This is a genomic window from Streptomyces sp. NPDC001668 (assembly GCF_042893155.1).
GTDB lineage: Bacteria > Actinomycetota > Actinomycetes > Streptomycetales > Streptomycetaceae > Streptomyces.
The window spans coordinates 57,672-169,243 of sequence record NZ_JBIAUQ010000016.1 but is presented as its reverse complement, the minus strand read 5'-3'; the positions used below and the strand labels follow the sequence as shown (position 1 = coordinate 169,243).

Here is a 111,572-nt window from a genome sequence, read left to right as displayed (position 1 = left end):
GTACAGCGCCCTCAGCTCCTCGGGCAGCGCGAGGCCCAGGCGTTCCTCCGTCGCCGCGATCTCCTCCTCGGTGGCGCCGATCGCCTCGGGCAGCCGCTCGCGCAGCGTCCGCTCCAGCACCGCGGGGTCGGCGGCGGGGTCGGGGAGGACTCCGTCCACCGGGTCGGGCAGACGGCGCCACGGCTCCGCCACGGCGTCCTCGACCAGGAGGACCGATCCGGGATGCGGTCCGCCGATGCCGGGCTCCACGGCGGGGCCGGGCTCGAGCAGGTGGAGGACGGCTCGTCCGGCCGGGGAGACCTCCGTCACGAAGGAGATGCCGGTCAGTCCGGAGTCGGCGAGAGCGGTGCGCACCCGCTCCACGGCGTCGTACTCGTCCTGCATGTCCTCGATCAGGGAGGCCCGGCCGGGCGTCCGCGGCTTCCGCCGCAGGGGCACGCTCCACCCGCCGCGGCTGATCTGGCCGGACACGTGACCGCCCGGCCCGGCGAGGCGCTCCGTGTGCTGGGCGTGCAGGAGCCTCAGCAGCGGTTCCCAGGTGGTGAACTCATGGATCGAGGACAACGGGGGCCTCCGGCCGTACCGGTGATCGGGACGGAGGTGATTATCACGGAGGCCACTGACATCGGCCCCCATGCCCTGCGCCGGGCTGCTCAGAGGAAGCGGCCCCTGTGGAACAGCAGCGGAGCGTCGCCCCCGCCCGCCCCCAGCGCGTCCACCCGCCCCACCACGATGAGATGGTCCCCGCCGGTGTGCACCGCGTGGATCGTGCAGTCGATCCACGCGAGGGTGCCCGCCAGCCGGGGGGAGCCGGAGGCCGGGGCCGGATCATGGGTGACACCCGCGAACTTGTCCGCGCCGCTCACCGCGAACGCCCTGCACAGCTCGCCCTGGTCCGCGCTCAGGACGTTCACGCAGAAGACGCCCGCCTGGGCGATGCGCGGCCAGGTCGCCGACGTACGGCCCACCATGAAGGCGACGAGCGGCGGGTCGAGGGAGAGGGAGGAGAAGGACTGGCAGGCGAAGCCGGCGGGCGGTGTGCCGGGGGCCGTGATCACCGTGACCCCGGTCGCGAAGTTCCCCAGCACGCGACGGAACTCGGCCGGGTCGACCGGCGCCCGCTCGTCCTCGCGCACGCAGCGCAGCTCCGGCCGGGGCAGCGCCTCCACGGAGAGGGCCTTGCCGGACCTGAGGTAGCGGACGGCCGCTTCCGCCATCCCTGCTTGTCCCATCACACCCTCCATTGAAGCTGACGGTGCGTCAGATGGGAAGGGGGGCGACCCCTCAACGGCCCCCGTACTCCGGAGTCCTGCGCTCCACGAAGCTCGCCACGCCCTCCTTCGCGTCCGCCGTTGTCATGTTGATCTCCTGTGCGGCGGCCTCCGCGGCGAAGGCGGTGGCGCGGTCGGCGTCCAGGGAGGCGTTGACGAGCTGTTTGGTCAGGGCGAGGGCGCGGGTCGGGCCGGTGGCGAGGCGGGTCGCCCATGCGCGGGCCGTCTTGTCCAACTCCCCGTCCGGAACGACCTGGTTGACGAGGCCGAGGCGCTCGGCGTCCTCGGCGGAGAGCGCGTCGCCGAAGAACATCAGCTCCTTGGCGCGCTGGGGGCCGAGAAGGCGGGGCAGGAGATACGCGCCGCCGCCGTCGGGGACCAGGCCCCGCCGGACGAACACCTCGATGAACCTTGCCGATTCGGCGGCCAGGACCAGGTCGCACGCGAAGGCGAGATGCGCGCCGAGACCGGCCGCGGTGCCGTTCACCGCCGCGATCACCGGCTTCTCGCAGTCGAGAACGGCGGCGACCAGACGCTGGGCGCCGAGGCGGATCGTACGAGCGACGTCGCCGGGGGCCGCCGACCCGGGCGCGCCGCGCAGGTCCGCGCCCGCGCAGAAGCCGCGTCCGGTCCCGGTGAGGACCACCGCCCGGACGTCCGGGTCGGCCGAGGCGCTTGCCAACAGCTCGACGATCCGGTCCCGTTGGCGGGGTGTGAGGGCGTTGAGGACCTCGGGTCTGTTGAGGGTGATGTACGAGACCTGGCCGTCGACGCTGTGCAGCACCTCGCTCACCGGCACACCACCAACGCGTCCAGGGCCACCGCGCCCTGCCCCCGTGGGAGCACCATCAGCGGGTTGATGTCGAGCTCCGCGACCTCGTCCCCGAGCTCCACCACCATGCGCTGCACACGGAGCACGACCTCCACGAGCGCGTCGAGATCCGCGGGGGGCCGCCCCCGGACCCCGTCCAGGAGAGCCCGCCCGCGCAGGTCCTCCAGCATGTCCCTGGCCTGCTCCTCGCCGAAGGGCGGCACGCGTACGGCCGTGTCCCGCAGCACCTCGACCAGGACCCCGCCGAGCCCGACCGTCACCGTCGGCCCGAACAGCTCGTCGTGCGCGGCACCGACGACCATCTCCACGCCCCGCTCGACCATCTGGCAGACCAGGACGCCGTCCAGGGACACGTCCTCGTAGCGGGCGGTGTCGGTCAACTCGCGGTAGGCGTCGCGGACTTGGCTCGCGGAAGTCAGTCCGACCTTCACCAGGCCGAGCTCCGTCTTGTGGGCGATCCTCGCGCCGGACGCCTTCATCACGACCGGGTAGCCGACCAGCCCGGCCGCGCGGACCGCCGCCGCCGCGCTGGTCACCAGCTGCTCGCGCGGCACCCGGATCCCGTACGCCCGCAGCAGCTGCTTCGCCGCGTGCTCGCTGAGCTGCTGGCCCGGACGCATCAGTGCCCGCGCCTTGCGGAAGGAGGGCGAGGGGGTGCGCGGGGCCTCGTCGAAGGGGGAGCGGTAGCCGGTGACGAAGCGGTGGTGGTCGAGGTAGGCGCGCACGGCGGTGATGCAGTTGCCGACCGTGCGGAAGGTGGCCACCCGGGAGGAGCCGAGCAGCACCTCGCGGTAGGCGGGCTCGGTGCCGACGGGCGAGCCCCACACCACGCACACCAGCTTGTCGGTCTCCTCGGCCGCGTCCACCAGGTCCTGGACCAGCCGGTCGCTCAGCGGCGGGAACGGCCCGGTGACCGGGCAGATCAGCACCCCGACCGACGGGTCGGCGAGGATCGCGTCGATGATCTTCCGGCCGCGCCAGTCGCCGACCGGATGGCCGCCGTTGTCGACGGGGTTGGCCACGCTCAGGAACTCCGGTATCCACTGGTGCAGTTCGGCCTGCTTGGCCTCGGAGAGCGCGGGCAGCCTCAGCCCCGCCTCGGTCGCCAGGTCGGCGAAGTGGGCGCCGGTGCCGCCCGAGATCGAGTAGACGACGACCCCTTCGGCACGTGGCGGCCGCGCGCGGGCCAACAGGGCGGCGGTGTCCTGGAGTTCGTCGAGGCCGTCGACGCGGATCACGCCGTACTGCCGCATCGCCGCGTCCACCACCGTGTCGGCGCCGGTGAGTTTGCCGGTGTGGGAGGCGGCCGTGCGGGCGCCGGTCTCGGTGCGGCCGACCTTGACCGCGACGACCGGCACCTTGCGGCGGGCGGCCCGGTCGGCGGCGAGCAGAAAGGAGCGGCCGTCCTTGAGGCCCTCCAGGTAGCAGGCGATGGCGCCGACCTCGGGGCGCTCGGCGAACCAGGAGAGGAAGTCGGCGGCCTCCAGATCGGCCTCGTTGCCGGTCGGGGCCCAGTGGGTGAGGCGGATGCCGAGCTCCTGGAGGGCGAAGACCGGGCGCCCCTGGTGACCGGACTGGGTGATGAGGGCGATGCCCGGCCCGTCCAGATCCTCGCGGACGGACGAGAAGGCGTTCAGGTTGGTGTTGGGCCCCAGCAGCCGCATCCCGGACTCCGCCACGGCGGCGGCGAGACGCTCCTGGGCCGCGGCCCCCTCCTCGCCGGTCTCCGCGAAACCGGAGGCGAAGACCACCGCGAACTTCACCTTGGCCTCGGCCAGTTGCCCGACCAGCGGGAGCGGGTCGGCGACCAGCAGGACGGCGAGGTCGACCTGCTCGGGCAGGTCGGCCACGGATGCCACACAGGGGACGCCGAACACGGAGGGGCGGGTCGGGTGCACCGGGTGCAGCCGGGCACCCACCCGGCCAGCCCAGTCGATCAGCTGCCGGGTGACACCAGTGTTCGGGCGGCCCTCGGCGTCCGAGGCACCGATCACCGCGACCGACTCCGGCCGGAAGAAACGTTCCAGATCGGGGACGTCGGCGTACAGCGGCCGGCCGCCGACGTCGAGATCGTCGACCTCGGCGGGCCTGCCGTGGACAGCGGGCCCGGGTTGCTCGCCGCACGCGATGACCCGGGCCCGGCGGGAGTCGGTGGTGAGGGTGCCGTGGGTTGATCCAAGCATCGGTCCGCCCGCTCCTGTGTGACAACTCTATTAACTGACGCAGTGTCAGATTACAGAACTGACGCAGTGTCAGGAACGGGCGTGCACGCAAAGTTGGCGCGACCAGACCCCGGGCCGCCGCGGCGCCTACAGCACCGCCAGCACCTCCTTCGCCACCCGCTCGCCCGACCGCACCGCCCCGTCCATGAAGCCCATCCAGTGGATGGACGTCTCCGTCCCCGCCCAGTGGATGCCGCCGACCGGCGTGCGCAGGGCGGGGCCGTACTGGGTGAGCACTCCGGGCGCGCCGATGGAGACGGGGCCGCCGCGGGTGTAGGCCTCGTTGTTCCAGCGTTGCAGGACGAAGGAGGTGGGGGAGGCCGCTTTCGAGCCGAAGTAGGTCACGTAGTCCTTGAGGACGGCCGCCTTGACCTCCGCCTCGCTCGCCGCGTCGAACTTGCGGGCCTCGTCGGCCTCGATGAAGCCCATCAGGGCCCCGTAGGAGCCGTCGGGCGGGGAGTTGTCGAAGGTCGAGCTGACCACGCCGGTGTCGCTGACGACCTGGCCGTTGAGGCCGTCGGCCCGCCAGAAGGGGGTGTCGTAGATAGCGATCGCCTTGCCGACCGAGGCCATCGGGAGACGCTGGGTGAGCTGGTCGCGGGCGGCGGGCAGCAGCGGGTCGTAGGTGATGCGGGCCGCGAGCGGCGGGGGTACGGCGACCACGACCCGCTGGGCGGTGACGGTGACCCCGTCGGCCGTGACGACGTACTTGGAGCCGGACTTGGCGATCGTACGCACCGGAGCGTTCAGGACCACGCGGTCGCCCAGCGTGGCGGCGAGCTTGATCGGCACCAGCTGGGAGCCGCCGACGAAGCGCAGTTCCTGGGCGCCGCCCGCGGTCTCGGTGAGGCGTTCCAGGGTGCCGACGTTGGTCTCGTTGCCGGCGGCGGCGATGTAGAAGAGGACGAACAGCAGCGAGAGTTCGCGCGGTTCGGCCGAGAAGATCGAGGTGCAGGCCACGTCGAGGAGGAACTTGGCCGACGGGACCACGGCGTTGGCGCGCAGCCAGGTCTCGAAGGTCTGCCGGTCCCACTCGTCGGCCTTCGCGGCGGTCCAGGGCGCGTCGAGGGGGATCGTCTTGGCCATGTCGTCGAGGGAGGCCTGGACGATGGCCGCGTTGGCGAGCCCCGCCGCGTCGATCGGCGGGACCGAGCCGAGGAGGCCGTCGGTGGCGTAGGGGGTCTTCTTGCCGTCCTTGTAGAGGAGGTTGTTGCCGGTGTTGTAGGTGGCGAAGGTCTGCACGCCGAGCGAGTCCGCCAGGGCCTTGATGCGGTCCTGGGTGGGGCCGATGAACTCGCCGCCGCCCTCGGTGACACCGCCGTTGGCCAGGGAGAGATTGAGGACCCGGCCGCCGACGCGGTCGCGTGCCTCCAGAACGGCCACCGTCTTTCCGCCCGCGACCAGGTCACGGGCCGCGGTGAGCCCGGCGAGACCGGCACCGACGATCGCGACGTCCACGTCACGGGTGCTGGCGGCGGAGGCCGGAGCGGCGGCCGTCCCGGCGAGGGTGACGGCCCCGGCCGCGGCGGCGGCACCGCCGAGGAGGGAGCGTCGGGAGAGGCGGGAGCGCGGGGGGAGCGGGGGGAGCTGTCTTTCGCGTGCCACGTGCGTCCTCCGTGGTGGAGAGAGTGTGGAGCTAGAACATGAGAAGTGTTCACATTCTGGCCCCGCGCGAGGGCACACGACAACGCTCCCGTCACATCTCTCACAGATGTAACAGGAGCGCTGGGGAGGCGAGTTGGGGCACTTGCCTCTCCGGATGCCGTCTCAGCTCCGGTCATAGCGCGCGCGGATCCGTTGGGCAGGCAGGGGCGTTGCAAAGTCCTGTGCTCTTGTGGTCGCGCTGGTCAGGCGATGCCCAACAGGTCGAGCGGGCGAGTGAAGGGCTCGGCGAAGGCGGTGTCACGGACGAAGTGGAGCCGGTTCTCGATGGTCCACTGCGACCTGACCAGTCGGCCCAGGCGCTGGGGCGATGCCTGATGCGAGGTCAGATCCGTGATCGCGTAGACGGTCTGGCGGCTGACGGTACCGGTCGTGAGGTCGGTGCGGTAGCGCAGGATGCGTACAGCCTGGTCAGCGTAGGGGAAGTCCAGGCCGAGATCAGTCACGGTGAGGGCCCTGGTCACCCTTTGGCACGCATCTGGCAGTGCAGGAACGAGCTCGACCGCGGCCTGGACGCCGAGCTCACCGCCATGGACCCGTTGTGGTGCCTGGACCCCGACTGGAACTGCTCCTACCGCCGGATGCTCGGCTACCTCGCCGCCGCCGGCGGCACGGTCACCGGCCCGGTCAACCGCACCGGCCTGGGCGACGACCCGTCCTTCCGGCCCGGCGCGTGGCTGCGCAAGCAGGCGAAGGCCCGCGCCGAAGGGAAGCCGACCGAGCAGCAGGCCGCGCTCCTGGACGCACTCCACGCTGCCGAGACCGCCGCCGGCTGAGAGCGCCGGTCCGGGGCGGGATCTGCCGTCCCGGCGAGGTGGGGCGCACTGTGGCGTCAGGACGTGATGTCCACCAGGACCTTGCCGACTGTGCCGCTCTCCACTGCGCGGTGCGCGTCTGCGGTGCGGTGGAGCGGAAAGCGGGTCAGTGGCAGGCCGTGTTCCTCGCCGACCGGCAGGGCGCCGTCGCGGACCGCGCCGGCGATGTCCTCGGCGGCCGCGGCGCGCGCCTGCGGACCGGCCGTGTAGAGCACCAGGAACTGGAGGCGCGTGTTGAGCACCATGTTGTGCCGCACGTCCAGTTCGACCGGCTTGCCGCCGTCGTTGGCGTAGGTCGCGATCGTGCCGCGCGCCCGCAGCACGGCGAGGTCCAGTGCGATGTTCGCGCCGAGCGCCACTTCGGCGACGATGTCGACGCCGTCCGGGGCAATCCTGCGGATCTCGGCGGCCGGATCGCCCTCTCGATAGTTGACCACGTGGTGGGCGCCGGCGGCGGTGGACAGTCGGGCCTTCTCCGGTCCGCTGACCGTGCTGATCACGGTCGCTCCGGCCCAGCGGGCGAGCTGGATCACGGCGTGCCCGACCGCCCCGGCTCCGCCTGCGGCGAGCACGACCGCGCCGTCCAGCGCCCCCGGCCGCAGGCGGCGCGGGCCGTCCTCGGCGACGGTGAGCGCGCGGTGCGCGGTCAGCGCGGGGACGCCGAGTGCGGCGCCGACGTCGAAGCCGGCCTCGTCGGGCAGCGGCACGGCCCGCTCGGCCGGCACGACAGTGAACTCGGCGGCGGTGCCGGTGGGCCGCCCGGCGGCAGCCATGAACAGCCAGACCCGCTGGCCGACCCGGCTCCGCTCGACCCCCGCACCGACGGCGTCGATCACGCCGGCGCCGTCCAGGTGCGGGGTGACCTCGGAGAACTGCTTGGTATGGGCGGGGCCGGAGCGGGCCTGCCAGTCGGTCGGGTTGATCCCGGACACGGCTACCCGGACGCGGACCTCGCCGGGGCCGGGCACGGGCAGGTCGCGGTCGACGAGCCGAAGAACGTCGGGGCCGCCGTTGTCGCGGTAGACGATGGCTTTCATGATTCCGTCCTGGTCGGGGCTGGTCAGCCGATGGGGACTTCGGCGGAGCGGGACTCAATGGCGTCAAGGGTGGCCAGGGTGGCGGCGTCGAGAGTGATCCCGCCGACGGCCGTGTTGGCCTCGAGGTGAGCGGGGTTGGCGGTGCCGGGGATGAGCAGCACGTTGGGGGCGCGGTGCAGTAGCCAGGCGAGGCCGATCTGGGAGGGTGTGACGCCCAGGGATTCGGCCACGGCGTGCACCGTCGGCTCGTCGGTCGCCTTGGGCATGCCCGGGAAGGACCCGCCGAGTGGGAAGAACGGCACCCAGGCGATGCCCTCGGCCGCGCACAGCCGCAGCAGGTCCTCGTCGTCGCGCGAGACGAGGCTGTACGCGTTCTGCACGCAGGCGATGCCCGCCGGCAGGGCGCGGCGAAGGCCGTCGAGGGTGACGCAGCTCAGACCGATCGCGCCGATCTTGCCCTCGTTGCGCAGGGCGGTCATCACTTCGAGCTGGTCGTCGAGGTCGACCACCTGGTCGCCGTCGGGGCGCAGGCCGGGGCCGGAGTCGAGCCGGCGGAGGTTGACCACCGGGAGCCGGTCGACGCCCAGGCTGCGCAGGTTGTCCTCGACGCTGGCGCGCAGCTGTTCGGGGCGCTGCGCGAGACGCAGTGGCAGAGGCCCGCCCGGGTCGGGGTCGGCCCCTACCTTTGTGACGACAAGGACGCCGTCCTCGGGGCGCAGCGCCTCGCGGATGACCTGGTTCGCGAACCCGAAGCCGTAGAACTGGGCGGTGTCCACGTGGTCGACGCCCAGCTCGACCGCGCGGCGCAGCAGGGCGACGGCCTCACCGCGGCTGTGGTGCAGGCGTTCGAGTTGCAGGGCGCCGTAGCCGACCCGGAAAACGGTGTGGCCTGCGAACGGAGCGGTCAGGGTGGTCATGGCGCGGTCTCCTCGGCCGGTGACTGCAGGGCGGTATACAGCAGTTGGGCCAGGTAGAGGCTCTGCACGCGGTGGGCGATCGGGGTGGCGCGCTCCTGGGCCTCGGCCGACTCGAGGTGTTCGACCTTGACCAGCCAGGCGGTGACGCTGTCGTGCACCATCACGCGCATCCGGTCGATCGTGTCGACGACGATGCCGTGGATGGCCGGGTTGTTGGTCGCCTCGCCCCAGGTCTGCACGCCTACCCGGGCTTCGACCGGGTCGATGCCGGCGATCAGACGGGCGAGCAGTTCGTCGGGGTCGGGCGGGGTGTCGCTCCCGGCGTACTCGCCGAGGGCCTCCGCGCGCTTGGCGAGCACCGCCTGGGCGGAGGCCTGAACCAGCTCGGCCTTGTTGCGGTAGTGGGCGTAGATCGAGCCCGTCGACAGGCCGGACTCGGCCGTGATGTCGGCGATCGAGGTCCGCTCCAGGCCGTTGCGGCTGAAGCAGCGTACGGCGGCCTCGGTGATCTGGGCGCGCCGGAGTTCCTTGCGTGCGTCGGTGAGTCGAGGCACCACCACTCCTACAAAAAGAATCCGGGTTCTGCTTGTGTGGCCCTCACTATACAGAACCATGGTTCTGTTTGCCGCGCAGGCGGGTGTTGGCGGGGATCACGTTCCGGAGAAGACCTGCGGCCCGGCCCGGGCGGGTAGGAGGCGTGAGATCAGTCGGAACAGCGCTGCATGAACGTCACCCTGTTCAACCGGAGCCTCGATGCGTTCGCGACGGCCCGTACCACTCGCACCGCCGTGACCTGCGGACTCACGCGATCACCGGGACTTTGAAATGCCTCTGGTTGGGCAGGGCCGCCATGATCTGGTCCCGGGGGTCAGGTCGAAGAACTCGCGCGAGAGCCTACGCGCGCGCTCTGCTCGCTTGGTCTATTTGCGCGTGAAGAAAGTGCCGTGACGTGCTCGGCGGTCCTCAACACCAGTCATGAGAAGTATTGAGTGCAGTCGCGGGAGGCAAGGCCGGAAAGTACCCGGAGTCCCCACATGACGCCTGGTCAAATCACGTCAGCAGGGGTATACTTGAACTTGGAAACGTTCACTGAGCTGTCGCTGCGGCCGGTTCAATTCCGGCAATCACACTTACGGTTGGTTTGGCATTCTGGCACTCCTACGAGTTCTCCAAGGTCATTCGCACACTCCGTAAGGGAAATATCCAGGGCACGCGCCTTGGTCGCATAATTTCAAATCGTAAGGTGGAGGTTGGCATGAAGGTTATCGAGTTCGTTATGTCAACCGTAAGCGTCATTGTTGGGTGGGCCCACGTGGCCGCAGCTGAGTGAACGACTTTCCACCGAAGGGGCACCCCGCAACGGGTGCCCCTTTGTTCATCAACGCGGGTTCAGCGCACGGCGGGCCGAGTTGATGATGTTGTCGGCGTCGTCCAGCCACAGTTCGGTGTGCCAGTCTTCGGCGACCACCAGGCGGTCATCAAGGACCCAGAAGCCGTTGGCGGGCACGATCTTGACGGACGCGGTGAATGGGATGACGCCGAGCTCCACGGTGTCCATGCCGAGCACGCCGGTGAGGCGGTCGAGCTGGGCGGCCAGCACCGAGGGCGGACAGATCAGCGACCGCAACGCGGCCTCCCACATCAGCACGTGCAGTTTGCGGCCGGGCCGGTACAGCCACTCCTGCCGCTGCACTCGGGAGCGTACGGCGGCCCCAATATCGTTGGCCCCGCCCAGCAGTTCGGCGTACCGCTGGATGACGTGACGGGCGTAGTCGGGCGTCTGCACCAGCCCGGCGATCACCGACTCTTCCCAGACCCACATTTCCGAAGTGCGGTCGATCTCGGCGCTCAGGCCCTTGTGCAGGGGCTTGAAGCCGTTCGCCAGCGCCCTGCGCCATGACCGGATGTGCGACTCGAACCCGGCCAGCCGGGCGGCCAGCTCGGCGTACGCGCCCGGCTGCTCGGTCGCGTCGGCCCACGCCCTCAGGTCCTCGGGGGTGGCCGTCTGCCTGCCGTTCTCCAACTAAACAGCATACCGCCGGGCAACTGCCCGCTTGCAGCGTCCGGTTCATGGCTACGAAAGAATGCCGAGGGGCCCTGGTTGTCGACACCGAGCGCAACAAGTTCGGGTATGTCATGGGGTATGAGGGCCCGTACGTTCAACTGCGGCCGGTGACGGGCGGACGCGAGTGGGACGCCGACCCTGCCTGCGTCCGCCGCGGCACCGAACACGGCTCTGGACTCGGCGTGCACCGCTGGGTGGTCGAGCAGAGCTTCGCGCTGCTGCACTGATTCCGCCGACTGCGCATCCGGTGGGAGATCCGCGACGACATCCATGAAGCCTTCCTCACCCTCGGCTGCGCACTCATCTGCTGGAGACGTCTGCGCTCACTCTGAAGGGCACTGGGCGGCGGTGGATTCGGCCTCCTGGGCTGCCATGACCTCATCACCATGCTCGAAGGCCCACGCTCCCATAGCGTCGATGGGTGCCAGCAAAGTCCGTCCCAGGACGGTGAGTTGGTACTCAACGCGCGGTGGCGCTCCGGGGTGTGCCCGCCGGTCCACCAGTCCGTTGGACTGCAAGCGCCGCAGCGTCTCGGTGAGGACCTTGGAGCTGATCCCCCCGATCTGCTCGCGTAGTTCGACCGGGCGCCTGGGACCGCCGCGCAGGGCCCAGAGCACCACGGCGTTCCAGGTGTTGGACAAGAGATCGAAGGCCAGGCGGGCGCGGCAGTCGGCGAGGAAGGCGTCGGTCGTCACGTACCAAATGGTGCCTGACAGCCCCTCTAGCGTCTTTGTGGACGATCCAAACAGGCCCTGGGAGGGAATGCGTGATGAGAATCGGCGTACTGGGCACGGGCAACATGGCGGACGCGCTCGCCACGCACTGGGTCCGGTCCGGCCACGACGTGGCTATCGGAGGACGGGACATGCACAAGGCGGAGCGGCTCGCGACGCGCCTCGGGGGCAGCGCGAAGCCCGCCAGTCTGGGTGCGGCGGCTGAGTTCGGCCAAGTAGTGCTGTCCGCGCTGCCCTTCGGCACAGGGACGAGCGTGGTGCGAGAACTGCGAGCGGCCCTGGACGGCAAAGCGTTGATCGACTGTTCCAATCCGGTCGGTCCGGGCTTCCGGCTGCTGACCCAGAGTGGCCCCTCAGCCGCACAGCAACTGGCCGCGGCGGCACCGGGATCTCATGTGGTCAAGGCGTTCAATCTCTGCCATGAGGACGTGTGGCGCATGTCGCCGCCCATCTTTGACGGGCGGCGACTGGCTGTTCCGGTCTGCGGCGACGACGAAACGGCTCTCGCACTTGTGCACCAGTTGGTGCGGCATGTCGGCTGCGAACCCGTGGCCGGCGGCTCTCTCGAACGAGCGGGACTCCTGGAAGCGACCGCGGCACTCTTCATCGGGCTATGGGTCGGCGAGGGAGCCGATGCCCAAGCCATCGCACCCCCGCTGGCCTATGCCGCCGGACCGGGAGACGAGGAACCACAAACCGCCGAAGAGGCTTTTCGTTAGGAGCTGTAAGCCCACCTGCCTGGCGAACGAGCCCCACCCCAACTCGACCGGGGTGGGGCTAAGTTGTGTCTTCCTCCTGACTACGGGACTGCGCTGAAGTGGAAGTGTTCAGGGGCCGCGATGGCCTCTGAAATGTCTGGGCCTCGGGACCCTCACGGGACCCGGGACGCGCTCGTTGGCTTGCTAGCCCTCTGCTGGGGTTGGACGCACCAGGCCGCAAAGACGGGGGCCGACGTCCTAATTGCTGTTGCTCTTATTTCTGCACGACCTGGGCCAACTTGGCGGCCCAGCCGAGAACATTTGCGCGTAGTGCGTGAGCGCGGGTGTCTCGGTCCGAACCGTAGGGTTCGGACCGAGGCTGCCTGCGCACCCGATCCGACCCATGACAGGGAAGGTCAGGATCGGTGGACGGCACCGCCATCATCATCATTCTCGCCATCGCTGGCGTGGCTTCCGTGCTGCTCTTCGCTCTGAAGGGCCTGCTGGACCAGGTCCCGGACGTGATCGACTCCGCCGGGAAGGCGCGCGACGCGTGGCACCGCTTGAAGAAGCCCGAGGTCCCGGAACCGGATCGGAGCCAGAGCGGTGCGCCCAGAAATAGGTGTGGGGCCGTCTACGTCACCGGAAGGCGGGAAAGTGGCGCCGTGGCGCCGCGCTCGACGGACTTCTCGACCGCCTTCGCGATCTTCTGTGCGTCGATCGCCACTTCGCGGAAGGTGCCGCTGATGGGAGTGACGTAACCGCTGAAGAAGAGGCCTGGGGCGTCGGCGGGGCAGTGGGCGCCGTTGACGAGCGGTCTGCCGTCGGGGGCGAGGACGTCGAGGTGGCCCACGAGGTTCTCCAGTGACCGTGTGTACCCCGTCGCCGCGATCACCGCGTCCGGCGCGACGCGGGTGCCGTCGGCGAGGAGCACCTCGCCGTCCTCGAAGCCCTCCACGGCGGCCACGACCTCCACCCTGCCCTTGCGGATCGCGTCGATGAGGCCGACGTCCTGGACCGGGATGGCGCCCTGCTTGACCCGGCTGTAGAGCCCGGTGTCGGGGCGGGGCAGTCCGTGCGCGGACAGGTCGGGCACGCTGAGCCTGGCCATGGGGCGGGCGAGCCGGTCCACCAGGCCGACCGGCAGCCGTCGTACGAGAACGCCCGTGTACTGGGCGGCCCAGCCGGCCGTGGAGCGGCGGACGATGTGCGGGGCGGTGCGCACGGACAGCCGTACCCGCGAGGCGCCGCCCTCGACCAGGTCCACGGCGATCTCGGCGCCGGTGTTGCCGACGCCGACGACGAGGACGTCACGGCCGGCGTAGGGCGCCGGGTTGCGGTACTCGCCGGCGTGCAGGAGCTCGCCCTTGTACTCCTCGCGGCCCGGCCAGTCCGGCAGCCGCGGGGTGTGGTTCCAGCCGGTGGCGACGACCACCGCGGCGCCGGTCAGTTCGCGGCCGCCGGTGGCGCGCAGCAGCCAGCCGGTGCCGTCGGGGGTGCGCTCGACGCGCGAGACCTCGACGCCGGTGACGGTCTCCAGCTCGTGGAACTCGGCGTACTTCTCCAGATAGCGCACCACGTCGTCGCGGGCGACCCAGCGGCCGAAGCGGCGGGGCATCGGCAGGCCGGGGAGTGCGGAGAGGCGGCGGGTGGTGTGCAGATGGAGGCGGTCGTAGTGGCGCCGCCAGGACGCGCCGACGTGCTCGGACTTCTCCAGGACGACCGCGCGGATGCCCCTGGCGCGCAGCGCGTACGCGACCGAGAGCCCGGCCGGGCCGCCGCCGATGACGTACACGGGGCGATCGGGCTGACCGGGCTGGTCGGGGCGGTCTGCGGGTGTGGAGTCGGCCATGAGCGCGAGCGTAATCAGGCAGCGCGTTGATGGGTCTCGGTCAAGACGGGAATTGGTTGCGGATCGATCACGCCTGTAGGAGTGGTGGGTGGGGCCTGTGGCGTAGGTCACCTGGTTGTGTGTGAAGGGAAAAGGCCGCGGGGCTACTTCTTCTCGGCGGCCCTGGACGTCTTGGCTGGCTAGGCCGTCCTGGCCGGCTAGGCGTTCCTGGCCGTCCTGGTCTTCTTGGTCTTCTTGTAGCCCGTGACCTTGGCCATCCAGGTGATGAAGTCGCCGGGGTCGGTGTTGGCGCCGTGGCCCTGGTCCCAGTAGTAGAGGTGGTTGACGTCGTCGCCCAGGTTCTCGGCGCGGGCCGCGAGGTTGGCGGAGATGACGTGCGAGGTGTCGGTGTCGTTGGTGCCGAGGCGGATCCACCAGTGCCTGGAACGCTTCCCGTTGACCTTCTCCACGAGGTGGTACATCGGGTTCATCAGCCTCAGCAGCTCGGGGATGTCGCTCTCGACGCGCTTGGTGGACAGTCCCGTGGTGTCGTTCCTGGCGCCGTACGCGGTGAAGTGGCGGTTGGCGGTCGTGGCCGAGCCGAACTCGTTGTTCTCGCCGGCCGACAGGTCGAAGGCGTCGAAGGCCGGCACGGACTTCTTGCGGGCGCCCACGTGGGCGAGGTAGCCGGCCCAGGTGAAGGTGGCCTTCCGGCCGTCCCAGGTGATGAAGGTGTTCTTGGCGAGGTAGGTCTCGCGCTCGGAGTCCGACAGGGCCGCGAGATACGTGGTGGCCGAGGGCTCCAGGTACTGCTTGAGCAGGTACTCGTCGTAGTTCCGGGCGGTGAGGGTGCCGAAGCCCGAGCCCCTGAGGCCGCGCAGCCGCAACTTCGCCTGGTACTCGGCGAACTGCGACCGGAGGTCCTTGGAGACCGACTGGTCGACCTGCTTGCCGGTGCTGAGGGCGTTGGTGCCCCAGTTCCACTCGTAGGCGCCGTCGGCGTGCTCCAGGTCGGTGATCGGGCACCAGGCCCCCACCGCGAAGATCGCGTCGGAGGCGTCGGCCGCGCCGATCTCCTTGAGGTACTTGTCGTAGAGGGGGCTGTCGCCGGACGCGCCGAGCAGGGTGGAGACGGCACCGCCCGCGCTGGTGCCCGCGGACACGATCCGGTCCACGTTGCCGGGGATGCGGCCCTTGTTGGACCGCAGGTAGCGGACGGCCGCCTTGAGGTCGACGATCACGGCGGGGGCGCTGCCGTAGTACTCGCCCGCGGAGTTCTTCAGGCCGCGGCCGCGCGCGCCGGGTTCGACGACGACGTAGCCGGCTGCCAGGGCCAGGAGCTGGTTGGTGTTCATGGCGCCGCCGGTGGCGTTGGTGTTGCCGTTGGCGCCGGGTGCCGAGGCGGAGGGGCTTGCGGTGGGGCTTGCGGTGGGGCTTGAGCTGCCGCTCGGAGCGCCGCCGCCGGTCCCGCCGCCCATGCTCGCGCCGCCGACGCCGGTGGCGTTCGCCACGGAGGAGGGCATGTATCCGCCGACGGAGTTCGCGAACAGGATCGGGGCGTCGCTCGCGTCGACCGCGGTGCCGTCGATCTCGACCGGCACGCTGACGTTCAGCGACTGGTAGGTCGCGTCGACCGGCTTGGAGACGTAGGTGACCGCCTTCCAGAAGTGGTAGGTGACCGCGTGCTCGGTTCCCTCGGTGTCCGTGACCGTCGTCGTCAGCTCGGTGTAGGCGGCGGGGTCGAAGACGAGGGCGGCGTCCGTGGACTTCGAGGTGCTGCCGGTCGACGCGTGGGCGGTGAGGGCGATGCCTCCGACCGCCGCGGCACCCGCCGTCGCTCCGATCCCCATGACGACGCTCCTGCGCTTGACTGCCCTGTGCTTCACGGTTCGCTCCCTCGGCGGTTTCTGCTGACGTCTGCGAACCTAGCCAGGGTGCGGACAAAATTGCCAACAATCAGTGGTCATTCATGGAGGATGCACAGCTTCACGGCTGACGCACAGGCTTCCCGGGAGCCGTTGTCTGACGTACCGTCAGATTCCATGGACACGATCTGGCTGACCGGCGCGCAATGGCTGGCCGTGCTGCGCATAGGGCTCGGGTTGTGGTGGCTGGAGAGCTGGCGGCACAAGGACAAGAGCACGTGGTTCGAGGGCGGCGGGATCACCTGGGCCGCGGACATCGCCGCCAAGCACCGCTGGACGCCGGTCCGCAGCGGCTTCGAGGTGATGGTCGCGCCCCGCCCGAAGACGATGGCGTACGTCGTCGCGTACGCCGAACTCGCCCTGGGCGCGGGCCTGATACTCGGCTTCCTGACCCCGCTCGCCCTGGTCGGCGGCCTGCTCCTGAACGTCCTCTACTTCACCCTGATGATCCACGACTGGGCCGAGCAGGGGCAGAACTCGATGATGGCCCTCATCTCGCTCGTGGCCCTGTTCGCGATGTCCTGGCAGACCTGGTCGCTCGACGCCGCGCTGGGCTGGTTCTGATGGGCGCGCGGTACGACCTGCCGGAGGCGGACGCGTTCACGCGGACGTACTGGGACGCGGCCGCGCAGGGCGTGCTGCTTCTGCGGCACTGCGGGACCTGTGCCCAAGTGCACCACTACCCACGGGAGTTCTGCCCGCGCTGCTGGAGCGAGGACGTCTCCTGGGCCCCGGCGACCGGCCGGGCCACGCTGTACACGTGGTCCGTGGTCCACCGCAACGATCTGCCGCCGTTCAAGGAGCGGACACCGTACGTCGCCGCGGTGGTCGACCTGGCCGAGGGGCCGCGGATGATGACGGAGATCGTGGACTGTGCGCGGGGGGAGCTGCGGGCCGGGCTGGAGCTGGAGGCGGTGTTCCCGGAGGGGGTACCGAAGTTCAGGCCGGCATCCCGAGAGGAGCCGTAGGCAATCAGACCGCCGGGATCCGCAGGCCAGGTGCGGTGGCTGGCGCCGGGCGGGGTCTGGCTCGTTTCGGCGGGCACTGTGAGGGCGGCCGGCCGGGCCCAGCCACCGGAACGGCGATCACGGCGCTCGGATCCGCAGACCAGGCCCAGCGAACCACCCCGGGGCGAGTGTCGGACCCGGCCGACCGCCGTCGTGACGGCCCTCACGGTGGTGGCCCCACACGCCCCGAATCCCGTCGCGCGAGGCGCCCGCGGCGGGTTTGAATGGGCGGATGACCGACGTCGATGACCAGCACCTCATACGCGACTTCCCCCCGCTGCACGGCCACGGCCTGCGCCTGTGCGCCTGGGACGCGGACTCCGACACCCAGGCCCAGGACTGGCTGCGCGCCACGCTGGACCCCGAGTTCGCGCGCTGGAACACCCCGCTCACCCTGATCCACGACCTCGACGGGGCCCGTGCCGCCATCCGCAACAGGGCCGACCAGGCGGCACAGGGGACGAGCGCGTCGTACCGGATCACGGACGAGTCGAGCGGTACGACGCTCGGGCACATCGGGCTCAACATGATCGACCACGTCTTCCGCACCGCCCGCGTCGGTTACTGGGTGCTCCCCGAGGCCCGCGGCCACGGCGTCGCCACCCGCGCCCTCGGCCTCGCCGCCCGCTGGGCGCTCACCGACCTCGGCCTGCACCGCCTGGAACTGGGCCACGCCCTGGGCCACGACGCCTCCTGCGCCATCGCCGAACGCTGCGGTTTCCGCTACGAGGGCACCCTGCGCGGCGCGATGTTCGAGGAGGGCCGCCACGACACCTTCCGAGACGTGCACCTGCACGCCCGCCTGGCGACGGACCCGACGGACCTGACAGACCCGACGGACCTGACAGACCCGACGGACCCGACGGACCCGACGGACCCGACGGACCCGGAGTAATTCGGAGGCGCCGACCGCACCCGCGCGGGATCATGGAGCATGCGCCGCGACGACTGGCACACCACCCACGACCTCGACGAGTTCCTCTCCCGCGCCGGAGACTTCCTGCGCTCCCGCCCGGACCTGCACACCGTCCTGCTCACCGTGACCGAAGGACTGCGCACCCGGGGGCTGCACACCTACGGCGACGAAGCGCCCTGCTTCGGGCTGCTGGAGGAGGGCGGGAGCGTGACCGGGGCCTACTTCCGGACCCCGCCGCACCGGCTGTATCTCACGCCCCTGACCCCCGCCCGCGCCGACTCCCTCGCCGCCCATCTGGCGACCCTCGGCCGGCCCGCCCCCGGGGTGGGTGCCGAGGCCGCGACCGCGGCCGCGTTCGCCGAGGCGTGGCAGCGGCACACCGGGGCCACGCCCGTGCCGTACCAGCGGCAGCGGCTGTACCGGCTCGGCGAGCTCACCGTCCCGCGGCCCGTGCCGGAGGGGCGGGCGAGGATCGCGGGGGAGGGCGACCGGGAGCTTCTGGCGCGCTGGTTCGGCGAGTTCAGCAGGGATGTCGGCGACAGCGCGAGCATGCCCGCCGAGTCCTGGGTCGACGCCCGCCTCGCCTACGGCGGTGTCACCCTCTGGGAGGCCCCCGACGGCACCCCCCTCGCGATGGCCGGCCTCACCCCGGAGGTCGCCGGGCAGATCAGGGTGGCGCCCGTCTACACCCCGGCCCCGCTGCGCGGCCGCGGGTACGCCGGTGCCGCCACCGCCGAGGTCAGCCGGCTCGCCCGGGAGCGGGGCGCCGGCGAGGTGCTGCTCTTCACCGACCTGGCCAACCCGACCAGCAACGGCCTCTACCAGCGCATCGGTTACCGCCCGGTCGCGGACTTCGCGGTGTACGACTTTCAGGGCCAGAGCAGTTCCTGAGCCCAACCGCCGCCCGTACGACGGTAGATGAGCCGTACGTGCCGTCTGCGCTCGTCCCCCTGGAAGAACTCCACCTCCTCGGGCACGAGCCGGTACAGCGTCCAGGACGGGACGGGCGCCGCGGGCTCCCGCCGCGCCCGCTCCCAGGCCTCCTCGGACGCCCGCGCCAACTCGGCGAGCGAGCCGAGCACTTCGCTCTGCCGTCCGGTGAGCGCGGCGGCCAGCGCGCCGGTGGAACGGGCGTGCAGATCCGCCGCCGCCTCCACGGAGGGCGCGGCCGTCACCGGCCCCCGCACCCGCACCTGCCGGCCGAGGACCGGCCAGTAGAAGCCGAGGGCGGCGTACGGCCGTGCCGTCAGGTGCGCGCCCTTGCGGCTGTGGGCGTGGCTCGCGAAGGCCCAGCCGTCCTCGTCGGCGCCGTGCAGCATCACGGTGCGCACGTCCGGCAGGCCCTCCGCGTCCGCCGTCGCGAGGGACATGGTGTGCGGCTCGGTCTGCCCGGCGGCCACCGCCTCCGCGAACCACGTGCTGAAGAGCTCCAGCGGGGTCCCGGGGGCGCCGGACGGGTCGAAGGAGGGCAGCGAGGTGACCTCCGGGTCCCACACCCGCAGCGATCTGAGCAGTTCGTGAAGATCCGTTGCCATGCCTCAGACGGTACCGAGGTCGGACGTCACCCACCGCTCGGGCCGCATCCGGATGATCACCTGCTCGCCGTGGTTCTTGGCGGCGAACTCGACGTACCCCTCGACCTTCTCGGCGGGCAGGTAGCGGGCGGAGATCTCCCGGAGGAGTTCGAGGGTGCCCGGGGCGGTGTCGATGACCGGCCCCTCGACGGACACGTACCGGATGGTGGGCTCCACCCGCTCGACCAGCAGGGAGAAGCGCCCGGCCGTCTCGATCAGCCGGTGCTTGCGGGAGCCTGCGCCGGTCATGATCCAGAGGTCGCCGCCCGGTGCGTACTGGTACCAGATCGGCACGGTGAGCGGCGCGCGTCCCGCTCCCGCGTCCACCGCCAGCGCGGCGACATGCGGCTCGGCCAGGAACTGTTCACGTTCTTCGCGAGTCAGGGCCATACAGTGCAGGGTACTTGGGCGGCCGAAGGAAGGGGACGCGGTGAATCGCTTGTGCGGTACGGCAGTTGGGGCGGCCGGCGTTCTCCTTCTGGCATCCCTCGCCGCCTGCGACTCCACCGCCTCCTCCTCCTCGCACTCCTCCCTCACCGTCCCCGGGCTCTACTACCTGCGCCCCCATGGCGACAGGACCGGTCCCAAGGACAAGACGCCCTTCCACGTGGTGGCCGAGGACGGGGACGGACCCGGGACCCGCACGCTCACCGTGAACGTGGCGCCCGACGGGCGGGACGTGGTCCGGCTGCGCAAGTACGGCCCCTGCGAGGGCGACTCCACGCACCTGACCTGCGAGGTCGACGGCGACTACAGCAACTGGGCGGACAGCGCCCGCGCCCAGCCGTACGCCGTCGAGCGCGCGAAGCCCGGTGCCACCGCCGTCGTCCGGTACACGTACATCACGAAGGACGGCAGAACGCTCACCGCGCGGACCCGGTTCGTCGTCGGAGAGCCGGTCGTCGAGGCGGTCGCGCCCGAGTACGGCAAGGAACTCCTGCGGCCCGGCTCCGTGCTGGCCTCCCCGCTCGTCGTGCGCAACACCGGCGAGGTGCCGGTCAAGGGGCTCGGGATCGCGATGACCACCGAGGGGCTGGAGTTCACGCGGCGCTACGGCAACTGCCGTTACCCCGAACTGAGAAAGGGCCGCCTCGCGGTCTGCGAGCTGCCGGAGGTGACGATCGACCCGGGAGAGACGGTCGTCGTCCGCCCCGCCGTGAGACTGCGCGTCCCCACCACGCGGATGTATCCCTCCTACGGCCGGGACGTCTGGGCCCTCGACATGGGCCCGGGGCAGTACAACAGCTACACGAAGGGCGGCGGCCCCGGTGACGGACCCGTCCTGGAGGCCGAGCCCACCCACTCCAAGCACACCTTCACCCCGGGCGGCGGATCCACCCAGCTCGTCGTCGACACCCACGCCGACTACCAGGTCTCCGACGTCGAACTGCGCGGCGCCCCCGGCACCCGGCGCACCTTCCGCGTCGAGGTCCGCAACAACGGGCCAGCCGACGCCGGCACCAAGGCCGATCTGGTCTTCGAGCCGCCCTTCGAGCTCATGGTGGTGAAGCAGCCCGTCGAGGAGTACGACGACGGCGTCTACGAGCCGTACTGCGACAACAACGGCTTCACCTACACCTGCGAGGTCCCCGCCCTGAGGCCGGGCGAGACCCACACCTTCGAGTTCACGGCCGAACTCGGCGCCCCCGGGGAGGGCACCCTGAGCCTCCAGGAGAAGGACCCGGCCGGCCCCTGGGACATGGGCCGCCGGGACCCGGACCCCTCCAATGACCGGGCGACCGTCCGGGTGGTGCCCTAACGCCCCAGCACCACCGTCCCCGACGAGCAGAACCAGCCCCCCGTCCCGGACGCCACCGCCAGCCCCGGCGCCGACCCGTCCCGGCGCCGCACCTGCCGTGCGCCCGCCTCCCCGCGCAGCTGCCGTACGGCCTCCACCAGCAGGAACAGCCCCCGCATGCCGGGGTGTTGGGCGGACAGTCCGCCGCCGTCCGTGTTCACCGGCAGGTCCCCGCCCTCGACCTTCAGCCGCCCCTTCTCCACGAAGGAACCGCCCTCGCCCTTGGCGCAGAAGCCGAGGTCCTCCAATGTCACCAGCGTCATGTAGGTGAACGCGTCGTAGATCTCGGCGAGTTCGATCTCCTCGGGGCGCACCCCCGCCCGCTCGAAGGCGAGCCGTCCGCTCACGGCCGCCGGGGACACCGTGAAATCGGGCCACTCGGACATGCTGACGTGCGAGACGTGCTCCCCGGTGCCGAGCACCCAGACGGGGGCGGTACGGCAGTCCCGTACGTACTCCTCGGCCACGAGCAGCACCGCCGCGCCGCCGTCGGAGCGGATGCAGCAGTGCAGCTTGGTGAAGGGGTCGGCGATCATCGGCCCGGCGAGCACGTCGTCGACGGTGATCGGGTCGCGGAACATCGCCTCGGGGTTGAGGGCGGCGTTCGCGCGGGCCTGTACCGCCACCTCCGTCAACTGCTCGATGGTCGTGCCGTGTTCGATCATGTGGCGGCGGGCCGCCATCGCGTACTTGGCGATCAGGGTGTGGCCGTAGGGCACTTCGAACTGGAGCGGGCCACGGGCCCCGAAGGAGAGCGTGCCGGTGCGGCGGCCCGCCTTGATGTCGGCGCGGGCCGTGGAGCCGTAGACCAGCAGGACGGCGTTCGCGTGTCCGGCGGCGATCGCGTCGGCCGCGTGGGCCGCCATGACCTCCCAGGTGGAGCCGCCCACCGAGGTCGAGTCGACCCAGGTGGGGCGCAGGCCCAGGTACTCGGCGATCTCGGCGGGGGCGAGGGTGCCGGTGCCGGCGGAGGCCAGGCCGTCGACGAGTTCGCGGTCCAGGCCCGCGTCGGCGAGTGCGCGGCGGGCGGCCTGGGCGTGCAGGGCGTAGGGGGTGGTGCCGTCCACACGGCCGCAGTCGGCCAGGGCCACGCCGGTGATCGCGACTTTCCGGCTCCCGGGGGGCTGACAACTGCTGAGCAATCCTTCAGTGCGTCTCAGCTCCTCTCGACTTGTGTCGTGATGGCCTGAAGTTCCCCGACTGGGACTGCGCGTCATGGCGTGTCCTGCCTGGTAGGGGCCCGGGTCTTTGCCTACCCGGACGGAAACGGGTGTTCCCTCATCGAAAACGTGACCTTTGCGAGCGGAGCTCGTTGGGTGCTGTGAGGGGATCTTCGAAGCGGAGGGTGAGGCTGCCGAGTGAGCGGAAAGTTCCGGCCGCAGCCAGGCCGTGTCGTGCAGGCCTACAAGTTCGCTCTCGACGCCAACGCCAGGCAGGAGCGGGGCGCTGCGCTCGCATTGCGGTGCCGCCCGCGCCGCCTACAACTGGGCCGTGTCCTGGGTGACCGCCTCGTGGTGGCAACGCAAGGCGGAAGCCTCGTACGGCATCAGTGAGGAGGAGTTGACGCCGTGGCGGTCGTGGTCGCTGCCCGCGCTGCGCAGGGAGTTCAACAGGGCCAAGACCACCGACCCGAGATTCGCCGACTGGTGGGCGGAGAATTCCAAGGAGGCCTACAACACCGGGCTCGTGAACGCGGCTGCCGCGTTCGACAACTACGCCAAGTCCAAGCAGGGCAAACGCAAGGGCGCCAGGGTGGGTGTCCCGCGCCGGAAGTCGAAGCGGAAAGCTCGCCTGGCATGCCGGTTCACCACCGGTACGATCCGCATCGAGCCGGACGGCCGGCATGTCACCCTGCCCCGGCTGGGCACGATCCGAACCCACGAACCCACGGCCAAACTCCTGGCCCGCCTCCGGGCCGGAACGGCGCGCATCCTGTCCGCAACCGTCCGGCACGAGCGCGGGCGCTGGTTCGTCTCCTTCCAGGTCGAGACCACCCGGGAGATCACCCGCATCGACCGGCCGGACAGTGCGGTCGGGATCGACTTGGGTGTGAAACACCTGGCGGTCCTGGCCGACAGCTCCGGCGAGATCCGCTACGAGCCGAACCCAAAGCACCTGGACGGCGCCCTCAAACTGCTGCGGTTCCATTCCCGCCGAGCCTCCCGACGCCAGGGACCGGACCGACCTTCCAGACAGAAATGTCTGGATTGCTGAGAGTCGCTGAGACGCTGAGTAACGGCATGAGGGCCTCCTGCCTCTGGGCATCTGGTGCGGGCGCTCCTAATATGACGGACCGTCAGATCGGGAGGGAAGAGGAAGAGCCATGGACGCTCGCTTCACCGCCGAACAGGACGAGATCCGGGGTGCGTTGCGGGAACTGCTGCGGAGGCGGTGTGGGCCCGCGGAGTCGAGGAGCGCGGTCGACACCCCGGCGGGGTACGACCCGGAGCTGTGGAAGGCCCTCGCCGAACAGCTGGGACTGCCGGGGCTGGCGCTCCCCGAGGAGTATGGCGGTGTGGGGTGCTCGGCGACGGAACTCGCGCTGGCCTGTGAGGAGATGGGGCGGGTGCTGGCGGCCACCCCGTTGCTGGGCACGGCGGTCCTGGTGGCCCCCCTGGTGCTGGCCCTGGGCACGGCTGCCCAGCGTGCGGACCTGCTGCCACGGATCGCGTCGGGCGCTTTGACGGCGGCCCTCGCCGTACCGCCGGGCACGGCCCTCGCCCTGACCGGTGACAACCGGGGCGACTGGGCCGGAGGCGGAAGGGCGGGCGGGGTGCAGGCCCGACCTGTCGCGGGGCCGGGCGCGGGGGCCGTCCCCGGGCCGCGCCCGACGGGCGCCCCCTCCGGAGCACCGGGAGCGGTCCCTGGGTCACGAGCACCCGCGTCCGCGACGGAGCGAGGGGTGCCCGCGCGCCTGGAGGGTGCCGCCTCTGGAGGGTCGGCTGCTGGCTTCGGGGAGTCGGGTGCCGTTCGTGGGGGGCCGGGAGCGGTCCCTGGGTCACTAGCACCCGCGTCCGCGACGGAGCGAGGGGCGCCCGAGCGCCTGGCGGGCGCCGCCCCTGGAGGGCGGGCTGGCACCGTCGGGGAGTCGGGTGCCGTTCCCGGGGAGCCGGGGGGCGCCCCGGTGGCACGGGTGGCCGCGGCCGAGGAGTCGAGGGTCGCGGCGGGGCAGCCGACCACCGCCGGGGAGTGGCCGGTCGCCCCGCCCGCCCGCCGCTGGCGGCTCTACGGCCAGGTCGACCAGGTCCTCGACGGGCACAGCGCCGGCCTCCTCCTCGTCGCCGCGCACGCCGGAGGGTTTGCCCGCTCCCGAACCCTCCTCTTCCTCGTCCGCGGTGACGCCCCCGGGCTCGTCCGCACCCGGCAGACCGCCCTCGACGCCACGCGCCCCCAGGCCCGCGTCCAACTCCGGGACGTGGAGGCCGAACTGCTCGGTGACGAGGACGGGCCCGACGTCCTCGGGGCGCTCGCCCGCACGGGAGACGGCGCCGCCGCCGTCCTCGCCTGCGAAGCCGTCGGGGCCGCCGACCGGGTACTGGAGATGACCGTCGAGCACGTCAAGCAGCGGGAGCAGTTCGGGCGGGTGATCGGGTCCTTCCAGGCCGTCAAGCACCGGCTCGCCGATGTGTATGTGCAGCTCCAAGCGGCCCGTTCCGCCGCCTGCTTCGCCGCCTGGGCCGCCGCCGACGACGGGCAACGGGTCGGCGGCCTCGCCCTCGCCCAGGCCCTTGAGGCCCTGCGGACCGCCGCCGCCGAGGCGATCCAGCTGCACGGGGGCATCGGCTTCACCTGGGAACACCAGGCGCAGCTGTACTTCAAGCGGGCCACCGGTGACGACCTGCTCTTCGGGCCCGCGCACCGGCTGCGGGCGCACGCAGCCGACACCGCGCGGCTCTTCGAGCGGGCGGAGGTGACGGTGTGATCGGGGAGCGGATCGTCCAGAAGGTGTCGTCCACGCGCGGCTTCGCCAAGGTCGCGCCCCATGTCGTCCCGGCCCTGGACCGGGCGGTGCACCGGCTCACCCGGGGAAGGTTCCTGCTCAGCGCCCAGATGCTGCCCGGGGTGGTGCTCACCTCGACGGGGGCGAGAAGCGGGCTGCCGCGCCGGACGCCGCTGGCCTGCATGCCCGAGGAGGAGGGCAGGACCTGGATCCTCATCGGCTCCAACTTCGGCCGCGACGGCCACCCCGCCTGGACCGCCAACCTCCTCGCCCACCCCGACGCCGAGGTCAGCTGGAAGGGCCAGGACATCCCGGTCACGGCGAGGCTGCTGACGGGGGAGGAGCGGGCGGCCGTATGGAAGACCGCGCTGGCGTTCTGGCCGCCGTACGCCACCTACCAGGCACGGGTGGAGCGGGAGATACGGCTCTTCAGGATCACCCGCAGGTGATCCGCACGCACGACGGGCGGCCGTCCACCCGTGTGGACAGCCGCCCGTCTGACAGGACTCGAAACAGGGACGCTACTTCGTCGGCTTCTTGCCCGTCACGCCCAGGTGCACCAACAGCGCCAGGTTCGGCTTGAGTTCGGCCTGCTTGACGCCCCAGGTCTGGAAGCCCTTCTGGTGCGAGGCCACCGCCGCGAGCATCGCGACGAGGGAGCCCGCGACCGCGGCCGGGTTGACGTCCTTGTCGACCCGGCCCTTGGCCTGGAGCTCGGCGACCGCGTCCGCGAGGGAGTTGTTCACCGAATTGAGGATCTTCATGCGGATCTTGTAGAAGCGCTTGTCGCCCTCGGCGGCCCCGAGGTCGACCACGCGCAGGATCGCGTCGTTGCGGCGCCAGAACTCCAGGAAACCGTCCACGAGTTCCTGCGCGGTCTGCCATCCGGCCTTGCCGACCCACGAACGGCCCTCCAGCAGCGCCGTCAACTGGCCGCCCTCGGTGGCCATTTGCTCGGCGATCTCCAGGACGGCGCCCTCGACGTCCGGGAAGTACTGGTAGAAGGTCGCGGGTGAAGTCCCCGCCTTCCGGGCGACATCGATGACTTTGACGTCCCGGTAAGGGGAGGAGCTGAGCATCTCGCTGAGGCAGTCGAGCAGCTTCTGCCGGGTCGCCTGCCCACGCCGGCCGGCCACACGGCCGTCGACGGTACGCACTTGTCCTGTCATGCCGTCAGCTTACCGAGGGGTGATCGGAGCGCGATTCGGCCGACTGCAAATGGGGTGCGCGGGGTCCGGGAGGCGGGTGTGCCTGGTCCTGCGGGGTGCGTGCGGCGCCGTTACTTTGACGGTATGGCCGAAAACAGGGCATCCGCAGACGGAACGGGATACGGCGAGGGCGTCCCCTGCTGGGTGGACGCGCAGCTTCCCGACGTGGCCGCCGGGAAGCGGTTCTACGGCGAGCTCTTCGGGTGGACCTTCCAGGACCGGCCGGACGCCCACGGCGGCTCGGTGTGGGCCCACCACCAGGGCCGCCCGGTCGCCGCCCTCGCCCACAAGACGGACGGCCGCATGCCCACCGTGTGGACGGTCTACTTCGCCACCCCGGACATCGAGAGCCTCGCCGACCGCATCTGGGCGGCCGGCGGACAGGTCGTCACCGCCCCCCTGCCGGTCGGCGAGCTGGGCACCTCCGCGCTGGTCACCGACCCGGAAGGGGCCGTCTTCGCCCTCTGGGAGCCGGGCAGCCACCCCGGCTTCGGCGCCCGGCACGAGCCCGGCACCTTCGCCTGGGCCGAGCTCTACGCGCGCGACACCGAGGCCGCCAACACCTTCTACGGCGGGCTCTTCCACGACGCCCTCTTCGGTCCCGAGGCCCACCCCGACTTCGGCCGCGCCCCCGTCTCCGACGTCTTCCCCGCCGAGATGCCGCCCCACTTCCTCGTGCACTTCGCCGTCGAGGACTGCGAGGCGGTGCTCGGGACGGTCGCCCGGCTCGGCGGACGGGTCCAGGCGCCGCCATTCGAGACGTCGTACGGAAAAGTGGCCGTCGTCACCGACAATCAGGGGGCGTCGTTCGCCATCATGGAGCGGCCCGGTCGGTAGAAGGTGCTGCTTTGATGTGAGACACCCCATTTGACCCCGGGTTCGCCACCAGGCCTCCGGCCAGGAAGAATCGGGGTTGCGTGCCGCCATGGCGGTGCGGTGGTGAGACGCTGCACGGGGTCGCGTACATATGTGGGTGGCGCGGCTTGTACGGGGAGGTGGCAGGCAGAGTGGTGGATCAGCTGACGCAGCACGATCCGCGCAGGATCGGGCCGTTCGAGGTGCTGGGCCGGCTGGGTGCCGGCGGCATGGGGCTGGTCTATCTCGCGCGCTCGGCTTCGGGCCGGCGGGTGGCGATCAAGACGGTGCGTACGGAGCTCGCGGAGGACCAGCTCTTCCGGGTCCGCTTCACCCGTGAGGTGGAGGCGGCCCGGGCGGTCTCCGGCTTCTACACGGCGGCCGTGGTCGACGCCGACCCCCGCGCGGCGGTGCCGTGGCTGGCCACCGCGTACGTTCCCGCGCCCTCCCTAGAGGAGATAGTGAACGAGTGCGGGCCGCTCCCGGCCCAGGCGGTGCGCTGGCTCGCGGCGGGCGTCGCCGAGGCCCTGCAGTCCATCCATGGCGCCGGCCTTGTCCACCGCGACCTCAAGCCCTCCAACGTGCTGGTGGTCGAGGACGGCCCCCGGGTGATCGACTTCGGTATCGCGTCCGGCGTCTCGAACACCCGTTTGACGATGACGAACGTCGCCGTCGGCACCCCCGCCTACATGTCCCCCGAGCAGGCCAAGGACTCCCGCAGCGTCACCGGCGCCAGCGACGTCTTCTCGCTCGGCTCCATGCTGGTCTTCGCCGCCACCGGCCACCCGCCCTTCCACGGCGCCAACCCGGTCGAGACGGTCTTCATGCTGCTGCGCGAGGGCCCCGACCTCGAAGGCCTCCCGGACGAGCTGCGCCCGCTCATCGAGTCCTGCATGCAGATGGAGGCCACCCAGCGGCCCAACCCGGCCGACCTCCAGGCCCAGCTGGCCCCCCACCTCTTCGGCTCCGGCTCCGACGACAGCGGTACGGCGTCCGCGTGGCTGCCCGAGAAGGCCGTCACCATGATCGAGACGCGCCGTGGCGGCCGCCCGGCGCCCACGCAGGCCGGCGGCGCCCGCAGCGGAGGCGGCCGCCCCGCCGTACCGCCGCCGCCCCCCTACGACCCGCCGCAGCCCGCGCCCGTCCCCGTCGGCGCCCCCGACACCGGCCCCGTGCGCCTCGCCGGCGCGCAGGTGCCCATCGGGCCCGGGCCGCGCGTCGCCGACGCCCGTGCCGCCGCCGTGAAGGCGCCCCCGCCGGAGGCCGGCCTGGTCGCCTCCTGGTCCCGGCCGCGCCCCGGCGTCAACGGCACCGACGCCGCCGTCGGCCCGGCCGTACCGGCACCCCCGCCCGCGCCGCCGGAGACCGCGACCGGCTGGCGGCCCTGGCGGTTCCGCATGTCCAACGACGTGTGGGGCACCCCGGCCGTCGCCGGGGACCTCGTCTACGTCACCTCCTTCGAGGTGCACGCCCTCGACGTCGGCACCGGCCGCCGCCGCTTCAAGACGCGGGACGTGGCCTGGTCGATGGCGGTCGCGGACGGCCGTATCCACGCCTCCGACGGCCCCACCCTCTTCGCCCTGGACGCCCGCGAGGGCGCCGACCAGTGGCGGATCAGCACCGACGCCTGGGTGTACTCCCTCAAGGCCGAGCGCGGCACGGTCGTCACCGGCACGCGCGGCGGCGGCGTCCAGGCCTGGGAGGCCTCCACCGGGCAGAAGCTCTGGGAGATCTCCGGCTGCCAGACCGATTTCGAGTCCCCCGAGGCCGGGCCCGCCCTCCACGAGGGCACGGTCTACGTGTGGCAGGAGGGCCGCCTCAGGGCCCTGGACGCCCGCACCGGCGAGGAGCGCTGGGCGTTCCCCATCGGCGACGCGGCCTCCTGCGCCGGAGTACCGGTCCGGGTGGCGCAGGCCCACGACGGGTTCGTGTACATCTCGGCCGGGACGCGCGTCATGGCCCTCGACGTGGCGAGCGGACGGGTGCGCTGGCACTTCGAGGCCCCGGCGGTCTTCCTGTGCCCGCCGACCTTCGTGCCGGGGCCCGCGGTGACCGGCGGCGGGGTGTACCTCGCCGACTACCTCGGCACGGTGTACGCCCTCGACGCGACCGACGGCCGTGACCGCTGGCGCATCGCCACCGAGGCCCGCGCCTCGGTCGAGCCGGTGCTGGTGGCCGCCGGCCATGTCCACGTGGGGAGCGGCAAGGGCCTGTACACGCTGGACGCCGTCACCGGGACGCCCAAGTGGCGCTTCCAGGCGGGCGGCGACATCGTGGGGGCGCCCGCGGTCGCCGAGGGCCGTATCCACTTCGGCTCCACCGACCATCTGCTCTACACCCTGAAGGCCGACGACGGCCGCCTGCGCTGGAAGCTCGCGACCGGCGGGGAGATCACCGGCTCACCGGTGGTCAGGGACGGGGTCGTGTACGCGTGCAGCAAGGACCGCTGTGTGTACGCCCTGGACGCGGAGAAGGGGACGGGTACGGCCAGGGCCACCTGAGCCGGATGTCGGTGGCGCCCATTAGAGTGATCGCATGCATTCACGGGGGCGTGTTCTCAGGTTCACGGCAGTTACGGCGACGGTGGTGCTCGCGCTGACGGGGTTCTCCAGCGGGCACAAGAGCGGCGGCCGGCACAAGAGCAGTCACAGCGACAGCGACAGTGGCGGGGGGTGCAGCAGCTCCAGCCAGGACCACGACAGCTACAGCACCGGTGCGGGAAGCGGCGGCAGCACCTCGTCCAGCCGTACCAAGGTGCTCAGGGACGCATCCGTGCGCCTGGTGAGCTGTGCGACGAAGGCCGACCCGTACTCGACGGCCGAGGTCACCAACCCGAACAGCCGCGAGGGCACCTTCGAGGTCTCCTTCTCCTTCGACGACAAGGGCGGGCATCTGTTGTCGGTCGAGTACCCGAAGGTCACGGTGCCCGCGAAGGGCACGGAGACCGTCCGGGTGAAGGCGAGTGCCGCCCTCCTCGAGCACCTCGACCACTGCCGGGTCGAGCCGGAAGCCGACCGGGTGAACTGACCGTCAGTCCCGCAGCCCGGTCAGGAAGTCCACCAGCGCCGCGTTCACCTCGTCCGGCCGTTCCTGCTGGGTCCAGTGGCCGCAGCCCGGCAGGAGGACCGGGTCGCGGACCAGGTTGGGCATCAGCCGCGGGAGCCGCTCGATGAGTTCCGGGGTGCCGGGGAAGGCGGGGACCAGGTCGCGGTCGCCGTACAGGTAGAGCGCGGGCGGGGTGACCCGGGCGCCGTGCCAGGGGGCCGTCAGTTCCCAGTTGCGGTCCAGGTTGCGGTACCAGTTGAGGGCGCCGGTGAAGCCCTTGGCGTAGCTCTCGGTGAGCTCGTCGAGGTCCTGCTCGGTGAGCCAGCCGGGGAGCACCTCGGGGTCGGGCATGTCGGCGAGCCAGCCGCGGTCCAGGTCGGTCACCAGGGCCTGTTCGTAGCCTCCGGCGCCGGGGCGGTCGCCCGAGGCGCCGACCAGCAGCCTGCGCAGGGTGGAGCGGGGGTCCTTGGCGAACTCGGCGTCGGCGACCCCGGGCAGGTTGAACCAGTTCCAGTAGAAGTGCCCGTCGAAGCGTTCCTGCATGGCCGCGAGCGGCGGTCGCTCGCCCCGGAACGGCGGCGGCACGCTCAGCCCCGCCACCCCGCGCACCACGTCGGGCCGCAGCAGCGCGGTGTGCCAGGCGACCGGCGCCCCCCAGTCGTGCCCGACGACGAACGCCCGCTCCTCGCCCAGCGCGTGGACCAGCCCGACGACGTCCCCGACCAGGTGGAGGATGCTGTACGCCGACACGTCCTCGGGATGGTCACTGGCGCCGTATCCGCGCTGGTCGGGCGCGACCACCCGGAACCCGGCGGCGGCCAGCGGGCCGAACTGGTGGCGCCAGGAGTGCCAGGACTCCGGGAAGCCGTGCAGCAGCACGACGAGCGGCCCCTCGCCCTCCTCCGCGATGTGCAGCCGGATGCCGTTCACGTCGAGCATGCGATGTTCAACCATGAGGCGAGCATACGCCTGTATAGGACACCTACATTGCTAACGCAACCGGAACCCGGGCTGTCGCGAACGGAACAGTCCCGCCTGCCGCTCCGGGGGGAGGTTGCCGAGCGCGACCAGGTGCGGCGCCTCGGCGAACCCCCGCTGCACGGCCGCCTCCTTGGCCGCCCAGAGCGCGCGGACCGTGCCCTGCACCCCTTGTGCCGGATACCCGGCGATGACCTCGGCGGCGGCGGTCGCGGCCGCCAACGCCCCACCGGGCGCGGTGAGTTCGGTGACCAGCCCGATGGCGTGGGCGCGCTCGGCGGACAGCCTCTCCGCCGTCCCCATGAGCGCCGTCCGCGCGGCCTCCCCGTGCGGCATGAGCTGCGCCATGAGCACCGACTCGTAGGCGCTGACCATCCCGTAGGTGGTGTGCGGGTCGAAGAAGGTGGCGCTCGGGTCGGCGACGAGGAAGTCGCACTCGCCGAGGAGGTAGAAGGCGCCCCCGCAGGCCATCCCGTTCACGGCCGCGATGACCGGCTTCCACAGGTCGTTGGCCTTAGGCCCGACGCGCAGGAGCGGATCGTCCGTCATATAGGGGGAGTCCGGCTGCGGCACCTCGGCGTCCCGGTCGAGACCGGTGCAGAAGGCCCGCTCCCCGGCACCGGTGAGCACGACCGCCCGTACGGAGTCGTCGAACCGCAACTCCTGCCAGTAGGAGACGAGTTCGTCCCGCATCTCCAGGTCGACGGCGTTCAGCCGGTGCGGCCGGTCCAGGGTGACGACGGCGACGCCGGTGTCCTTGTCGGCGGTGACCCGCAGTCCGGTCACGACAGTACCCACTGCGGAAGCCCGTCGGAGAACACCATGTGCACCCGGGCGCCGATCCGGATCCGGCCCGGGTCAAGGGAGTTGAGCGCGGCCCCGGCCGCGGTGACCAGATTGCCGACCAGCCGAATCCGGGGGGCCTCCTCCAGCTCGACCACGACCACGTTGTACGGCGCCTGCGCCGCGTAGTCGGGCAGGAGGGGCGGGTGGGGGACGACGTAGGACCAGATCCGGCCGCGCCCGGAGACCTGGCGCCACTCGGTCTCGAAGGACTGGCAGTGGGGGCAGCAGGGGCGGGGCGGGAAGCGGAGTTCACCGCAGTCGGCGCAGGCCTGGACGCGGAGTTCGCGCCGGGCGGCGTACTCCCAGAAGGGGGCGCCCGTGGCGTCCTTCACCGGTTCGAGCATGTCAGCTCCCGTGGGTCCGGTTGGTCAGCAGCAGGGCGGAGGTGGGCACGCCCTCGCCGGCGGTGACGAGGCAGGTCGCGGCGTCCGGGACCTGGGCGGTGCTGGTGCCGCGCAGCTGCCGTACGCCCTCGTCGATGAGGTTGAAGCCGTGCACGTAGGCCTCGGAGAGCCCACCGCCCCCGGTGTTGATCGGCAGCCGTCCGCCGATCTCCAGGGCCCCTCCCTCGGTGAAGGCGCCGCCCTCGCCGCGGCCGCAGAAGCCGTAGCCCTCCAGGGAGAGCGGGACGAGGGAGGTGAACGCGTCGTAGATCTGGGCCACGTCGACGTCCTGCGGGGTGAAGTCGGCGTGTTTCCACAGGTGCCGGGCGGCGGTCCAGGCGGGGCCGGTGAGGGGGTCGTCGTTCCAGTAGTTGACCATGCCGTGGTGCTGGGCGGGCAGGCCCTGGGCGGCGGAGTGGACGTAGACGGGGGTGTTCGGACAGTCGCGGGCGCGCTCCCGGCTGACCAGGACACAGGCCAGCGCCCCGTCGGTCTCCAGGCAGTTGTCGAAGAGGCACAGGGGTTCGCTGATCCAGCGGGAGGTCATGTACATCTCGCGGGTCAGCGGGCGGTCGTACATGATCGCGGCGGGGTTCTGGTTGGCGCGGTTGCGGCAGGCGAGGGCGACGTTGAAGAGGTGGTCGCGGGTCGCGCCGTACTCGTGCATGTAGCGGCGGGTGAGCATGGCGATCTCGTCGGCGGGACGGAGCAGGCCGAAGGGTCTCGTCCACTGGGCGGGGGTGGGGAGTTGAACGGTGGTGTTGGTCCAGGGGCGGGGGCCGGACCCGCGCTTCCGGGACCGCCAGGCGACCCCGACCGTGGCCTGGCCGCTGGCTATCGCCGCCGCGAGGTGGGCGACCGTGGCGCACGAACCGCCGCCGCCGTAGCCGACCTTGCTGAAGAAGGTGAGGTCGCCGAAGCCGACGGCCTTCGCCAGCTCGACCTCGTCCGTCTCCTCCATGGTGTACGAGGTCAGGGCGTCGACCTCGCCGGGGGCGATCCCGGCGTCGTCGAGGGCGGCGAGCACGGCCCGGCAGGCCAGGGTTCTCTCGTCCTCGGCGAGGTTCTTGGCGAACGGGGTCCGTCCGATGCCCACGATCGCCGTGGCGTCCTTGAGGGTCACGCTGCACGCACCTCCGCACACTGTGAGGCCTGCTGACAGCCCGTCAGGGTACAGCTAATCTGACGGGTAGTCAGCTCATGCGTTTGCGCTCGTTCTGTGTTCGGGGAGGCCGATGTGGAGTGGCGGAGCATCCCGGAGCTGGTCGGCTGGGCCGCACGGCGGTACACCGCCACGGAGGCGGTCGTGGAGGGCCGGCAGCGGGTCACGTACGGCGAGTTGGGCGCCCGCGTGGAGCGCGCGGCGGCCGCGTGCGTCGCGAACGGCGTGCGGCCGGGCGACCGGGTGGCCGTCTGGGCGCCCAACTCCCTGGACTGGATGGTCTCGGCGCTGGGCGCGGTGTCGGCGGGCGCGGTCCTGGTGCCCCTGAACACCCGCTTCAAGGGCACCGAGGCGGCGGACGTGCTGCGCAGGAGCGGCACCCGGCTGCTGTTCATCACCGGGACCTTCCTGGGCACCTCGTATGTGGCGTCCCTGCGCAGGGCGGTCGCGGAGGGCCCGGGACTGCCGGACCTGGAGCAGGTGGTGGTGCTGTCGGACGACGCCCCCGCCGACTACCGCACCTGGAAGGACTTCCTGGCGAGCGGGGACGGGGTGGGGGAGGCGGAGGTGCGGGCGCGAGCCGACGCGGTGTCTCCGGACTGGCCCTCGGACATCGTCTTCACGTCCGGTACCACCGGCCGCCCCAAGGGCGCGGTGATCACCCACGAGCAGACGCTGCGGGCGTACGACGTCTGGTGCGAGCTGGCCGGGTTGCGGCACGGCGACCGCTATCTGATCGTCAACCCCTTCTTCCACACCTTCGGTTACAAGGCCGGAGTGCTCGCCTGTCTGATGCGGGGCGCGACGATGATCCCGCAGCCGGTCTTCAGCGTCGACACCGTGCTGGCGAACATCGCGGCCGAACGGATCTCGGTGCTGCCCGGTCCGCCCACCCTCCACCAGTCCCTCCTGGACCACCCGGCGCGCACCTCCCACGACCTGTCCGCGCTGCGCCTGGTGGTGACCGGCGCGGCGGTCGTCCCGCTCCGGCTGGTCGAGCAACTGCACGGCGAACTGGGCGTGGAGACCGTCCTGACCGCCTACGGCCTCTCGGAGGCGAGCGGCATCGTCACGATGTGCCGGCGCGGCGACCCGCTGCCGGTGATCGCGTCGACGTCGGGCCGGGCCATCCCCGGCACCGAGGTGCGGGTGGCGGCACCGCCCGGGCAGCCCGGCGAGGTCCTGGTCCGCGGCTTCAACGTGATGCGCGGCTACTACGAGGACGAGGCGGCCACCGCGGAGGCGGTCACGGAGGACGGCTGGCTGCGCACCGGCGACATCGGCGTCCTGGACGAGGCGGGCAACCTCCGCATCACCGACCGCCTGAAGGACATGTTCATCGTCGGCGGCTTCAACGCCTACCCGGCGGAGATAGAGCAACTCCTGGGCCTGCACCCGGCGGTGGCCGACGTGGCCGTCGTCGGCGTCCCGGACGCCCGCCTCGGCGAGGTCGGCAGGGCGTACGTGGTCCGCCGCCCGGGCTCCGTCCTGACCGCCGACGACCTGATCGCCTGGTCCCGCCGGGAGATGGCGAACTACAAGGTGCCGAGGTCGGTGGAGTTCGTGACGGCGCTGCCGAGGAACGCGAGCGGGAAGGTGGTGAAGGGGGAGCTGCGGCGGCTCTGAACCCGGTGTCTGCCCGTACCCGGAGACTCCAGGGGTGAGGTGCGGGCCCGTGCGCCTTACCGGCTGGTGCCGCCGTGGCGTCGCCGGCGTCGGCTGTACTCGGTGATGGCCTGCCACAGATCACGCCGGTCGACGTCGGGCCAGTAGCCGGGGGTGAAGTACAACTCGGCGTACGTGGTGTGCCAGGGAAGGAAGTTGGAGGTGCGCTGTTCGTTGCCGGTGCGCCACAGCAGGTCGACGTCCGGCATGTCGGGGTGGGGCAGGTGGCGGGCGAAGTCGTCCTCACCGATGAGGCAGGGGTCGATGTCGCCTGCGTGGGCTGCCCGGGCGAGGGCTGCGGCTGTCCGTGTGATCTCGTCACGGCCGCCGTAGTTGATGCAGACGGTGAGGGTCAGGCCGGTGCGGTCGCGGGTGCGGCGCTCCTCGCGCAGGAGAGCCTGGACGAGCTCGTCGGGCAGTTTGTCGGGGTGACCCAACCAGCGCTGGCGTACGTCGAGGTCACGGATGGGTCCCTCGTCGAGGTCGCGTCGGATCGCTTCCAGGATCCTGGTGATCTCCTCGGTGTCGCGTTTCCAGTTCTCGGTGGAGAACGCGTAGAGGGTCAGGTGACGCAGGCCGATCTCCAGGGCGCCGTAGACCATCTCGTGGGCGGCGGCGTTGCCGGCGAGATGGCCTTCCGGGCGGGGCAGGCCGCGCTGCTCGGCCCAGCGGCCGTTGCCGTCCATGATGACCGCCACGTGGGCGGGCATCCGGTCGGCCGCGATCTGCGGGGGCCGGGCGCCGGCGGGGTGCGGTGGCGGGGGCCGAAGGGTGGTGCTGTCGGCTTCAGGGCTCGGACCGCTCACGGTCACCGCGGGTCGTCGGGGCCCGGGCCCGGTCAGGGGCGTCAGGCTCCAGGCCAGTCTCGCGCGGATGCGGGCGGGGGCGAGGACGCGGGTGCGGGCCACGAGAGACGGGCGCGGGGCGCTCTTGAGCAGGGAGGGGCCGGCCGCGTCGACGGCATCGAGCTGGGCGCGCATCAGGCAGGCGGCCGTGTCGAGCACGATGGCGGCACCCGGGTGCATACCTGTGGTCATGGCGGGCCTGGTCACCCATTGACGGGCCAGAGCCGTCAGCTCCCGGATCAAAGCCGCTGCGGCCGGACTCCAGCCCCCTTGCCGCAAGGCGTCCTCGGCGCCGGGGAAGGCGTCAAGGGCCTCCTGGGGCAGCAGCAGGTCGCCCTGGGCGAGATCGGCGCCCAGGTCGGTGAGGGCATCGGTGAGCTGGGCGCCGTCGATGAACCGCTGGTAGTCCTGCTGCCGGTCCAGCCGGAGCGTCATCGGCACTCCGGCCCGTTCGAACAGGTGCCGTACCTGGTCGACCCAGGGCACGACCCCCTCGCTGCACCAGGACCGCCACGCGGCCCAGTCGGCGAAGTGCCGGCCGCGGGTGTCATCGCGTGTGCTGTTCATGGCGCCTCGCAGGCCGGTCAGGTCAAGGCGCCATCGCAGGGCGGTGTCCACCAGGGCGTGCCGGACCGGGTCCCCGCTCGTGCCGGCCGCCAGGTCGCACCGCAGGGCTTGGGTCCACGCTTCGACGCGGGCCGCACGTTCGGCCGGCTCCGCATCCCGCTGGTCGGCCAGATCGTCCAGGGCGGTCGCTGCCGCCCACAGGGCCCATCCGGCCGGGCGCAGCACGCTCGGCATCAGCTGGATGAGGACGTAGATCCCGGGATCGTGCTGCCGTGCGATGCGTCGGCACAGCCGGTACGCGGCCCGCAGAGACGGGTCGTCGCCGGTGGGCGGGCGGTGGGTGGGCCGCCCTCGTCGTGGCGGCGGAGCGGCGTCGGGGTCTGCCGTGGCGGAGTGTGTGGTGGGGCGCATGTCGGGAGCCGGGACCTCAGTGTGCTTCCGTGCCGGACGCCTTGGCCGACGGGCCGGCGGTCCGGCGCGGTGCGGGAACGCCGGCCTTGCCGCCTCCCGGCCCGGGCGGCGGAGCAGAGGGGTCCGGCAGGCAGGTGCGGGTGCTGTGGCGGAAGCCCAGCAGGGCGACAAGGGCGGCCAGTGCGAACCAGGTGAGCTGGAGGGCCAGATGCCCGGGGACCGGGCTGGTGGAGAACCCGGCCGCCGTACTGGCCTGCATGGCCCCGTACGAGGGCAGGTAGCGCATGACCGGGTTGTCAGCCCCGGAACTGGTGATGGGGTTCTGCAGCGCGAGATCGATGATGCTGGTCATCACGATGGCGAACATCCCCTCGACTTCCCGTCGCAGCAGGGACCCGAAGACGACTCCCAGGGCGCCGTAGGTGAGTCCGGCACAGAACAGGGAGGCGGCGAGCAGGAGGGGCTGGCGGGGGGTCCAGGCCAGGCAGATGACGGCGGTGGCATACGCGGCCACCGCCGCCGAGACCAGAGCCAGAGCGGTGACTTTCGCCAGGACCAGGTGGGCGCGGGGGTAGCCGGCCATCGCCAGGCGGCGGTCGAAGCCGCTGCCGGAGAAGGTGGCGGCGAACATCATGAAACCGGTGATCAGGGTGACGGCGTTGAGCGCTCCGCTGATCGCGGTCAGTTCATTGCCGTGCGGGGCCAATGCTTCCCCGGTGGCGCGAAGCCGCATCCTGGCCGGGGCGTCGGGCATCGCCAGGTACGCCAGGGAGGTCCATACCGGGACGAACAGGATCACCAGCATCATGGCGAACCGGTTCCGGCCGTGTTCGAGGAGCGTGAACCGGGTGGCGACAGCGAAGCGGGTCAGGTGAAACCTCACGCGGCGGCCCCCTCCTTGTCCGCGCGCAGCATTCCGCCGTCCAGGCGCCACAACTCGTCCAGGCGCTCGATGTCGTACGCGAGGTGGGAGACGACCAGGACCGAGCGCCCCGCGTCCCGCAGCCGCGCGGCCAGATCCCAGAACCGCTGGTAGGTGTCCCAGTCGAAGCCCTGATACGGCTCGTCCAGCAACAGGACCTGCGGATCGTGCATGAGCGCCAGCGTCACGTTCAACTTCTGCCGCGTGCCGCCACTGAGAACCCCGGCCCGCTCATCGGCGTATCCGGTCAAGCCCAGTACGTCCATGATCTCTTCGGCATGGCGCACATCGGTGAGACGGTAGGCCGTCCGGAAGAACGTCAGGTGCTGCCGGACGGTCAGCGCGTCATTGAGGACCACGTGCTGTGGGCAGTAGCCGAACCGGCCGCCATGACGTACCGATCCCCGTGTGGGCCGCAGTTCGCCGGACAGGATCTTCAGCAGCGTGGACTTGCCGGCGCCGTTCTCCCCGACGATCCCGCACAGAGTTCCGGCCCGCAGCCGCAGGTCGACACCCCGCAGGACCACACGCCGACGGTAGGCATGATGCACCTGCCTGATCTCCATGCCCGGCTTCCCCCGTCATCCTGGACCGACCGTGACCGCATGGCCTAACGCTTCGCAACGCGTCACGGACACGGGGCCCGTACCGCCCGGCGCCGGCGCCGGAGATGAGCTCCGGCCGAGGCGTAGACCGGGAGCATCACTGCGGGAGGGGTACTGACGGCGTCTTTGGTGAACTCGCCGTAGGTGCCGAGAGCGGCTTCCGGCTGATCTGCACCGGGCCGGTGGCGTTCCAGGGGGTGCAGGTGCAGTCTCTGGTGCCCACGAGTTGATCGCCTGTCGGAGGGAACCGGCGACCCAGATGGCACCAGTCGCGGGCTCGGCCTCATGCGAGGTGCGCTGAGGGATGTGCACGCCCCCGCCCCGCCCCCCGACCGCCCCCGGACACGCCTCGGCCGCGACGGCTCCCCCTCCGCGCCGCCGCGGCCGATCCCCGTGCGAGAAAGCAGTCCGATCAGACGGGCTCGTCCGTGGCGTGGATGTTGTCCGTGCCGGCCTCGGCCGTGCCCTCGTCCGCCTTGACCGTGGTGGCCTTGAGCGGCTCGCTCGTCGCGTGGATGTTGTCCGTGCTCACCGGCGTCTCGTCCTCGACGTCGGTGGCGTGGATGTTGTCGGTGGTGTTCTCGTCGCTCATGGACTGCCTCCCCGTTTCGGATGCCTGATCTGTTGCCCGGCCCGGCGACTCCCCCGAGGGTCGCCGGGCCGGTGGTGCGACCGCTCACCGTAGTGCAACGGTCCAGGTCGACCCGTCTGCCCCCCGACGCGACGGAACGACAGGACGAGAATGCCGGGCGCCGATAAACGAACGATGAACGCCCGCCGCCGCACCCGACGACACCCGTCCCCACGGTCAGTCGAGACAGAACTCGTTGCCCTCGACGTCCCGCATCACGACGCACGACTCGTCGTACTCGTCGGCGAGCAGCACGCGCTCGCGTGTCGCCCCGAGCGCGACCAGCCGCGCGCACTCGGCCTCCAGGGCGGCGAGCCGCTCCTCACCCTCGAGCCCGGTGCCGACCCGTACGTCGAGGTGCACCCGGTTCTTGACGGCCTTGCCCTCGGGGACGCGCTGGAAGTACAGCCGTGGACCCACGCCCGAAGGGTCCTGGCAGACGAACCCGGCCCCCTGCCGCTCGGGCGGCAGCGTGCGCTCGTAGTCGGCCCAGTCGGCGAAACCCTCGGGCGGCGGCGGTACGACGTACCCGAGCACCTCGCACCAGAAGCGGGCCACGCGCTCGGGTTCGGCGCAGTCGAAGGTGACCTGGATCTTCCTGATCGTTGGCATCGGCGCACCCTACAAGGGGGCGCAGGCCCGCCCTACGCCAGTGCCAGCGGGGAGAGCAGGGCGCGGACCGAGTCCGCCTCCGGGGCGTCGAGGGTCTCGAACAGGTCCAGGGCCTCACGCCAGCAGACCTGCGCCCGGCCGGACTGGCCGATGCCGTTCAGCGCGTGGCCGAGGACCACGAGGACGTTGGCCCGGCGCCAGTCGCCGCCGATGCCGCGCAGCACGGTCAGGGCGGTCTCGGCGTTCGAGGCGGCCTGCGCCGGGCGCAGGGCGGCCAGGTCGGCCTCCGCCAGGCGGAACATGGTCATGCCCTCCCACAGCCGCTGACGGCTGTCCTGGAACACCGTCAGGGCCTCCTGGAGGCGCGCGGTCGCCTCCGGCAGGCTGCCGTGCTGGGTGAGCGCGAGGCCCAGCGCGTAGCGGGCGTTGGCGCCCTTGAGGGCGTGACCCATGGCGTCGTACATCTCCATGCCCTGCCGGGCGAGCGAGACCGCGCTCTCGGTCCGGCCGCCCGCCAGGTGGACGCGGGAGAGGTTGCACAGGGCGCTCGCCTCGCCCGTGGGGTCGTCGCAGGCGCGGAAGCCCTCGATGGCCCGGGTGAGGTGGGCCTCGCCGTCGTCGTTGCGGCTCTGGTACACCGCGATCACGCCGAGGATGTTGTTCGCCCAGCTGCCCGCCAGCGGATCGCTGGAGGCGACGGTCAGTTCGTGGGCGCCGGCGGCCTCCTCGTCGGCCAGGTCGAAGCGGCCGGTGACGCTGTGGGCGTAGGCCAGTGTGATCAGCGCGCGGGCCTCCGCCGCCGGGTCGCGGGCCTCCCGTGCGGCCTCGCGCAGGGCCGAGGCGACTCCTTCGTACGCCTTGGAGTTGGTGCCGGACTCCGCGAGGTCCACGGCGGCCCACAGCAGGTCGACCGCGCGCCGCAGGAACCCGGACCCGGCGGACTGGCGTACGCAGGCGAGGAGCGAGACCGCCTCCGCGTACAGCCAGTCCTGGGCCGCGTGCCGGTCGGCGAAGGCCAGTCCCGGGTACTCCGGGGTGGCCAGGTGGTCCACCAGCCGGTCCCCGGGCCGTTCGATCAGGTACACGCCCGCGACGGTGGCGAGGTAGAAGTCGAGGAGCCGGGACAGGGCCGCCGCGCGCTCGCTGGGCGGCCACTCGTCGCGTTCGGCGCACGCACGCGCGTAGAGCCGTACGAGGTCGTGGAAGCGGTAGCGGCCGGGCGCCGCCGACTCCAGCAGTGAGGTGTCGACCAGGGACTCCAGGAGGTCCTCGGTGTCCTCGACGGGCAGGTCCAGTACGGCGGCCGCCGCGGCGAGCGAGATGTCCGGGCCGTCGGCGAGGCCCAGCAGGCGGAAGGCGCGGGCCTGGGCGGGCTCCAGCTGGCCGTAGCCGAGTTCGAAGGTGGCCTTGACCGCGAGATCGCCGGCCTGGAGTTCGTCGAGGCGGCGGCGCTCGTCGGCGAGCTTGGCCGCGAGGACGGACACGGTCCAGGTGCGGCGGGCCGCCAGCCGGGAGGCGGCGATGCGGATGGCGAGCGGGAGGAAACCGCAGGCGCCGACCACGTCCAGGGCGGCCTTGCGCTCGGAGGCGACCCGCTCCTCGCCGACGATCCTCGTGAACAGCTGGAGCGCCTCCTCCGGGGACATGACGTCCAGGTCGACGAGGTGCGCCCCGGCCAGATCCACCATCCGCACCCGGGAGGTCACCAGGGCCGCGCAGCCCTCCGTGCCCGGCAGCAGGGGCCGTATCTGGGCCGCGTCGCGCGCGTTGTCGAGCAGGACGAGGACCCGGCGGCCGTCGAGGACCGAGCGGTACAGGGCGGCCCGCTCCTGGAGGGAGTCGGGGATCGCGGAGTCCGGGGTGCCGAGGGCTCTGAGGAAGGCGCCCAGGACCGTCTCCGGGTCGGCCGCCCGGGAGCCGGCGCCCTGGAGGTCGACGTAGAGCTGCCCGTCGGGGAAGGCCGGGCGGGCCTGGTGGGCCACGTGCACGGCGAGGGTCGTCTTGCCGACGCCGCCGATGCCGGCCAGCGCGGAGACCGCCATCACGCGGCCCTCGGAGCCGGAGGCGAGCGCCTCGCTCAGCTCGGTGACGAAGGACGCGCGGCCGGTGAAGTCCGGGACCGTGGCGGGGAGTTGTGCGGGGCGGACGGGGGTGGCGACCGGTTCGGGCTGCGCGGAGGAGGGGGCCGCGAGGCCGGGGTCGGCCTGGAGGATGCGCTGCTGGAGCTCGCGCAGGCCGGGGCGCGGGTCGACGCCGAGTTCGTCGGCGAGCAGGCGGCGGGTGTCGGCGTAGACCGCGAGTGCCTCCGCCTGCCGGCCGGAGCGGTACAGGGCCAGCATGAGCAGCTCGCGCAGGCGCTCGCGCAGGGGGTGTTCGGCGGTGAGGGCGGTCAGTTCGGAGACCGCCTCCGCGTGGCAGCCCTGCTCCAGGTCCATGTCCAGGCGGGATTCGAGGAGTTGCAGCCGCCACTCCTGGAGGCGCACGCGCTGTGCCTCGGCGTACGGCCCCGGCACCCCCGCAAGCACCTCGCCGTCCCACAGGGCCAGCGCCCGGCCCAGCACCTCACGGGCGTGGCACAGGTCCCCGGCCCCGCGGGCCTTCTCCGCCTCGGCGGCCAGCTCCTGGGCGGCGGCGAGGTCGAGCGCGTGCTCACCGAGCGCGCGGATCGCGTAACCGCCGGACTCGCTGACCAGGATGCCGGGATCGAGGATCTTCCGGAGCCGGGAGGCGTAGGTGCGCACGGCGGCCAGCGCCTGCGACGGGGGCTCCTCGCCCCACAGGGCGTCGATCAGCTCGGCCGCGGTCGCGGTACGGCCCTCACGCAGCAACAGGGCGGCGAGCAGGGCGCGTTGCTGGGGGGAGCCGGTGTTCAGCAGCTCCGCGCCGCGCCGCGCCCGCACCGGACCGAGCACGCTGAAGCGCAGCGGCGCGGACTCCGCCGTGGAGCCCGTGTCCTCCCCGGCCCCCGCCGGGGAGCCGGGACGCCTCTGCTCCGGCACCCGCGGTACACCGTCCATCGCCGTCCCCCTAGGGCCTGTTTACAACCCGGTCAGTTTGCCTTGTCCATGGCGGATGCGTCAGCTGTGGAGAGCCTGATCACAGGAGGACGCGCGGGAAGTCACAAGACCCACACCCTCTCTCCGCGCACTTCCGCACAGGAACGCCCGCGAGGCGCCCGCCGGCACCGGCTCTCTGACACGACACCGGGAGCGGGGCGGACGGTTCCGGGCGGGCACGCGCACGACAGCTGACGGACCGTCAGATCGGCGCTACCGTGAGCGCCATGGAGACCACGACGGCACTTCCGAAGATCATTTCCGTCGACGACCACACGGTGGAGCCCTCCGACGTCTGGCAGAACCGGCTCCCGAAGAAGCACCTCGACACCGGCCCCCGGATCGTCCGCGCCCCGCTGAAGGAGATCAGCTTCCTCGGCGGCCGCTTCAAGCCCGTGATGGGCGAGCCCGGCGACGACGGCCCGCTCGGCGACTGGTGGCTGTACGAGGGACTCCAGCGCCCGCTCACCCGCCTCGACACGGCGGTCGGCTACAGCAGGGACGAGATCAAGCTGGAGGTGATCACGTACGAGCAGATGCGCCCCGGCTCCTACGACGTCCCGCAGCGCCTCGCCGACATGGACGTCAACCACGTCCAGTCGGCCGTCTGCTTCCCGACCTTCCCGCGCTTCTGCGGCCAGACCTTCACCGAGGCCAAGGACCACGAACTGGGCCTGCTGTGCGTCCAGGCCTACAACGACTGGATGGTGGAGGAGTGGTGCGGCCCCCAGGCGCAGGGCCGTCTCATACCGCTCACCCTCATCCCGCTGTGGGACGCCGAGTTGGCCGCCACCGAGGTCCGCCGCAACGCGGCCCGGGGCGTCCGCGCGGTCGCCTTCTCGGAGATACCCCCGCACCTGGGCCTGCCCTCCGTCCACTCCGACGACTGGGACCCCTTCCTCGCCGCCTGCGACGAGACCGGCACGGTCATCGCGATGCACATCGGCTCCAGCAGCCGTATGCCCTCCACCTCCGCCGACGCCCCGCCCGCCGTCGGTTCCACGATCACCTTCGCCAACTGCTGCTTCTCGATGGTCGACTGGCTGATGAGCGGCAAGTTCGAGCGCTTCCCGAACCTCAGGATCATGTACGCCGAGGGCCAGATCGGCTGGATCCCCTACATCCTGGAGCGCGCCGACGTCGTCTGGGAGGAGAACCGCGGCTGGGGCGGCGTCGCCGACAAGGTCCACCGCCCGCCGTCCGAGCTCTTCACCGAGCACATCTACGGCTGCTTCTTCGACGACGCCTTCGGCCTGCGCAACCTGGACTCCATCGGCGTCGGCAACGTCCTCTACGAGACCGACTACCCCCACTCCGACTCCACCTGGCCGAAATCGAGGGAGGTCGGCGAGGCGCAGATGGGGCACCTGGCGCCGGACGTGGTCGAGAAGATCGTCCGCGGGAACGCCATCGAGCTGCTCGGCCTGACGGACGATGGGCTGTGGGCGGGGCCGGGGACCCGGTGAAACCACCGAGCCCGCCGTCCCGCCCACGCGCGTCTGCTACCTCAGGTTCGCCAGATTGCGCAGAGCCTGGTAGCTGCCGTTGAACACGTTCTCATCGGTCTTGGCCGGGACGCCCGGCACCGTGGCTTTCTCAGTGAACTGCCAGAAGTGCCAGCCGGTGCCGCCGGGCAGCGCGGGCGGCGGGTTGTTGCTGTAACGGGCCAGCCGGACCCGGTACTTGCCGAGTGCCTTGCTGCCCGCCATGCAGTGGTTCACATAGGAGCGCTGCGTGTAGACGACGGGCTCCACGCCCGTCGCCGCCTCGACCCGGTTGAGGAAGGCGAGAACCCGCGACTCGAAGGCTCCGGGGCCCACCTTGCAGGGGCCCTCAAGGTCGAGTTCCAGGGGAAGTTGGTAGGGCTGGTGGCCGTCCAGGTGCTGCCTGCCCACCGTGCTCAGGAAGTGGTCGGCCTGGAGACGACCGTCCTGTGCGGGATCGAAGTAGTGGTACGCGGTGTGGATCATCCGGACGCTGCGCGCCCCGGCCAGGTCGCGGACGAACCAGGGGCTGACGGTTCGGGTGCCCTCGGTGGCCTTGACGGATACGAATTTCTGACCGCTTCGGCTGACCCTTCCCCAGTCGATGGCCTTGTTGCCCGGGTGCTGGTAGCGGGAGATGTCGATGCCGTGCACGGAGTAGGCGCCGGGGCCGAGGGCTGCGGGGGACTCCGCGGCGGGGGCGGCCGTCACTGCGCCGGTCAGGGCGAGGACGGCCGCCACGGCGGTCAGGGCGGCGCGGGTGAGCCGGCGGTGGGTTCGCATGGGAGGAGCTCCATTCGGTCGGACCGTGGAGCGCTCGTACGTTGATCGGGTACGGCGCCTGATCACGGCTGTGCTGAACGGAACCCAAGCTCCCGTGCCCGCTGTCCCGGGCGCCTGATGCGGATGTCCCGTTCGATCCCGGCCGAGTCGTCAGTCGAGCTGCAGGGGCAGCAGCGCCCGTACGACGGTCCCGCGGGCCGATCCCTGGAGACCGCCGATCTCGCACCGCCCGCCGATCTCCTCCGCCCGCTCGCTCATCGAGGTCAGGCCGACCCCCTCTCGGCGAGGATTCGCGGGCAGGCCGTGGCCGCTGTCGGTGATCTCCAGCACCAGTCGCTCGTCCTCCTCGGCCACGCGCAGCACGAGCTGTGCCGTGTCGGCCCCGGAATGGCGGGCGGTGTTGGCCAGGGCCTCGGCCGCGATGCGGTATGCGGCCGTCTCGGTGGCGGCGGGCAGCTCGGGCAGGGTCTCGGGGACCGAGGTGACCACGGTCAGGGACGTGGTGTCGAAGCGGGCGGCGAGTGCGGTCAGCGCGGCGGCGAGACCGCAGTCGTCCAGGACCGGCGGACGCAGGTCGTCGATGATGCGACGCACCTCGTCGAGGCTCCGCGCCGCCTCGCCGCTCGCCGCCTCCACGAGGGAGCGGGTGCCGGAGGCGGGCTCCAGCACACTGGCTGCCGCGTCGAGTTGCAGACGCATCCCAGCGAGCGTCGGACCCAGGTCGTCGTGCAGATCGCGGCGCAGTCGCCGCCGCTCCTCCTCGCGGGCCGAGACCACACGCTCCCTGCTGATGCGCAGTTCCTCGCGCAGACCGATCGCCGAGACGACCGGGCCGAGCTGATCGGTGACGACGTCGAGGGCGGCGCGGTCGTTGGCGTCGAGCGTGCGCTGGCCGGGACGGAGCTGCACGCTGAGCATGCCCACGCGCTCACCCCGGTCCAGCAGGTCAAGGTGTACGACGGCGGCGTCCGGATCTTCCTCGCCCGCGCGCGCGAGTACCTGGTCCCGGGTCCGGGTGTGCGCGGTGAGCTGCGCCGCGGGCAGCCCGAGCCGCCGTACGACCGTGCCGCAGAGCGCAACGGGTACCTCGTCGGCAGGGATGCGGTGACTGAGACTCTCTGCGAGGGCGCGGAGCATTTCGTAGGGCTTGGCGCGGCGGCCGTAGAGCAGTAGGTCCCCGGCCCGCCACAGCAGGCCGGCGGCCGGGCGCAGTGCGAGCACGCTCAGGGCGGCACTGGTGGCGGCGCTTTCGACCTCACCGAGGTTGAGCAGGCTGGAGAAGGCGAGGTAGAGGCCGTAGAAGGCGGAACTCAAGCCGATGGCGAGGCCCAGGACGATCAGCGTGCGGCGCAGGAAACGGTCGAAGGTGGTGAGGTCGTCGCGGAGAACGGCTGCCACGGAGATCAGGGCGAGGGAGAGTACGACCGCCGCGTTGAACAGGTACAGCAGCCATTGGACGAAATCGCGCTCGGCTCCGATGTCGTAGAGCTTGTCGGTGATCTGCATGGTCCAGTACGCGGTGTACCCGAGTGCACACACGCTGAGTTGACGATGCCTGAGCCCCGTGGAGGTCTTGAGCCGCCTGATCAGATCGACGAGGACGACGATGCTCAGCAGCCGGGGCATCCAGATGATGGCGTGCCCGATGTCGCCCCACCACGCCTGCTCGCGGGCAAGTACCCCCGCCTTCCAGGCCGGGTCGGTGACGTTCCAGCCGTAGTAGGGGATCGGCGCCAGATACAGGGAGTACACCACGACCATGGCTACTACGACCCATCGCCAGGACAAACGCTCCAGCCGTCCCTGGGGAAACCACAGGGGCAGCACGGCGAGCGATCCGTGCATGCCGAAGATCGCCATGCCTCTGAGGAGGGCGAGCAGCTCGGGAGGAAGGTGCCACCCGCCGTTCTTGGCGATGAAGTAGAGCACGCCTCCCAGGCCGTACACGCACATGCTCACAGCGCTCACCGTGAGTACCGTCCCCAGTCCACGCCGCCCGCCGGACCACAGAACCACCGTGGCCGCGGCGCCGAGGCAGAGGCCGAGGGCCAGCGCGCGCGCCGTCCACCAGCCGTAGTCGACGTATGGCTGCACGTCTCCGTGCTCTATGACCGCTACGACCGACGCGACGAGCAGAGACGTACAGATCCCGACGGGGAGCGCGGCCTGCCACGAGTCGGCACGCGTGCGTGCGGGAGGGAGACGTACGACGGACGGCGTTCGGGGTTCGGAGGGCGACTCCTGAGTGTCGAGCACATCAACAAGGTAGGGATCACTCCCATCCCGGAACCGCGCCAGATACCCGATTGAGTGAAATGAAGGGCATATCCGGTACGTACCAAACCTGTCCTCTAACGTGGCCGGATGCCGACGAACCCCAGCCCCATCACCGTCGTACTCGTCGACGACCACCCCCTCTTCCGCTTCGGCCTCCGCGCCGCCCTGGAGAGTGCCGACGACATCACCGTGGTCGGCGAGGGGGCCGACGCCGAGGAGGCGGTGCGGCTGACGCTTCAGGCCGCGCCGGACGTCGTACTCATGGATCTGGAACTCGGCGCACCAGGCGCCTCCGGCATCGAGGCGACCCGGCGGCTGTCCGTCGAGGCGCCGCAGATCGCGGTGCTCATGCTCACCATGTCCAAGGACGACGACCATCTGCTGGCCGCCGTGCGCGCCGGTGCCCGGGGCTATCTGGTGAAGGGCGCGGGGCGCGAGGAGGTGCTGTACGCCGTGCGGACCGCCGCGGCGGGGGGTGCGGTCTTCGGTGCCGGAGTCGCCGCACGGATCACGCAGTTGCTGACCGGCGCGGGGACGGCCCGGAACGCCGAGGTGCTCCCGCAGCTGACATCACGGGAGCGGGAGGTGCTCGACCTCGTGGCACGGGGCCTGGCCAATCACCGGATCGCCGGGGAACTGGGCCTCTCCGAGAAGACGGTGCGCAACCACGTCTCCCGGATCTTCGACAAGCTGCAGGTGACATGCCGGGCGGAGGCGGTCGCCCGAGCCCGCGACGCGGGCCTGGGCACCGCCTCCGACGGCTGACGCCTGACGGCTGACGGTTCGGGTGCGGCGGGGGCTACTGCCCTGGCTCACCGCCCTCGACCGCCATGTCGGCGGGCTCACCGCACCGCATGAACAGGTCGATCTCCTGGGCCTCGCCCACCTCCACATGGTCAGGCGCGGCGAGGACGAACCCGTCGTCCATCCCCGGCTCCGCCGCGTCCACCGCCTCCGCCGTCATGGCGACGACCGGCGGGTTCCCCTTCAGCAGCGGCAGCGGGTCGACCGTCGCCCCCGAACCGTTGCGGCCCTTGCGGACCTCGAAGTGCAGGTGCGGGCCGGACGAATTGCCGGTGCTGCCCGAGAGCCCGATCCGCTGCCCGGCCGCGACCTTGGTGCCGGTGGCCACCAGCCGCCGGTCGAGGTGGGCGTAGAGCGTGAACAGCCCCCCTCCGTGGGCCACGATGACGTAGCGGCCGTAGGAGTAGGTGAGGTCGACCGACTTCACCACCGTTCCGGCAGCGGACGCGAGGACAGGGGTGTGCCTCGGGGTGCGGTAGTCCACACCGGTGTGGTGCCTGCGGTAGTCGGAGCCGGTGAAGCCGCGGACGATGCCGTAGGTCCCGCGGAAAGGCTTGTAGAGCGTGGTCATGGCTGCCTCCAGTTGCTGGAACGGCTCTCCGCTGGTGCGGTGAGCGCCTGACCTGACCGTTCCGCGCCCGGTGTCCCGGGCTCATGAGGACGGCATCCCCTTCGCGCCCGGGCGCGGTACCGGGATCGGCCGGGAAGCCCGGTTGCCTTCAGAGCGGCACCACTCTTGTCTGACGGGTCGTCAGATACCACCATGGGGATGCGCCAACGGACCACGACGACCGTCAGTGAAGGGGGCGCCATGCAATCCCTGCCGCCGGGAGAGCCACTGCCCTACGGCATCCAGCTCCCCGTCCAGTCCCAGAGCACGATCTACGCCGAAACCTGGGAGGCCGGCGCCGGTCCCGAGGATCTCGCCGAGGTGGCCCGGGCCGCCGACCGCGCCGGGTTCGCGTACATCGCCGCCTGCGACCACGTGGCGATCCCGCGCCGCCTCGCGCCCGCGATGAGCACGGTCTGGTACGACCCGGTCGCCACCCTCGCCTACCTGGCGGCCGTGACCGAACGGGTGCGGCTGCTGAGCCATGTGGCCGTCGTGGGGCTGCGGCACCCGCTCCTCACCGCCAAGCAGTACGCCACCCTCGACCATCTCAGCGGTGGGCGGCTGATCCTCGGGGTCGGCGCGGGACACGTGCGGGAGGAGTTCGAGGCGCTCGGGGTCGACTTCGCCGGGCGCGGGGTCGTCCTCGACGAGTCGGTCGACGCCCTGCGCAAGGCCCTCGGCCCCGAGGAGTTCCCCGAACACCACGGCAAGCTCTACGACTTCGCGGATCTCGGCCAGCGCCCCCGCCCCACCCAGTCCCACATCCCGGTGTGGGTCGGGGGCTCCTCCCCGGCCGCCGTACGCCGGGCCGCCCTCAGAGGCGACGGCTGGCTGCCCCAGGGCGACCCCCGGGACCGGCTGCCCGGGCAGATCGAGCGGATACGGCGGCTGCGGGCGGAGGCGGGCATCGAGGGGCCGTTCACCGTCGGAGCCATCGCCGAGCCGCTCTACGTCGGCACGCCCACCTGGGACGTCGGCCGCCGCACCCTCAGCGGCACGCCCGAAGAACTCGCCCAGTCCCTGCGCGCCTACCGCGCGATGGGCGTGGACCAGATCCAGGTGCGGTTCCGCAGCCGCGGCTGTGCCGAACTCATCGACCAGGTCTCGGCGTTCGGCGCCGGCACCGCCCCCCACCTCTGAGGAGTCACCGCATGGGCAAGCTGGACGGACGTGTCGTCCTCGTCACCGGCGCGGCGCGCGGGCAGGGGGAGCAGGAGGCCCGGCTCTTCCGGGCGGAGGGCGCCGAGGTCGTCGTAGGGGATGTGCTCGACGAGCAGGGGGAGGCGCTGGCGGAGGAGATCGGGGCGCTGTATCTCCACCTGGACGTGTCCCAGGAGGCCGACTGGCGGCGGGCGGCACAGGCCGCCGTCGAGGAGTACGGGCGGGTCGACGGGCTCGTCAACAACGCCGGCATCCTGCGCTTCAACTCCCTTCTCGACACGCCCCTCGACGAGTTCATGCGGATCGTGAACGTCAACCAGGTCGGCTGCTTCCTCGGCATCAAGACCGTGGGGCCGGTCATGGCCGACGGCGGCACGATCGTCAACACGGCCTCCTACACCGGGGTGACCGGGATGGCGGGGGTGGGCGCCTACGCGGCCTCCAAGCACGCGATCCTCGGGCTCACCCGGGTCGCCGCGCTGGAGCTGGCGCCGCGCGGGATCAGGGTCAACGCCATGTGCCCGGGGGCCGTCGACACCGCGATGTCCAACCCGGCCGTCCTCGATCCGTCGGCCGACGGGGCGGAGGCCTCCCGGGGGCTCGACCGGTTCTACCGCAAGATCGTGCCGCTCGGCCGGATCGGGCGACCGGAGGAGGTGGCGGCGCTCGCGCTGTTCCTGACCTCCGCCGACTCCTCGTACATCACCGGGCAGCCGTTCGTGATCGACGGGGGATGGCTGGCGGGAGTCAGCGTCATCTGACTGACCGTCAGCTATTGACCCCCCATGCCGGTGGTGCCACAGTCACATCGAAACTGACGATCCGTCAGAAATATTCGAGACCGGGGATGGTGACCCGCCTTGGAATTCGGGCTCTTTGTACAGGGATACGTGGGCAAGCGCGCCGAGACCGACCCGCTGGCCGAGCACAAGGCGCTGATGGAGGAGACCGAGTACGTCATCCAGGCGGACCGGTCCGGCTTCAAGTACGCCTGGGCGTCCGAGCACCACTTCCTGGAGGAGTACTCGCACCTCTCCGCCAACGACGTGTTCCTCGGCTACCTCGCGCACGCCACGGAGCGGATCCATCTGGGCTCGGGCATCTTCAACCCCCTCGCCCAGGTCAACCACCCCGTGAAGGTCGCCGAGAAGGTGGCCATGCTCGACCATCTCACCGAGAACCGCTTCGAGTTCGGCAGCGGGCGCGGGGCCGGGTCGCACGAGATCCTCGGGTTCATCCCCGGGGTGACCGACATGAACCACACCAAGGAGATCTGGGAAGAGACCATCGCCGAGTTCCCCAAGATGTGGCTCCAGGACGAGTACGTCGGCTTCCAGGGCAAGCACTGGCAGCTCCCGCCGCGGAAGATCCTGCCGAAGCCGTACGGCAAGTCGCACCCCGCGATGTGGTACGCCGCCGGGTCGCCGCCGTCGTACGCCATGGCCGCCCACAAGGGGCTCGGGGTGCTCGGCTTCAGCGTGCAGAAGGTCTCCGACATGGAGTGGGTGCTCGAGCAGTACAAGACGGCGATCGTGGACGCCGAGCCGATCGGGGACTTCGTCAACGACAACGTGATGGTGACGACGACGGCGATCTGCGCGCCGACGCACGCCGAGGCGATCGAGATCGCGGTGAACGGCGGGCTGCACTACCTGCCCTCGCTGGTGTTCCGGTACCACGACACGTTCCCGCGGCCCGAGGGGTTCCCGGTGTGGCCGGAGACGCTGCCCGAGTACACCGCGGAGTTCGTCGAGCTGCTCATCGAGGAGGAGCTGCTGATCTGCGGCGACCCGGACGAGGTGGTCCGGCAGTGCAAGCGGTGGGAGCAGGCCGGGGCGGACCAGCTGAGCTTCGGGTTGCCGGTGGGGGTGCCGAAGGAGGAGACGCTTCAGACGATTCGGCTCATCGGGGAGCACGTCATTCCGAAGATCGACACGGATCCTGTGCACCGGACATCCCGCTTCCGGGGTGCCGCGTAATCGCCGTTGCGGTGTGCGGGCGCGTCGGGGCCGGTCGCGCGGTTCCCCGCGCGCCTTTATGCGCAAGGCAGGCCGAGGAGGCAACGTTCATGCTCGATCACGTCATCAAGGGTGCGACCGTCGTCGACGGGACCGGTGCGGCCGCCTTCACCGCTGACGTGGGGATACGGGACGGCCGTATCGCCGCGATCGGTGAGATCACCGAGGAAGCCCGTACCCGGGAGGACGCCACCGGGCTCGTCCTCGCCCCCGGGTTCGTCGACCCCCACACCCACTACGACGCCCAGCTGTTCTGGGACCCGTACGCGACGCCCTCCCTCAACCACGGCGTCACCACGGTCGCCGCCGGGAACTGCGGGTTCACCCTCGCGCCCCTGAACCCGGCCCGCCCGGACGACGCCGACTACACCCGCCGCATGATGTCCAAGGTGGAGGGGATGTCCCTGGTGGCCCTGGAGGAGGGGGCGCCCTGGAGCTGGAGCTCCTTCGGGGAGTACCTGGACGCCCTCGAAGGCCGTATCGCCGTCAACGCGGGCTTCATGGTGGGGCATTGCGCGCTGCGGCGGTACGTCATGGGACCGGACGCCGTCGGAGGGCAGCCGTCCGAGGAGCAACTGGCCCGGATACTGCGCCTGTTCCACGAGGCGATGGACGCCGGCGCCTGGGGCTTCTCCACCACCCAGTCCTCCACGCACTCCGACGGGGACGGCAGGCCCGTCGCCTCCCGGCACGCCCTGCCCGCCGAACTGCTCGCGCTCTCGCGGGCCGTGGGGGAGCACGAGGGGACGCAGATCGAGGCGATCGTCGCCGGGTGCCTCGACCAGTTCAGCGACGCCGAGATCGAACTGTTCACGGAGATGAGCGCGGCGGCCGGGCGGCCCCTCAACTGGAACGTGCTGACCATCGACTCGGCCGTGCCGGAGCGGGTGCCGAGGCAGCTGCTCGCGAGCGAGCAGGCGAGGAAGGCGGGCGGCCGGGTCGTCGCCCTGACCATGCCGATCCTCACCCCGATGAACATGTCCCTGGGCACCTTCTGCGCCCTGAACCTGATCCCCGGCTGGGGGCCGGTGCTCGCCCTGCCCGTCCCCGAACGCATCGAGAGGCTGCGCGACCCGGACGTGCAGAGGGAACTGCTCCGGCAGTCCCAGTCCAAGGAAGCCGGGGTCTTCCGGCGGCTGACCAACTTCGGGCGGTACGTCATCGGCGACACCTACAGCGAGACGAACCGCGGGCTCAGCGGGCGGGTCGTGGAGGACATCGCGGCCGAGCGCGGGCAGGAACCGTTCGCCACGCTGGTCGAGATCTGCGCGGCCGACGACCTGCGTACGGTCCTGTGGCCCATGCCCACCGACAACGACCCGGCGTCCTGGGCGATGCGGGCCGAGGCCTGGCAGCACGAGGACGTGCTGCTCGGCGGGTCCGACGCCGGCGCGCATCTGGACCGGATGTGCGGGGCGCCGTACACGACCCGCTTCCTCGGGGACTGTCTGCGCGGCCGGAAGCTGACCTCCCTGGAGCAGGCCGTGAAGATGCTCACCGACGACCCGGCCCAGCTGTTCGGGCTGCGCGAGCGCGGGCGGATCCAGGAGGGCTTCCATGCGGACCTCGTGCTCTTCGACCCGGAACGGATCGCCGCGGGCACGGCCACCCTGGTGCACGACCTGCCGGGTGACAGCCCGCGGCTCGACTCCAAGGCGATCGGCGTCCGGGCCGTATGGGTCAACGGCGTCGAGGCGATCCGGGACGACGTGGTGAGCGGGGCCGTGCCCGGCCGGGTACTGCGGTCCGGGCGGGACACGCGGACGGTGAGCACCAGGTGAGCCCAGCGGAAAGCCTCTCCGGGGAGCAGCGGCTGTTCATCGGGGGTGAGTGGGTGGCTCCCGACGGCGACGGCGGGTACTACGCGGTGGTCGATCCGGCCACCGAGGAGACCGTCGGGCGGGCTCCGGAGGCCTCGCGGGATCAGGTGCACGCGGCCTGCGCCGCGGCCCGCGAGGCCTTCGGGCCGTGGTCGCGTACGGCCCCCGAGGAGCGGGCCGCCCTGCTGGCCCGGGCCTGCGACCTCATCCGCTCCCGCCTGGTGCCGTACGCCGACCTGGCCCGGGCCGAGACCGGAGCGACCACCGGGGTGGCCCGTGGCATGCAGGTCGGCGTGGCCGCCGCCCGCTTCAGGCGGTACGCGCGGGTCGAGCCCGCCGAGTGGGCGATCCCGCCGCAGGTCAACGAGGCAGGCCCGATGGGAAAGGCCGCGGTGATGGGCGCGCTGGCCGTGCGGCAGCCCGTCGGCGTCGTCACCTGCATCACCTCGTACAACAACCCCTGGGCGAACCCGGCCGGCAAGATCGCCCCGGCGCTCGCCATGGGCAACACGGTGGTCGTGAAGCCCGCCCCGCAGGACCCCCTCTCCGTGTACCGCATGGCGGAGGCGCTGGAGGCGGCCGGGGTGCCGCGCGGGGTCGTGAACGTGGTCAGCGGGCGTTCCGTGGAGGTCGGCGAGGCCGCCGTCGACTCACCTGACGTCGACATGGTCAGCTTCACCGGATCCACGGCGGTCGGACAGCGCATCGGCGAGGTGTGCGGGCGGTCCATGAAGCGGCAGCTGATGGAGCTCGGCGGGAAGGGGGCCGCGGTCGTCTTCGAGGACGCGGACCTCGCCTCGGCCGTCGCCGGGATCGGGACGACCTTCTCCTTCTACAGCGGACAGATCTGCACGGCACCGACACGGGTGCTGGCGCAGCGGGGGATCTACGACCGCCTCGTCGAGCAACTGGTCGCGTATGCCGGTCGGTTGAGGGTCGGTGACCCGCGGGAGGCGGGGACGGTCGTCGGCCCGGTGATCTCGGCCGCGCACCGGGAGCGGGTGGAGTCGTACGTCGAACTCGGCCGCAAGGAGGGCGCGGTGGTCGTCTCCGGCGGCGAACGTCCGCCGCTGGACAGGGGCTTCTACGTCACCCCGACCCTCCTCGCCGACTGCCGTTCCGACATGCGCGTGGTCCGGGAGGAGATCTTCGGCCCGGTCGTCACCGTCACCCCCTTCGACGACGAGGAGGAGGGCATCGCGCTCGCCAACGACAGCGACTACGGCCTGATCGACTACGTCTGGTCGGCCGACGTGGCCCGCGCCTTCCGCGTGGCACGGCGGCTGCGGGCCGGGGGAGTCGGGGTCAACACGGTCGGCCGCAACATGGAGGCGCCGTTCGGGGGCTTCCGCAGGAGCGGGGTGGGCCGGGACTGCGGGTCGTACGCGCTGCACGCCTACAGCGAGGTGCAGTCGATCGTCTGGCCGGGGTGAGGGGCCTGGGGGCATGTTCGGCCAACTGACCGGTAACCCTCGGGTGGGCCCGTAGAGTCCCGGATCGGAGGGCCCGGACGTCTGTGCCGGCGCCCCTGACGATTAGTCAAGAACCGTTCCGGAGAAGTGACTTGAAGCTCACCAAGCGTATCGCCCTGACCACCGCGGGTCTTGCCGCCGCAGCCGCCCTGCTGAGCACGGCCACCGGTTACGCCACCCCCGCGGACGCCGCGCCGAAGCCCGTGAAGGCCCCCGCGGCGCTCAAGGTGCCCGACGGCAACAAGCTGACCGGTGTGTACCCGGCCCGCGGTGTGCAGACCTACACCTGCACCGACGGCGCCTGGAAGCTCCTGGAGCCCGCCGCCACCCTCTCCGACAGGAGAGGCCGCACCGTCGCCCTCCACTCCCGCGGTCCCGTCTGGGTCTCCACGGTGGACGGCAGCGCGGTGAACGCCACGGCGATCGCCAACTCCCCCAGGACCGGCACCATCCCCGAACTCCTCCTCCAGGCCACCGCGACCCGGGGCACGGGCGTCTTCGGGGGCGTCTCCTACATCCAGCGCCTCCACACCACCGGCGGCGTGGCCCCGGCCACGGCCTGCACGGGCACCGACCAGGTGAGCGTGGCGTACACGGCGACGTACGCCTTCTACAAGCCGGCGAAGTGACGCGGGTGACTCTCTGAGCGGCGCGGAGCGGAGCGGCGTCGGGCCTGGGGCCGCCGTCGTGCCGCTCGGGGAGTCACTGGTCGAGATCCACCCGTACCGTCAACTGCCCGGCCCCTATCGCCCGCACGGCGGCGCTGTTCATCAGGGGCAGGCCGCGCAGTCGTACGGCGGTGTCGTCGTCCGGCATCAGATGCGCGGTCCCGGTGTGCCACCGCCCGCGGATCCGTACCCGCACGCGCGGGTCGGCCTTGATGTTGCGCACGTACTGCGACCGCTCACCGAACTCCGAGACCAGCCAGAAGGAGTCGCCGACCCGCTTGCCGCCCACCGGCGTCCGGCGGGGCAGACCGGACGTACGGCCGGTGGTCTCCAGGACGGTCTGCAGGGGCAGTCGGCGCATGACCGGGTTGAGGCGGCGCTGAACGGCCCTGGCGGCACGGTACTTGCGCTCGGCGTCTCGGGACATGGGCGGGGAGACTCCTGTCTCTTGTCTTCCGTAACCTGACCGGCGGCCTCGATGATCTCAGGGTGCGGCCGGGCGGACGAGGGGTACGGGCGATGCGCGTGGTGACCTGGAACCTGTGGTGGCGCTTCGGCCCGTGGCAGGAACGCCAGAAGGCGATCCTCGCGGTGCTGCGGGAGCTGCGGCCGGATGTGGTCGGGCTCCAGGAGGTGTGGTCGACGGGTTCCGAGAACCTGGCGGAGTGGCTGGCCGGGGAACTGGGCCTGCACTGGGCGTGGGCCCCCTCACCCGCCTCGGAGCGCTGGCAGCGCCGGATCGGTGACCCGGGGGTCGAGGTCGGCAACGCGGTACTGAGCCGCTGGCCGGTGATCGACCGGGCGGTCCTGCGCCTGCCGGCCCCCGACGCGCTGGACGACGGCCGCCTCGCCTTCCACACCCGGCTCGCGGGCCCGTCGTACGAGATCCCCTTCTTCACCACCCACCTCACCTCGGCCCCCACCGCGTCGGCGATCCGCTGCCAACAGGTCACGGCGCTCGCGGAATTCGTGGCCGGGCACAGGTCGGGCACCGACTTCCCGCCCGTCATCACCGGCGACTTCAACGCCTGGCCCGACTCCGACGAGATCCGCCTCTTCGGCGGCTACAAGACGGCCCCGGCAGCCCCCGGCCAACTCTTCCTGGACGCCTGGGAGTACGCCGACCCGACGGCCCCCTCGGCGACCTGGGACCCGGTGAACCCGTACGTCCACATGTCCCCACCGGCCCGCATCGACTACATCCACGTGGGCCCGCCGGGGGCGAGGGGGCTGGGCCATGTTCTGGGCGTTCGGCGCGCGGGGGACGGGCCGGTGGACGGGGTGTGGCCGTCGGACCACCTGGCGGTGGTGGCGGACCTGGCGGACGGGTCAGAGTGACTTGAGCAGGGCGGCGAAGGCGCCGTGGCTGACGGTGACGATGGTTTGGGCGGCGTCGGAGTCCGTGATGTGGACGTTGTCGGGGTCGGTGGATATGTGGACGCAGGCCTCGCCCTCTTGGCAGTAGGACGACTTCTGCCAGGTGTTGGTGGGCATTTCGGCTCCTTCAGAGATTCTGGATGATGGAGTGGATCAGATCGCGGGACTTCGCGGGACTGAGGGCGATGCCCTCCACGACGTCCAGGAGGCGCCGGTACTTCTCCAGATGCGCCTCGGCATCGATGAGCATCGGACCATGGAACTGGTCCAACTGCACGGTGTCCAGCGGCGCCACCGGGCCGCAGAGGTAGTTGATCGACTGGCCCGACCCGGGGAACGCCCCGACATCGAAGGGGAGTACACGAAGGGTGATGTGCTCCCGCAGGCTCATGTCGATCAGATGCCGAAGCTGATCGCGTGACACCCGGCGGCCGCCGACCAGCATGTGCAGGGCAGCTTCATGGATCACCGTGCTGTACGGATTCGGGTTCGCCCGGAACACGAAGTCCTGCCGCTTGATCCGGTGTGAGACGCGGTGCTCGACCTCCGGTGGCGTCGGGGTCGGGATCGCCTGGCTGAAGATCTCCCGGGCGTGCTCGGCGGTCTGGAGCATGCCGGGGATGTGGGCCGTGAAGGCGGTGCGGACCGCTGTGGCGTGATGTTCCAGCTCCGCCAACGAGAGGAGTCCGGAGGGCAGCACCTCGCGATACGCGTCCCACCACCAGCCCCGGGACCTCTCGGCCGCCATGTCGGCGAGGGCGTCGACGTAGGGCTGGTTCGTGCAGGAGTACAGAGCGGCCATCGCCCGCACGCGCTCCGGGCTCACGCCGAACCGGGCCGACTCGACGTTGCTGAGTTGACCCGAACTCGTGCCGAGCAGGTGTGCGGCCTCGGTCGCGGTCAGACCGGCCCGTTCCCGGAGTTTGCGCAGCTCAGTCCCGAGCCGGACACGTCGAGCCGTCGGCGCGGGCCTTGGCGCCATGAGACTTCCTCCTACCGGGCGTACGGCGAGCTTGTCACCCACACGAGGGAGAAGACGCCGAGATTCTTCGAAGTGGCGCAAAGAACCTTTGCGTGACCCCTATCGTCGTATCCAGGCGCCCTACCTGGAAGCGCACCGTGGGACGCCACGGCAGAGACACCAGGCACCCGTCCAACTCCCCTCAGTGACCGGAGACTTCCGATGGCCACCGTATCCCCGTCCTGGAACTACACCCTGCATCTCCCGCACGATCCACGCGCACCGGGCATCGCGAGAGGCGCTCTGCGGTTGATCCTGGCCGCACACGAACTGCCCGACCTCACCCCCACCGCGGAGCTGCTCGCGGCGGAACTGCTGGCGAACGCGCACTGCCACACGAAGGGCCCGTACGCCTTCCGCCTCTTCTCCCCGGCCCCTGGGCGGGTCCGGGTCGCCGTCTGGGACACGGACCCCCGCGTCCCGCCGGGCTTCACCTCCGACCAACCTCCCCCCGCACCGGACGCCGAACACGGCCGAGGCCTGCACATGGTCAGGGCCTGCGCGGACGCGACGGGCGTGTCGGTGCTGCGAGAGCTGGGCGCGTCGAAGGGCGGGAAGCTGCTGTGGGCGGAGTGCGGGGTGCCGGGATGGTGAGCCGGGCCATACTGGGAGCCGGAGCGATGTCCGTTCACCAGGAGCCGACCATGAGCGCACAGCCCGAACACGGCTGGGGAGCGATGCCCCTCCCGAAGATCCGGACCGTGGACGACCTGCGCAGCGCACTCAGCCGCTACGGCTTCCCCGGCGACCGCGACCGCTTCGAGACGGAACTGGCGGCCGCCATAGGAGCCTCGCCGACCGACGATTTCGCGGGCGCGGCCGCGGTGGTCAGGGCCTACCGGCACCGGGTCCTGATCAGGAACTCGCCCGAGATCATGACAGCCCTGGAAGACGCCCGTGGCGGAGGCGGCCGTAGGTGAACGAGATCCCGCTGGAGGAGGCCGAGAGCGCCAGGAAGGCGTTCGGCGAGCTGACGGAGGGAGAGCGGGACGTGGTCCGCGGGGCACTCGCCACCATTGCCCAGGACCCGGCGGCGGGCCGGGAGATCCCGGGCTGGCGCCCGCCCTCAGTGGAGTACACGTACACCACTCCCCTCGCCCCCGACTCGGCCGAGGCGATCACGGTCGTGTACACGTACACACCGGGTCTGGGGGTGACGGTCGTCTATTACTTCCGTGATCCACAAGTGGTGGACTGAGACGCCCTTCCGCTCACGCCTTCGGCACCGTCCACTCCCTCGGCTCTTCCAAGCCGTCCGGCTGGTACAGCACGGACTCCGGGCGCTTGGCGGCGGGGACGGTGAACGCCAGCTTCCCCCGAGCACACTTGCCGGCGGTCACCATGACTTCGAAGGGGAACTCCGGCTTCGGGAAGTCGCCATAGGTGGTGCCCGACGGGTTGATGCGGCTGCCGTCGCCGTAGTACAGCGTCCAGCTGCTCGTGTTGTCGGTGTACGAGCCCCTGGTCCCGCACAGCTTCAGTTCCGCGTACGCCCACACGTAGCCCGCCTCCCCGGCCTCTTCGCTGGCACTGCCGACCGAGGCGAAGCCCTGTTTGTAGCCGAGCACGGTCAGGGTGCCTTCGAAGGGCTTGGTCGGGTCGATGTTGTGCACACTCCAGGTGTCCCCGAAGGCGAAGGGCTTGGACGCCGACGGTGGTGAGACGGGTGCCTCGACCGCTCCGGGCGTAGTGAGCACAGTCTGTGCACTGGTGACCGTCATGGTGGCCGTCGCCGAGGGAGCCGCCTTGTCGGCACCGGAGTCGGCCGTCACGCCGATCAGCACACCGGCCAAGAGCCCGGCGACGCCCGCGCCCGCGTGGGTGAGGATGCCTCTGCGGGAGCGCGCGGGGTGCGGCGGCTGAGCAGCGACGTCGTCGAGCTGAGGGTGCAGTGGCCCGTCAGGAGGTCCCGACGGGGTCGGGCTGTTCATGGCTTCAGCGTGCGACGGCTGGACTGTTCGCGCACTCCGGGCGTCAGCTGTCCCACGGCTGCTCCGACGTGCGGTGCACCCGACCAGGTGCTGAACTGGAGATCGGATCTGATCGAGCACAGGACGTTGCGATGACCGGCAACGACAGACGACGCGGACCTCTGTGGAGGATGCGACGGAAGTGGGCATCCCTGGGTCTGCTGGGCAGGATCTTGACTGTAGCCCTCGGGTTGCTGGCCACCTTTGTGCTCCTGGGGGGCATCCTCAGCGCCGTCGACCCACCTGACGCCGAGCCCCGCTCACCCGCGACGTCCGACACTCCGGCAGTTGGCGCCTCGACGGCACTGCCGACGCACCCCGTCGAAATGCCGACCGTCACGGCTACCGAGACCGTGACCGTCGCCTCCTCACCCCCTCCTCCGAAGACCGTGACGAAGACGGCCGAAGCCCCCGAACCGAGGACGACGGCCCCAGCCCCTGATGTGTACTACCAGAACTGCGACGAGGCCCGGGCCGCCGGTGATGCTCCGCTCTACCGCGGCGACCCCGGATACGGGCCGCATCTTGACAGGGACGGTGACGGCGTGGCCTGCGAGCCGTACGCGGGGCCTTGAGGACGGGGGGAGGGAAGCACCGGGGCGTAGGCAGTCAGTCGCCCTGCCTCTCCCCCGTGAACACGCTGATCAGCCCGTGGGGGGCGTCGTTGCCGAACATGAGGGCGAACAGCTCGGTGCCCTCGTTGGCCGTTTCGGCGCTGCGGGGGAACAGGGCGCGCTCGTACTCGGTGAGCGCGGTCTCGATGTCGTCGGGGTGGGCCGCGAGGGCCTGGGCGAGTTCCGCGCCGTCGAGCATCGCGAGGTTGGCGCCCTCGCCGTTCGGGGCGGCGAGATGGGCGGCGTCGCCGAGCAGGGTCACTCCGGGCACCCGCTCCCACCGGTGCTCCACGGGCAGCGCGGCGATGGGACGCAGCACAGGGGCGGTGTCGGTGTCCGTGATCAGTCCGGTGAGTTCCGGTGCCCAGCCCTCGAACTCCCGCGCGATCCGGGCGATGGCCGCGGCGGAGTCGCTGAAGTCGATGTCCGCGAACCAGTCCTGCGGCCGCGTGAGTATCACGTACGTGTGCAGGTTGCCGCCCCGCTCCCGGTGCGTCACGAAACCCTTGCCCGGGGCCAGTACGAACAGCGCCCCGCCCCCGACCACCTTCGCGCTGGCCGGGTGCCGGGTGTCGGAGTCGTGCAGGTAGACCTCGACACAGGACATCCCTGTGTACTCGGGCGTCGCGGCGGAGAGCAGCGGCCGTACCCGGGACCACGCGCCGTCCGCGCCGACCAGCAGATCGGTGACGACGCTCGTGCCGTCGGCGAACGTCACCTCGTGGCGGCCCTCGCCGAGCGCACGGGTGCCGCTCACCTTGTGACCCCACCGGACCGTGCCGGGCGGCAGTGAGTCCAGCAGGACCTGCCGCAGTTCGCCGCGCTGCACCTCGGGGCGGCTGCCGGTGCCGTCGTCGGGGTGGTCGAACAGGAGGGTTCCGTCCCGGTCGACCAGCCGCGTCGCCTCGCGGCCCTCCAGGATGAGGCCGCGGAACTCGTCCATCAGGCCGGCTGCCTGGAGGGCCAACTGCCCGTTGTAGTCGTGGATGTCGAGCATCCCGCCCTGTGCACGCGTGGTCGGCGAGGCCTCCGCCTCGTACACGGTGGCCGGGATTCCGTTGACGTGCAGGACGCGGGCGAGCGTGAGGCCGCCGAGTCCGGCACCGATGATCGTGACGTGGGTGGTGGTCATGGTGACTCCTTGCGGGTCTGGGGCCGGGTGGGCACCGGCCGTCTCCACAAAGACTCCGGGCTCCCGTCGACAACCCACCGACACCGGACCGACAGCCCCGACAGATGACCGACAGCCCCGACAGATGACCGACAGGGCGTCGACCCCGACCGGCAGGCCCCGCCCCGCCACCCCCCGACACACTCGCGCCCGGCCTCCACCCCACTCACAGATCCCGACCAGTCGGTATGGACATCCCCGCCCCGACCCGGTACAGATGCACCCATGCGTATTTCCGTGACGATCTTCCTCACCGACGAGACCATCACCCCGACCCGGCTCGCCCGTGAGCTGGAGGCGCGGGGCTTCGCCGGGCTGTATCTGCCCGAGCACACCCACATCCCCGTCGAGCGGGTCACCCCGTACCCCGCGGGCGGAGAGCTGCCGCGCGAGTACGGCCGTACCCTCGACCCCTTCGTCGCGCTCGGCCAGGCCGCCGCCGTCACCGAGCGGCTCGGGCTCGGCACCGGCATCACGCTCGTGGCCCAGCACGACCCGATCGACCTCGCCAAGCAGATCGCCACCCTGGACCACCTCTCCGGCGGCCGGTTCACGCTCGGGCTCGGCTTCGGCTGGAACGTCGAGGAGGCCGCCGACCACGGCGTCGAGTGGCGTACGCGCAGGGAGCTGGTCCGCGACCGGATGGCTCTCATGCAGGCGCTCTGGGCGGACGAACCGACCGCCTACGAGGGCGAGTTCGGGAGCGTCCGGGCCAGCCACGCCTTCCCCAAGCCCATTCAGAGGCGGACCCTCGTGGGCGGGGCCGCGGGGCCGAAGCTGTTCGAGCACATCTGCGCCTACGCCGACGGCTGGCTGCCCATCGGCGGACGCGGGCTCACCGAGTCCCTGCCCGTGCTGCGCGCCGCCTGGTCCGACGCGGGCCGTGACCCGGGCGCGCTGCAGGTGGTGCCGTACGCCGTCTTCCCGAACCCCGGGAAGCTCGCGCACTACGCCGAGCTCGGCATCGAGGAGGTCGTGGTGCAGTTGCCGCCGGCGGGGGAGAGCGAGGTGCTCAAGGCGCTTGACGAGTATGCCCGCTATGTCCAGGGTGATGGTGGCAGTGTGTAACGCCGTGCCGTCCAAGGTGGACCAAGTGGTGCTTGTCCGGCGTGATCCGCCCGCTCGTATGCTCGAAGGATGACGACTTCCGCGACCTCCGGAACCGGCCCCACCGACCGCCCCGGCGGTACCGGCCCCACCGAGAACTCCATGCGTCGCGCCCTCAAACGCGCCCGGGACGGCGTGGCCCTGGACGTGACAGAAGCAGCGGTGCTGCTGCAGGCGCGCGGCGAGGCCCTCGTCGACCTCACCGCCTCCGCCGCCCGGGTCAGGGACGCGGGCCTCGAACAGGCGGGCCGCCCCGGTGTCATCACGTACTCGAAGAGCGTCTTCATCCCCCTGACCCGGCTGTGCCGGGACAAGTGCCACTACTGCACCTTCGTGACCGTGCCCGGCAAGCTCCGCCGGGCCGGTCACGGCATGTTCATGTCTCCCGACGAGGTCCTGGACGTGGCCCGCAAGGGCGCCGCGCTGGGCTGCAAGGAAGCCCTGATCACCCTCGGCGACAAGCCCGAGGACCGCTGGCCGGAGGCCAGGGAGTGGCTGGACGCGCACGGCTACGACGACACCATCGCCTACGTCCGGGCCATCTCCATCCGCATCCTGGAGGAGACGGGCCTGCTGCCCCACCTCAACCCGGGCGTACTGTCCTGGACCGACTTCCAGCGGCTGAAGCCCGTCGCGCCGAGCATGGGCATGATGCTGGAGACGACCGCGACCCGGCTGTGGTCCGAGCCCGGCGGCCCGCACCACGGCTCCCCGGACAAGGAACCCGCCGTACGGCTGCGGGTCCTTGAGGACGCCGGACGCTCCTCCGTCCCCTTCACCTCCGGCATCCTCATCGGGATCGGGGAGACCTACGAGGAGCGCGCGGAGTCCCTCTTCGCACTCCGGCGCACCGCACGCGCCTACCACAGCGTCCAGGAACTGATCATCCAGAACTTCCGCGCCAAGCCGGACACCGCGATGCGCGGCATGCCGGACGCGGAGCTCGACGAACTGGTCGCCGCGGTGGCGGTGGCTCGTCTCATCATGGGGCCGGCGGCCAACATCCAGGCCCCGCCGAACCTCGTCGACAGCGAGTACGAGCGGCTGATCGGCGCGGGGATCGACGACTGGGGCGGGGTCAGCCCGCTCACCATCGACCACGTGAACCCCGAGCGCCCCTGGCCGCAGATCGAGGAGCTCACCGAGCGGTCCGCCGCGGCCGGCTTCGAACTGCGCGAACGTCTCTGCGTGTACCCCGAGTTCGTGCAGCGCGGCGAGCCCTGGCTGGACCCGAGGCTGCGCCCGCACGTGGCGGCCCTCGCCGACCCGGAGACGGGCCTCGCCCGCCCCGACGCCCTACCGCAGGGACTGCCCTGGCAGGAACCCGAGGAGGTCTTCGTCCCGTCCGGCCGCACGGATCTCCACACCACGATCGACACCGAGGGCCGTACCTCCGACCGCCGCGACGACTTCGACGAGGTCTACGGCGACTGGGGCGCCCTGCGCGAGGCGGCCGCCCCCGGCATGGTGCCCGAGCGCATCGACACGGACGTACGGGACGCGCTGCGGGTCGCGGCCGACGACCCGACCAGGCTGACCGACGACGAAGCCCTCGCGCTGCTGCACGCCGACGGCCCGGCCCTGGACGCGCTGACCCGGATCGCCGACGACGTCCGCAAGTCGGTGGTCGGCGACGACGTGACGTACATCGTCACGCGGAACATCAACTTCACCAACGTCTGCTACACCGGCTGCCGTTTCTGCGCCTTCGCCCAGCGCCGCACCGACGCCGACGCCTACACCCTCTCCCTGGACCAGGTCGCCGACCGCGCCCAGCAGGCCTGGGAGGTGGGCGCGGTGGAGGTGTGCATGCAGGGCGGCATCCATCCGGACCTGCCCGGGACGGCGTACTTCGACATCGCGAAGGCGGTCAAGTCCCGCGTGCCCGGGATGCATGTGCACGCGTTCTCGCCGATGGAGGTCGTCAACGGCGCCACCCGCACCGGCATGTCCATCCGCGAGTGGCTGACCGCGGCCAAGGAGGCCGGACTGGACTCGATACCCGGCACGGCCGCCGAGATCCTCGACGACGAGGTCCGCTGGGTGCTCACCAAGGGCAAGCTGCCCACGGCGACCTGGATCGAGGTGATCGAGACCGCCCACGAGGTCGGCCTCCGGTCCTCCTCCACGATGATGTACGGCCATGTCGACCAGCCCCGCCACTGGCTGGGCCACTTGCGCACCCTGGCCGGCATCCAGCAACGCACGGGCGGCTTCACGGAGTTCGTGACGCTCCCCTTCATCCACACCAACGCCCCGGTGTATCTGGCCGGCATCGCCCGCCCCGGCCCGTCGATGCGGGACAACCGGGCGGTCACGGCGATGGCCCGCCTGCTGCTGCACCCCTGGGTGCCCAACATCCAGACCAGCTGGGTCAAGCTCGGCACCGAGGGCGCGGCGGAGATGCTCCGCTCGGGGGCGAACGACCTGGGCGGCACCCTGATGGAGGAGACGATCTCGCGGATGGCGGGCTCGTCGTACGGCTCGTACAAGTCGGTGAAGGACCTGATCGCGGTGGCGGAGGCGGCGGGCCGTCCCGCACGGCCGCGTACCACCCTGTACGGGGAGGTCCCGGAGGAGCGGCAGAAGGCCGCGCAGGTCTCCGACGGGCATCTGCCGGAGCTGCTGCCGGTGCTGGACTGAGAGCGGCTCTGGACTGAGAGCCGCTCTGGACAGGTGTCGAGACGGGGGCCGGTACGATGATCCGACCCCCGTTCGACGGGGATCCTGAGCCGAGGAGATGCGTGCCGTGCCAGCCCCGAAGGTCTGGGTGACGGGTCTGACCGTGGGGGCGGTCGCCGCTGTCGTCGTCCTGGCCGTACAGGCCGACAAGGGGACGAAGCCCAGCGCGGCCGTCACCACCCGGCCGAGCGTGTCGGCGTCCCCGAGCGCGTCCGCGCGGCCCGAGCCGTCCGCCACCGCCGTCCCGGACAGCTCCGGCACCGGCCGCCGGATCGTCTACTCGCTCGGCGAGAAGCGGGTCTGGCTGATCGACGCGAGCGAGGCGGCCCGGCGGACCTTCGCCGTCTGGCCGGGGACGGTCGACCCCGCCCCCGGCACCTACTCGGTCTCGCTGCGCCGGGGGGAGCCGACGACCGGGTCCGACGGCGTGAAGATCGAGCACATCGTGTACTTCACCGCCGTGGACGGCGTGAACGTCGCCTTCTCCAACGCGGTGGACGGCTCCTCGCCCCCGCCCGCGAACGGCACCCGGACCGGCGGCATCCGCATGAAGACGGCGGACGGCGCGGCACTGTGGGCGTTCGGCGAGACGGGGACGAAGGTCGTCGTCGTCAACTAGAGGGGCGCTCCGGCAGGTTGACCACCAGCAGCACGACCCCGCTCAGCAGGAACACCCTGAGTGCCGCGTCCAGCCCGTTCCAGGTGTCCGACTGCCACATGGAGAACCACTCCCCGCCGATCGCGATGAACCCGGCGCCGAAGAGCAGCATCAGCATGAGCAGACCGTAGGTGGAGAAACGCCGGGCGGCCGGGTCGTCCCGGCGCACCCACAGCCACGTGCCGTAGATCAGCACGAGCGCCGCGAGCGTCTCCCAGACGATGATCGCGACGTACGCCGTGTTCTGAAGTCCCTTGCTGGTGACGGCTCTCCACATCAGATCGTCGTCCTTGAACGTCGTGTCCATCGCGAGAACGTGCTGCACGAACGCCTGGTTCGTCCCGAAGTCCGTGATGTTCCCGAACGCGACGAGCGCCGTGTACAGCGCTACGGACGCGGTGAGCAGGGTGGCGGAGAGGTGAAGTGCGGTGCGTGGGGTGCGTGGGGGTGTCGATGCCATGGGGGCCATCTTCCCCGGGACCCGGTGGTGTGATCCAGATCGTGAGCCAGAATGGCGGACATGGTGAGGACACGGCTGTCGATGCAGGAGCTGATCGCACAGCGCAGGCGGGCCGGCTTCGTCGGCCGAGGCGCTGAACGAGCGGCGTTCCGTACGAACTTCGACCTCCCGCCGGAGGACGAGCGACACCGGTTCCTGTTCCACGTCCACGGCAACGCGGGTGTCGGAAAGACGTTCCTGATCCGGGAGCTGGAACAAGTAGCGCGCGAGCAGGGAGCGTTGACGGCGTACGTCGACGAGAGTGTCGGCAGCGTCCCGGAGGCGGTGGCGGCGATCAGTCGCCAACTCGGCTCCCAAGGACGCCGTTTCAAGGATCTGGAGCGGCTCCTGGCCGCCCACCGGGAACGCCGGCACGAGGCGGAGGCGGCCGTCGCCACCCTTGAGGCGGAGCCGGAGGGGCCGTCGGCGGGCAGCATGGCCGTGGCGCGGGCGGGGCTGGCCGGGCTGGGGATGGTGCCGGGGGTGGGAGCCTTCGCCGGCGTCCTGGACCCGGCTCAACTCGCCCAGGGCGCCGACCGGTTGCGAGCCGGCCTCAGTGCCCGCCTCCGCAGCCGGGAGGACGTGCAGCTGGTCCTGGAGCCGGAGCTGGTACTCACCCCCGTGCTGCTGAACGAACTCGCCGACGCGGCGGCCACGGCACCCTGGATCGTCCTGTTCTTCGACACGTACGAGAGGACCGGCCCGTTCCTCGACGGCTGGCTGCACGAGGTGATGACCGGCGACCGCCACGGCACCCTCCCCGCCACGGTCGTCGTGGTGACGGCAGGCCAACGCCCCTTCGACACCGCCCGCTGGGGCGCCTTCGCCGACTTCATGACGGACGTACCGCTCGGGCCGTTCACGGAGGCGGAGGCCCGGGGGCTCCTGGCCGGCAAGGGGGTCGTCTCCGAGCCCGTCGTCGAGGAGGTCCTGCGCCTCACGGGCGGCCTGCCGGTGCTGGTCTCCACCCTCGCGGAGCAGCGCCCCGCCGGCCCCGACGACATCGGCGACCCCAGCGCCACGGCCGTCGAGCGCTTCCTGAAATGGGAACAGGATCCGGTACGGCGATCCGCGGCCCTGACCTGCGCCCTGCCCCGCCACCTGGACCTGGACGTGTTCCGGGCCGCCGTGGACTGCCCGGACGGCGAGGCGGACGCGCTCTTCGCCTGGCTGCGGGCCCTGCCGTTCGTGACCGACCGCGGCGACCGGATCCGCTACCACGACCTGGTGCGGGACACGATGCTGCGGATGCAGCGCGGACGCTCCCCGCGCGGGTGGGCCGGCCACCACACGCGCCTGGCCCGGGCGTTCGGCCAGTGGCGGGCGGAATCCGAAGCCGGGCGCGGGGACCGGGAGCTGTGGGCGGACGAGAGGTGGCGGGAGCTCCGGCTCGCCGAGTCCTACCACCTGCTGTGCGCCCAGGCGTCCGCCGCGCTGCCCGTGGTGCTGCGGGACTTCGTCGACGCCTGCGACACGGACGACGTCACCGCCGTCCGCTGGGCGCGGACCCTGCTGGACGCCGGCCGGGACGGCGACGCGGAGACGGTGTCCCGCTGGGGGGCCGACCTGTCCCAGGCGCTCAGCGAGGGCGGCACGATCGCGGCGCTCGCCCGGCTGCTGTCCCGGGCGGGCCTCGACGAACCGGCCCAGGCGCGCGCCCGAGTGGTACGCGGCAGCGCACTGCGGCGCGTCGGCGCACTGGAGGAGGCGCTGCGCGATTACGACCGGGCCGTGGCGCTGGATGCCGGGTTCGCGCGCGCCTACCGGGGCCGTTCCTACGTCCGGGGCGAACTCGGCGACTACGAAGCGGCGGTCGACGACCTCGACCGGGCCCTCGGACTGGAGCCGGACAGCGCCTCCGCCCACTCGGTGCGCGGCGAGTACCACCGGGCGCTGAACCACGCCGACGAAGCGCTCAGGGATCTGAACCGCGGGATCGAACTGGACCCCGCCCACCACTTCGCCTGGGCCTCCCGGGGCGCCGTCCACCTGTCCCGGGGCGAACTCGACGCCGCGCGGGCGGACTTGGACCGGTCACTGGATCTCAACCCCGACTACACCTGGGCCCTGGTCCGCAGGGCCCGCGTATGGCGCGGCCTCGGCGACCCCACCCGCCAACTGGCCGACCTGGACCGGGCCGTGACCCTTCAGCCGGACTGGCCCTGGAGTCGCTGCGAACGCGGCGACGCGCTCCGCAACGCCGGCCGCGTCGAGGAGTCCCTCCACGACTACGACCACGTACTGGCCCTCCACCCCGACTACGCCTCGGCCCACGCGAGCCGCGGCGCCGCCCTCGCCGCCCTGGGCCGCCACGAGGAGGCCCTCACGGCCCTCGACCGCGCCCTGGACCTCAACCCCGCCTACACCTGGGCCCTGTGCCGCCGAGCCGAGACCCACCTGGCCCGGGGCGCCTTCGACCTGGCCCTCGCCGACGCGGAGCAGGCCTGCGCGCTGAACCCGGACGACGAGCGAGCGCGCGCGGTGCGGGACCGGGTGCGGGGGGCCGCCGGATGAGGCGTCCGGTCGGCTCACGCCGAGGGGGTCCCGTCTCCGTCCCTCAGGTCGTAGGCCCGCCGGGCCTCCTCCACCCGCTCCAGATTCGGTGACCACTGCGCGAGTGTCGCGAACAACGGGGCCAGGCTGCCGCCCAGTTCGGTGATCTCGTACTCGACGCGGGGCGGGACCTCCGCGTGGTACGTGCGGTGGACCAGTCCGTCGCGTTCGAGTTGGCGCAGGCGCTGGGTCAGGACCTTGGGGGTGATGGTGGCGATCCGGCGTTGCAGTTCCACGAAGCGCTGGCGGCCGTACGCGTGCAGGGTCCACAGGATCGGTGTGGTCCAGCGGCTGAAGACGATGTCGACCACGGGGGCGATCGGGCAGGCGTTCTGGGGTGTGGTCTCTGTCACATCGGTGCCCTTCGCCCATTACTTTCCTCTAGGTACCTACTGACCTCCCGATAGTAGCGTCGCCGTGTGTCCACAGGAGCCTCCGGATCGGGGAGAAGAATGATCGTGGTGACCGGTGCTACGGGTAACGTCGGACGGCCGCTGGTGCGGGCCCTCCTCGCGGCGGGGGAGCGGGTGACGGCCGTCTCGCGGCGGAGCCCCGACGAATTGCCGGCAGGGGTACGGCATCATCAGGCCGACCTCGCCGAGCCCCGGACCCTGAAGCCCGCCCTCGACGGCGCCGAGGCCCTCTTCCTCCTGACCTCCGGCGACTTCCTGGCGCAGGGCGGCGACCTCGACGCGGTCCTCGACGTCGTCAGGGCCGGTGGCGTCCGGCGGGTCGTGCTGCTCTCCTCGCAGGGCGTCGGCACCGGCGACCACCCTTCCGGACCGGAGGACGCCGTAAGGCGGTCGGGGGTCGAGTGGACGATGCTGCGGCCCGCCGGGTTCCACTCCAACACCCTCCGGTGGGCGGGTGCGGTGCGCGGCGGGCGGACGGTGGCGGCGCCGTTCGGGGACGTCGCGCTGCCGACCGTCGATCCGGACGACATCGCCGAGGTCGCCGCCGTGGCGCTGCGGCAGCCGGGACAAGCGGGACAGGTGTACGGGTTGACCGGGCCCGCCCCGGTGTCGCCCCGGCAGCAGGCCGCCGCGATCGGGGAGGCGCTCGGCGAGCCCGTGCGGTTCGTCGAGCAGAGCCGGGCCGAGGCGCGGGCGGAGATGGTCCGCTTCATGCCGGAGCCGATCGTGGACGCCACCCTCGACATGCTCGGTGATCCGTCACCGGGTCTGCGGCACGTCAGCCAGGACGTCGAACGGGTCCTCGGCCGGTCCCCCCGCACCTTCGCCGAGTGGGCGACCCGCAACGCCGACGCCTTTCGGTAAAAGGGCGCATACCCACACGGCCCCTGAACCCCGCACCCCCGTCGATTACAGTGCTGAGCGTCGTACATACGGACGGTCGCCACGGGGAGGTCTTGGTGGGCGCGACAACCGGGGCCGTCGTCTGGGGCCGTGCCGAGCAGCAGGACTTCCGCAGCCGGGTGCGCGGGACGCTGCTCGGCGTGGCCGTGGGTGACGCGCTGGGCGCGCCGGTCGACGGGCTCGGACTGGACGAGATCAGAGAGGCGTACGGCGCCGAAGGGCTCGTGGACCTCGGGTTCGGGTACGGCCGGCGCGGTGCCGTCACGCATCTCACCCAGCTCAGCCTCTTCACCGTGGACGGGCTCATCCGGGCCCAGGTGCGGCGGGACACCGGCGCCTGGCATCCGCCCACCGATCTGCACCGGGCCTACCTGCGCTGGTACGCCACCCAGCGGGACTGGGGGCCCGACGAGCGGCGCAAGGACGACGGCTGGCTGGCCCGGGAGGAGTGGCTGTACGCCCGCCGCGACCCCACCCGGTCCCTGCTCATCGGGTTCGGCGACGACACCATGGGGACGCTGGAGTCGCCCAAGAACCCGAACGAGCTCGGGCCCGAGGCCACCGCCCGGTCAGCGCCCTTCGGGCTGCTCGTCGGATGGGAGCCGCAGCTCGTCGTACAGCTGGCGGTGGAGTGTGCCGCGCAGACCCACGGGCACCCCGTGGCCTATCTGTCGGCGGGCGCGTACGCCGTGATCGTGCACGCGCTGGCGCTCGGCGACAGCCTGGACGGGGCGGTGCAGCGGGCGCTCGCGCTGCTGGCCGCGCGGCCCGGGCACGAGCCCGTGTCCGACGCGCTCCAGCACGCGCTGGGTGCCGTACGGCAGGGGATGCCCACCCCGGCGCGGGTGGAGGAACTCGCCGCCGACGGGTCGGCGGACGGGCTGCTGTCCGCCGCCGTGTACTGCGCCCTGGTCGGGGAGGACGTACGGCACGGTCTGTGCCTCGCCGTGAACCACGACGGCCCCTCCGCCGCGGCCGGCGCCCTCACCGGCGGCCTCCTTGGCGCCCTCCACGGCGAAACGGCCCTCCCCCCGGCCTGGCTGGCCGAACTGGAGGGCCGCCCCACCCTGCTGGAACTGGCCGACGACTTCGCGATGGAGATGACCCAGGGCCCCGCCCTGCACGGGCCCGCGGGGGCGTCGCCGGGGTGGCTGGTCCGCTATCCGAGGGCCTGAGACCTAGGACCGCGGCTGGTCCTTCACCCCCGTGCCGATCACGTCCTCCACACCGCCTGCGGGAGTGGGAACCGCGACGGCCGCCGTCCCGTCCCCGTCCCCGTCCGTGTTGATCTTCTCGATGATCGCCAGGCGTTCCGGGGTGTCCTCGGGCTTGATGAAGCCGATGAGGATGTAGAGGACCAGGGAGACGGCCAGCGGGATGGAGACCTGGTACTGGAGGGGGACGCCGCCCTCGACGTTCCAGCTGATCGGGTAGTTGACCAGCCAGAAGGCGAGCAGGCCCATCGACCAGCTGGTGAGCGCGGCCGTGGGGCCGGAGCGGCGGAAGGGGCGGAGCAGACCGAGCATCATCGGGATGGCCATCGGGCCCATCAGGCCGGCGACCCACCGGATGACCACCGTGATGATGTCCTTGAAGGTGGGGGAGTTGACCTGCGTGGCCGCCGCCATCGACAGGCCGAGGAAGACGACCGTGGTGATACGCGCGACCCTCAGCCCCTGCCCCTGGCTCCAGCTGCGCGCCCTGCGCCACACCACCGGCGCGCAGTCGCGGGTGAAGACCGCCGCGATGGCGTTGGCGTCGGAGGAGCACATGGCCATGGTGTGCGAGAAGAAGCCGACGATCACCAGGCCCAACAGGCCGTGCGGGAGCAGCTGTTCGGTCATCAGGCCGTAGGAGTCGGAGCCGTCCGGCTTCTGCGACTGGACCAGCAGCGGCGACATCCACATGGGGAAGAACAGGACCACCGGCCACACCAGCCACAGGATCGCCGACAGCCGCGCCGAGCGCTCGGCCTGGTGCGCGTTGGCCGTGGCCATGTAGCGCTGGGCCTGGTTGAGCATGCCGCCGTTGTACTCGAACAGCTTGATGAAGAGGAAGGCGAGCAGGAAGACCGTGCCGTACGGCCCCACCAGGGGCTCGCCGTGACCCTTCAGCGCCGGCTCGTCCCAGGCGCCGAAGAAGCCGATGCCCTTGTCGTTGAGCTTGAGGACCACCGCGACGAACATCGCGATGCCCGCGAGGAGTTGGATGACGAACTGGCCCAACTCGGTGAGCGCGTCGGCCCACAGGCCGCCGATCGTGCAGTAGACGGCGGTGATGGCGCCTGTGATCAGGATGCCCTGGTTGAGGGAGATGCCGGTGAAGACGGACAACAGGGTCGCGATCGCAGCCCATTTGGCGCCGACGTCCACGATCTTCAGCAGCATGCCCGACCAGGCCAGCGCCTGCTGGGTCTTGAGGTCGTAGCGGTTCTTCAAGTACTCCAGCGGGGAAGCCACATGGAGCCGTGAGCGCAGCCGGTTGATGCGCGGCGCGAACAGCTTGGAGCCGATCGCGATGCCGAGGGCGATGGGGAAGGACCAGGTGACGAAGGAGGTGACGCCGTAGGTGTAGGCGATGCCCGCGTACCCGGTGAACATCACCGCGCTGTAGCCCGACATGTGGTGCGAGATGCCCGACAGCCACCACGGCATCTTGCCGCCGGCGGTGAAGAAGTCGCTGACGTCGTCCACGCGTTTGTGCGACCACACGCCGATCGCGACCATCACACCGAAATAGCCGATGAGCACGGCCCAGTCGAGACCGTTCATATGCGCCCTCCCAGGGATCAGCCCGGCGCTCATCGTGGGTGCCGCCACGTGGACACGACAAGCTGGCGTCGCGTCAAAGGGAGGTAAAATCATTCGTGATGATGGCCTGCGTTCACCTACATGAACTCATCGCATCAGCTCCCCGGCGTTGACCAGCAACGACTGTCCGGTGATCGCCCGCGCCCGGTCCGAGGCCAGGAACACGGTCGCGTCCGCCACGTCCCCGTCGGTCGCGAGGTCGGGCAGCGCCATCCGGTCGGTGAGCCGCTTCAGCACGTCCGCCTCCGGCACCTTCTCCGTGTGGGCCGTGAACTGCACGTACGCCTGTACCGGCGGCCCCCACATCCAGCCCGGCAGCACCGTGTTGACCCGGATCCGGTCCGGCCCGAGCTCGCGCGCCAGCGAGTACATCGCGCTGGTCAGCGCCCCCTTCGAGGCGGCGTACGCGGCCTGCCGCACCTGCGAGGGCGCGGCGACGGCCGACTGCGTCCCGACGAACACCACCGAGCCCCCGCCCGCCGCCCGCAGCCCCGGCAGACAGGCCCGGGTCATCCGCAGCGACCCCAGCAGGTTCACATCGATGACCGACTGCCAGGTCGCGAAGTCCGCGTCCTCCAGCCCGCCGAAGCAGCTGTCCCACGCGGCCACCTGCACCACAGCGTCCAGCCGCCCGAACCGCGCCACCGCCAACTGCGCGAGCTCCACGCACTGTTGCTCGTCGGTGATGTCCGTCGAGCGGTACGCGGTGTGCGCCCCGTCCGGATCGATCTCGGCGGCGCTCTTGGCGAGGTTCGCCTCGGTCCGCGCCCCCAGCACGGCGTTCCCGCCGTCCCGCACGACGGCGGCGGCGACCTGGTGGCCGAGCCCGGCACCGACTCCCGACACGACGACGGTCTTCCCGGAGAGAAGTGACATACCGGCGGCCTCCCTGCTCTGGCGCATTATCTGACGGGGCGTCAGAGTATGGGCGAGCGCTGGAGGAGGGAAGGTCCCATGTCAGATCCCATGTCAGAAGAGACCCACAGCGAGACGTACGCCGAACTGGCCGCCACAGGACCCTACGGAGTCCGCCCCGGACACGCGCTGATCACCATGGTCGAGCCGCACCCCGGCCACGAGTACGCCTACAACCGCTGGTACGAGGACGATCACTACTACGCCGGCGCGATGGCCATGCCCTGGATGTTCGCGGGGCGCCGCTGGGTGGCCACCCGGGACCTCCAGCTCCTGCGCACACCGGAGAAGTCGGCGGTCGCCCAGCCCGTCACCGCCGGCTGCTACCTCTCCACCTACTGGGTCACCGACGGCCGCTACGACGACCACATGAGGTGGACGGTGGCCATCAACAAACGCCTCAACCGCGACGCCCGCGTCTACCGCGACCGCACCCACGTCTTCACCGCCTTCCAGGACCACGAGTCCACGGTCTACCGCGACGGAGCGGCGGGCCCGAGGGACTTCCACGCCCTGGACCACCCGTACGCGGGGCTGGTGCTGGAGGTGATCGACGCGGAATCCCCGGAGCAGCGGGGCGAGTTGCTGGAGTGGCTGGTGGCACGGCACCTGCCGAAACGCCTGGCGGGCTCACCGGCGGCCATGGTGACCGTCTTCCGCCCGACCCCGCTCCCCGGCGACCGCATGACGTACGTCAAGCAGGTCGAGGGAGTCGACACCAGGCTCACGCTGCTGTGGTTCCTGGAGGCGGACCCGAGGGAGTGCTGGGAGCAGTACTTCACGGGCCGGGAGGAGCCGCCGATGGGCAGGGTGGAGCTGCTGGCGCCTTTCATCCCGACAGTTCCGGGCACGGACAAGTACGTGGATCAACTGCGCTGACCCGCTTTTCAGGGGCGCGGGGAACTGCGCGACCAGCCCCCACCGGCCGCCAGCCGCGAAACTACTTCAACTCATCCGGACAAGGCGTACCGCGCGGCACCGTGTAAGGCGCCGCCAACCGATACGTCCCCGCCCGCGGAGCGATCAGCATCGTCCACTTGTCCCCGTCCGCGTCCTCCGGCGTCTCCATCAGACACCCGTTGACGTTGTCGAAGACCTTCGGCGAGGCATCCCGCTCCTTGGACTCCTCCGTCTCCTGCGGAGCCTTCAGCTTCTTGCCCTCCGCGTCGACGATCGACAGCCACGGCGAGTAGGGGATGCGGATCAGGATCCGCCCGGCCTTCTTCACCCGCATGGTCATCTCGCCCTGCGCCGCCCGGTCGACCACCGTGTTCGGCGAGGCCAGCGGCGCCGGGTCGGTCACGCGGAACAGCTGCCAGTTCGCGTCACCCCAGATCTGCTTCAGATACGGCATCCCGCGCTGGACCAGCTCCCGCTCCCGCTCACCGCCGTCCCCGTCGGGCTCGTCCTTCGGTACTACCACGAAGTGCACGGCCCAGCGCTGGAGCCACTCGTGGTAGTTCGCGGAGTTCAGGGTGTCGTCGTAGAAGAGCGGGTTGCGCTCCATGTCGGCCTGCCGGTTCCAGCCGCGGGCGAGGTTGACGTACGGCGCGAGCGCGGACGCCTCGCGGTGGGAGGCGGCCGGCACGACCTCGACGCGGCCCTTCTCGGCGCCGACCTCCTGGAGCTCGTTGACGAGGGGGGCCAGCTCGCGGGCCCAGGACGCCGTGGGGGTCGTGTGGACGACGTCGTCGACGGACTTGAAGCCGATCCACGTGGTGAAGCCGGCGAGGGCGATGACGACGGCGTACCACTTGCGGGAGCGCGGCACCGTGAACGGCAGCGCGGCCACCAGGGCCACCCCCGCGAACAGCATCGGCAGGCGCGAGATGTTGGAGCCGATCTGGGAGCTCACCAGCCAGACCAGGACCACCGACAGGCTGTACACCCCGGCCGTGATCCGGACCGTCTTCCACTCGGGCGGGACCAGGAAGTACACGAGCAGGCCGTACGCCAGCGGCAGGAGCACCGACGCGATCTTCATCGGCTGGGTGCCGGCGAACGGGAAGAGCCAGGCGGACAGGGCGACGACCGCCGTGGGCGCGAGCCCCAGCGCCCAGGAGCCCGGACGCCGTTTCTGCAGGAAGAGCGCGACCGCCACCAGGCCCACGAACAGGCCGGCGACCGGGGACGCCATCGTCGCGAGCGCGGCGAGCGGGGCCGCGCAGGCGGCCTTGGCCCACCGTTTGTGGCGCAGACGGTGCGGCCAGCAGAAGACGACGGCGACCGCGCCCAGCGCGAACATCGTGCCGAGCCCGAAGGTCACCCGGCCCGAGGCCGCGTTGCACAGGAAGGCGTACACGCCCGCCAGCGAGGCCCACAAGGGGTTCTTCACCGACCGGCTGCGCAGCAGGATCAGCGTCAGCAGCCCGGCCGAGACGGTCCCGGCCAGCATCATCGTCGTACGGACGCCGAGGACCGACATCAGATACGGCGAGACGACGCTGTACGACACCGGGTGCATGCCGCCGTACCAGGCCAGGTTGTACGCGGAGTCCGGGTGCCGGCCCACGAACTCGGCCCACGCGTCCTGCGCCGCCAGATCCCCGCCACTGTTCGCGAACGTGAAGAACCAGACGATGTGCAGCACGCCGGAGAGCGCGGTCATCGAGAGGACGGGGTGGCGCAGCAGCCGCTCGCGCAGCGCGAGGAGAGCGGTCCGGGCCCTGGCCCTGATGCCCCCGGGCGGTCCGCCGTTGCCGTTCTCAGGTTCCGCGGGCACGCCTATTCGTGGGCCGGTACCCGGGCCCGGGTCGGTCTCGTCGGCGCGTGTCGGCTCCGCAGTGGCCACCTGAAGGCACTCCCCGTGGTGTCCCGTCTTCATTTCTCGGCCGCGCCCCAGCGTCGACCTGCCCCGGTTCGTGACGCTAGCACGCGGCCCGCCGTCCGGAACCCCGGGCGGGGTCCGGACGGCGGGCCGTACGAGGCGCGTGTCCCGTCTCCGGCTCAGCCGACGCGGGTCAGCTTGTCGGTGAGACCCGGTTCGGTCAGATCCTTCTGGAGGGTGACCGGGACCTCGACCGCGCCGCCCTTGCCGTCCCCGACGGTGAGGGTGCCGACCTTGGTGCCGGCCTTCGCGGTGTGCGGTACGTCGTCGGCGGCGAAGGAGAGCTTCACCTTGTAGCCGGCCCAGCCGACGGCGGTGACGTCCTTGGTCAGCACGACGGGGGTGTGGCCGCCGAGGCCGTCGTCCACGTACCCGACGACGTCGCCCTTCTTGAGGATCTTCGCCGAGGTGAGGGCGTCCTGGGCGGCGAGCATCGCGGTCTTGCTGACCGCGTTCACGGTGTCGATGATCGGCGCCGTGTGCTGGCCGAGGACCGCGCCGACGACGGTGACCGTCTCACCGCCGACCTCCTTGGTCGCGGCGAACAGGAGGTTGCCGCCGGCCTTGGTGGTGGTACCGGTCTTGATGCCGATGGCGCCGTTGTAGGGGACCAGGCGGTTGTAGTTGTTCCAGGTCTGGCCGGAGGGGTCCTTCCAGCTGGGCAGCCTGGTGATGTCCATGAGCGCCGGGATCTTCACCAGTTCGTTCCCGAGCTTCACCTGGTCCTCGGCGGAGGAGACGGTGGTCTCCTTGAGGCCCGAGGCGTCGGTGTACTTGGTGTTCTTCATGCCGAGTGCCTTGGCGGTGTCGTTCATCTTCTTGATGAACGCGGCCTCGGAACCGGCGTCCCAGCGGGCGAGCAGCCGGGCGATGTTGTTGGCGGAGGGGATCATGATCGCCGAGATCGCCTGCTTCTCGGTGAGGACGTCGCCCTCCTTGACGGTGTTGAGGGTGGACTCGCCCTCCTTGTTGTAACCGCCCTCCTTCTCGGCGAGCGCGTCGACGGTGATCTTCGCGCCCTCCTCGCCGGACTTGAGGGGGTGGTCCTTCAGCACGATGTAGGCGGTCATGGCCTTGGCCACGGAGCCGATCGCCACGGGCGTCTGCTTGCCGAAGTCGCCCATCGTGCCGATGCCGTTGACGTCCATCCAGCCCTGGCCCTCGGCGGGCCACGGGAGGGTCGCCTTGCTGCCGTCGAAGGTGTAGGAGTCCTCGGCGGTCAGGCTGAGCGCGGGGTCCGGCAGCGGGCGCAGAGCCTGCACGATCGCAAACACGACGACCAGGAGGAGGAGGATCGGGGTCCAGATCTTGACCCGGCGGCCGAAGGTGCGCAGCGGGCTGGGCGGGGGCGGCGGAGTGTTGGTGAGCTCCGCGAGCAGGTCGAGGGGCGGCTTCGGCGGCAGGGGCTGCTGCGTGGTCCGCTCCGGGCCGACCTGGGGGACGGCGGCGGTCTCGTCCGCCTTGGGGCGGGGCGCGTCGAGGGGCTTCAGCGCGACGAACTTGCTCGTCCGCTCGGCCTCGGCCTCCGGCTTGGCCGGCACGTCGGGCTCCGCCGCCTTGCCGAGCTTCAGCATGGTGGTGGGCTGGTCCACGGGGGGCCGGGGGGCCTTGAAGACGGCGGTGGGCTGATCGACGGGGGGCTCGTCGGCCACGTCGGCGTCAGCGGGCTCGTCGGGCTTGCCGGCCGGCTGCGGGGCCTTCTCGGGCTTGTCGGTCGTCTGCGGGCCGGTGGGGGCCGGTCGCGCAGTTCCCCGCGCCCCTGCGGAGTCCGGCTTGCCGGCGTCCGGCTGTGGGGCCTCGTCGGGCTTGTCGTCCGGCTCCGGGAGGTTCGAGTCGCCGGTTTCCGGTGCGTCAGCCTCGTCGTCCGCGGGGGTCTCTTCGGCTACGGCCGTCTCGGCGTCGTCGCTGTCAGTCTCCGCGTCCGGGCCGGACTCGGCCTCGGAGGTCTCCTCGGCAGGCTCTGCGTCCGTGCCCTGGGTGCCCTCGGTGCCCTCGGGCTTCTCCGTGGCCTCGGCCTTGTCGGTCTCGTCCGCCGTGGCCACCCACGCCGCCACCGCGTCCCGCAACCGCGCGTCCCCCGCGGCGGCCGGCTCATCGCCCTCGCCGGGGTCACGGGACCCGCTGTCCGCGTCCTCCGGGTCCTCCGAGTCCTCGGCCGTGCCGGAGTCACCGGAGCCGCTCTCGGAGTCACCGGCGCTCGCAGCCGTACCGGAGTCGCGGGACCCGCTGTCCGAGTCCTCCGGGTCCTCCGAGTCCTCGGCCGTGCCGGAGTCACCGGACTCGCCGTCCGAGTCCTCGGCACTGCCGGACTCGGACGGAGCCTCCGTCGCGGGCGTGTCCTCCGTGTCCGGCTCTCCGGCCTCGCCGCTCTCGGCGCCCTCAGGGCCCTTCTCCGCGGCCGGTGGCGCGTCCTCGGGCTCCTCCGGTCCCGACGGCCCGGAACCGCCCGCATCGGCCTCCGCGGGGCTCTCCGTGGCGTCCTCCGCGGTCTTCGGGAGGTCACGTACCGAGAAGACCCTCGTGGCCGTGTCGACGCCTCCGAGGGAGATCGACTCCCGTGCCACCGCGAGCCGGGGGTCGCGGGCGGAACTCCTCGCCTCGGGAACCGGACTCGCGCTCCCCGACGTCGGTTCCGCCGACGACTCGCGCTGCTTCGACCTGTCGGGGGACTCGCCCGCCACCGATGCCTCCTCCATGTGCCGCGGGTGATCGGTATCCGTCACCCTGCGCCTGCCGAACCGTTGAACCGCCGCCCGGGCAACCGCCACACCACGCTGTCCGAACCATGTACCAGTGTCCTGTGTGTGGCCCTGTCCCAAGCGGTAGACGAGAACGACATACCTACCGGTTCCACTACAAACAGGTCACGCACCCTCGACAGATGAATGTGAGAGGGGTCACCCTGTCTTTCATCCACGCGGGGAGGCATGGATGGGCAGGAGCCGCAGAACACTTCCGGAGGAGCTTCTGCTGCTGGCGTTGGACCCGACCACGGGTACCACCGCACAGCCGCAGTCGCTCGACCTCGGTCTGGCCGGAGCACAGCTAGTGGAGCTGGCGCTGGCCGGACGGATAGCCCCAGACGGGGATCGTATCGCCGTGGTAGCCCCACGGCCGACTGGAGATCCGACTTTGGACTGCGCGTTGGAGTTGCTGCGAAGGCGTGGCGCTCCCGTGCGGGCAGTGAACTGGATCGGCGGGCCGCGCCTTGGGCTCCGCCAGACCTACCTCTCGCATCTGGAGCGGTGCGGCATGGTGCATGCCGTGGCGGGTCAGATGTGCGGAGTGCTGCCGACGACTCGCTACCAGGCGACGGACAACGAGATCAGCCGGGAGATCAAGGCCCGGTTGGACTCGGCGATCCGCACCGGCGTACCGCCGGACCCGCGGACCGCGGCGCTCGCCGCCCTGGCACACGCGGTCGGCCTCGGCAAGCACCTGTATCCGGGCAACGAGGGACGTTCCTCGCGCTCCCGGCTGCGGGACCTGATCAGGCACGACCCGATGGGCGGACTCGTCGCGCACGCCGTGATGGACGTCCAGAACGGTGTGGCGGCACAGCCACGTCGTAGCCCGGCACCGGCCGGCCGTCAGGCCGCCCCCGGCGCCAGGCCACCCGCGCCGGAACCCGCTCGTGGCGTTCCGATGCAACCGCGCCGAGGACCGATGGCGCGCGCCGTGGCCCACTGAGCCGCAGTCCCACGGCACGCACCCCGGCAGCACCGCACCACGCACGACCGCACCAGGCACGACCCGCACCACGCACCACTCAGCCGCCGCACCGTCAGTCCCCAAAGACCGGTTCGGGAGCCGCTGGTCCGCGCGGGGCGACGGAACCGTACGTCCGTACATCGGACGGGGACGGGTTCCGCCGCCCCGCGCGGCCGCATGTCCGGGCACGGGTCGCCGAAGGGCCCGGACCGGCGGGACGCAGCGCATATACGCGGTTTTCCAGCGGTAATAAGCACCTTGGTGGCAGTCTGCTCAACAGCAGATACGCAAAGTCAAGAACGAGGCACGCAGCCGGAGGTGCACGTCCCGTGGCGTCCAATGTCAATCCCACCGTCAGGCGGCGCCGGCTGGGCCAGGAGCTGCGCAGGCTCCGCGAGCTCAAGGGCATGACGGCCGAAGAGGTGGCGGAGCGGCTGCTCGTGTCGCAGTCGAAGATCAGCCGGCTGGAGAACGGCCGGCGCAGCATCAGCCAGCGCGACGTCCGCGACCTGTGCGGGGTGTACGAGGTCGAGGACCAGCGCATCGTCGACTCCCTGATGCAGATGGCCAAGGACTCGCGTCAGCAGGGCTGGTGGCACGCCTTCGGGGACATCCCCTACAGCGTCTACATCGGTCTGGAGACCGACGCCGAGTCGCTGCGGGTGTACGAACCCCAGATCATCACCGGCCTGTTGCAGACCCGGCCGTACGCCGAGGCCATCGTGCGCGGCGGGGCCCCGGAGGCGACCGAGACGGAGAACGACAAGCGCGTCGAGGTACGGCTGCGGCGGCAGAGCCGGGTCGCGGCCGAGCGGGACCCGCTGCGGCTGTGGGTGGTTCTCGACGAGGCGGCCCTGCGCCGGGTCGTGGGCAGCCGCCAGGTGATGCGCGAACAGCTGGAGTACCTCGTGGAGATGTCCCAGCAGCCCCATATCACCGTGCAGGTACTGCCGTTCGACGTCGGCGCCCATCCCGGGCTCAGCGGGCAGTACTCCATCCTGGAGTTCTCCGACGCGGCGGACTCCAGCGTCGTCTACATCGAGGGCGTCACCAGCGACCTGTACCTGGAGAAGGCGCACGACGTGCAGAAGTACACCGTGATGTACGAGCACTTGAGGGCCCAGGCGCTCAACGTCGACCAGTCGCGTCAGCTGATCGAGGACATCGCCAAGGAGTACGCCCGTTGAACCTCGTCCGAGCCTCTTTCCGACAGGGCGGGCCGGATAGTACACCTCGGACAGGTCCCACTGGAAGAGTCCCTTGGAATATGCCGCCGTAAGAGTGAATGACTGCTCCGAAAGAGGAAGTCGGCGAGTAGCGTCGATCACGCCAACGATCAGTAAAGGTTGGCGTAATCCGAACACTGCGCATCTGGCTACGGAGCGGATATGGCAATTCGTCTGGGCAACCTGGACACATGGACGACCTCCACCTACACCAACGCCAACGGGGCGTGCCTGATGGTGAGGTCGACCGAAGAGGAAGCACTCGAACTCGGCGACACCAAGATCCCCGAGGGTCCCAAGCTGGCCTTCCCCGCCGACGCGTGGAGTGCCTTCGTGGCCTCGGTCAAGGTGTGACACCACGCCACACCACTACAACTGCACAAGCACCACCACAGAGCCCTCTCGACCAGATCGCCGTCCTTGCCGAGGGGGCCTGCGGCGCTTTCGCCGTGGGGTTGTGTTTCGGGTGCGGGTTCGTCGTGGCTGGGCGCGCAGTTCCCCGCGCCCCCGGGCGGTTGCAGTCAGAGCGTGCCTAGCAGTACCCACCTTTTCAGGGGCGCGGGGAACTGCGCGCCCAAGCCCCACCGGCCCGCACCCGAACGAGGTCCTAGGCCAGCGCAGCCTCCACCGCGGCCACGACCTCGTCGGACTCCGGCTCGGTCTGCGGGGAGAAGCGGGCCACGACCGACCCGTCCCGCCCGATCAGGAACTTCTCGAAGTTCCAGCGGATGTCCCCCGCGTGGCCCTCCGCGTCGGCGAAGCCCACCAGCCGCTCGTACAGCGCGTGCCGGCCCTCCCCGTTCACCTCGACCTTCTCGGTCAGCGGGAAGGTCACGCCGTACGTCGCCGAGCAGAACTCCGCGATCTCCTCGGCGCTGCCGGGCTCCTGCCCGAGGAACTGGTTGCAGGGCACGCCGAGCACGGTGAAGCCCCGCTCGGCGTACCGCTCCTGAAGCTTCTCGAGCCCGTTGTACTGCGGGGTCAGCCCGCACTTGGAGGCCACGTTCACGACCAGGACCGCCTTGCCGGCGTACTGGGCGAGGTCGGCGGAGCCGCCCGTGAGGGCCCCGATCTCGACGTCGAGGGGGGAGGAACCATCTGTAGTCGTCATGAGCGGATGCTAACTCCGCCCGCACAATCCCCGGCCCCGGCCCCCGTCCGCACCTACGGCACGTTCCTCAGCCCCGGAACACCTGCGGATACGGACACTCCTCCAGGGGTTTCCCGGGGCGGTCGGCCCACCGCCACCACAGGTGCCGCTCGGCGCAGCGCCACAGCGTCCGGCAGGCGCGCAGGCCGTCGTCCTCACGCCGGACCAGGAGCATCCCGCCGGACGTCAACGGCTTTTCGCAGCGGGGGCAGGGTTCCGCGGTCGGCACGGGTGCACTGTACGGGGCGGGTTCGTCCACCCGGAGCGGCGCGTGTTCGATGCGCCGGGCGTCGCCGAAGATCCTGAAGTACTCCTCGAGCGCCGGAGGGCGGTAGTCGCGCTTGAGCTCGTACCTCGTGAGGACGGAGTCGGCCAGGTACTCGCACCCGTCGAGGACATGGTCCTCGGGGGCTCTCGGCTTCTTCGGGTCCCTCGGTTCCTCCGCCTCCCCGATGGGGCGGTCCACAACCCGGAACACCTTGTAGAACTTCACTCGCGAATAATGCCGTTGTCCCAGCGGGTCCGGTCGTACGGCGAAGTCGGCGCTCCTGTCCGGCTTCATCTCGTCGGGCCCATGCTCGCTGAGGACCCGGGTGTCGAATTCGAGGCCGTACCGGGTGGCGTGCCCGACCATCCACAGGAGGGTGAGGTCGGACAGCCCGGAGTCCGCCTCGCCGCCCCCGACGTCGGTGTGCACCCCGGCGAACCAGACCTGCCGCAGTTCCTGGCCCTGCTCGGCGGCGCCCTTCTGCTGGTGCCAGAGCGTGGGCGGGAACGCGGAGCGCTGTTCGTCGATGGCCAGGGCGTGGAAGGCGCCGTTGACCCAGGTGCTGAGGTCGGTGTCGTGGAAGGCCCAGCGCTTGTTGAAGCGGTTGACGAGCGGGCGCAGGAACCAGGGGGCCGGGACCGGGATGCCGAGGGAGCCGACCGTGTCCCAGACGCCGACGAAGCGGATCTCCGTCTCGTGGGCGTAGGCCTGGCGGAACAGGGTGGCCGCCACGCTGGTCGGCCTCTTCGTACGGCTGCGGTACAGCGCCCACGCCTCGTCGATCCGGTCGGCCTGCTCCCGGCGCAGGATGCCGCAGTTGCGCACCAGACCCGCCAGGCTGCGCGCGGTGAACGCGCCCCGGCTGAACCCGAACAGGTAGAGCCTGTCGCCGGGTTCGTAGGTCTGGACGAGGAAGCGGTAGGCGTCGAGCACGTTCCGCGACAGGCCCAGGCCGAACGCGCCGCCGCGCAGCCGTTCCGGCCGCTGGGCGCCGACCCCGCTGTGGTAGTACACCCGCTGTTCCGTGCCGACGGCGGTGCGCCGCCGTACGGCCAGGGCCACCTTGGCCACATTGGTCTTGTGCGACTGGTCGGCGCGATTCCAGGTCCCGTCGCAGCAGACCACCAGATGTCTGGCCATGCTGTGCCTCCTCTCCCCGCGGCCCTGTGGACAGGACTCCGCGACGGTTCGGGAGATACAGCCAGTACCGCAGGGTCCGGGCCGGCCCGCAACTCGGTGGCGGGCCGGCCCGGGGGTGGGTCAGGCCACGACCGTGAACAGCCCCGTCTTCTCGCCGAGCCGCGCCAGGGACACCTTGCCCGGGATGCCGTTGGCGTCGGCGCCCGTGTAGCCCAGGTGGCGTTGCCACTTGGCGTACGCGGCGACGGTGGTGCTGCCGAAGGAGCCGTCGCCCGCGTAGGCCCGGGAAAGGTAGCCGAGTTCGGCGAGGGCGGCCTCGGTGAGGTTGGTGCCGGCCATGTAGCTGACGTGGCCCTGCTTGGCCCCGGGGTCGCTCTTCGCGGCCGTCACCAGCCGGGACAGGTCGACGCGGGGCTTGCCCGCGGGCTTCGACGGCTGCGGCTTGCCGGCCCCGGCCGCCAGCTGCTTCTTCACGTCGGCCCGGAAGTCGTCCATGTCGAAGCTCGGGTCGATCTTCCCCGGCTGGCACTCCTTGTGCCCGGCGACGGACTTCTCGCTCCAGCCGTGCGCCCGGCAGATCGCCGCCGCCCACAGCACGGCCTGGCGGTACTGGGCCTGCGGGTAGGGGTCGTTGCCCTTGCCGAGGTTCTCGATCTCCAGGCCGTACAGACAGTCGTTGCCGTCGGCCTTGGCCGAGTCGTCGTGGGGGAGCGGTTTCTCCTCGCGGAGCGCGTTCAGGACATCGATGTCGGCGTAACCGGCGTGGTTGGTACGGCCGTTGCCGATCATCCACAGTCCCGCGGTCTTGCCGAGCCAGGCGTGGCACAGCGGGCCCGGCAGATCGGATCTGCCCTTGAAGCAGACCTCCTTGTCGTCGTGCCCGCCGGTGTGGTGGATCAGCACCCCGATGACGGGACCGAAGGACTTCCCGGACTCCGTATCGCGGTTGTGGGTCTTCCAGCCGGCGTGCTCGTGCACGGTGAGGCCCTCGGCCTTCAGTGCGGCGAGCATCTTCGCGGCGGACAGGGGAGTGGCCATGGTTCGATTCCCTCCGGGCGACGCGTGGCGAACGCGTCAACTGGGCGACGGATCTTGTGAGTTGTGGCGCGAAGGACACTCAGTGGTACGTGCTGGTCCCACTCGCCGCTCATGATTGCGCCATCGGCGCGTCCCGTCGGGGAATTCGCGGCATTGACAGCCGAACGGAGTCAACGGTGACCCCCGTTCGGCGCGGCGGTCCGAGGGGGAACGACCGCCGCGCCGAGGCCGGATCGCCGTGGTGCGGTGGGCGAGTCCGGTCGCTGGGGGCTCTGGTTCAGCCCGGGGCCACCGCGCGGCCGGTCTGGGGCGAGATCATGCCGGAGCACAGCCCCTTGGCGGCCAGCGTCTGCGCGATGCGCGGGATCGCCGCGCGGGTGTTGGCCGGCCAGTCGTGCATGAGGATGACCTGCCCGTTGGTGAGCCGGCCGACCGCCGCGACGATCGCGTCGGTGCTGGCGTTGTTCCAGTCCTGCGAGTCGACCTGCCAGATCACCTCGGTCAGCCCGTACTTGGCCTCCACGGCCTTCACCGTCGCGTTGGTCTCGCCGTACGGCGGCCGGAACAGCCGGGGTGTGCCGCCGCCCGCGTTCGCGATGGCCTGCTGGGTGCGGGAGATCTCCGAGTCGATCGTGGCCTGGCTCTGCTGGGTCAGATGCGGGTGCGTGTAGCTGTGGTTGCCGACCCACATCCCGGCGCTGACCTGGGCCCTGACGAGCGCCGGGTTGGCGGCGGCGTTCTGGCCCGTGTTGAACATGGTGGCCCTGAGGCCGTACTGCTTCAGGGAGTTGAGCAGGGTGGTGGTGCCGCTGCCCGGTCCGTCGTCGAAGGTGAGGCCGACGTAACCGGTGCAGGCCGCGGCCCCCGTGGGGGCGGCGGAGGCGGGGACGGCGAGGGTACCGGCGGCGGCGAGAGCGGCGGCGGCCAGTAACGGGAGGTGCGCCCGGGTCCTCATCACGCCACCGTGATGTTGGAGCTGCCGCTGCTCTGGTAACCCTCGGTCGCGAGGATCATGTAGTACTTGAAGCTGCCCATCGGCATACCGGCGCGGGCCCACGCGTCGAAGTGGTTGCCGGTGGTGATGCTCCCGCCGGTCCGCTTGGACTGCCGGACGCTCCAGTACTGGTTGAAGGTCTTGGTGCCTTCCACGGACGGGGCGTTGTAGCGGGTGGTCTGGTAGATGTCGTACGTCCCGCCGTCGCTGCTGACGGTGCCCTTGTACGTTCCGGTGGGCCGGTAGGTGCCCCAGTTGTCGACGATGTAGTACTCGACGAGCGGGTTGGACGTCCAGCCGTACAGGGCCAGGTAGGCGTTGCCGGACGGGTTGAAGCTGCCGGAGTAGTTCACGGTCCTGCGGGAGCCGTTGCTCCAGCCCTTGCCGGCCACGAAGTTGCCGGTGTTGCGCCAGGAAGTGCTGTAGTTGCCGCCGGAGTTCAGGGTCATGGAGACCGTGCCCTGGGCGTCCGTCCAGAACGAGTAGTAGTAGCCGTTGTTGGTCCCGGTCTGGTTCGTGGTGATGACCGTGGCCGCCTCGGCGGTGCCGGGCAGGGCCAGGGTGGCCCCGGTGGCCAGCAGGAGGCCGCAGACGGTGCGGCGCGTGGGGTGTGCGGGTGTGTCAGTCATGCCCCACAGTTTTGGTCTGCCCCTGTCAAGCGTCAACAGTTTCGGCAGATGTTTCGAATGCTTCGAGATCCCTCTCACCTGAGGAAATCGGCGAAATCTTTCGGAAGATCGCGGAGGGGTGAGGGTCGGGTATCCCGATTGGGCTTCGAATGTTTCGAAGTCTTTCCGGAGTGCGGAGTGGCGTCGTGGGGTCTGGCGCGCCCTCCCCCGAACGGCAGGCTCTAGTGCCCCTCGGTCACGCAGGGGTGCGCCTCCGGCAGGTGATCCCTCGCCCAGGCGGCCAGCTCCTTGAGGGCGGGGCCCAGTGCGGCTCCCGCCGGGGTCAGCCGGTAGCAGACCCGCAGCGGTGGACCCTCGTCGACCTCGCGGAGCACGAGCCCGGCCGCGCCGAGCTCGACCAGCCGGTCGGCGAGCATGCGCTCGCTGAGGCCGGGGATGGCCCGCCGCAGTTCGGAGAAGTAGGTCGGCCGCCCCATCAGCACGGCGAGGATCGGGCCGTTCCAGCGCTTGCCGAGCACCTGGAAGACGCGCGTGATGCCGTCGTCGACCTGCTTGCACGGTTCCTGGTCGTGGATCTGCTCGGCCGTCATGGGGGAAGGGTACCTCCGTGCCGTACGGTGGTGAAAAAAAGTAAGTACCTGTGCTAGATATAGCTAGGTACAGATTCTCAGCTCATTACCGCGATGGAGACACTCATGGCCACCCTGCTGCACATCGACTCCTCGGTCCTCCCCGGCGCGGCCTCCGCCTCCCGTGCCGTGACCGAGGCCTTCCGCAAGACCTGGCAGGAGCAGCACCCGACCGGCACCGTGATCTACCGCGACCTGGCCGTCGACCCGGTCCCGCACATCACCGCCGACTCCCACACCGCGGGCTTCGCCGACCCGGCCACGCACACCCCCGAGCAGGCCGCGGCCTTCGCCGCCCGCCTGGAGCTCATCGAGGAACTGGAGCGCGCGGACGCCGTCGTCATCGGCGCCCCGATGTACAACTTCACGATCCCGTCGACCCTCAAGGCCTGGCTGGACAACGTGGCCCTCATCGGCCGCACCGGCGGCGAGAACCCCTCCGCCAAGGGCACCCCGGTCACCGTCGTCGCCAGCCGCGGCGGCGCCTACGGCCCCGGCACCCCGCGCGAGTCCTACGAGTTCGTCCAGAACTACCTGATGGCGCTCCTGGGAGACGCTCTCGGCCTCGAGGTCGACTTCATCGTCCCCGAGATGACGATGGCCCCGCACAGCCCGGCCCTGGCGGAGTTCATCCCCCACTTCGAGGCCTCCCGTGAGCGCGCGCTCCAGGACGCCGAGGCGAAGGCGAAGACGCTCGCCGAACGTTTCGCGGCCTGAGTCACGGGGCCTGCGGCGCGAGCGGGACCGGCGGCAGCGGCGGCTGGGGAAACGAGAAGGGCAAGGAGGTCGACCCACTCCTTGCCACTCTCAACGTATAGCGCACAGGGGGGCTTGCGGCAAGGCCCCGGTGCGGGCGCAGACTTACCGGCCTGAGCTGAGAAACTGCTGGTGGACCCGGTCGGCGGGGAGAGATCGCACATGCCCGTGTGAGCACGCCGGACCGTTCGTCCCTCGTGGTCGTAGAAGATGACCTCACATCGGAGCCGCTGTCTTGAATTCCCTGCCCACCGGCGTGTTCGACCTGCCCGAGCGCCTTGCCGCCAAGGCCGCCCCGACGCTGATCGCCGCCGACGAGGAGCACTTCGCGGCCATCGCGGAGTGCCTGGAGCAGACGATCGCCGAACTGTCCGCGACCCTCGACGCCACCCGCCGGGCGCCCGGCGGCATCGGCCAGGAGGCGATGGACCGGGACCTCGAGATCCACCGTCTGAGCGCCCGGCTGCGCACCCTGCGCCGCTTCGGCCTGGACCTGTGCCTCGGCCACATGGTCGCGGCCGACGACCCCGAGCCGGTGTACGTCGGACGGCTCGGCCTCACCGACAGCACGGGCCGCAGGCTGCTGGTCGACTGGCGTTCCCCCGCCGCGGAGCCGTTCTTCGGCGCCACCCACGCCAACCCGATGGGGCTGGCTAGCCGCCGCCGCTACCGCTGGACGAACGGCCGGATCGGCGACTACTGGGACGAGGTGTTCGCCGCCGACGGCTTCGCCGGGCACCACGCCTCGCTCGACGACCAGTCCGCCTTCATCGCCAGCCTCGGCAGCGACCGCTCGGAACGCATGCGGGACGTCCTCGGCACCATCCAGGCCGACCAGGACGCCATCATCCGCGCGAGCTCCCGCGGCGCGCTCGTCGTCGACGGCGGCCCCGGCACCGGCAAGACCGTCGTCGCCCTGCACCGTTCCGCCTACCTCCTGCACTCCGACCCGCGTCTCGGCCACCGGCGCGGCGGCGTGCTGTTCGTCGGCCCGCACCGGCCCTACCTGGCCTACGTCTCCGACGTGCTGCCCAGCCTCGGCGAGGAGGGCGTGCAGACCTGCGTGCTGCGGGACCTCGTGGCCGAGGGAGCCGCGGCGGGCGTCGAGACCGACCCGGAGGTGGCCCGTCTGAAGTCCTCCGCGGCCCTGGTCGGGGCGATCGAGAAGGCCGTACGGTTCTACGAGGAGCCGCCCACCGAGGGCATGACCGTCACCACCCACTGGTCCGACATCCACCTGACCGCCGGCGACTGGGCCGAGGCCTTCGACGCGGCGGAGGGCGCCCCGCACAACGACGCGCGCGACCAGGTGTGGAACGAGCTGCTCACGATCCTGGTCGACAAGCACGAGGGTGATGCTCCGGAGGCGCTGCTCCGCAAGTCCCTTCGCCAGAACAGGGAGTTGCTGACCGCGTTCAACCGCGCGTGGCCGCTGCTTGAGGCGGCCGACCTGGTCTCGGACCTGTGGACGGTCCCCGCCTATCTGCGGATGTGCGCCCCCTGGCTGGACCGCGACGAGGTACGGACCCTGCAGCGGGCCGACGGCCAGGCCTGGACGGTGTCCGACCTGCCGCTCCTGGACGCGGCACGGCAGCGGCTCGGCGACCCGGAGACCTCCCGCCGCAGGCGCCGTAACGAGGCCACCGCCGCCGCCGAACGCGAGGGCATGGCCACGGTCGTGGAGAACCTGAGCGCGGTCGCCGACGACGAGTACGGCATGGGACTGGTGACGATGCTGCGCGGCGAGGACTTCCACCACGCCCTGGTCGACGAGAGCGCCCTTCAGGTGAGCGACCCCGACCTGCTCGCCGGCCCCTTCGCCCATGTCGTCGTGGACGAGGCACAGGAACTGACCGACGCGGAGTGGCAGATGCTGCTGCTGCGCTGCCCGTCCCGCAGCTTCACCATCGTCGGCGACCGCGCCCAGGCCAGGCACGGCTTCACGGAGTCCTGGCAGGAGAGGCTCCGGCGGGTGGGCCTCGACCGCGTCGAGATGGCCTCCCTCAGCATCAACTACCGCACCCCGGAAGAGATCATGAAGGAGGCCGAGCCGGTCATCCGCGCCGCCCTCCCCGACGCCAACGTCCCCACGTCGATCCGCAGCACCGGCGTCCCGGTCACCCACGGCCCGCTCTCGGACCTGCCCCAGACCCTTGACACCTGGCTCACCGCCCACCCCGACGGCATCGCCTGCGTCATCGGCGACCCCGGGTTCCGCTCGACCCCCCGGGTCCGCTCCCTGACCCCGGCACTCTCGAAGGGCCTGGAGTTCGACCTGGTGATCCTCGTGGACCCGCAGAACTTCGGGGAGGGCGTCGAGGGGGCGGTCGACCGGTACGTGGCGATGACCCGGGCGACGCAACAACTCGTGGTGCTCACGAGCTCATGAGGGGCGACGTCTTTGCGGCGTGCGGGACGCCTGTGACGGGAATCATCTTCACGAAACGCACATACGTCATGCAAGGTTCCGCTTAGCACTTCGGGTTTTTTCCACCCCTGAGTGACAAGTCGATCTTTGGCGTACTCAAGTGGGTGATCATGACCGCCTCCGCAACCGGCGTGGACGTACCCCCCGGCGTGGACGTCCCCCCGTCCCGCCGCACCGCCCGGATGGTGAGACGGCAGGCAGCCTGGAAGCCGGGCTTCCTGCCCCTTCTGATCACCGCGGCCCTCGCCTACGCCTTCTCCTCGGCGCTGTACTCGCCCAAGGCGACGCTGATGGGCTGGGTGGTCACCGTCCTGTGGACGCTGCCCGTCGTCAGCTCGCTGGTCGGCGTCACCGGAGCGGCCCTGACCCGCCGCAGGATCGCCCGCCAGCGCGGCTGGACCGAGGCGGCACCGGCGCTGCACGACCGCCTCGTCGTCCTCGTCCCGACCATCGGCCGCAACGACACCTACCCGGCACTGGAGCGCTCGGTGCTGTCGTACTGCGCGTTCCTGCCGCGCTGGTTCCCCGGCCTGCGCATCGACATCCTCACCGAGGAGGGCTGCGAGGCCGCCGACCGCATCGACGCCCTGGCCGCGCGCAGCCCCCTGATGCGGGTGGTCACCGTGCCGAAGGCCTACCGCACCCCGAACGGCACCCGCTTCAAGGCCCGCGCCAACCACTACGCCCACGAGCTGCGCATCGCCGAGGGCGAGGCCCTGGACGACGTATGGGTGCTGCACATGGACGACGACACCGGCGTCGGCCCCGACACCGCCGAACAGCTCGCCCGGTTCATCAACGCCCAGCGCCGCGCGGGCCCCGACGGCAAGCACCTCGCCCAGGGCATGCTGACCTATCCGCGCGAGAACGCCGTCAACCGGCTGACCTGGCTGGCCGACGCGATCCGTCCCGCCGACGACATCGCCCGCTTCGCCGTCCTCACCGGCGGCGGCACCCCACTGGCCGGGCTGCACGGCGAACTCCTGCTGCTGCGCGCGTCCATCGAGGCCACCATCGGCTGGGACTTCGGCCCCGACTCCATCTGCGAGGACGCCCACCTCGCCCTGGTCTTCGCCAGCCGCTACAAGGGCCGCAGCGACTGGTTCTCCGGCCGCAGCTACGGCGCGTCCCCCTCGACCATGCGGGACTTCCTCAAGCAGCGCGAGCGCTGGTCCTGGGGCCTGGTCGGCCTTGCCTTCAACCGCAGCCTGCCGCGCCGCTCCCGGGCCCTGCTCATGTACAGCGTGACGACCTGGGTGCTCGGCCCTTTCCAGCACGTCGGTGTGGTCCTCGCGGTCGGCGCGCTGCTCGGCGACCTCAACACCTCGCCCGTCACCCCGTGGATCCTGCCCCTGTGGGCGGTGACCATGGGCTACGCGGTCTGGATGTACTGGGAGGGCCTGAAGATCAACGCCTCGGTGTCGGCGGGCGGCCGCCGCCTGTGGTGGGAGCCGATCGCGGTGATCGCCCTGATGCCGTTCTTCGCGCTCTGGGAGGCGGCCGGCTCCTTCCGGGGCCTGCTGCGCTGCCTGCGGGGCGTCGAGAACCAGTTCGTCGTGATAGCGAAGCCGGCCTGAGGAATGCGCACCCGCTTCTACGGCCTTGTCGTGCCGGTTCGTCTCTACGGCGCTGTCGTGCTCGTGCTGCTGCTGACGGCCGGGTGCGTCTCCCCGGCGGCCGCACCGGTGACCCCGGTGGCCACGAGCCGGACCCCGGCTCCCGCGAAGGTCGCCCACCCCTGGCGCCCCGGCGACCCCCAACTCGGCGCACAGATCCTCTGGTACGCCTACCCCGGCGAGACGGACGCGTCCGTGCGCGCCGACGCGCTGCGCCTGGTGAACTACATGGTCCGCCGACAGATGAACGCGATGTCGGTGACCTTCCCGTTCACGACCACCGGTCCCACGGCGAGCCGCGTCGCCGCCTCCTCCGGGACGCCGTCCGTACGACACCTGGCGATGCTCCTCGACACCGCGGCGGCGGCCGGCCTGCGCATCACCGTGCGCCCCCTGCTCGACGAGAAGAGCCTGCTGGCCAAGGACCCCCTCGCCTGGCGCGGCTCCCTCGCCCCCGCCGACCGGGCGGCCTGGTTCCGCTCCTACGAGGCATTCCTCGCGCCCTGCCTCACCCTCGCGGCCCGGCACCACGCGAGCACCTTCGTCCTCGGCGTGGAGCTGACCTCGCTGGAGGACGACCCGCGCTGGCGCACGCTGATCACCAGGGCCCGCAAGAGGTTCACCGGTGAGCTGTCGTACGACGCCAACTGGGACGACTACGTCTCCCGGCACGTCCCCGTCCCCGTCGAACACCTGGGCGTGGACGCCTACTTCCCCCTCGACGGGCTCGGCGACGAGGCCACCGTGGCGCAGATCGCCGCGGGCTGGGAGCACTGGCTGGACCGCAAGAGCACCGGGACGCTGCCCCGGATCGTGCTGAGCGAGGTCGGCATCATCGCCGAGGACGGCGCCTACCGGCACCCGGCCGTCTGGAAGGGCGGCGGACAGAGCGGGGCGAAGCCCAATCCCACGGTCCAGAAACGCTGGTTCGAGGCGGCCTGCCAGGTCGCCCGGGCCCGCGACATGGCCGGCCTGTACTGGTGGAACCTCGACTTCCACGCCGACCCCGACGCGGCGGCCCCGTCGGACTCCCTCACCTCCTTCCTCGGCCGCCCCGCCGAGACCGCCCTCACCTCCTGCTTCCGGACCTGGCCGAGATGAACGAACAGCGCGACACGCTCCGCTTGATGATCCGCCCTCCCGTCGCCGCGCCGGACCAGGCGCCGGATTCCTCCGGTGAGGCGGCCGGAAGGCGGTACTCCGCCGTGGACGGGCTGCGGGGGGCGGCCGTACTGGCCGTGCTCCTGCACGACACCGGTGCGGGCGGACGGTGGTTCTCCTGGAGCGGCGCGGGCGTCGACGTCCTGCTGGTGCTCTCGGGTTTCCTCACCACCCTGCCCCTGCTCCGCAGGGCGACGGCGACCGGCAGGACCGGTGTCCTGGGCTTCCTGGCCCGCAGGACCAAGCGGCTGGGGCCCATCCTCCTGCTCTCGCTCGCCCTGACCCTCACGGTGTTCTGGGCACTCGGCCCGCCCGGGACCGTCCGCGGCCTCGCACGCCCCCTCCCGTCGGTGCTCCTCGGCTACGGCGGCTGGACCGACTGGCTCCACGGGCGCCCCCTGGACACGGTCCCCACTCCGGACGCACCGCTCGCCCCGCTGTGGCTGTTCGACCTCACCGCACGCTCCGTCCTGGCCTGGGCCCTTCTCCTGGCGTGCCTCTGCTTCCCGGCCCGCCGCAGGCTCACCGGGGTGGCACTGGCCGCGGCCCTGCTCACCGGGGCGGCGGTGGTGGCCGCGGCCCGCGGCATGCTGCCCGGCACCGACGTCGTCCCAGGCCTGCGGGCACTCACGCTGCCGGCCGGTGCCGGTGCCGCCTGCCTCGTCCACCTGGCCGAACGCGGCGGCCGCGCGCCGTCCCGCCGGGTCGCCGTACTGCTGACCGCGACCGGCATCGCCGCTACGGCGGTCATGGTGGTGTCGGCGGTCCTTCAGGGCGGCGGAGAGGGCGCGAACCGGTACCTGGGCGCGGTCGTACTGTCCTCGGCGCTCCTGACGGCGGCCCTCTGCGGAGACCAGGGCCCGTTGGCGAGGCTGCTCTCCACCGACCTCCTCACCGAGGTCGGCCGAATGTCGTACAGCCTCTTCCTCCTGCACCTCCCCGTGTACTGGCTCCTGCACCGAGGCCGGCCCGGACTGAGCCCACTCGCCCTGTTCCTGGTCGGAGGCGGGACCACCTGGTTCCTGGCCCTGCTCGCCCACTACCTCCTCAGTGAACGCCTGGGAGCCCGCCGCTGGCGCCCGCGGCGGGCCGTCGGCTGACCGCCGCTCCTAGTCGACGGGGGTCGGACCGTCGTCCGACCGCTTCTGCTTGCTGGTGGGCAGCTGGAGCAGGCCGCTGTCCTCGCCCTCCTCGGGGCGCCGGCCGTCCCCGTCCTGGCCGCTCAGGTTCTGCCGCACCGAGTCGAGGATCGTCAGGCCCTGGGACACCAGGCCGGCGGCGATCTCGCCGAGGCCGTCCGCGCCGTTGAGGACGTTGACGTTGGCGCCGGCCAGGCCGCCGGCCGCCTCCTTCACGATCTGCGGGAGCTGGTCGATGAGCATCCGGTCCAGCGCGACCCGGTCGTACGAGGCCGCGGCCTCGGCCTGGATCTTCATGCGCTGCGCCTCGGCGGCGGCGAGCACCCGGATCCGCTCGGCCTCGGCCTCGGCGGGCTTGACGATCTCGGCCACCAGCTGCTGCTGACGCAGCTTGGCCTGGCGCTGGGCCAGCTCGGTCTGGGCGGCGAGCACCTCCTGCTGGGCGTGGGCCTGCGCCAGCGGCCCGGCCTGGGCGGCCTGCGCCTGGGCGCGGTCCACCTCGGCGGAGTACTCCGCCCTCACGACTGCGGTCTGGCGGGCGTACTCGGCCTGCTTGCGGGCCGCCTCCTGCTCCGCCTCGGCCGAGGCCTGGGTGGCCTGGGCCTGGGCGATCTGAGCCTGCCGCTGGATGGCCGCCTTGTGCGGCGCGGACATCGCGTCGATGTAGCCGGCGTCGCCGTCGTCGATCGACTGGATCTGCAGGGAGTCCACGATCAGGCCGATCTTCGCCATCTCCGTCTTGGAGGTGTCCAGGACCTCCGCGGCCAGCTTCTGCCGTTCGGTGACGATCTCCTCGACCGTCATCGAGCCGATGATCGCCCGCAGGTGGCCGGCGAAGATACGGCCGGTCAGGACCGACATCTGGTCCTGGTCGGAGAGGAAGCGCTGGCCCGCGTTGATGATGCTCTCGTGGTCGTTGCCGACCTTGAACGCGATGACCGCGCGGACGTGCAGCGCGATGCCCTGCCGGGTCACACAGGTCTCGGTGACCTCGGCCTCGCACATCGACAGGGTCAGGAAGCGGGTCTTGCGGAAGAACGGGATCACGAACTTGCCGTGCCCCGTCACCACTCGGAACGGCGCGCCCCCCAGTCCCCGCCGGCCCCCCGAGATCAGCATCGCCTCGTCGGGAGCGGGGACGCGGTAACCGAACATGCTTGTACTCCTCAGTCGGCGCCGGCGGTGTCGCCGAGCGCGTCCAATGGATCCACCCACTCGATGACGCCGACCTCCCGGCATCCACGCGATTCGATCACGAGCACCGTCGCGCCCCGGGGCAGGGGATCCTCCGACCAGGCGAGGAACGTCTCGGACCCGCCTCTGACCCGCACCAGGACCTCACCGGGCCCCGCGGATCCGCGCGTTCCGATGAGGACCGTCCCCGTGCAGCCGATCACGGCCTCGTCCTGCGGCATCACCGGCCGTCCTCCTCATCCTGGCCCCAGGATTCCGACGATAGACCCAGTCGGACCAGGACCCAACGGGCAGCGGTACTCCGGTGTGCTGCCGGCACCGTGGCCACCGGTGAGCGGGGAAAGGGGGCGTTACGGAGCGACCACGACCTCCGCCAAGGCGGATCGCAGCGCAGGGGGAGGCAGCTGGTCGGTGACCAGGACGTCGACGATCGACAGGTCGCCGAGGGCCATGGCCTTCTTGCGGTCGAACTTGGTGTGGTCGGCGGCGACCACGACCCGGTCCGCGAGGTCGAGAAGTGTGCGGCGTACCTCGACTTCGGCGGGATCGAAGTAGGTGATCCCGCGGTCGACGGACAGTCCTCCGCAGCCGAGGATCATCAGATCCAGATGGATCTGAGGCCGTTCCTGTGCGGCCGTGGAGGCCACCAGGCTCAGTTCGGGCGTCATGAGCCCGCCCAGGACGAGGACCCGGCTCCTCGTGTCGCGCAGTTCGAACGCCGCGTGGAGCGAGTTGGTGATCACGGTCAGATCGTCCCGGTCGGCGAGTTCCGCGGCGACGGCGGTACAGGTGGTGCCGGTGTCGATGCCCACCGAGGCACCTGGCTCGACCAGGTCCGCCACGGCCCGCGCGATCTTCGACTTCTCGGACGTCATCGTCGAGGACCGGGACCCGTAGGCGGGCGCCCGGCGTGGCACGGCGCCGCCATGGACCCGGTCCAACAGCCCGGCTTGATCGAGCTCGGCCAGGTCGCGGCGGATCGTCATGCCGGAAACGCCGAAGCGCTCCGCGAGTGTGTTGACGTCGACCTGCCGGGATTCCTGCAAGGCGCTGAGGATGGCTCGCTGTCGGGAGTTGCGCACGGGTTCCTTCTCGCCTTGAGCCACGCTCATCACGCTATCCGGCTTCCTGTCCTCGGGTTCGACCAGGGGTGACCCATGCTGCCACCCCGCCGGGAGCGGGTGCAGTGTTCATATGAACACCGCACCCATTGACCTTCCTTCTAACTGAGGCTACGGTCCGAGTCACCCAATGTTCATTCGAACACCGTCGTTCGGAGGTCCTCATGGCTGTGCCCATCAAAGCCGGCATGGAGAAGGTGCCTGGCGGGCTGATGCTCGTCCCGATGCTCGTCGGAGCCGCGGTGCACACGGCGGCGCCGGGCTCCGGAGAGTTCTTCGGCTCCTTCACCGGGGCCCTGTACACGGGCCTGCCCGCGATCCTGGCCGTCTTCTACGTGTGTCTGGGCTCGACCCTGGACGTGAAGGCGACGCCCTACATCGCCAAGAAGGGCGGTGTGCTGCTGGGGACCAAGGTCCTGTTCGCGCTGGTCGTCGGTGTCGTCCTGGGCAGGTTGCTCGGCGAATCGCCGGTCAGCGGTGGAGTCTTCGCGGGGTTGTCGACGCTGGCGGTCGTGGCGGCGCTGAACGACACCAACGGCGGCCTCTACATGTCGCTGATGGCCCAGTTCGGGCGCAAGCGCGACGTCGGCGCCTACAGCGTCATGAGCCTGGAGTCCGGGCCCTTCCTCACCATGGTCACGCTCGGCGTCGCCGGGCTGTCCGCCTTCCCCTGGCAGACCCTGGTGGGGGCGATCCTGCCCCTGGTGCTCGGGATGCTCCTCGGCAATCTCGATCCCGAGATGCGGCGCTTCCTGGCCCCCGCAGTGCCCGCCCTCGTGCCGTTCCTCGGACTGTCACTGGGACTCACGCTCAACCTGACCGCCGTCTGGGAAGCAGGCCTGCTGGGGGTCGGGCTGGGGCTGTTCGTGGTGCTGGTCGGCGGGGCGGTGCTGCTGCTGGCCGACAAGGTGAGCGGGGGCGACGGCATCGCGGGTCTGGCAGCGGCGACCACCGCGGGCAACGCGGCAGTGGTCCCCTCGATCGTGGCGGCCGCCAATCCCGTCTACGCGCCGGCCGCCGAGTACGCGACCGTGCTCGTGGCTTCATCGGTCGTGGTGACCTCGATCCTGTGTCCGCTGATCACCGTCTTCTGGGCCCGCCGGATCCTGAAGCAGCCCGCCACGGCCGAAGGGACCGGCCATGCGACAGCCGACGGCGAAGGGCCGTCCTCCGCCCCGCCTCACATGGCCGGCGCGCGCGGGGAGGCCGCCGCACAGCACGACGGCACCTGAGACGAACGACCCCCACACCGCAGTCGTCGAGAAACGGAGAGCACATGCGTGACCAGCGGGTCGTGCGCTGCACCTACTACCTGGAATCGGAGATCGACCCGGAACAGGCTGCCGCGGCCATGGCCGGGGAGCAGTCCAGCGGCACCTTCGTCGCGGTGCCCGGCGAGTCCCCCCGTATCCGCGAACGGCATGCGGCGCGGGTCGTCAGCGTGCGGGAGCTGGGCGCGCGCAGCCCGTCGTTGCCGTCGCGTTCCCGCCCCGAGGCGGTGCGGGCCGCTCTTGTGGTGGTCGAGTTCCCGATGGAGAACATCGGGACCGACCTGGCGACCCTGCAGACCACCGTCGCGGGCAACCTCTTCGAGCTGGGTGAGCTGTTCGCCTGCCGCCTGGAGGACATCGAGCTGCCGGACGAGTTCGTCGCCGCTCACCCGGGTCCGGCGTTCGGCATCCCGGGCACCCGCAGGCTGATGGGAGGTACCGAGGGCGTCATGATCGGCACCATCATCAAGCCGAACGTCGGTCTGGACGAGAGCGAGTTCCGCCTGACCGTACGGGAGTTGGCCAGGGCGTCGGTCGACCTGATCAAGGACGACGAGCTGATGACCGATCCGGCGTACCTCCCGCTGGAGCGCCGGGTCGCCGTGGCCACCGAAGAGATCCGGGAGGCCGAGCAGATCACCGGCCACCCCGTCATGTACGCCTTCAACATCACGGGGGACCTCGCCGGGCTCCGCCGACGCCACGACCTGGTGGTCGGGGCGGGCGGCCGGTGCGTGATGCTCAACGTCCCCGTCATGGGACTGCCCGCGCTGGCCTGGCTGCGGGAGTTCTCCGAAGTCCCCGTGCACGGACACCGCGCCGGTCTGGCCGCGTCGATGCGCTCACCGGCGCTGGGGATGTCGTACCGGGTGTGGCAGCAACTGGCCCGACTCGCAGGAGCCGACCATCTGCACGTCAGCGGTCTCGGCAGCAAGTTCTACGAGAGTGACGAGGAGGTCGCGGCCCACGTCCGCAGCCTGCTCGAGCCCCTGGGCAAGACGCTGAGTCCGGTGCCGACCCTGTCGTCCGGCCAGAACGTCACCACCCCGGCACCGACCTTCACCGCGGTCGGCTCGACCGACCTTCTGATGCTCGCGGGCGGAGGCGTGGCCGCGCATCCCGACGGACCGGCGGCCGGCGTGCGCAGTCTCCGGGCCGCCTGGGCGGCCGCCGTCGACGGTGTTCCCCTGGAAGCGGCGGCACACGCGGCGGCCGAGGCAGGCGACCCGGCGCTGCTGCACGCGGGGCGGGCGTTCGGAGGTGTGGCCTGACATGACGTACGTCAGTTTCGTGGCCGACGACCTGACCGGTGCCGGCGATGTCCTCGCACAGGCCCACCGGCACGGTCTCGACGCCGTGCTCGTCATCGGGGACGGCAGCCGGCCGCTCCCCACCGACTGCGATGTCGTCGGGATCGCCGGACCGTCGCGTTCGCTCGGCGGGCCGGCCTTCGACGAGCTGGTGCGCGCACAGCTGGAACAGATCGCCACCGCCGATGCCCAGGTGCTGATCTACAAGGTCTGCTCCACCTTCGACAGCGCCCCCGCACGCGGCAGCATCGGCAGAGGCATCGAGCTGCTGCACGAGCGCTTCCCCCACCACGGCCCGGTCGCGGTCGCACCGGCACAGCCGGGCTTCGGCCGGTACACCGCCTTCAGCAACCACTTCGCCGGCTACTCCGGCGACGCCTACCGCCTCGACCGGCATCCCGTCATGGCGCAGCATCCCTCGACCCCGATGCACGAGGCCGACCTGCGACAGGTGATCGCCGGGCAACTGCGCACCGGCGAGGTCCCCGGGGCCATCCACCTCCCCGCCTACACCGTTGGTTCCTTCGACGAGCGGTGGACGAGCCTGCGCCACTCCGGCCGGGCCGCCTTCGTCGTGGACGCCGTCGAGGACGGCCACCTCGACACCCTCGCGCTGGCACTGCGAGAGGACGACACCCGGCAGGGCCCGGCGATCGTGGTCGGCTCCGGCGGTGTCATGGCCGCCCTCGCCCGCACCGCCACCAAGCGGTCCGACGTGGCCGACAGCGCCCAGCCCGCCTCCGGGCCGGTCCTGGCCGTCAGCGCGTCGGCCTCCAGCACGACGGACGCACAGATCGCCGACGCCGTCGCACACGGCTGGGCCGAGCTGCCCGTGCCCGCGCAGTTGCTCAACGGACAGGATCCCTCCCTGCTGGACGATCTGGAGAAGCGCTCGGCCGCCCTGCTCGCGGCCGGACGGAACGTCATCGTGCACACCACACGCGGTACCCAGGACCCCCGCTACGCCGCGGCCGGTCCCCTCGACGCCGCCCACGTGGGCGGGCTCCTGGGCACCCTGGCCGGAAACATGGCCGTCAAGGGCCTCACCCGGGACGTCGCCGTGCTCGGCGGCGACACCTCCAGCCACGCACTGCTGACCATGGGGGTGAGCGAGCTGCGCGTCGCCACCCAGTTCGTCACGGCCGCCCCCGTCTGCCGCACCGACAGCGAGGCCGCCGTGGCCGGTTGCAGGCTGCTGCTCAAGGGCGGACAGGTCGGTCCGGTCGACGTCCTCGAACGCTTCGCGCGGCCGCATCCCGCTGTGACTTGACCCACCGGCCGTCCGGGCCACCAGTCATCCCGCTACGTACGAGACATGTACGAGACATGTACGAGACATGTACGAGACATGTACGAGACACGAAGGAGTGTGCATTCATGAGGGCAGTCGTCAAAGCAGTCGCGGACAGGGGAGTCGAGTACGTCGCCGACGCGCCCGAGCCGAAGGCCGGCGACGGCGCGGTCGTGGTGGAGATCGCGGCGGCCTCGTTGTGCGGCACCGACCGCGAGTGCTACGAGTGGTCGCCGGCGGCCCAGGCGTTCAACCTGGGACTGCCCGTCGTACTGGGCCACGAAGCGGCGGGCACCGTCGTCGAGGTGGGCGCCGGGGTGGAGCACCTGCGCGTCGGTGACCGCGTCGCTCTCGAAAGCCACCTGGCGTGCGGTCAGTGCTTCGCCTGCCGGACCGGGGACGCCCACACCTGCGAGCGCACACAGATCCTGGGCATGCACTTCGACGGGGTCTTCGCCGAACGCGTCGCCGTGCCCCACCGCATCTGCGTCCCCCTTCCCGACAGCGTGCCCTTGGAGACCGGCGCGCTCCTGGAATCGGCCGGTGTCGCGGTACATGCCATTCAGCGAGCCGGATACTCGGTGGCCGGCCGCGGCGTTCTGGTCAGCGGCGCCGGGCCGGTGGGCATGGTCGTCGCGCGGCTGGCATCGCTCATGGGCGCCGCCTACGTGATCGTGATCGAGCCGAATCCGTTCCGCCGCGCCGAAGCCGAACGGCTCGGAGTGATCACGATGGAGCCCGGAGAGGGTGTCGCCGAGCGCAGCCGCCAACTCAGCGGCCACCGCGGCGGAGCCGACGTCGCCTTCGAATGCTCGGGAGCGGCCGCCGCACTCCCCTCCCTCTTCGACGCCGTGCGCCGAGAAGGAACGGTCGTGACCGTGGGACACCCGGGCCGGCCGGTGCCGATCGACGTCGCCGCCCAGATCAACAAACGGGGCATCACACTGCGCGGCATCTTCGGCCGCCGCCTGTGGGAAACCTGGGAGCAGACGCTGCTCCTGCTCAATTCCGGACGCCTGGACCTGGACTGGCTGATCACGCACCGACTGCAACTGAGCCAGGTCGACCAGGCGATCGAGCTCCTCACGGGGGATGCCTGCAAGGTGCTCCTGGTTCCGGGGCTGGGCTGACTCCTCCGGGTGAAGAGGGGGCGCTTCTTCACCCAGTCAGATGTCCAGCCGCCGCGGATCACCGGGAACCGTCCGTATCCAGGAGCGCAGTTTCCAGCAGACCGCGACGGGCCCTACGAGCATGCAAAGCATCCACAGGCCCACGCTGGCGGGGGAGATCATGTAGTACTCCCACCGCTCCGGAAGCAGGGCTGGAAGCGCGATCGCCAGCATGAGGGCAAGCCACGTGCCTATCACCGTGAGTACGGCCTTGGACACGATTACCGCTCTCCGCATTGCATTCCCCACCTTCGATGTTCTCCTTCGGCCGTAGGTCTCTATCAGGTCGATCACGGGTCCCTGTGGACGCCTGTCAACTAGCGGCGGACCTCGACTGACTGTCTGCCGACCCCTTGTTGAAATCGGCAGTCAGTCGTCTTCGGGAGGACCACCGGGCCTGTCCGTACGGATGAGAATCCCGGGGGAGTCCGGATCGACCTCGCCTGTGTAGTGGTCTGGCCAGAAATAGCGGCGAGTATGCGGCAGCGGCACTTCCACGAGCCGGCCCTCGTGCATCATCCACAGGCCGAAGCAGTCATCTTCCTCGTCGTGGATCAGCACTTGTACAGAGTGTGGCGACGGCCACGGCAGCGACTCGAGATGTTTCAGCAGTCCGGTCCAACGACTCCGTCGCACGAACTCGATGGCCCAGCCGCCGAACATGCCATGCCCGATATCGGAGAACTGGCCACCCCACTCACGACTGTCGTCCGGCTGGGTCAGCGGTTCCATGATCTCTCTTGCGCCACTGGCCAGCACGATGACCTCGGCGAATCTGCTCATGGGTGAGTATCACCAGACGCCAGGCAGGAACTGCAATCGGGTTCCGTCACTGGAGCCGCTCGATGTCGTCGTTGGTCGCGGCCCAGCTGGCCAGCAGGTTCAGGGCGTCCTGCGAGGGTGAGTGGGGTTCAGCGGTGTAGGTGAGGAGGAACTGGCTGGGGCCGTCGGGGAGCGGGAAGGTTTCGAAGGGCAGGTCGAGGTCGCCGACAACCGGGTGGTGGAGGAGCTTCACGCCGGTGGTGTGCATCCGGACGTTGTGGGCCGCCCAGCGGCGACGGAATTCCTCACTGCGGGTGGACAGCTCCCCGATCAGGTCCGTCAGCCGCCGGTCGTAGAGGTCCCGGCCGGCCTCGGCGCGCAGCATGGCAACCGTGTCATTGGCGACCTCGTCCCAGTGGCGGAAGAACTCGGTCGCGTGCGGGCTGAGAAAGACGAACCGGGCGTTGTTCGGCGGCCGTACCGGGTCGGCGTAGACGGGGGAGAACAGGGCGCGCCCGAGGTGATTGGCGGCCAGGATGTCCCCGCGTCCGCTGAGGATGAACGCGGGTGTGCCGTCCATCGAGTCGAGGACGCGCTGCACCGCGGGCCGTACACGCAGCTGGGCCGGGCGGCGGCGTGGCGGGCGGGTCGTGCCGGCCCCGCGCAGGAGGTCGAGCAGGTGGATGCGTTCGGCCTCGTCGAGCTGCAGCGCTTGCGCGATGCCTTCGATGACGCTCTCGGAGACGCCGGTGGCGTTGCCGCGCTCCAACCGGGTGTAGTACTCGCTGGAGATGCCCGCGAGGAGGGCGACCTCCTCGCGGCGCAGCCCGGTGACCCGTCGGCGCTCTCCGCCGTACAGGGGCAGTCCGGCCTGCTCGGGGGTGACCCTGGCGCGCCGCGTACCGAGGAATTCCCGGATCTCCGCGCGGAAATCATCACGGATATCGCGGATATCGCGGATATCGCGGATGTCGCGGTTGGTGCCGTTGGGGTCGTTTCTGCCTGCCATGCGCTTCACTCTACGAGCGCGTCCGCCGGGTTGGGGGTCCCTGTCAGTGACCCCCTCATGAGGGACTCCCACCCCCGTGTGACAGCCGGTTTTCTTGGTGGTGCACAGCCTGCGGTGGTGTGAACCGTCCAGACAGACGGCGCTCGTGCCGCCGCTCCCATCCCTCTCTGCGGCGCTGTCGGCGCTGCAGGCATCACCCCCGCAGACAGCGGGTGCCGGATCTCGGCGCCTGAAAGGAAACCCCCATGAGCAAGGTCATTCTCGTCACCGGTGCCGGACGCGGTCTGGGCACCGACATCGCCCGGGAGGCCCTCGCCGCCGGCTACCAGGTCGTCGCCACCGGCCGCCGCCCCGACGAGGTCGAGAAGACCCTGGGCGGACCGCAGGACAATCTGCTGGTCACCAGGCTCGACGTCACCAGCCTGGAGGACGCCGAGGCCGCCGCGCAGACAGCCGTCGACCGCTTCGGCCGCATCGACGTCCTGATCAACAACGCCGGGAACCTCTTCACCGGCTACTTCGAGGAGATCTCGCCCGCGCAGATGCGCCGGCAGTTCGAGACCAACCTCTTCGGCCCGATGAACGTCACCCGCGCCGTCCTTCCCCACATGCGAGCACAGCGCGCCGGCCACGTCATCACCATCACCTCGACCGCCGGGCTGGTCGGCATGGAGTTCACCTCCGCCTACGCCGCCTCCAAGTTCGCGGAAGAGGGCTGGATGGAGTCCCTGCGCTACGACGTCGAGCCGTACAACATCCACACCACGATCGTGGAGCCCGGCTACTTCCGCACCGAACTCCTCGTGGACGGCTCCACCAACTGGCCCGAGCTGTCCATCGACGACTACGCCCCGCGCACCGCCCCGCGGATCGAGGGCATGAAGAGCATGAACGGCCGGCAGCCCGGCGACCCGGCCAAGCTCGCCCGCGCCCTGCTGACCCTCGTCGGCCAGGACACGCCGCTGCTGCGATTCGTCGCCGGTGCGGACGCCATCGAGGCTGCCGAGGCCAAGGCGAAGGAGCTCCTTGCCCAGGCCGAGGCATCCCGCGAGCTGGGCGACAGCCTGGCCTACGACGACATCCACGTCTGAGCACCACGCCAGGCCGAGGCCGGCAGCCACCGGATGCGCCTACAGCCCGACTCGCGACCCGGCCGACGACGCCCGCGCCGACAGCGCGCGGTTACGCCCGGCACGGTCCGCCAACTGGTGGCGCACCCCCTACGCACGACCGCCGACCGGCCTGACGGCCGTCACGACAAGGAGTACCTGATGCAGCACGTATCCCTGGGCGGGCTCGATGTCTCCCGCATCGGCCTGGGAGCCATGACCATGGCCGGCACCTACACCACGGGCGGGGGCCTCGATGACGCCGAGTCGATCCGCACCATCCACCGGGCCCTGGACCTCGGCGTCACCCACATCGACACCGCCGAGATCTACGGCCCCTTCCACAGCGAGGAACTCGTCGGCAAGGCCATCAAGGGCCACCGCGACGACGTCGTCATCGCGACGAAGTTCGGCCTCGTCTCGCACGCCGGCGACGGCCCCGGCGTCATCGACAGCAGCCCCGCCAACGTGAGGACCGCCGTCGAAGGCTCACTCCTGCGGCTCGGCACCGACCACATCGACCTCTATTACCAGCACCGCGTTGACCCGAAGACCCCCATCGAGGAGACCGTCGGCGCGCTGGCGGAGCTGGTCGCCGAGGGCAAGGTGCGCCACATCGGACTCTCCGAGGCCGGCCCCGCCACGATCCGCCGGGCACACGCCGTCCATCCGGTGGCCGCGCTGCAGACCGAATACTCCCTGTGGACGCGTGACGTCGAGGCCGAAATCCTCCCGCTGCTGCGCGAGCTCGGCATCGGGTTCGTGCCCTATTCACCGCTCGGACATGGCCTGCTGACCGGGCAGATCCGCACCGTCGACGACTTCGCCGACGACGACTGGCGCAAGACCAACCCGCGCTTCACGGGCGAGAACTTCCAGCGCAACCTGCGCATCGTCGACGAAGTACGGGCAATCGGCGCCGAGATCGGAGCCACCCCGGCACAGACCGCACTGGCCTGGCTGCTGACCCGAGGCGACGACATCGCCCCCATCCCCGGAACCCGGCGAGTCGCACGCGTCGAGGAGAACACCGCCGCCGACGCCATCGAACTCAGCGCCACTCAGCTCGACCGACTGAACAACCTCACACCGGCCGCGGGTGAACGCCACAACGAGGCGAACATGGCCACCGTCGACCGGTGATCTGACTGACCCGCCGCCCCCGATCAACCCGCATCCGTTCACATTTCACTGATCACTGAAAAGGTTCTTCACCATGTCCAAGGTTCTCCTTGTCGTCGGTCACCCCGACCTGTCCCAGTCGAAGGCCAACAAGGCGCTGGTGGACGCCGTCCGCGACCTGGCCCACGTCACCGTGCACGACCTCTACGCCACCTACCCCGACTTCCAGATCGACGCCGCCGCCGAGCAGGCACTGCTGGCCGACCACGATGTGATCGTCTTCCAGCACCCTGTGTTCTGGTACAACACCACCCCTCTGTTCAAGCAGTGGCAGGACAAGGTCTTCACCCTCGGCTGGGCCTTCACCATGGACGGCTCCGCCTCGCGGCTGGCCGGCAAGAAGGCCGTCGTCGCCGTCACCGCCGGCGTCCCCGCCGACCACTACACCCCCGAAGGCTCGAACCAGGCCACCATCGAAACCCTCCTCAGCAACTGGCACGCCACCCTGCGGCTGTGCCAGTTCGACATCCAGCCGATGGTCAAGCTGTACGGCACCGCCTTCGGCCTCTCTGACCAGGACCTGAACACCGCCGCCAAGCAGTACAACGAACTGCTCGCCTCCTTCGCCGCCTGACCGCACTCTCTCACTCCTCGCCTCGGCCGCAGCGGTGGCTGTCATCATCATGGGATGGCAGACGGGCTCCACCCCGAGATCATCTTGAGGTTCCACGGGCTGTGTCTGGTGAAGCCGGTCAGCGATGAGGACTGGTACATGGGCAGTCTGAACGAGGATGGCAGTGTCCACTGCTGAAGCGCTACCGCGACCTGTACGAGGCGTTGCGCGGTCTGTAGTTCCGTCGGCCTTGCTCCAGGCCGACACAGCGAGACCCGTCTCAGCTTCCGTCTCATTCAGCGCCGTTCAATTCGGAGGCCTCCTCCCGCAGCTGTCGGACGACGGCTCGGCGTCCGGGGCTGACCTCGATGAGGCCGTCATTCTTGAGTCGAGTGAAGGCGCGGTGAGCGGTGCCGACCAAGACTCCAGGGGCCTGGGCGATGTCGCCCCCAGCACCTTGATGGTCCGGCCGCCTCACACTGGCCGCACAGGGCCTCTGCTCCGTCCTCGGTGACGGCCTGGCGGTCAGAGGTGGCCAAGCTCGGTCATGTTGTACGCACGACCGTCGTTGGAGTGCTCCACGAAGAGTTCGAGACGGTCGAGGTTGAGACGGGCGTAGGTGAGTGGGTCACGTCCGGCGTGGACCCGGACCTGGAAGCCGGCCCCCTTGGGGCGGATGCTGCCGCGCTGACGTCGCTTGTTCTTGGTGTTCGCCATGGTTCTACGACAAACAGCGCGCCTACCTCTGAGAGGTAAACGCGCTGGTCAGGCATGGTGCCCCCCGGCAGGATTCGAACCTGCGACACCCGCTTTAGGAGTGGGATTGGATCCTTGCCGGGGGATGCCTGGCGCTGCCACGCAGTGCTGTTCGTCCGCTCACGCATCGCTCACGCGCTGCAGGCTACTAAGCAGCGCGTGGTCAGACCTGGCCGAGGTCGATCTCCACCGGGAAGGGGGCCGCTACCTTGAGGACGCCGGTGAACACGTCGCCGTCCCGGTAGGTCTTCGTCGCGGGGTCGAGAACGTAGGTGTACACCAGAGGAACGCCTGTCACGGCCTGCTCGATCCGCCAGTAGAAGCCGATGCCTGCCTTGGCGTACTGGTCGACCTTCACGATCCGGTCGGTGGTCTCCGAGCCCGGCGACACCACCTCCACGACCAGCAGCACGTGCTCAGGGCGGGTGGGGGTGATGTCGATCGTGTCCGCGCGGTACACGACGACGTCCGGGCGGCGATTGGTGAGCGGGACGTCCTGAAGCCTGACGTCGAAGTCCGTGTCGGCGTTCCACTCCGGGCCCGCGCCGGCATCCAGGGCGTTCGCCAGAATCCGAGCGAGCCGGTTGTGCCGCTTGGACGCGCTCGGACTCACGACGACCATCCCGTCCACGATCTCGATGCCGGCGCACTGCTCCTCGGACCAGGACTCGTATTCCTCCGCCGTGATCTGCTCATGCATCCACGCCGGGGCCATCATCTCGGCCGTCATGAAGCACCTCCCGGACACTGTGCTGCGGGGCCTGATCCCGCTGGATTCAGCGTACTGTCTGCCGTCCGTCCGGCACGCTGATCTCGCTCACGCCCCTCCCCGTCGACCGGCATCCGCGTAGTAGCCGAGACCGCTGCATGGGCGCTCATCGATCTGGTACGCACCCCTGGCGTGCGCCCAGCGCATCAAGTGGACCCTCCGCGCACTCTGCCCTGGTTTCCCTGACAACTGCTTATCTGGAACAGCTGATTCGCACGGATCAGAAACAGATCAAGTGGTGCGGAGAAGGAGAGGAGGGCCCTTTGACGCCGCAGTCTCCATCCCAGGGCCTGGAGGGGTGGCCCGCTCGCAGCTTCCTCGGTGGTCTGTCGGAACCCGTCCGCACCAAGCTGCTCGGGGTCGGTACCCGCTGCCGTTACGTACCCGAAGAGATCCTGATCCGTGAGGGTGACCTCTCCAACCATGTGGTGCTCTTGCGCTCCGGATTCGTCAAGGTCACCGCTCGTCTGGACAACGGCCACGAGGCGTTGCTCGCCATCCGCGTCGGAGGGGACATAGTCGGCGAGATGGCCGCCATGGACGACGGTGCGCCGAGGTCGGCCACGGTCACCGCCTGCGGAGAGATCGTCGCCAGCATCGTCCGCGAGTCCGACCTCCGGTCCTTCCTCGAATCCCACCCCGAGGCGGCGCGCGCGGTCAACCGGATCGTCGTGCAGCGGCTGCGCTGGTCGAACCAACGGCGACTGCCCCTGGTGCGGGGGCCATCCCGAGATGCCTCTGGGTGTCCGGCTGAGTGTGGCCAACGGCGCCCTGCTCCGCTGGAAGCCGCGCGCCTGCAAGGACTGCACGCAGAAGGAAGCTGCCCGCGTGCACGGCCTTCACGTTCGGACGTGCGCCCGCTGTACGCCGATGGTGCAGTGCCCGGACGCCCGCGCCCTGCACGTCCTGTCCACCCGAGTTCCCGCTTCGGACCGGGGTGAGCCCGGCGGGATGAGGCCCGCCGCGGCGCCCACCCCCGAGGGCCTGCGGCGGGTCACTCGAAGAACTTCTGCGGCTGGACGCCGAGAGCGTCGGCAAGCAGCAGCAGATCGTCGAGGCTCGGAACACGTTGCCCGTACTCCCAGCGCTGGATGGTCCGGTGGTCCCGGCCGACGCGGTTGCCGAGCTGTAACTGGGTGAGGCCGGCGTGGTGGCGGGCGGCTCGGATGCGTGCCCCGACCTGCTGTCGGCGGGGGGTGAGCCAGTCGGGGAGTGGGTCAAGGGGCACCCGCCCACGTTGGAGTGATCATGGTCTCGACTCAGTCAAGGCGTCCCGCCCCGGAGGTGAAAACCTCCGGGGCGGTCTACGTTGGTACGTACAGAGGCCCTCGCCGACAGTCTCGGCGAGGGCCTCGTCCTGTCGGGCAATCCTCCCCAGGTGCCGCGACAGGTCCGCGAGAGGCGCGTCTCAGACGTTCGTGGGGGAGGCACGCCTGCCCCTCTCGTGCGCGCAACTCTACGTGTCTATTGAACGTTGTCCAGTCACCCGTGCGGGTGAGGCCGGTTCATGATCGCGCGGGGATGTGGCATTCATGTGGCATTGGATCATGAAGCGGGGCCCCCGTTCGAATAGAACGAGGAGCCCGTACCCACTCTGACCTGCTACGCAAGCTGTGCTCCCGGCAGGATTCGAACCTGCGACACCCGCTTTAGGAGTCTTCCTTGGGCGGGGCTGTGACCTGCGGAAACGTCGACTGTGTGGCTCCTAGCCTGGGAAAACACCCCTCCGTAGTTCTCACGTGTTCGCGGGGTTTCCCGGCCTCATGTGTGCTGAATCCGTACCGCAGGCCAGCCCATCTACGTTTACTGCTGTCACCGTCGCCACAGCACTTTGGCTCTGCGCTCACTTCCGTATCCCAGGCCGTGCCGGTAGATCTCAGCCACCCAGTAGCGACCGTCGTTGCCTCGAGCGAAAACCCCAGAGTCCACGAGGAAGTCCGCCTCCTGCACTGAGATTCCGACCTCCTCCAGATCGAAAGGCACCGTCACTGGCTGACGTACCTGCTGTAGTCGGCTCAACAACTCGCCGACTTCCTGGTTCTCTTGCTGAATGGAGTCGATCTTGTTCGTACTGCATGCGAGTAGTGCCTTGCGCATAGCTCCGGGCACCAATACGCGGTCCTCCCACGCCGTCTGAGGAATCGACAACTGCGCCGCCTCGGACAGAAACACGACGACGTCCCTGGCCTGCACCTGGTCATTGAAGTCTCCGAGAGCTGCAGGCACCCACAGGTGTGAACGTGCTTCCTTGGACTTTTCCGTCCCCATCTTCCAGCCCCAGACTGGAATGAGGGTCTCCACCAGCTCGTCGTAGGACAGTTCGGTGATCTGGGATTCGGCCAAGGGCGTAGGCAGCGCGCCGGCGTGAGCGGTGACCCACAGCGCGAGCCGCAGTGCCTCTTCCTTGTCCCAGCGCAGTGCATAGGGCTCGTACCGGGCCAGCAGCTGCCCGCTGTTTTGGCGCACTGCCCGTGTCACTAGATCCTGACGGACGAAGACCACCAGCCCAAGAGGGCGCCCCCGCAGCGAGCGCAGC

General features: G+C 70.8%; 107 protein-coding genes, 1 tRNA gene and 1 pseudogene (2 of these 109 cut by a window edge). 51 read left to right on the top strand and 58 right to left on the bottom strand.

The genetic code is table 11. The features are described 5' to 3' along the window. The 6 genes from ACFYZ8_RS36505 to ACFYZ8_RS36480 all read right to left on the bottom strand — a co-directional run. A protein-coding gene (locus tag ACFYZ8_RS36505; protein ID WP_388539199.1) for an SMI1/KNR4 family protein crosses the window boundary here: on the bottom strand, positions 1 to 564 show its 5' end (the start). It extends 807 nt beyond the left edge of the window; the window shows 564 of its 1,371 coding nt (coding positions 1–564); it begins with the start codon at positions 562 to 564; the stop codon falls past the left edge of the window. A gap of 89 nt (positions 565 to 653) precedes the next feature. After that, a complete protein-coding gene (locus ACFYZ8_RS36500; RefSeq protein WP_388539202.1) occupies positions 654 to 1,232 on the bottom strand; it encodes a flavin reductase family protein in 579 nt (192 codons plus the stop codon). Positions 1,233 to 1,284: 52 nt separating this feature from the next. Further along, on the bottom strand, positions 1,285 to 2,070 hold the full coding sequence (locus ACFYZ8_RS36495) for an enoyl-CoA hydratase/isomerase family protein (RefSeq protein ID WP_388539203.1): 786 nt from the start codon (positions 2,068 to 2,070) through the stop codon (positions 1,285 to 1,287). Next, on the bottom strand, positions 2,061 to 4,286 hold the full coding sequence (locus tag ACFYZ8_RS36490; protein WP_388539206.1) for an acetate--CoA ligase family protein: 2,226 nt from the start codon (positions 4,284 to 4,286) through the stop codon (positions 2,061 to 2,063). Before ACFYZ8_RS36490 ends, ACFYZ8_RS36495 begins: the two co-directional genes overlap by 10 nt. Positions 4,287 to 4,412: 126 nt before the next feature. Then, complete coding sequence (locus ACFYZ8_RS36485; RefSeq protein ID WP_388539208.1) at positions 4,413 to 5,930, bottom strand: flavin monoamine oxidase family protein; 1,518 nt, start codon at positions 5,928 to 5,930, stop codon at positions 4,413 to 4,415. A gap of 242 nt (positions 5,931 to 6,172) precedes the next feature. Continuing rightward, positions 6,173 to 6,433, bottom strand: coding sequence for a hypothetical protein (locus ACFYZ8_RS36480; protein ID WP_359032831.1), 261 nt, complete (start codon positions 6,431 to 6,433; stop codon positions 6,173 to 6,175). A 21-nt stretch (positions 6,434 to 6,454) separates the two neighbouring features. Between ACFYZ8_RS36480 and ACFYZ8_RS36475 the strand changes: the two genes are divergently transcribed. Further along, the gene (locus ACFYZ8_RS36475; protein ID WP_359032833.1) at positions 6,455 to 6,763 is read left to right on the top strand and encodes a hypothetical protein; all 309 of its coding nucleotides are present in this window, start codon (positions 6,455 to 6,457) and stop codon (positions 6,761 to 6,763) included. A 56-nt stretch (positions 6,764 to 6,819) separates the two neighbouring features. Here ACFYZ8_RS36475 and ACFYZ8_RS36470 read toward each other — a convergent pair whose 3' ends face one another. The 4 genes from ACFYZ8_RS36470 to ACFYZ8_RS36455 form a co-directional block, all read right to left on the bottom strand. After that, entirely contained in the window at positions 6,820 to 7,839 is a 1,020-nt protein-coding gene (locus tag ACFYZ8_RS36470) for an NADPH:quinone reductase (RefSeq protein ID WP_388539211.1), read from the bottom strand. Between the two features lie 23 nt (positions 7,840 to 7,862). Continuing rightward, the gene (locus ACFYZ8_RS36465) at positions 7,863 to 8,756 is read right to left on the bottom strand and encodes an aldo/keto reductase (protein ID WP_388539213.1); all 894 of its coding nucleotides are present in this window, start codon (positions 8,754 to 8,756) and stop codon (positions 7,863 to 7,865) included. Beyond that, positions 8,753 to 9,310 (bottom strand): TetR/AcrR family transcriptional regulator, encoded by a 558-nt coding sequence (locus tag ACFYZ8_RS36460; protein ID WP_359032840.1) that lies wholly within the window; start codon positions 9,308 to 9,310, stop codon positions 8,753 to 8,755. The genes ACFYZ8_RS36465 and ACFYZ8_RS36460 overlap by 4 nt, the downstream gene beginning before the upstream one ends. A gap of 824 nt (positions 9,311 to 10,134) precedes the next feature. Beyond that, the gene (locus tag ACFYZ8_RS36455; RefSeq protein ID WP_388539216.1) at positions 10,135 to 10,779 is read right to left on the bottom strand and encodes a DUF5753 domain-containing protein; all 645 of its coding nucleotides are present in this window, start codon (positions 10,777 to 10,779) and stop codon (positions 10,135 to 10,137) included. A 179-nt stretch (positions 10,780 to 10,958) separates the two neighbouring features. On the opposite strand from ACFYZ8_RS36455, the pseudogene ACFYZ8_RS36450 reads away from it, so the two are divergent. Then, positions 10,959 to 11,153 (top strand): annotated as a pseudogene (locus tag ACFYZ8_RS36450) (transposase); the annotation flags it as partial. Here the strand turns inward: ACFYZ8_RS36450 and ACFYZ8_RS36445 are convergent. After that, complete coding sequence (locus ACFYZ8_RS36445; RefSeq protein WP_359032842.1) at positions 11,145 to 11,516, bottom strand: helix-turn-helix domain-containing protein; 372 nt, start codon at positions 11,514 to 11,516, stop codon at positions 11,145 to 11,147. The pseudogene ACFYZ8_RS36450 and the gene ACFYZ8_RS36445 sit on opposite strands and share 9 nt — an antisense overlap. 74 nt (positions 11,517 to 11,590) lie before the next feature. On the opposite strand from ACFYZ8_RS36445, the gene ACFYZ8_RS36440 reads away from it, so the two are divergent. Further along, complete coding sequence (locus ACFYZ8_RS36440; RefSeq protein ID WP_359032844.1) at positions 11,591 to 12,274, top strand: NAD(P)-binding domain-containing protein; 684 nt, start codon at positions 11,591 to 11,593, stop codon at positions 12,272 to 12,274. A 613-nt stretch (positions 12,275 to 12,887) separates the two neighbouring features. On the opposite strand, the gene ACFYZ8_RS36435 is transcribed toward ACFYZ8_RS36440, so the two are convergent. Beyond that, the gene (locus ACFYZ8_RS36435; RefSeq protein WP_359032846.1) at positions 12,888 to 14,105 is read right to left on the bottom strand and encodes an NAD(P)/FAD-dependent oxidoreductase; all 1,218 of its coding nucleotides are present in this window, start codon (positions 14,103 to 14,105) and stop codon (positions 12,888 to 12,890) included. Between the two features lie 197 nt (positions 14,106 to 14,302). Beyond that, the gene (locus ACFYZ8_RS36430; protein ID WP_388539486.1) at positions 14,303 to 15,934 is read right to left on the bottom strand and encodes a subtype B tannase; all 1,632 of its coding nucleotides are present in this window, start codon (positions 15,932 to 15,934) and stop codon (positions 14,303 to 14,305) included. Between the two features lie 192 nt (positions 15,935 to 16,126). Here ACFYZ8_RS36430 and ACFYZ8_RS36425 point away from each other — a divergent pair, with 192 nt between their 5' ends. The 4 genes from ACFYZ8_RS36425 (at position 16,127) to ACFYZ8_RS36410 (ending at position 18,823) form a co-directional block, all read left to right on the top strand. Further along, on the top strand, positions 16,127 to 16,573 hold the full coding sequence (locus ACFYZ8_RS36425) for a DoxX family membrane protein (RefSeq protein WP_388539220.1): 447 nt from the start codon (positions 16,127 to 16,129) through the stop codon (positions 16,571 to 16,573). Next, positions 16,573 to 16,977 carry a Zn-ribbon domain-containing OB-fold protein gene (locus tag ACFYZ8_RS36420; RefSeq protein ID WP_388539223.1) on the top strand — a complete coding sequence of 135 codons (405 nt, stop codon included), beginning with the start codon at positions 16,573 to 16,575 and terminating at the stop codon, positions 16,975 to 16,977. Before ACFYZ8_RS36425 ends, ACFYZ8_RS36420 begins: the two co-directional genes overlap by 1 nt. A gap of 271 nt (positions 16,978 to 17,248) precedes the next feature. Next, positions 17,249 to 17,911, top strand: coding sequence for a GNAT family N-acetyltransferase (locus ACFYZ8_RS36415; RefSeq protein WP_388539225.1), 663 nt, complete (start codon positions 17,249 to 17,251; stop codon positions 17,909 to 17,911). Positions 17,912 to 17,950: 39 nt separating this feature from the next. After that, positions 17,951 to 18,823 (top strand): GNAT family N-acetyltransferase, encoded by an 873-nt coding sequence (locus ACFYZ8_RS36410; protein ID WP_388539228.1) that lies wholly within the window; start codon positions 17,951 to 17,953, stop codon positions 18,821 to 18,823. On the opposite strand, the gene ACFYZ8_RS36405 is transcribed toward ACFYZ8_RS36410, so the two are convergent. Together ACFYZ8_RS36405 and ACFYZ8_RS36400 are read right to left on the bottom strand one after the other, a co-directional pair. After that, complete coding sequence (locus ACFYZ8_RS36405) at positions 18,802 to 19,467, bottom strand: pyridoxal 5'-phosphate synthase (RefSeq protein ID WP_388539230.1); 666 nt, start codon at positions 19,465 to 19,467, stop codon at positions 18,802 to 18,804. The genes ACFYZ8_RS36410 and ACFYZ8_RS36405 overlap by 22 nt on opposite strands. A gap of 3 nt (positions 19,468 to 19,470) precedes the next feature. Then, positions 19,471 to 19,896: a pyridoxamine 5'-phosphate oxidase family protein gene (locus ACFYZ8_RS36400; protein ID WP_359032858.1), complete on the bottom strand. Its 426-nt coding sequence runs from the start codon at positions 19,894 to 19,896 to the stop codon at positions 19,471 to 19,473. Positions 19,897 to 19,936: 40 nt separating this feature from the next. Here ACFYZ8_RS36400 and ACFYZ8_RS36395 point away from each other — a divergent pair, with 40 nt between their 5' ends. Further along, on the top strand, positions 19,937 to 21,265 hold the full coding sequence (locus ACFYZ8_RS36395) for a hypothetical protein (protein WP_388539232.1): 1,329 nt from the start codon (positions 19,937 to 19,939) through the stop codon (positions 21,263 to 21,265). Here ACFYZ8_RS36395 and ACFYZ8_RS36390 read toward each other — a convergent pair. Continuing rightward, entirely contained in the window at positions 21,262 to 22,404 is a 1,143-nt protein-coding gene (locus tag ACFYZ8_RS36390; protein WP_388539488.1) for an acetyl-CoA acetyltransferase, read from the bottom strand. The two genes, ACFYZ8_RS36395 and ACFYZ8_RS36390, sit on opposite strands and share 4 nt — an antisense overlap. A gap of 391 nt (positions 22,405 to 22,795) precedes the next feature. On the opposite strand from ACFYZ8_RS36390, the gene ACFYZ8_RS36385 reads away from it, so the two are divergent. The 3 genes from ACFYZ8_RS36385 to ACFYZ8_RS36375 all read left to right on the top strand — a co-directional run bounded on the left by ACFYZ8_RS36385 (position 22,796) and on the right by ACFYZ8_RS36375 (position 25,693). Then, positions 22,796 to 23,518, top strand: coding sequence for a transposase (locus ACFYZ8_RS36385; RefSeq protein WP_388539235.1), 723 nt, complete (start codon positions 22,796 to 22,798; stop codon positions 23,516 to 23,518). A gap of 109 nt (positions 23,519 to 23,627) precedes the next feature. Then, positions 23,628 to 25,226 (top strand): acyl-CoA dehydrogenase family protein, encoded by a 1,599-nt coding sequence (locus ACFYZ8_RS36380; RefSeq protein ID WP_388539237.1) that lies wholly within the window; start codon positions 23,628 to 23,630, stop codon positions 25,224 to 25,226. Beyond that, complete coding sequence (locus tag ACFYZ8_RS36375) at positions 25,223 to 25,693, top strand: nitroreductase/quinone reductase family protein (RefSeq protein ID WP_388539240.1); 471 nt, start codon at positions 25,223 to 25,225, stop codon at positions 25,691 to 25,693. Before ACFYZ8_RS36380 ends, ACFYZ8_RS36375 begins: the two co-directional genes overlap by 4 nt. A 72-nt stretch (positions 25,694 to 25,765) precedes the next feature. On the opposite strand, the gene ACFYZ8_RS36370 is transcribed toward ACFYZ8_RS36375, so the two are convergent. Next, a complete protein-coding gene (locus ACFYZ8_RS36370; RefSeq protein ID WP_037709097.1) occupies positions 25,766 to 26,401 on the bottom strand; it encodes a TetR/AcrR family transcriptional regulator in 636 nt (211 codons plus the stop codon). Between the two features lie 135 nt (positions 26,402 to 26,536). Here ACFYZ8_RS36370 and ACFYZ8_RS36365 point away from each other — a divergent pair, with 135 nt between their 5' ends. From ACFYZ8_RS36365 to ACFYZ8_RS36355, 3 genes are all read left to right on the top strand, one after another. Then, positions 26,537 to 27,289 (top strand): VOC family protein, encoded by a 753-nt coding sequence (locus tag ACFYZ8_RS36365; RefSeq protein ID WP_388539243.1) that lies wholly within the window; start codon positions 26,537 to 26,539, stop codon positions 27,287 to 27,289. A 170-nt stretch (positions 27,290 to 27,459) separates the two neighbouring features. After that, positions 27,460 to 29,808 carry a serine/threonine-protein kinase gene (locus tag ACFYZ8_RS36360; protein WP_359032872.1) on the top strand — a complete coding sequence of 783 codons (2,349 nt, stop codon included), beginning with the start codon at positions 27,460 to 27,462 and terminating at the stop codon, positions 29,806 to 29,808. Positions 29,809 to 29,893: 85 nt separating this feature from the next. Then, positions 29,894 to 30,334: a hypothetical protein gene (locus ACFYZ8_RS36355; protein WP_359032874.1), complete on the top strand. Its 441-nt coding sequence runs from the start codon at positions 29,894 to 29,896 to the stop codon at positions 30,332 to 30,334. Positions 30,335 to 30,337: 3 nt separating this feature from the next. On the opposite strand, the gene ACFYZ8_RS36350 is transcribed toward ACFYZ8_RS36355, so the two are convergent. The 4 genes from ACFYZ8_RS36350 to ACFYZ8_RS36335 are packed head-to-tail and all read right to left on the bottom strand — an operon-like array spanning position 30,338 to position 33,682. Further along, the gene (locus tag ACFYZ8_RS36350) at positions 30,338 to 31,306 is read right to left on the bottom strand and encodes an alpha/beta fold hydrolase (protein WP_388539247.1); all 969 of its coding nucleotides are present in this window, start codon (positions 31,304 to 31,306) and stop codon (positions 30,338 to 30,340) included. 36 nt (positions 31,307 to 31,342) lie between these two features. Then, complete coding sequence (locus ACFYZ8_RS36345) at positions 31,343 to 32,128, bottom strand: enoyl-CoA hydratase/isomerase family protein (protein ID WP_388539249.1); 786 nt, start codon at positions 32,126 to 32,128, stop codon at positions 31,343 to 31,345. Beyond that, the gene (locus ACFYZ8_RS36340; protein ID WP_388539252.1) at positions 32,113 to 32,520 is read right to left on the bottom strand and encodes a Zn-ribbon domain-containing OB-fold protein; all 408 of its coding nucleotides are present in this window, start codon (positions 32,518 to 32,520) and stop codon (positions 32,113 to 32,115) included. The genes ACFYZ8_RS36345 and ACFYZ8_RS36340 overlap by 16 nt, the downstream gene beginning before the upstream one ends. Before the next feature lies 1 nt (position 32,521). Continuing rightward, complete coding sequence (locus tag ACFYZ8_RS36335) at positions 32,522 to 33,682, bottom strand: lipid-transfer protein (protein ID WP_388539255.1); 1,161 nt, start codon at positions 33,680 to 33,682, stop codon at positions 32,522 to 32,524. A 114-nt stretch (positions 33,683 to 33,796) separates the two neighbouring features. Between ACFYZ8_RS36335 and ACFYZ8_RS36330 the strand changes: the two genes are divergently transcribed. Next, complete coding sequence (locus tag ACFYZ8_RS36330; protein ID WP_359032884.1) at positions 33,797 to 35,347, top strand: FadD3 family acyl-CoA ligase; 1,551 nt, start codon at positions 33,797 to 33,799, stop codon at positions 35,345 to 35,347. A 56-nt stretch (positions 35,348 to 35,403) separates the two neighbouring features. Here the strand turns inward: ACFYZ8_RS36330 and uppS are convergent, their stop codons facing one another. From uppS to ACFYZ8_RS36300, 6 genes are all read right to left on the bottom strand, one after another. After that, positions 35,404 to 37,209: a polyprenyl diphosphate synthase gene (gene uppS / locus ACFYZ8_RS36325; protein WP_388539258.1), complete on the bottom strand. Its 1,806-nt coding sequence runs from the start codon at positions 37,207 to 37,209 to the stop codon at positions 35,404 to 35,406. Positions 37,210 to 37,225: 16 nt separating this feature from the next. Next, on the bottom strand, positions 37,226 to 38,092 hold the full coding sequence (locus tag ACFYZ8_RS36320) for an ABC transporter permease (protein WP_388539261.1): 867 nt from the start codon (positions 38,090 to 38,092) through the stop codon (positions 37,226 to 37,228). Next, positions 38,089 to 38,697: an ABC transporter ATP-binding protein gene (locus ACFYZ8_RS36315; RefSeq protein ID WP_388539264.1), complete on the bottom strand. Its 609-nt coding sequence runs from the start codon at positions 38,695 to 38,697 to the stop codon at positions 38,089 to 38,091. The genes ACFYZ8_RS36320 and ACFYZ8_RS36315 overlap by 4 nt, the downstream gene beginning before the upstream one ends. 451 nt (positions 38,698 to 39,148) lie before the next feature. Next, positions 39,149 to 39,328, bottom strand: coding sequence for a hypothetical protein (locus tag ACFYZ8_RS36310; RefSeq protein ID WP_388539266.1), 180 nt, complete (start codon positions 39,326 to 39,328; stop codon positions 39,149 to 39,151). Between the two features lie 216 nt (positions 39,329 to 39,544). After that, complete coding sequence (locus tag ACFYZ8_RS36305) at positions 39,545 to 39,979, bottom strand: VOC family protein (RefSeq protein WP_359032894.1); 435 nt, start codon at positions 39,977 to 39,979, stop codon at positions 39,545 to 39,547. Positions 39,980 to 40,011: 32 nt separating this feature from the next. Beyond that, on the bottom strand, positions 40,012 to 42,996 hold the full coding sequence (locus ACFYZ8_RS36300) for a BTAD domain-containing putative transcriptional regulator (RefSeq protein ID WP_388539269.1): 2,985 nt from the start codon (positions 42,994 to 42,996) through the stop codon (positions 40,012 to 40,014). Positions 42,997 to 43,262: 266 nt separating this feature from the next. On the opposite strand from ACFYZ8_RS36300, the gene ACFYZ8_RS36295 reads away from it, so the two are divergent. Beyond that, positions 43,263 to 44,501, top strand: coding sequence for an amidohydrolase family protein (locus ACFYZ8_RS36295; protein ID WP_388539272.1), 1,239 nt, complete (start codon positions 43,263 to 43,265; stop codon positions 44,499 to 44,501). Between the two features lie 36 nt (positions 44,502 to 44,537). On the opposite strand, the gene ACFYZ8_RS36290 is transcribed toward ACFYZ8_RS36295, so the two are convergent. After that, positions 44,538 to 45,302, bottom strand: coding sequence for a glycoside hydrolase family 25 protein (locus ACFYZ8_RS36290; RefSeq protein ID WP_388539275.1), 765 nt, complete (start codon positions 45,300 to 45,302; stop codon positions 44,538 to 44,540). Between the two features lie 150 nt (positions 45,303 to 45,452). Then, a complete protein-coding gene (locus tag ACFYZ8_RS36285; protein WP_388539278.1) occupies positions 45,453 to 47,558 on the bottom strand; it encodes a sensor histidine kinase in 2,106 nt (701 codons plus the stop codon). A 108-nt stretch (positions 47,559 to 47,666) separates the two neighbouring features. Between ACFYZ8_RS36285 and ACFYZ8_RS36280 the strand changes: the two genes are divergently transcribed. Further along, on the top strand, positions 47,667 to 48,344 hold the full coding sequence (locus tag ACFYZ8_RS36280; RefSeq protein WP_388539281.1) for a response regulator: 678 nt from the start codon (positions 47,667 to 47,669) through the stop codon (positions 48,342 to 48,344). Between the two features lie 34 nt (positions 48,345 to 48,378). Here the strand turns inward: ACFYZ8_RS36280 and ACFYZ8_RS36275 are convergent, their stop codons facing one another. Next, entirely contained in the window at positions 48,379 to 48,954 is a 576-nt protein-coding gene (locus tag ACFYZ8_RS36275) for a M23 family metallopeptidase (protein WP_388539284.1), read from the bottom strand. Between the two features lie 240 nt (positions 48,955 to 49,194). On the opposite strand from ACFYZ8_RS36275, the gene ACFYZ8_RS36270 reads away from it, so the two are divergent. The 6 genes from ACFYZ8_RS36270 to ACFYZ8_RS36245 all read left to right on the top strand — a co-directional run bounded on the left by ACFYZ8_RS36270 (position 49,195) and on the right by ACFYZ8_RS36245 (position 56,096). Then, positions 49,195 to 50,136 (top strand): LLM class F420-dependent oxidoreductase, encoded by a 942-nt coding sequence (locus ACFYZ8_RS36270; RefSeq protein ID WP_388539285.1) that lies wholly within the window; start codon positions 49,195 to 49,197, stop codon positions 50,134 to 50,136. Positions 50,137 to 50,147: 11 nt separating this feature from the next. Continuing rightward, positions 50,148 to 50,918: an SDR family NAD(P)-dependent oxidoreductase gene (locus ACFYZ8_RS36265; protein ID WP_388539288.1), complete on the top strand. Its 771-nt coding sequence runs from the start codon at positions 50,148 to 50,150 to the stop codon at positions 50,916 to 50,918. A 99-nt stretch (positions 50,919 to 51,017) separates the two neighbouring features. Continuing rightward, positions 51,018 to 52,136 (top strand): LLM class flavin-dependent oxidoreductase, encoded by a 1,119-nt coding sequence (locus ACFYZ8_RS36260; protein WP_388539290.1) that lies wholly within the window; start codon positions 51,018 to 51,020, stop codon positions 52,134 to 52,136. An 11-nt stretch (positions 52,137 to 52,147) separates the two neighbouring features. Beyond that, positions 52,148 to 53,956 (top strand): amidohydrolase family protein, encoded by a 1,809-nt coding sequence (locus tag ACFYZ8_RS36255; RefSeq protein WP_388539292.1) that lies wholly within the window; start codon positions 52,148 to 52,150, stop codon positions 53,954 to 53,956. Continuing rightward, complete coding sequence (locus ACFYZ8_RS36250; RefSeq protein ID WP_388539295.1) at positions 53,953 to 55,428, top strand: aldehyde dehydrogenase family protein; 1,476 nt, start codon at positions 53,953 to 53,955, stop codon at positions 55,426 to 55,428. The genes ACFYZ8_RS36255 and ACFYZ8_RS36250 overlap by 4 nt, the downstream gene beginning before the upstream one ends. A 131-nt stretch (positions 55,429 to 55,559) precedes the next feature. Then, a complete protein-coding gene (locus ACFYZ8_RS36245; protein ID WP_388539297.1) occupies positions 55,560 to 56,096 on the top strand; it encodes a DUF3455 domain-containing protein in 537 nt (178 codons plus the stop codon). Positions 56,097 to 56,169: 73 nt separating this feature from the next. On the opposite strand, the gene ACFYZ8_RS36240 is transcribed toward ACFYZ8_RS36245, so the two are convergent. After that, complete coding sequence (locus ACFYZ8_RS36240) at positions 56,170 to 56,562, bottom strand: nitroreductase/quinone reductase family protein (RefSeq protein ID WP_388539300.1); 393 nt, start codon at positions 56,560 to 56,562, stop codon at positions 56,170 to 56,172. A gap of 92 nt (positions 56,563 to 56,654) precedes the next feature. Between ACFYZ8_RS36240 and ACFYZ8_RS36235 the strand changes: the two genes are divergently transcribed. Further along, a complete protein-coding gene (locus ACFYZ8_RS36235; protein ID WP_388539302.1) occupies positions 56,655 to 57,473 on the top strand; it encodes an endonuclease/exonuclease/phosphatase family protein in 819 nt (272 codons plus the stop codon). On the opposite strand, the gene ACFYZ8_RS36230 is transcribed toward ACFYZ8_RS36235, so the two are convergent. Then, positions 57,465 to 57,629: a DUF397 domain-containing protein gene (locus ACFYZ8_RS36230; RefSeq protein WP_359032916.1), complete on the bottom strand. Its 165-nt coding sequence runs from the start codon at positions 57,627 to 57,629 to the stop codon at positions 57,465 to 57,467. The two genes, ACFYZ8_RS36235 and ACFYZ8_RS36230, sit on opposite strands and share 9 nt — an antisense overlap. Before the next feature lie 10 nt (positions 57,630 to 57,639). Further along, complete coding sequence (locus tag ACFYZ8_RS36225; protein WP_388539304.1) at positions 57,640 to 58,494, bottom strand: helix-turn-helix domain-containing protein; 855 nt, start codon at positions 58,492 to 58,494, stop codon at positions 57,640 to 57,642. A 201-nt stretch (positions 58,495 to 58,695) separates the two neighbouring features. On the opposite strand from ACFYZ8_RS36225, the gene ACFYZ8_RS36220 reads away from it, so the two are divergent. Genes ACFYZ8_RS36220 through ACFYZ8_RS36210 form a run of 3 tightly spaced genes read left to right on the top strand, consistent with a single transcriptional unit; the run spans position 58,696 to position 59,731 of the window. Then, positions 58,696 to 59,127: an ATP-binding protein gene (locus ACFYZ8_RS36220; RefSeq protein ID WP_388539307.1), complete on the top strand. Its 432-nt coding sequence runs from the start codon at positions 58,696 to 58,698 to the stop codon at positions 59,125 to 59,127. A 50-nt stretch (positions 59,128 to 59,177) separates the two neighbouring features. Beyond that, complete coding sequence (locus tag ACFYZ8_RS36215) at positions 59,178 to 59,453, top strand: hypothetical protein (protein ID WP_388539310.1); 276 nt, start codon at positions 59,178 to 59,180, stop codon at positions 59,451 to 59,453. Next, positions 59,450 to 59,731, top strand: a complete 282-nt coding sequence (locus tag ACFYZ8_RS36210) for a hypothetical protein (protein ID WP_388539312.1) — start codon at positions 59,450 to 59,452, stop codon at positions 59,729 to 59,731. The genes ACFYZ8_RS36215 and ACFYZ8_RS36210 overlap by 4 nt, the downstream gene beginning before the upstream one ends. A 13-nt stretch (positions 59,732 to 59,744) precedes the next feature. Here the strand turns inward: ACFYZ8_RS36210 and ACFYZ8_RS36205 are convergent, their stop codons facing one another. Beyond that, entirely contained in the window at positions 59,745 to 60,464 is a 720-nt protein-coding gene (locus tag ACFYZ8_RS36205; RefSeq protein WP_388539315.1) for a hypothetical protein, read from the bottom strand. Positions 60,465 to 60,595: 131 nt separating this feature from the next. Between ACFYZ8_RS36205 and ACFYZ8_RS36200 the strand changes: the two genes are divergently transcribed. Further along, positions 60,596 to 61,078, top strand: a complete 483-nt coding sequence (locus tag ACFYZ8_RS36200; RefSeq protein ID WP_388539317.1) for an excalibur calcium-binding domain-containing protein — start codon at positions 60,596 to 60,598, stop codon at positions 61,076 to 61,078. A 34-nt stretch (positions 61,079 to 61,112) separates the two neighbouring features. Here ACFYZ8_RS36200 and ACFYZ8_RS36195 read toward each other — a convergent pair whose 3' ends face one another. Beyond that, positions 61,113 to 62,249: an FAD-dependent oxidoreductase gene (locus tag ACFYZ8_RS36195; RefSeq protein WP_388539320.1), complete on the bottom strand. Its 1,137-nt coding sequence runs from the start codon at positions 62,247 to 62,249 to the stop codon at positions 61,113 to 61,115. A gap of 264 nt (positions 62,250 to 62,513) precedes the next feature. Between ACFYZ8_RS36195 and ACFYZ8_RS36190 the strand changes: the two genes are divergently transcribed. The 3 genes from ACFYZ8_RS36190 (at position 62,514) to ACFYZ8_RS36180 (ending at position 66,696) form a co-directional block, all read left to right on the top strand. After that, positions 62,514 to 63,356 (top strand): LLM class F420-dependent oxidoreductase, encoded by an 843-nt coding sequence (locus tag ACFYZ8_RS36190; protein WP_359032926.1) that lies wholly within the window; start codon positions 62,514 to 62,516, stop codon positions 63,354 to 63,356. A gap of 69 nt (positions 63,357 to 63,425) precedes the next feature. Continuing rightward, the gene (locus ACFYZ8_RS36185; protein ID WP_359032928.1) at positions 63,426 to 66,038 is read left to right on the top strand and encodes a bifunctional FO biosynthesis protein CofGH; all 2,613 of its coding nucleotides are present in this window, start codon (positions 63,426 to 63,428) and stop codon (positions 66,036 to 66,038) included. A gap of 97 nt (positions 66,039 to 66,135) precedes the next feature. After that, complete coding sequence (locus tag ACFYZ8_RS36180) at positions 66,136 to 66,696, top strand: hypothetical protein (RefSeq protein ID WP_388539324.1); 561 nt, start codon at positions 66,136 to 66,138, stop codon at positions 66,694 to 66,696. Here ACFYZ8_RS36180 and ACFYZ8_RS36175 read toward each other — a convergent pair. After that, positions 66,689 to 67,195: a DUF2165 domain-containing protein gene (locus ACFYZ8_RS36175; protein ID WP_388539327.1), complete on the bottom strand. Its 507-nt coding sequence runs from the start codon at positions 67,193 to 67,195 to the stop codon at positions 66,689 to 66,691. The two genes, ACFYZ8_RS36180 and ACFYZ8_RS36175, sit on opposite strands and share 8 nt — an antisense overlap. A 51-nt stretch (positions 67,196 to 67,246) precedes the next feature. On the opposite strand from ACFYZ8_RS36175, the gene ACFYZ8_RS36170 reads away from it, so the two are divergent. After that, on the top strand, positions 67,247 to 69,748 hold the full coding sequence (locus ACFYZ8_RS36170; RefSeq protein ID WP_388539330.1) for a tetratricopeptide repeat protein: 2,502 nt from the start codon (positions 67,247 to 67,249) through the stop codon (positions 69,746 to 69,748). Between the two features lie 14 nt (positions 69,749 to 69,762). On the opposite strand, the gene ACFYZ8_RS36165 is transcribed toward ACFYZ8_RS36170, so the two are convergent. Then, positions 69,763 to 70,140 (bottom strand): helix-turn-helix domain-containing protein, encoded by a 378-nt coding sequence (locus ACFYZ8_RS36165; RefSeq protein WP_359032936.1) that lies wholly within the window; start codon positions 70,138 to 70,140, stop codon positions 69,763 to 69,765. A 99-nt stretch (positions 70,141 to 70,239) separates the two neighbouring features. On the opposite strand from ACFYZ8_RS36165, the gene ACFYZ8_RS36160 reads away from it, so the two are divergent. Together ACFYZ8_RS36160 and ACFYZ8_RS36155 are read left to right on the top strand one after the other, a co-directional pair. Continuing rightward, complete coding sequence (locus tag ACFYZ8_RS36160) at positions 70,240 to 71,064, top strand: NAD(P)H-binding protein (RefSeq protein ID WP_388539491.1); 825 nt, start codon at positions 70,240 to 70,242, stop codon at positions 71,062 to 71,064. A 95-nt stretch (positions 71,065 to 71,159) separates the two neighbouring features. After that, entirely contained in the window at positions 71,160 to 72,278 is a 1,119-nt protein-coding gene (locus tag ACFYZ8_RS36155) for an ADP-ribosylglycohydrolase family protein (protein ID WP_359032938.1), read from the top strand. 3 nt (positions 72,279 to 72,281) lie between these two features. On the opposite strand, the gene ACFYZ8_RS36150 is transcribed toward ACFYZ8_RS36155, so the two are convergent. Beyond that, a complete protein-coding gene (locus ACFYZ8_RS36150) occupies positions 72,282 to 73,874 on the bottom strand; it encodes a sodium:solute symporter family protein (protein WP_388539333.1) in 1,593 nt (530 codons plus the stop codon). A 126-nt stretch (positions 73,875 to 74,000) separates the two neighbouring features. Continuing rightward, positions 74,001 to 74,789 (bottom strand): SDR family oxidoreductase, encoded by a 789-nt coding sequence (locus ACFYZ8_RS36145; protein WP_388539336.1) that lies wholly within the window; start codon positions 74,787 to 74,789, stop codon positions 74,001 to 74,003. Between the two features lie 90 nt (positions 74,790 to 74,879). On the opposite strand from ACFYZ8_RS36145, the gene ACFYZ8_RS36140 reads away from it, so the two are divergent. Further along, complete coding sequence (locus ACFYZ8_RS36140) at positions 74,880 to 75,707, top strand: hypothetical protein (protein WP_359032944.1); 828 nt, start codon at positions 74,880 to 74,882, stop codon at positions 75,705 to 75,707. A gap of 61 nt (positions 75,708 to 75,768) precedes the next feature. On the opposite strand, the gene ACFYZ8_RS36135 is transcribed toward ACFYZ8_RS36140, so the two are convergent. Together ACFYZ8_RS36135 and ACFYZ8_RS36130 are read right to left on the bottom strand one after the other, a co-directional pair. Beyond that, on the bottom strand, positions 75,769 to 77,619 hold the full coding sequence (locus ACFYZ8_RS36135) for an MFS transporter (protein WP_359032946.1): 1,851 nt from the start codon (positions 77,617 to 77,619) through the stop codon (positions 75,769 to 75,771). A gap of 155 nt (positions 77,620 to 77,774) precedes the next feature. Further along, a complete protein-coding gene (locus ACFYZ8_RS36130) occupies positions 77,775 to 80,351 on the bottom strand; it encodes a D-alanyl-D-alanine carboxypeptidase (protein WP_388539339.1) in 2,577 nt (858 codons plus the stop codon). A gap of 235 nt (positions 80,352 to 80,586) precedes the next feature. Between ACFYZ8_RS36130 and ACFYZ8_RS36125 the strand changes: the two genes are divergently transcribed. The 3 genes from ACFYZ8_RS36125 (at position 80,587) to ACFYZ8_RS36115 (ending at position 82,946) form a co-directional block, all read left to right on the top strand. Next, the gene (locus ACFYZ8_RS36125) at positions 80,587 to 81,345 is read left to right on the top strand and encodes a GPP34 family phosphoprotein (RefSeq protein WP_359032950.1); all 759 of its coding nucleotides are present in this window, start codon (positions 80,587 to 80,589) and stop codon (positions 81,343 to 81,345) included. A gap of 350 nt (positions 81,346 to 81,695) precedes the next feature. Continuing rightward, positions 81,696 to 82,553 (top strand): helix-turn-helix domain-containing protein, encoded by an 858-nt coding sequence (locus tag ACFYZ8_RS36120; protein WP_388539341.1) that lies wholly within the window; start codon positions 81,696 to 81,698, stop codon positions 82,551 to 82,553. Positions 82,554 to 82,754: 201 nt separating this feature from the next. Then, entirely contained in the window at positions 82,755 to 82,946 is a 192-nt protein-coding gene (locus tag ACFYZ8_RS36115; RefSeq protein ID WP_069763889.1) for a DUF397 domain-containing protein, read from the top strand. A gap of 253 nt (positions 82,947 to 83,199) precedes the next feature. Here the strand turns inward: ACFYZ8_RS36115 and ACFYZ8_RS36110 are convergent, their stop codons facing one another. The 6 genes from ACFYZ8_RS36110 to ACFYZ8_RS36085 form a co-directional block, all read right to left on the bottom strand. Continuing rightward, positions 83,200 to 83,703, bottom strand: coding sequence for a glutathione peroxidase (locus ACFYZ8_RS36110; RefSeq protein ID WP_359032952.1), 504 nt, complete (start codon positions 83,701 to 83,703; stop codon positions 83,200 to 83,202). Between the two features lie 67 nt (positions 83,704 to 83,770). Then, the gene (locus ACFYZ8_RS36105; RefSeq protein WP_388539343.1) at positions 83,771 to 85,150 is read right to left on the bottom strand and encodes a DUF2235 domain-containing protein; all 1,380 of its coding nucleotides are present in this window, start codon (positions 85,148 to 85,150) and stop codon (positions 83,771 to 83,773) included. A gap of 120 nt (positions 85,151 to 85,270) precedes the next feature. Next, complete coding sequence (locus ACFYZ8_RS36100; RefSeq protein ID WP_359032956.1) at positions 85,271 to 86,188, bottom strand: N-acetylmuramoyl-L-alanine amidase; 918 nt, start codon at positions 86,186 to 86,188, stop codon at positions 85,271 to 85,273. Between the two features lie 277 nt (positions 86,189 to 86,465). Then, positions 86,466 to 87,143: a polysaccharide deacetylase family protein gene (locus ACFYZ8_RS36095; RefSeq protein ID WP_388539347.1), complete on the bottom strand. Its 678-nt coding sequence runs from the start codon at positions 87,141 to 87,143 to the stop codon at positions 86,466 to 86,468. Then, complete coding sequence (locus tag ACFYZ8_RS36090; protein ID WP_359032960.1) at positions 87,143 to 87,811, bottom strand: glycoside hydrolase family 11 protein; 669 nt, start codon at positions 87,809 to 87,811, stop codon at positions 87,143 to 87,145. The genes ACFYZ8_RS36095 and ACFYZ8_RS36090 overlap by 1 nt, the downstream gene beginning before the upstream one ends. A gap of 221 nt (positions 87,812 to 88,032) precedes the next feature. Further along, positions 88,033 to 88,401, bottom strand: coding sequence for a helix-turn-helix domain-containing protein (locus tag ACFYZ8_RS36085; RefSeq protein WP_359032962.1), 369 nt, complete (start codon positions 88,399 to 88,401; stop codon positions 88,033 to 88,035). A gap of 105 nt (positions 88,402 to 88,506) precedes the next feature. Here ACFYZ8_RS36085 and ACFYZ8_RS36080 point away from each other — a divergent pair, with 105 nt between their 5' ends. From ACFYZ8_RS36080 to ACFYZ8_RS36060, 5 genes are all read left to right on the top strand, one after another. Beyond that, the gene (locus ACFYZ8_RS36080) at positions 88,507 to 89,157 is read left to right on the top strand and encodes an FMN-dependent NADH-azoreductase (RefSeq protein WP_388539350.1); all 651 of its coding nucleotides are present in this window, start codon (positions 88,507 to 88,509) and stop codon (positions 89,155 to 89,157) included. Positions 89,158 to 89,431: 274 nt separating this feature from the next. After that, a complete protein-coding gene (helR, locus tag ACFYZ8_RS36075; RefSeq protein WP_388539353.1) occupies positions 89,432 to 91,585 on the top strand; it encodes an RNA polymerase recycling motor ATPase HelR in 2,154 nt (717 codons plus the stop codon). Between the two features lie 149 nt (positions 91,586 to 91,734). After that, positions 91,735 to 93,201 (top strand): glycosyltransferase family 2 protein, encoded by a 1,467-nt coding sequence (locus ACFYZ8_RS36070; RefSeq protein ID WP_388539356.1) that lies wholly within the window; start codon positions 91,735 to 91,737, stop codon positions 93,199 to 93,201. Between the two features lie 30 nt (positions 93,202 to 93,231). Next, entirely contained in the window at positions 93,232 to 94,341 is a 1,110-nt protein-coding gene (locus ACFYZ8_RS36065) for a glycoside hydrolase family 113 (RefSeq protein WP_388539358.1), read from the top strand. 26 nt (positions 94,342 to 94,367) lie between these two features. Continuing rightward, a complete protein-coding gene (locus ACFYZ8_RS36060) occupies positions 94,368 to 95,501 on the top strand; it encodes an acyltransferase family protein (RefSeq protein WP_388539361.1) in 1,134 nt (377 codons plus the stop codon). Positions 95,502 to 95,510: 9 nt separating this feature from the next. Here the strand turns inward: ACFYZ8_RS36060 and ACFYZ8_RS36055 are convergent, their stop codons facing one another. The 3 genes from ACFYZ8_RS36055 to ACFYZ8_RS36045 all read right to left on the bottom strand — a co-directional run bounded on the left by ACFYZ8_RS36055 (position 95,511) and on the right by ACFYZ8_RS36045 (position 97,840). Beyond that, positions 95,511 to 96,695, bottom strand: coding sequence for an SPFH domain-containing protein (locus ACFYZ8_RS36055; RefSeq protein WP_388539364.1), 1,185 nt, complete (start codon positions 96,693 to 96,695; stop codon positions 95,511 to 95,513). 11 nt (positions 96,696 to 96,706) lie between these two features. Beyond that, a complete protein-coding gene (locus tag ACFYZ8_RS36050) occupies positions 96,707 to 96,955 on the bottom strand; it encodes a hypothetical protein (protein ID WP_359032975.1) in 249 nt (82 codons plus the stop codon). A gap of 129 nt (positions 96,956 to 97,084) precedes the next feature. Next, the gene (locus ACFYZ8_RS36045) at positions 97,085 to 97,840 is read right to left on the bottom strand and encodes a DeoR/GlpR family DNA-binding transcription regulator (protein ID WP_388539367.1); all 756 of its coding nucleotides are present in this window, start codon (positions 97,838 to 97,840) and stop codon (positions 97,085 to 97,087) included. 179 nt (positions 97,841 to 98,019) lie between these two features. Here ACFYZ8_RS36045 and ACFYZ8_RS36040 point away from each other — a divergent pair, with 179 nt between their 5' ends. The 4 genes from ACFYZ8_RS36040 (at position 98,020) to ACFYZ8_RS36025 (ending at position 102,857) form a co-directional block, all read left to right on the top strand. Beyond that, on the top strand, positions 98,020 to 99,087 hold the full coding sequence (locus ACFYZ8_RS36040; RefSeq protein ID WP_388539369.1) for a 2-keto-3-deoxygluconate permease: 1,068 nt from the start codon (positions 98,020 to 98,022) through the stop codon (positions 99,085 to 99,087). A 44-nt stretch (positions 99,088 to 99,131) separates the two neighbouring features. After that, a complete protein-coding gene (locus ACFYZ8_RS36035) occupies positions 99,132 to 100,397 on the top strand; it encodes a RuBisCO large subunit C-terminal-like domain-containing protein (protein ID WP_388539372.1) in 1,266 nt (421 codons plus the stop codon). A 1-nt stretch (position 100,398) separates the two neighbouring features. Further along, positions 100,399 to 101,706: a four-carbon acid sugar kinase family protein gene (locus tag ACFYZ8_RS36030; RefSeq protein ID WP_388539374.1), complete on the top strand. Its 1,308-nt coding sequence runs from the start codon at positions 100,399 to 100,401 to the stop codon at positions 101,704 to 101,706. A gap of 107 nt (positions 101,707 to 101,813) precedes the next feature. Further along, entirely contained in the window at positions 101,814 to 102,857 is a 1,044-nt protein-coding gene (locus ACFYZ8_RS36025) for a zinc-binding dehydrogenase (protein ID WP_388539376.1), read from the top strand. A 36-nt stretch (positions 102,858 to 102,893) separates the two neighbouring features. Here the strand turns inward: ACFYZ8_RS36025 and ACFYZ8_RS36020 are convergent, their stop codons facing one another. From ACFYZ8_RS36020 to ACFYZ8_RS36010, 3 genes are all read right to left on the bottom strand, one after another. Continuing rightward, positions 102,894 to 103,133: a hypothetical protein gene (locus tag ACFYZ8_RS36020; protein WP_388539378.1), complete on the bottom strand. Its 240-nt coding sequence runs from the start codon at positions 103,131 to 103,133 to the stop codon at positions 102,894 to 102,896. 132 nt (positions 103,134 to 103,265) lie between these two features. Further along, positions 103,266 to 103,679, bottom strand: coding sequence for a hypothetical protein (locus ACFYZ8_RS36015; RefSeq protein ID WP_359032989.1), 414 nt, complete (start codon positions 103,677 to 103,679; stop codon positions 103,266 to 103,268). Positions 103,680 to 103,725: 46 nt separating this feature from the next. Next, positions 103,726 to 104,667, bottom strand: a complete 942-nt coding sequence (locus tag ACFYZ8_RS36010) for a helix-turn-helix domain-containing protein (RefSeq protein ID WP_388539381.1) — start codon at positions 104,665 to 104,667, stop codon at positions 103,726 to 103,728. Between the two features lie 245 nt (positions 104,668 to 104,912). Between ACFYZ8_RS36010 and ACFYZ8_RS36005 the strand changes: the two genes are divergently transcribed. The 3 genes from ACFYZ8_RS36005 (at position 104,913) to ACFYZ8_RS35995 (ending at position 107,532) form a co-directional block, all read left to right on the top strand. Next, on the top strand, positions 104,913 to 105,758 hold the full coding sequence (locus ACFYZ8_RS36005) for an SDR family oxidoreductase (RefSeq protein WP_388539384.1): 846 nt from the start codon (positions 104,913 to 104,915) through the stop codon (positions 105,756 to 105,758). A 180-nt stretch (positions 105,759 to 105,938) separates the two neighbouring features. Then, positions 105,939 to 106,919 carry an aldo/keto reductase gene (locus ACFYZ8_RS36000; protein WP_388539387.1) on the top strand — a complete coding sequence of 327 codons (981 nt, stop codon included), beginning with the start codon at positions 105,939 to 105,941 and terminating at the stop codon, positions 106,917 to 106,919. Between the two features lie 73 nt (positions 106,920 to 106,992). Further along, positions 106,993 to 107,532: an NAD(P)H-dependent oxidoreductase gene (locus ACFYZ8_RS35995; protein ID WP_388539389.1), complete on the top strand. Its 540-nt coding sequence runs from the start codon at positions 106,993 to 106,995 to the stop codon at positions 107,530 to 107,532. Positions 107,533 to 108,036: 504 nt separating this feature from the next. Here the strand turns inward: ACFYZ8_RS35995 and ACFYZ8_RS35990 are convergent. Beyond that, complete coding sequence (locus ACFYZ8_RS35990) at positions 108,037 to 108,228, bottom strand: hypothetical protein (protein WP_388539392.1); 192 nt, start codon at positions 108,226 to 108,228, stop codon at positions 108,037 to 108,039. 202 nt (positions 108,229 to 108,430) lie between these two features. Beyond that, positions 108,431 to 108,997: a Uma2 family endonuclease gene (locus ACFYZ8_RS35985; protein ID WP_388539393.1), complete on the bottom strand. Its 567-nt coding sequence runs from the start codon at positions 108,995 to 108,997 to the stop codon at positions 108,431 to 108,433. Between the two features lie 302 nt (positions 108,998 to 109,299). On the opposite strand from ACFYZ8_RS35985, the gene ACFYZ8_RS35980 reads away from it, so the two are divergent. Then, positions 109,300 to 109,977 (top strand): Crp/Fnr family transcriptional regulator, encoded by a 678-nt coding sequence (locus tag ACFYZ8_RS35980; RefSeq protein WP_388539396.1) that lies wholly within the window; start codon positions 109,300 to 109,302, stop codon positions 109,975 to 109,977. A gap of 53 nt (positions 109,978 to 110,030) precedes the next feature. Here ACFYZ8_RS35980 and ACFYZ8_RS35975 read toward each other — a convergent pair whose 3' ends face one another. The 3 genes from ACFYZ8_RS35975 to ACFYZ8_RS35965 all read right to left on the bottom strand — a co-directional run. Then, a complete protein-coding gene (locus ACFYZ8_RS35975; protein ID WP_388539398.1) occupies positions 110,031 to 110,264 on the bottom strand; it encodes a helix-turn-helix domain-containing protein in 234 nt (77 codons plus the stop codon). 386 nt (positions 110,265 to 110,650) lie between these two features. Next, a tRNA-OTHER gene (locus tag ACFYZ8_RS35970) sits at positions 110,651 to 110,725 on the bottom strand. 123 nt (positions 110,726 to 110,848) lie between these two features. Beyond that, positions 110,849 to 111,572, bottom strand: the 3' portion of a protein-coding gene (locus ACFYZ8_RS35965) for a KGGVGR-motif variant AAA ATPase (RefSeq protein ID WP_388539401.1). The gene runs 2,021 nt beyond the window's last position; 724 of the gene's 2,745 nt are visible here — the last part of the coding sequence; its start codon lies off the right edge, out of view; it ends in the stop codon at positions 110,849 to 110,851.

Coding starts and splice junctions, on each gene's coding strand:
- ACFYZ8_RS36500 (WP_388539202.1), bottom strand. CDS start 1,232: ATGGGACAAGCAGGGATGGCGGAAGCGGCCGTCCGCTACCTCAGGTCC.
- ACFYZ8_RS36490 (WP_388539206.1), bottom strand. CDS start 4,286: ATGCTTGGATCAACCCACGGCACCCTCACCACCGACTCCCGCCGGGCC.
- ACFYZ8_RS36470 (WP_388539211.1), bottom strand. CDS start 7,839: ATGAAAGCCATCGTCTACCGCGACAACGGCGGCCCCGACGTTCTTCGG.
- ACFYZ8_RS36465 (WP_388539213.1), bottom strand. CDS start 8,756: ATGACCACCCTGACCGCTCCGTTCGCAGGCCACACCGTTTTCCGGGTC.
- ACFYZ8_RS36440 (WP_359032844.1), top strand. CDS start 11,591: ATGAGAATCGGCGTACTGGGCACGGGCAACATGGCGGACGCGCTCGCC.
- ACFYZ8_RS36435 (WP_359032846.1), bottom strand. CDS start 14,105: ATGGCCGACTCCACACCCGCAGACCGCCCCGACCAGCCCGGTCAGCCC.
- ACFYZ8_RS36430 (WP_388539486.1), bottom strand. CDS start 15,934: ATGGGGATCGGAGCGACGGCGGGTGCCGCGGCGGTCGGAGGCATCGCC.
- ACFYZ8_RS36425 (WP_388539220.1), top strand. CDS start 16,127: ATGGACACGATCTGGCTGACCGGCGCGCAATGGCTGGCCGTGCTGCGC.
- ACFYZ8_RS36420 (WP_388539223.1), top strand. CDS start 16,573: ATGGGCGCGCGGTACGACCTGCCGGAGGCGGACGCGTTCACGCGGACG.
- ACFYZ8_RS36415 (WP_388539225.1), top strand. CDS start 17,249: ATGACCGACGTCGATGACCAGCACCTCATACGCGACTTCCCCCCGCTG.
- ACFYZ8_RS36410 (WP_388539228.1), top strand. CDS start 17,951: ATGCGCCGCGACGACTGGCACACCACCCACGACCTCGACGAGTTCCTC.
- ACFYZ8_RS36405 (WP_388539230.1), bottom strand. CDS start 19,467: ATGGCAACGGATCTTCACGAACTGCTCAGATCGCTGCGGGTGTGGGAC.
- ACFYZ8_RS36400 (WP_359032858.1), bottom strand. CDS start 19,896: ATGGCCCTGACTCGCGAAGAACGTGAACAGTTCCTGGCCGAGCCGCAT.
- ACFYZ8_RS36380 (WP_388539237.1), top strand. CDS start 23,628: ATGGACGCTCGCTTCACCGCCGAACAGGACGAGATCCGGGGTGCGTTG.
- ACFYZ8_RS36365 (WP_388539243.1), top strand. CDS start 26,537: ATGGCCGAAAACAGGGCATCCGCAGACGGAACGGGATACGGCGAGGGC.
- ACFYZ8_RS36350 (WP_388539247.1), bottom strand. CDS start 31,306: ATGGTTGAACATCGCATGCTCGACGTGAACGGCATCCGGCTGCACATC.
- ACFYZ8_RS36340 (WP_388539252.1), bottom strand. CDS start 32,520: ATGCTCGAACCGGTGAAGGACGCCACGGGCGCCCCCTTCTGGGAGTAC.
- uppS (WP_388539258.1), bottom strand. CDS start 37,209: ATGCGCCCCACCACACACTCCGCCACGGCAGACCCCGACGCCGCTCCG.
- ACFYZ8_RS36315 (WP_388539264.1), bottom strand. CDS start 38,697: ATGGAGATCAGGCAGGTGCATCATGCCTACCGTCGGCGTGTGGTCCTG.
- ACFYZ8_RS36310 (WP_388539266.1), bottom strand. CDS start 39,328: ATGAGCGACGAGAACACCACCGACAACATCCACGCCACCGACGTCGAG.
- ACFYZ8_RS36305 (WP_359032894.1), bottom strand. CDS start 39,979: ATGCCAACGATCAGGAAGATCCAGGTCACCTTCGACTGCGCCGAACCC.
- ACFYZ8_RS36300 (WP_388539269.1), bottom strand. CDS start 42,996: ATGGACGGTGTACCGCGGGTGCCGGAGCAGAGGCGTCCCGGCTCCCCG.
- ACFYZ8_RS36295 (WP_388539272.1), top strand. CDS start 43,263: ATGGAGACCACGACGGCACTTCCGAAGATCATTTCCGTCGACGACCAC.
- ACFYZ8_RS36290 (WP_388539275.1), bottom strand. CDS start 45,302: ATGCGAACCCACCGCCGGCTCACCCGCGCCGCCCTGACCGCCGTGGCG.
- ACFYZ8_RS36280 (WP_388539281.1), top strand. CDS start 47,667: ATGCCGACGAACCCCAGCCCCATCACCGTCGTACTCGTCGACGACCAC.
- ACFYZ8_RS36275 (WP_388539284.1), bottom strand. CDS start 48,954: ATGACCACGCTCTACAAGCCTTTCCGCGGGACCTACGGCATCGTCCGC.
- ACFYZ8_RS36270 (WP_388539285.1), top strand. CDS start 49,195: ATGCAATCCCTGCCGCCGGGAGAGCCACTGCCCTACGGCATCCAGCTC.
- ACFYZ8_RS36265 (WP_388539288.1), top strand. CDS start 50,148: ATGGGCAAGCTGGACGGACGTGTCGTCCTCGTCACCGGCGCGGCGCGC.
- ACFYZ8_RS36240 (WP_388539300.1), bottom strand. CDS start 56,562: ATGTCCCGAGACGCCGAGCGCAAGTACCGTGCCGCCAGGGCCGTTCAG.
- ACFYZ8_RS36235 (WP_388539302.1), top strand. CDS start 56,655: ATGCGCGTGGTGACCTGGAACCTGTGGTGGCGCTTCGGCCCGTGGCAG.
- ACFYZ8_RS36230 (WP_359032916.1), bottom strand. CDS start 57,629: ATGCCCACCAACACCTGGCAGAAGTCGTCCTACTGCCAAGAGGGCGAG.
- ACFYZ8_RS36225 (WP_388539304.1), bottom strand. CDS start 58,494: ATGGCGCCAAGGCCCGCGCCGACGGCTCGACGTGTCCGGCTCGGGACT.
- ACFYZ8_RS36220 (WP_388539307.1), top strand. CDS start 58,696: ATGGCCACCGTATCCCCGTCCTGGAACTACACCCTGCATCTCCCGCAC.
- ACFYZ8_RS36215 (WP_388539310.1), top strand. CDS start 59,178: ATGAGCGCACAGCCCGAACACGGCTGGGGAGCGATGCCCCTCCCGAAG.
- ACFYZ8_RS36205 (WP_388539315.1), bottom strand. CDS start 60,464: ATGAACAGCCCGACCCCGTCGGGACCTCCTGACGGGCCACTGCACCCT.
- ACFYZ8_RS36200 (WP_388539317.1), top strand. CDS start 60,596: ATGACCGGCAACGACAGACGACGCGGACCTCTGTGGAGGATGCGACGG.
- ACFYZ8_RS36195 (WP_388539320.1), bottom strand. CDS start 62,249: ATGACCACCACCCACGTCACGATCATCGGTGCCGGACTCGGCGGCCTC.
- ACFYZ8_RS36190 (WP_359032926.1), top strand. CDS start 62,514: ATGCGTATTTCCGTGACGATCTTCCTCACCGACGAGACCATCACCCCG.
- ACFYZ8_RS36185 (WP_359032928.1), top strand. CDS start 63,426: ATGACGACTTCCGCGACCTCCGGAACCGGCCCCACCGACCGCCCCGGC.
- ACFYZ8_RS36180 (WP_388539324.1), top strand. CDS start 66,136: ATGCGTGCCGTGCCAGCCCCGAAGGTCTGGGTGACGGGTCTGACCGTG.
- ACFYZ8_RS36175 (WP_388539327.1), bottom strand. CDS start 67,195: ATGGCATCGACACCCCCACGCACCCCACGCACCGCACTTCACCTCTCC.
- ACFYZ8_RS36170 (WP_388539330.1), top strand. CDS start 67,247: ATGGCGGACATGGTGAGGACACGGCTGTCGATGCAGGAGCTGATCGCA.
- ACFYZ8_RS36160 (WP_388539491.1), top strand. CDS start 70,240: ATGATCGTGGTGACCGGTGCTACGGGTAACGTCGGACGGCCGCTGGTG.
- ACFYZ8_RS36150 (WP_388539333.1), bottom strand. CDS start 73,874: ATGAACGGTCTCGACTGGGCCGTGCTCATCGGCTATTTCGGTGTGATG.
- ACFYZ8_RS36145 (WP_388539336.1), bottom strand. CDS start 74,789: ATGTCACTTCTCTCCGGGAAGACCGTCGTCGTGTCGGGAGTCGGTGCC.
- ACFYZ8_RS36140 (WP_359032944.1), top strand. CDS start 74,880: ATGTCAGAAGAGACCCACAGCGAGACGTACGCCGAACTGGCCGCCACA.
- ACFYZ8_RS36130 (WP_388539339.1), bottom strand. CDS start 80,351: ATGGAGGAGGCATCGGTGGCGGGCGAGTCCCCCGACAGGTCGAAGCAG.
- ACFYZ8_RS36125 (WP_359032950.1), top strand. CDS start 80,587: ATGGGCAGGAGCCGCAGAACACTTCCGGAGGAGCTTCTGCTGCTGGCG.
- ACFYZ8_RS36115 (WP_069763889.1), top strand. CDS start 82,755: ATGGCAATTCGTCTGGGCAACCTGGACACATGGACGACCTCCACCTAC.
- ACFYZ8_RS36110 (WP_359032952.1), bottom strand. CDS start 83,703: ATGACGACTACAGATGGTTCCTCCCCCCTCGACGTCGAGATCGGGGCC.
- ACFYZ8_RS36105 (WP_388539343.1), bottom strand. CDS start 85,150: ATGGCCAGACATCTGGTGGTCTGCTGCGACGGGACCTGGAATCGCGCC.
- ACFYZ8_RS36100 (WP_359032956.1), bottom strand. CDS start 86,188: ATGGCCACTCCCCTGTCCGCCGCGAAGATGCTCGCCGCACTGAAGGCC.
- ACFYZ8_RS36095 (WP_388539347.1), bottom strand. CDS start 87,143: ATGAGGACCCGGGCGCACCTCCCGTTACTGGCCGCCGCCGCTCTCGCC.
- ACFYZ8_RS36090 (WP_359032960.1), bottom strand. CDS start 87,811: ATGACTGACACACCCGCACACCCCACGCGCCGCACCGTCTGCGGCCTC.
- ACFYZ8_RS36085 (WP_359032962.1), bottom strand. CDS start 88,401: ATGACGGCCGAGCAGATCCACGACCAGGAACCGTGCAAGCAGGTCGAC.
- ACFYZ8_RS36080 (WP_388539350.1), top strand. CDS start 88,507: ATGGCCACCCTGCTGCACATCGACTCCTCGGTCCTCCCCGGCGCGGCC.
- ACFYZ8_RS36070 (WP_388539356.1), top strand. CDS start 91,735: ATGACCGCCTCCGCAACCGGCGTGGACGTACCCCCCGGCGTGGACGTC.
- ACFYZ8_RS36060 (WP_388539361.1), top strand. CDS start 94,368: ATGATCCGCCCTCCCGTCGCCGCGCCGGACCAGGCGCCGGATTCCTCC.
- ACFYZ8_RS36055 (WP_388539364.1), bottom strand. CDS start 96,695: ATGTTCGGTTACCGCGTCCCCGCTCCCGACGAGGCGATGCTGATCTCG.
- ACFYZ8_RS36050 (WP_359032975.1), bottom strand. CDS start 96,955: ATGCCGCAGGACGAGGCCGTGATCGGCTGCACGGGGACGGTCCTCATC.
- ACFYZ8_RS36040 (WP_388539369.1), top strand. CDS start 98,020: ATGGCTGTGCCCATCAAAGCCGGCATGGAGAAGGTGCCTGGCGGGCTG.
- ACFYZ8_RS36035 (WP_388539372.1), top strand. CDS start 99,132: ATGCGTGACCAGCGGGTCGTGCGCTGCACCTACTACCTGGAATCGGAG.
- ACFYZ8_RS36030 (WP_388539374.1), top strand. CDS start 100,399: ATGACGTACGTCAGTTTCGTGGCCGACGACCTGACCGGTGCCGGCGAT.
- ACFYZ8_RS36025 (WP_388539376.1), top strand. CDS start 101,814: ATGAGGGCAGTCGTCAAAGCAGTCGCGGACAGGGGAGTCGAGTACGTC.
- ACFYZ8_RS36020 (WP_388539378.1), bottom strand. CDS start 103,133: ATGCGGAGAGCGGTAATCGTGTCCAAGGCCGTACTCACGGTGATAGGC.
- ACFYZ8_RS36015 (WP_359032989.1), bottom strand. CDS start 103,679: ATGAGCAGATTCGCCGAGGTCATCGTGCTGGCCAGTGGCGCAAGAGAG.
- ACFYZ8_RS36010 (WP_388539381.1), bottom strand. CDS start 104,667: ATGGCAGGCAGAAACGACCCCAACGGCACCAACCGCGACATCCGCGAT.
- ACFYZ8_RS36005 (WP_388539384.1), top strand. CDS start 104,913: ATGAGCAAGGTCATTCTCGTCACCGGTGCCGGACGCGGTCTGGGCACC.
- ACFYZ8_RS36000 (WP_388539387.1), top strand. CDS start 105,939: ATGCAGCACGTATCCCTGGGCGGGCTCGATGTCTCCCGCATCGGCCTG.
- ACFYZ8_RS35995 (WP_388539389.1), top strand. CDS start 106,993: ATGTCCAAGGTTCTCCTTGTCGTCGGTCACCCCGACCTGTCCCAGTCG.
- ACFYZ8_RS35990 (WP_388539392.1), bottom strand. CDS start 108,228: ATGGCGAACACCAAGAACAAGCGACGTCAGCGCGGCAGCATCCGCCCC.
- ACFYZ8_RS35985 (WP_388539393.1), bottom strand. CDS start 108,997: ATGACGGCCGAGATGATGGCCCCGGCGTGGATGCATGAGCAGATCACG.